Below are 113,447 nucleotides of genomic sequence, written 5' to 3'. Positions count from 1 at the left end.
GGTGACCGGGCTCGTCCTGGTGCTGCTGGCCGGCGACCGCTCGACCGGCTGGTGGCTGCTGGTCGCCGCCAAGGCGGTGCTGCTGGCCGCCGCGAGCGCGCTCTTCTGGTGGGTCTCCTGGCGGGGCTGGCCGCGCCGGGTCTTCGCGCTGCCGACCGAACTGCCGGCGCTGGCCCGCCGGTTCCGCCGCGTCGCGGTGCTGATGCTCGGCCTGGTCGCCGCCGCCTACACCCTCGGCATCCTCGCCGCACATCCCGGAGCGGCGTGAGCGTCATGACCACGTAGCGTCCGGCCGACCGGGAGCAGCCGGACGCTACGTGATCATGATGGTGTCGGGTTGGGGTGGGGGTTAGGGGGTGAGGCGCCAGAGCCAGACGTCGGCGACCCGCTCCGGGGGGCCGAGCAGCGCGGTGGTGACCTCGCGCAGCGCGTCGGTGTGGATCGGGAACTTCGCCCCGTGCGCCCGGTCGGTGAGCACCACCGCCTCGACCCGCCAGTAGCGCAGGTCGGCCCGGGCGGCCGCCCGGTCGGCGTCGGTGATCACCGGCCGTTCGCCGGTCTCGGCCACCCGCATCAGCAGCGCGTCGGTGGCCCGGGGCACCGGCCCGATCCGGCCCCGCCCGTCCGGCCCGCCGGGGCCGAGGAAGAAGCCGGACGGGATCCGGAACTCGCCCTGCCGGTGGCTGAGCGCGTACGCCTGCCAGCGTTGCCCGTCCGGCGCCAGGTCGAGGGTGAGCGGCAGCGGGGTGAGTACCCCGCCGGGTGAGACGTACTGCCGCCAGGTGCCGGCGGTGACGAACTCCGGGATCGGTTCCCGGGCTGTGCTGAGCAGCGGCACCGGCAGCAGTGGCAAGAGTGCCACGGCGAACCCGGCGATCCAGCCGACCCGGGCCCGCCGGGACGGTGCGGCGGCCCGGAGCAGGTCGACGGTGTGCGCCAGCAGCAGCCCGACCAGCGGGGCCACCACCAGGGCGAGTCGGGACGGCAGGGCGGCGTTGAAGACCGGCAGGTGACCGAGCAGGGCGTACGGCAGCGGCACGTCGGTGTGTGCACCGAAGATCTTCACCCGGGGGCCCCAGGAGAGTACGGCGAAGACCAGCGTGGTCACCCCGATCGCCCGTACCGTGGCCCGGCGCTCCAGGCCGGCGCGCCGCCACAGCACGACGAAGCAGACCACGGCCAGCACCAGCAGCGGCAGCCCGAGGAAGGAGTTCTCCTCGGTCGGGTTCGGTGCCAGCGAGGTGCCGAGCCCGGCCTCCCCGGCCAGGGTCCGCTGCGGGTACGCCCCGTACGCGGCGATGTCCTCGGCATGGATCACCGGATCGAATCCGGTGCCGTGGAACCGCTGCGGCCCGAGGAAGTGCAGCCACAGCGGGTACGCCAGCAGCACGAACGCCACCAGCGCGGTGACGCCGAGCCCGCGCAGGAAGTCCGGCAGTGCCGCCCTCGCCTCGGCCCGGCGGTGCCGGTCGAGTGCCCAGGTGCCGAAGAAGACCGCGCAGGCCAGGGCGGTGAAGAAGAGCCCCTCGGCGGCGATGGAGAAGGCGATCGCCACCAGCAGCCCGAGCAGCAGTCCGTTGCGGAGCCACCGGCCGGGCCGGCGCAGCCGGAGTATCCCCCAGAGCAGCATCGGGACGACCCAGCCGGCGCTCCAGTTCAGGTGGGCGTTGGCGTGCGCGACCATGCCGGGGGCGAAGCCGATGAAGAGCCCGCCGAGTACCGCCGCCGGGGTGCTCCGGACGAGTTTCCGGGAGAGCAGCCAGTACCAGCCGAACGCCGTGGCGGCGATGTTGCCGGTGAGGATCACCAGGAAGGTGGCCGGGGCGCCGACGGAGTAGGTGAGCGGGGCGAAGACGGCGGCGTAGACCGTGACCGAGGTGTTGACCGCGAGGTTGACCCCGTCCGGGACGTTCACCAGCTCGGTGAAGAACGGGTTCTGGCCGTGGGTGAGCGCGTGCGCGCCGTACGCGAGGAGCCACTCGAAGAGGGCCTGGTCGCTGGAGTTGACGGTGATCGCCCGGCCGTTGGGGTCGAGCCAGAGTCCGCTGGTGACCCAGCCCGCTCCGACGATCGCGACCAGCGCGACGAGCAGGTCGGTCCGGCGGCTCCGTCGGGCGCCCGGGGGCGTGGGCGACGGCGGCGACGGGGGCGAGGTCGGCCCGGCGAGCGCGGGCGGGGAGTGCGGCACGGGCCGGAGGTTACCAACCCCGGCCCGACACGCCGAGGAAGCGGGCAGCTTGACGGGTCCGATGGAAATGATTTCCAATTGGATTAACGTCGCAGAGTGCACCGGAGGACCCGTACCGTGAAAATCTCGTTCGTCGGCAAGGGCGGCAGTGGCAAGACCACCCTGGCCGCCCTCTTCGCCCGGCATCTCGCCGCGTCCGGCCCGGCCGGCGGCTCACCGCCGCTGCTCGCCATCGACGCCGACATCAACCAGCACCTCGGGACGGCGCTCGGCGCCACCGAGGCGGAGGCGGCCCGGCTGCCGACGCTCGGCGACCACCTGCCGCAGATCAAGGAGTACCTGCGCGGCGAGAACCCGCGGATCTCCTCGGTCGAGGCGATGGTCAAGACCACCCCGCCGGGGCGCGGCTCCCGGCTGCTGCCGGTCGACGGCGACAACCCGCTCTACGCGGCGGTGGTCCGCGAGGTGGCCGGGGTCCGGCTCGCGGTGACCGGCCCGTTCGGCGCCGACGACCTCGGGGTCTCCTGCTACCACGCCAAGGTCGGCGCGGTGGAGCTGCTGCTCAACCACCTGGTCGACGGCCCGGGGGAGTACGTGGTGGTGGACATGACCGCCGGGGCAGACTCGTTCGCCTCCGGGCTCTTCACCCGGTTCGACGCGACCTTCCTGGTCTGTGAGCCGACCCTGCGCAGCGTCGGCGTCTACCGGCAGTACGTCGGCTACGCCCGGGAGTACGGCGTCCGGGTGCACGTGGTCGGCAACAAGGTCGACGACGCGGGCGACGTCGAGTTCCTGCGCCAGCACGTCGGTGCCGACCTGCTCACCTGGCTGACCCGCTCGGACTACGTGCGCAGCGCCGAGCGGGGCGTACCGGCACCGGTGCACGCCCTGGAGCCGGGCAACCGGGCCGCGCTCGACCTGCTCCGGGCCACCGTCGACGAGCAGGTGCAGGACTGGGCGACCTTCCAGCGGCACGCGGTGGAGTTCCACCTGCGCAACGCGGCCGCCTGGGCGAACGACCGGGTCGGCGAGGACCTGGCCGGCCAGGTGGACCCCGACTACCTGCCCGGACCGCAGGCGCTGCCCGGACCGTCGGCGCTGCCCGGACCGCCGGCGCTGACCGGGTCGCCGGCGGTGGCCGGGTCGGAGGCGGCGGTTCGCTGACCGCCCCGGTGGCCGGCACCCCGAACGGTGGTGCCGGTCGGAGATGTGCCGCCGGTCCGGGCCAGCCAGCCCGGGTCGGGTCGAATCCACGACAGGAGGAACACAATGTCCCTGGACGTACCCACCGCACTGCTGGAGCGGGCCGAGGCCGGCCGGGTCGACGACGAGGAGTTCGTCGACTGTGTCCGGCGCTCCCTGCCGTACGCCTGGGCGGTGGTCGCCGAGGTGTCGGCCCGGGTCCACGCGACCACGGCCGACTACGCCGACCATGCCGTACCACCGCCGAGTGAGGCGGAGCGGGGCCAACTGCTCCGCGCACTGGCCAGCGACGCCATCCGGGGCGGGCTGGAGCGCCACTTCGGGGTGCGCCTGGCGTTCCAGAACTGCCACCGGGTGGCCGCGTTCCGGCCGGGGGCGGTGGGCGGTACGACGTACCAGCGGTTCGTCTCGCCGCTCGCCCAGATCCGCAACCAGTCGCCGGAGCTGCGCGACTGCTGACCGCTGACTCCCGACCGCTCGGCGCGGGGTCCGGCCGGTTATCCGGTGGACCCCGCGCCGCCGGGGCGGCGGGACCGGCGGGCGACCACGACGGTCACGGCACCGGTCAGCACCAGCAGGGCGCCGAGCGCCGGCAGCCAACCGGGTGCCGGGTCGCCGCCGCCGGTGACCGGAAGGTGGCCCGTGGGGGCCGGCCGGGGAGTGGGCGGTTGCGGCGTCGGTGCCGCGGTCGTCGGCGCGGGCACCACCCGGAAGGTGACGGTGCCGGGTTCCGCAGGCTCCGGCGCGGCGACGGTGATGCCGGTCGGGTCGCCCGGCCAGCTGACCGTCGCGACAGTCGTACCGGCGACGGCCAGGCCGGCGGAGAGCGCGAGCGCGGCGGCGACCGCCCGGCGCGGTGGTGGCGGCGGGACGGCCGGTCGGCCGGTCCGGTCCTCGGCGGTCATCGAGCCTCCAGCCTGGCGGCGCCGCTCGCGGCGCGGGTCGCCTTCCCGGCCGGACCGCCCACTGCGATGTCCGGACACCAGATGCTTTGTCCGGTACGGAAGGTGAAATTACTTTTGCACACCTTCTCGCTTCTGTCGGCTCTTTGGCGGCTTCGGCACCCTCGATCCGCGTTCGACGGGGCAGTTCAGCGGCCGGGCAACGCCGCTTGCAGCGCGCTGGCCAGGTCGGGATGCCGATAGGCGAAACCGGCCCGGTTCAGCACCCCGGGGAGCACCCGCAGGCTGCGCAGCGACTCGACCGAGAGCTCACCGAGCAGGATCCGCAGCGCGATCCCGGGTACCGGCATCACGGTCGGCCGGTGCAGCGCCCGGCCCAGCGCCCGGGTGAACTCGGCGTTGGTCACCGGCGCCGGCCCGACCACGTTGACCGGTCCGGCGATCTCCTCGCGATCCAGCAGGAACGTCATCGCGGCCAGCCAGTCGGCCATCGAGATCCACGGAATCCACTGCCGACCGCTGCCGAACTTGCCCGCGATACCGAGCCGGTACGGCAGCAGTTGCGGCTTGAGCAGCCCGCCGGAGTGCTCCAGCGGCAGGCCGATGCGCAGGCGTACCACCCGTACCCCGGCCTGCTCGGCCGGCGCGGTCGCCGCCTCCCAGACCCGGCACAGGTCGGCCATGAAGCCCTCCCCGGCCGGCTCGTCCTCCTCGACCGGGCGGTCACCGGTGTCGCCGTACCAGCCGATCGCCGAGCCGTTCAGCAGGGTCCGGGGACGCTGCTCGGCCGGCAGTGCGGCGATGGCCCGGGCCAGCGTCCCGGTGCTGTCGACCCGGCTCGACCGGAGCACCTCCTTGTAGCGGGGAGTCCAGCGTCGGTCGCCGATGTTGGCACCGGCCAGGTTGACCACCGCGTCGACGCCGACCAGGACCGCCGGGTCGAGCTGACCGGCGCCGGGATCCCACCGCACCTCGTCCGGGCCCTGCGTCCGGCGCCGGACCAGCCGGACGACGTCGTGGTCCGCGGCCCGGAGCCGATCGGTCAGACGGGTGCCGAGCCAACCGGACGAGCCGGCGATCAGGATACGCATCCCTGTATCTTCGCCCACTCCGTCCGGATCGGCCGAGGTCGGCTCCGGGCGCCCCGGCGGAACGGCGGAGCGGGGTGGCGCCGCAGATGGCGACGGGGCGCCCGGCCGATGGCCGGACGCCCCGTACGAGACGCTGCTGCGGTCAGGCGAGCCCGAGTTCGGCCTCGAACTGGGCGGCCTCCAGCCGCTCCTTGACCGCGGTCAGGAACCGGGCGGCGTCCGCGCCGTCGACCAGCCGGTGATCGTAGGAGAGCGCCAGGTAGACCATCGAGCGCGGCGCGATCACCTCGCCGAGCTGCGGGTCGGTGACCACCATCGGACGCTTGACCACCGCGCCGGTGCCGAGCATCGCCGACTGCGGCGCCGGCACGATCGGGGTGTCGAAGAGCGCACCCCGGCTGCCGGTGTTGGTCAGCGTGAAGGTGGCCCCGGCGATCTCGTCCGGGCTGATCTTGTTGGTCCGGGTCCGCTCGGCGAGATCCGCGACCCGGCGGGCGATCCCGGCCAGGTTCAGGTCACCCGCGTTGTGGATCACCGGCACCATCAGGCCGCGCTCGGTGTCGACGGCGATGCCCAGGTGCTCCGCCTCGGGGTAGGTGATCGTCCCCGCGTCGAGGTCCATCCGGGCGTTGACCACCGGGTAGGTCTGCAACGCCTCGACGGCGGCCAGCGCGAAGAACGGCAGGAACGACAGCTTGACCCCGTGCCGCTGCAGGAACGTGTCCTTGGCCCTGGCCCGCAACCGGGCCACCTTGGTCACGTCCACCTCGACGACGGTGGTGAGCTGCGCCATCTCGTGCAGCGACTCCTGCATCCGCTTGGCGATGACCGCGCGGATCCGGGGCAGCTTCTGGGTGCTGCCCCGCAGCGGGCTCGGTTCCGCCTTCGGCGCCTTCGGGGCCGGTGCGGCGGCCTCCGCGGCCGGCTGGGCGGCCGGGGCCTGCGCGGCCGCGCGGGCCCGCTCCGCCGCTTCGAGTACGTCCTGCTTGCGGATCCGGCCACCGACCCCGGTACCGCTGACGGTGGAGAGGTCGACGCCCTGGTCGCTGGCGAGCTTGCGTACCAGCGGGGTGACGTAGCCGGCACCGTTCTCCCCGGAGGGCGCCGGAGTCGGCGCGGGAGCCCGGGTCCCCGTCGGGGCGGGCTGGGCCGCCCGCTCGGTCCGGGCCGGCTGCTCGGAGCGCTCGGTCTCCGGCGCCGGGGTCTGGTACGACGCACCGGCCGCCGGTGCCGCCTGCTTCGCGGGCTCCGGCTCCGGCTCCGGCTCCGGCTCGGGTGCCGGCTTCGCGGCCTCAGGTGCCGGCTTCGCCGGTTCGGCGGCCGGGGCGGCACCTCCGGCGGCACCGATCACCGCCAGGTCGGCACCGACCGGCGCGGTCTCGTCCTGGCTGACCCGGATCTCCAGCAGGGTGCCGGCGACCGGGGAGGGGATCTCGGTGTCCACCTTGTCGGTGGAGACCTCGACCAGCGGCTCGTCGGCCTCGACGGTGTCGCCGACCTCCTTCAGCCAGCGGGTCACCGTGCCCTCGGTGACGCTCTCGCCCAGCGCCGGCATCTTCAGGACGGTGCCGGAGTCGCCGGCCGGCGCGGTCTGCGCGGCCACCGTCTCCGGCTCGGCCTGCTGCTGCTCCTCGGCCTGCTCCGGCTCGCCGGCCGGCTCCTCGGCCGGGGCCGCCGCCTCGGCGGGTGCCTGCTCCGCCTCGGCCGCCTCCGGCTGGGCCGGCCGGGCCTCGCCGCCCGCTTCGCCGTCGCCGTCGATCACCGCCAGCTCGCTGCCGACCTCGGCGGTCTCGTCCTCGCTCACCACGATCCGGGCCAGCACGCCGGCCGCCGGGGAGGGGATCTCGGTGTCGACCTTGTCGGTGGAAACCTCCAGCAGGGGCTCGTCGACCTCGACGCGGTCGCCCTCCTGCTTCAACCACCGGGTGACGGTGCCCTCAGTGACGCTCTCGCCCAGCCGGGGCATGGTGACCGATACCGGCATCTTTCAAGACTCCTTCGTGGCCTGTGCGTTCCTGGCCCGGTTGGTGCCGGGCGGGCGCGGAGATTCTGTGGTCAGGCGTGTGCGTGCAGCGGCTTGCCGGCCAGGGCCATGTGGGCCTCGCCGAGCGCCTCGCTCTGGGTGGGGTGGGCGTGGATGAGCTGCGCCACCTCGGCGGGGTACGCCTCCCAGTTGAAGATGAGCTGCGCCTCGCCGACCAGCTCGCCGACCCGGGCCCCCACCATGTGCAGGCCGACCACGGGACCGTCGTCGACCCGTACCAGCTTGACGAAGCCGGCGGTCTTGAGGATCTGGCTCTTGCCGTTGCCACCGAGGTTGTAGTTGTAGGTCTTCACCTTGTCGGCGCCGTACTGCTCCTTGGCCCGGGCCTCGGTGAGCCCGACCGAGGCCAGCTCCGGGTCGGAGTAGGTGACCCGGGGGATGCCGTTCTCGTCGATCACGGCAGGGTTGCGGCCGGCGATCTCCTCGGCCACGAAGATGCCCTGCTGGAAGCCCCGGTGCGCGAGCTGGAGGCCGGGCACGATGTCGCCGACGGCGTAGACGTTCGGCACCCCGGTGCGCAGCCGCTCGTCGGTGATCACGAAGCCCCGGTCGAGCTTGACGCCCTGCTCCTCGTAGCCGAGGTTGGCGGTGTTCGGGCCACGGCCGACGGCCACCAGCAGCACCTCGGCCTCGAAGGTCTCGCCACCCTCGATGGTGACCTTGACGCCCTTCTCGGTGTGCTCCACCTTCTCGAACCGCTTGCCGGTCTTGAAGGCGATGCCGCGCTTGCGGAACGCCCGCTCCAGCGCCTTGGAGGACTCCTCGTCCTCGGCCGCGACCAGCCGGGGCAGCGCCTCGATGATGGTGACGTCGACGCCGAAGGACTTCCAGACGCTGGCGAACTCGACGCCGATCACGCCGCCGCCGAGCACGATCGCCGAGGTCGGCACCCGGTCCAGGGTCAGGGCGTGGTCGCTGGTGATCACCCGCTCGCCGTCGATCTCCAGGCCGGGCAGGGACCGGGCGTACGAGCCGGTGGCCAGGATGACGTTGCGGCCGGTGTAGCGGGCGCCGTTCGCCTCGACGGTGTCGGCGGAGACGAGCCTGCCCTCACCCTCGACCACGGTGATCTTGGCGCCCTTGATGAGTCCTTGCAGGCCCTTGTAGAGCCGCGAGATCACGCCGTCCTTGTACGAGTTGACGCCGGCCATGTCGATGCCGACCAGCTCGGCCTTGACACCGAACTGCTCCGACTCGCGGGTCTGGTCGGCGATCTCGGCCGCGTGCAGCAGCGCCTTGGTGGGGATGCAGCCGTTGTGCAGGCAGGTGCCGCCGACCTTGCCCTTCTCGATCATCACGACCGAGAGGTCCAGTTGGGCGGCGCGCAGCGCCGCCGCGTACCCGCCGCTGCCACCCCCGAGGATGACGACATCGAACGTTCCGCCGTTCGGCTCGCTCACAGTTAACTCCCAGGTCGCGTCGCTGCTACGAGGGTGATGCCGGTCAACCGGGCATACCGCCACCCCCGGTCGGGTTCTCCGCCCGGCGTGGCGTGGACTTTCTCCGGAACTGACAGTCGCCGACCGGGGAGCGCCCACCTCGGTCATCTTGTCACTAGTGGAAGCGGGCCGCGTACCGAGGTGCCCAAGGACACGTCGTCGGGACGTACGCTTGCCGGAAGTCGCCAGTTTCGTCGCGGGGCGGCCGTGCCGGGGAGGAGAGGGTCGGGTTGGCCTGGTTTCGCCGACGCAAGAAGGCTGTTGTCACGGCGGGTGACCGTCCCGCCAGCCGTGCCGATCTTGACCATCTTGAACAGTTCGTCCGGTCGAAGCGCGGTGTCGAGGCGTTCATCGAGCCCCGGACGACCGTGACCGAGACCACCGTCATGCTGATCGCGCACGACGGCGAATGGACCCGGCGCCGGATCGACGGCCCGGACGGCGCCCGGCGGTTCGCGCACAAGATGGCGATCCCGATCTACGACGTGCGGCTGGTCGGCTATCCGCAGCGGATGCGCGACTTCAACGAGCGCCGCAAGCGGCGGCCCACGGCCTGACCGCCCGGCCGCCGACCCCGCCGGAGGGGTCGGCGGCGCACGGCGTCAGTCGTTCGCGGCGATGTCGTCGACCAGCTCCAGCAGGGTACGCACCGGCACCCCGGTGCCGCCCTTGGTCCAGTACCCGGTCGGCTCGCCCGAGTGGTAGCTCGGCCCGGCGATGTCGATGTGCGCCCACGGCACCTCGTCGGCGACGAACTCGCGCAGGAAGACACCACCCTGGAGCATGTGACCGGCCCGGTCCATCGACGCGTTCACCTGGGAGATGTCGGCGACCTCGGAGTCCATGCCCTTGCGGACGTCGTCCGGCAGCGGCATCGGCCAGGTCGGCTCGCCGGCCGCGTCGCCGGCCTGCTGGACCCGCTGGCAGAGGTCGGTGCTGCCCATCACCCCGGCCACCCGCTTGCCCAGCGCCACCACCTGGCCGCCGGTCAGCGTCGAGGTCTCGACCAGGTAGTCGCAGCCGTCCTCGCAGGCCCGGGCCATCGCGTCACCGAGGATCATCCGCCCCTCGGCGTCGGTGTTGAGCACCTCGACCCGCTTGCCGTTGTACATCGTCACCACGTCGCCCGGCCGGTACGCGGTCGCCGACGGCATGTTCTCGGCCATCGGCAGGTACGCCGTCACCGCCACCGCCGGCTTCAGCTCGGCGACCGCCAGCATCGTCGCGGCGACCGCCGCCGCGCCGGCCATGTCGGACTTCATCTCCCACATGCCCTGGGCCGGCTTGATCGAGACGCCCCCGGTGTCGAAGGTGATGCCCTTGCCCACCAGCGCGAGCCGCTTCACCGACCCGGCGACACCGGCGGCGGCCGGGTCGTAGCTGAGCTTCACCAGCCGGGGCGGCGCCTCCGAGCCGAGGCCGACGGCCAGGATGCCGCCGTAGCCGCCGGCGGCCAGCGCCTGCTCGTCGAGGACCTCGACGCCGAGCCCCGCCTCCCGGGCGGCGGCGGCCACCGAGTCGGCGAAGGAGGGCGGGCGCAGCTCGTTCGGCGCCGTGTTCACCCAGTCCCGGGTACGGGTGACGGCCCGGGCCACCACACCGGCCCGGGTGATCTCCGCCTGGGCCCGGTCGTCACCGGCGTCCGGCACGTGCACCGCGATCGCGGCGACCGGCGAACGGCGGGTCGGCTGCGGCCGGGTCTTGTAGCCGGCGAACCGGTACGCCCCGAGCAGCGCACCCTCGGCGGTGGCGCGCAGCGCGGCCGGACCGTCCTCGTCGTCGGGCAGCGGAAGGGTCAGCGCGACCCGCTCGGCGCCGGCCAGCGCCCGGACGGCCGAGGCGGCCGCCCGGCGCAGCGTCTCCGGTGCCGGGGCGGCGCCGGTGGGCTCGGCACCGAGCCCGACGGCGACGACCAGCGGCGCCGTGATGGTGCCCAGGGTGGCCAGCTTGATCACCTCACCCGGGCCGCCGGTGGCGCCCAGCAGCGCCAGGGTCTCCGTCAGCCGGCCGTCGAACGCCGCGGCGATGCTCTCCGCGCCGGTCGCGAGGAGCAGGGCCCCGGCGGCGTCGGCGCCAGAGCCCGGGTCGTCCGCCGTCTGGCTGTGCAACCCGATGACGACGGCGTCGACGGCGAGTTCGGCGGGGTCGGTGTCGACCAGGCTGAGGCTGGTGCTGGGCGATGTCACTGCGCGGCTCCGGACGGGCGTGGCCGGCCGCCTGGTTGCGGCCGGGCGTTGTGGTCTCCGGCGCAACCTACCCGCCGGACGAAGGGGCTGTCCCGCCGACGGTCCGCCGGAGGGGTCCCGCCGATGCTAACCATCAGCCGGATCGCAGGTAGGTTGCGACCCATGACCGACCCGACGCAGGTGACCGGCGAGACCCCGGAACCTTCCGCCGACGCACTCCGCCAGTCGCCGCTGCACGAGCGGCACGCCGCGCTCGGCGCCAAGTTCGCCGCCTTCGGCGGCTGGTCCATGCCGCTGGAGTACGCCGGTGGCGGAGTCCTCCGGGAGCACACCGCGGTGCGTACCGGGGTGGGTGTGTTCGACGTCTCCCACCTCGGCAAGGCCCGGGTCACCGGTCCGGGGGCGGCCGACTTCGTCAACGCCTGCCTCAGCAACGACCTCGGCCGGATCGGGCCGGGACGGGCGCAGTACACGCTCTGCTGCGACGAGGCCACCGGCGGCGTGGTGGACGACATCATCGCCTACCTGCACGGCCCCGAGCACGTCTTCCTGATCCCGAACGCCGCCAACACCGCCGAGGTGGTACGCCGGCTCCGTGCCGCCGCCCCGGCCGGGATCACCGTGACCAACGAGCACGACGCGTACGCCGTACTGGCGGTGCAGGGGCCGCGCTCGGCCGAGCTGCTCGGCACCCTCGGACTGCCGACCGAGCACGGCTACATGAGCTTCTCCACCGCCGAACTCGGCTTCTCCAGCGCCGGGGCGCCCACCCCGGCCGGTGACCTGGTGTCGCTGGTGGTCTGCCGGACCGGTTACACCGGCGAGCACGGGTACGAGCTGGTGGTCCCGGCCGAGGCGGCGACCACGGTCTGGGACGCGCTGCTGGCGGCCGGCGAGCCGTACGGGATCCGCGCCTGCGGCCTCGGCGCCCGGGACACCCTGCGGACCGAGATGGGCTACCCGCTGCACGGCCAGGACCTCTCCCCGGAGATCACCCCGGTGCAGGCCCGGGCGGGCTGGGCGGTTGGCTGGGAGAAGCCGGCGTTCTGGGGCCGGGACGCGCTGCTCGCCGAGAAGGCGGCCGGGCCCCGCCGTACCCTCTGGGGGCTGCTGGCGCTGGACCGGGGCATCCCGAGGCCGGGCATGGCGGTGCTCTCCGCCGACGGCACGCCGGTCGGCACGGTCACCAGCGGCACCTTCTCGCCGACCCGGAAGGCCGGCATCGCCCTCGCCCTGCTGGACAGCGCCGCCGGGCTGGGCCAGGACGACGAGGTCGTGGTCGACGTCCGGGGCCGCCGCGCGACGATGCGGGTGGTCCGGCCACCGTTCGTGCAACCCTCCGTGAGGTAGCGGCCCCCGCGCCGGGTCAGCGCTGGGAGCGGTCGCCCGCGTCGAGTACGGCCTGCGTCCAGCCGCCCTCGATCACCCCGCTGCCGTCCAGCAGGGCCCAGTCGACCACGTCGACGGCGTCCACCACGACGGGCCGGCCGACCCGGACCGCCGGATCGGCCGTGGCGTCGCTGGCGCTGGCCCCGACGATCCGTTCCGGTGTCGCCCACGAGGTCACCCCGGCCCAGACGAACTCCGGCCCCTCGTCGGTCGGCAGGCCGTACTTGACCAGCAACTGCACCCCGTCCGGCAGGGTGCCGGCGAGGAACCGCTCCCGGATGCCGGGCAGTCCGTCCCGGGCGGTGGCGATCGCCCGGGCCATCGCGTCGTCGGGGCGGGCGTACCGGACGTCGGACTGGGCGGCGGCGCCGAAGAGGGCGGCGCAGACCGCGGCGAAGTACCGCCCGGCCGGGCCGGGGTGCCCGGAGGGCGGCAGCAGGGTCAGGAACGAGTCCGCGTCCGGGTCGGTGGCCGGGTCGAGTTCGAGCCGCAGCGCCGCCGGACCGGTGGTGTCGTGCTGCTGCGGATTGCCGTACGCCACCGCGATGTCGTGCCCGGTGACCGAGGTGACCACCGGCAACTGGACGAAGGCCGGCACCTCGCTGTCGGTGAGCCCGTCGGTCCAGGCCCGGAGCAGTCGTCGGGCCGCCCCGGTCATCACCGCGCCCCAGGCCCGGGTCAGGTGCGTCGGCACCCCCTGCGCCTGCAACTCCAGCAGCCCGAACCGGCGCAGTCCCTTGGTGGTGAACCAGAGCCCGCCGTCGTCGGACGAGTACGGCACCAGGACCCAGTCGATCAGCCGTACCCGGCCCTCGGCGTCGGGCAGCGAGCGCAGCGCGGTGGCCGGGTCGAGGAACTGCAACGCGAAGACGTCCACCAGGTCGGCGCCGAGGGACTCGGCGACGGCGCAGGCGACGGTCCGGGCCGCCCACTCGTGCGCGGGCGGCCAGCCGGGCCGGTAGCTGGCTTGCACCACCACCAGGTCGGTGGCGGCGTCCAGCCGGGCCAGCTGGGTGTCGGTGGCCCCGAACGCGGTCAGCAGGTCCGGCGGCAGGTGCGGGAACTCGGCGATCGGCCGGGTGTCGACCGTCATCAGCGGGCTGTCCAGCATCTGCCGGGCCAGGTCGTGCACCGGCCCGGAGAGCCGGCCGCCCAGCGCCGCCACCGCCTCCGCCGGGGCCGGGTCGACCTGGCCGGTGGTGGGCACCAGGTAGGTCGCGGTCAACGACTCCGGGACCGGCACGGGCAGGAAATCGTCCGTGATGAGCATAACGTCCCCCGCTCGACCGCCTGTCGGCCTGCCACTCGTGCTGGTGTCCCTTTCGCGAACGCTACCCGCGAACGCCTGCCCGGTCAGCCGGTCAGCACGACCCCGAGGTAGAAGAGCGTGCCGCCGAGTTCGACGCTGGCGCCGAGCACGTCGCCGGTGATGCCGCCGATCCGGCGTACCACGTGCCGGAGCAGCAGCAGGGTGCCGGCCAGCGCCACGGCGACCGCGAGCGGCCCCTGCCAGGGGCGGTCCGGCACCGCCGGCACGGCGAGCAGCGCCACCCCGGCGGAGAGCCCGAGCAGCGCCGCCGGGCCGACGGTGCCGGCGACCAGCGCGCCGAGCCCTTCCGGGCGGGCCGCCGGGACACCGCGCCGGCAGGCCCAGCTCACCGCCAGCCGGCCGGTCGCGGCACCGGCGGCCAGCGTCGCGAGCAGCGCGGTCCACGGCCGGGCCGCCAGCGCCGCGAACGACGCCGCCTGGAGCAGGAGTACGAGGAGCAGCGCGGTCACCCCGAACGGCCCGACGTCCGGCTGCCGCATGATCCGCAGCGCCGCCTCTCCCGAGCGGTACGAGCCGAGCGCGTCCACGGTGTCGGCCAGCCCGTCCAGGTGCAGTCCCCGGGTCAGCAGCGCCGCCGCGGCGACGGTCACCACACCGGCGACCAGTGGCGGGGCGATCGCCGCCAGCCCGCCGAGCAGCCCGGCGAGGATCAGCCCGAGCAGGGCGCCGACCAGCGGGGCCAGGGTCATCGCCGTACCGGCGGTGGCGCGGTCGACCCGACCGGCCCGCAGCGGCGCGACGGTGAAGGTGGTCAGGGCCAGCCGGCCGCCGGCCGCGAACCGGCCCTCGGACCGGTCCTCAGACACCCGGCGGCACGGTGGCGCCGCCGACCCGCCCGGCGTCCCGGTCGTCCGCCGGCCCGGTGCGGCCGGTCGACGGCTGCCCCGGCAGTGGCGGCGTGTCGGTCGTCGACTCTCCCGGCAGTGACGGTGTGCCGGTCGGCTGTCCGGGTGGCGGTGCGTCCGTCGACGGCTGCCCGGTGGTGTCTGCCGGCCCGATGCTCTCCTCCGGCACGGTGGTCGGGCCGGGGCCGGCCGGCGGAGGCTCGATGAACTCCTGGTCGTCGTCGGGGCTGTCGTCGCCCTGCCCCGGCCGGTCGGTCGCCGGGCCCGGTGCCCACGGCTCGGCCGGATCCGGCACCGGTGGGAGCGAGCCCTCGGGCGTCGGGTCGGTCCCGCCGCCGTCCGCCGGGTTCGCCGGTTCGCCGTCGGTCGGTTCGCCGGTGGCCAGGCTCGGGTGCACCGGCAGGGTGCCGGCGAGGGTCAGCGCCGAGCGCAGCAGCGGCAGCGCGGCCAACGCGGCGGCGCCCTCGCCGAGGCCGAGTCGCAGGTCGAACAGCGGGGCCAGGTCGAGCACGTCGGCACCGAGCTTGACGGCCGGGTGGTCGCCGTGGTCCGGCAGCAGGCACCAGTGCCGGGCCTGGCCGGCGAGATCCCGGCTGACCAGGCCCGCCGCCACCCCGACCGGCCCGTCCAGCAGCACCGGGGTACGCCGGGCGGTCGCCCCGAGCAGTACGCCGGTGGCGATCGCCAGGTCGCCGCCACCGAGTTCGGCGAGTACGTCCTTGGCGTCCCGGGGGCTGCGCCGGGTGCGGTGCATCGCGTCCCGTACCGCCGCGCAGCGCCGCATCCACGCCTCGTCGTCCACCTTCCCGCCGAGCGTCACCACCCGGCCGAGTACCGCAGCGGGTTCGGCGCCGGCCGTGGCGGCCAGTACGGCCGCGGCGGCGGCCTCGGTACCCGCACCGGTGGCGGCGAGGACCAGCAGGTCCACTCCGGCGTCCACCGCCTCCTCGGCGAGCCGCCAGCCGTAGCGCAGGGCCGCGTCGACCTCCTCGGCGGTCAGCGCCGGGCCCTCCTCGACGGGGCGGGAGAGCGGTGCCTCGACCACCTGGAGGGTGGCGCCGGCCTCGGCCGCCAGCCGGGCGATCGGCCCGGTGCCCTGCCGGGCCTGCTCGGCGCGGCGGGCCGACTCGCCGGGTACCGCGCCGGCGGCGGCACCGCCGGAGTGGTCGCCGTGCAGCAGCAGCACCCGGACCGAGCGCCAGGGCTGCGGGGTCGTCGTACCCTGCGTGGCGGCGGCGAACGAGACCACCCGCTCCAGGTGACCGAGGCCGGCACCGGGCAGGTCGAGGGTGCCGAGCCGGTCGACGGCGGCGGGTCCGGCGTACTCGTCCGGCATCGGCAGGTCCATCCCGGGCTGGATGACCAGGCCGGTGGCGACCATCGGCAGCGCCATGGTCGGCGCGGTCCAGCCCGCCGTCTTCCCCGGCCCGCTCGGCGGCGCCGATTCGGCCGCCGGGGCCGGGATCACGGTCGGGCGGAGGACCTGCGGCACAGCGCCCAGTACCTCGGTCCAGGCCGACCCCGCCGGGGTGGCCCGGTCGGTGGCGGCCCGGTCGGTGGTGACTCGGTCGGCGGCGGCTTGATCGGTGGCTCGGTCGGCCTGCGCTGGTACCCCAGGCTGGCCGGCGCCGTCCGGGGCCGGCGGCGACTGGTCCGCCCCGACCTTCAACCAGGCCGGCTGGCCGGCGATCACCAGCACCACCGCGTCGCAGGCGTCCGCGACCGTCTGGTTGGTGGTGCCGAGCGCGTCGGCGAAGGCCCGCCCGAGCGGGGTCACCGGCACCGTCGAGAGCCCCACCTCGGGGCTGACCAGCACCAGCCGGGCCGGGCAGTCCCGGATCGCCGCCCCGAGTTCGCCGATGGTGGCGACGTCGTCGGCGGGCTGGTGCGCCGGGTCGAGCAGCACGGTCACCCAGCCGCCGAGGTCGTCGACGAGCAGCGTGTCGCCGGGCCCGGCGTCGGCGATCAGGCCGGCGAGCCGGGACGGGTCGGCGTTGGCCTCCTCGGTCGTCCAGCCCGCCGGCCGGCGCAGCCGGTGGGCATCGATCCGGGCCGTCCACTCCGGGTCGTCCGGATCGGTCACGGCTGTCGCGACATAACGGACAACCGGTACGTCCTTCAGCAGCGACTCGGCGAACTCGGACTTGCCGGAGCGGATCCCGCCCAGCACCAGGAGCCTGCTCCACCCGTCTACGGACATGCCCGTACCTTAGAGCGCTCGGCTGGGCAGTTCGCGGTGAGGTACGGGTGCGCAACCCGCTCCGGACCGCTCTGACTGGCTGGCACCGGCCGGCCGACTAGGCTGGCGGAGGTTTGTCGGCGCGAAGATCGGCGAGGGGAGACGCGACATGCCGTGGAGCTGGCGGTACGAGGGCGCGGACGGCGATCCGGTGAACGGACCGACCGAGGCGTTCAGCAGCCAGGCCGACGCCGAGTCCTGGATCGGCCAGACCTGGCGTGAGCTCGCCGCCTCGGGTGTCGCCTCGGTGCTGCTGGTCGAGGACGACCGGGTGGAATACCGGATGAGCCTGCTGCCCGCGGCCGAGTGACGCCGATGGACTTCGACCAACGCGGCCGGGACCGGCTGGTCCTCGGCGTGCCCCGGGAGGCGTTCCGGCCCAGCCCGATCTTCCTGGCCCTGGTCGCGCTTTTCGTGACCAGCGGCGCGATGGCGTGGAACGGGTTCGGCAACGTCCGGCTCGACGTCTTCCTCTTCGTCGTCTCGGGCTGGCTGGTCTCACTCTGCCTGCACGAGTACGCGCACGCCGTGGTGGCGTACCGGGCCGGTGACCGTGCGGTGGCGCACCGCGGCTACCTGACCCTCAACCCGTTGAAGTACAGCCACCCGCTGCTCTCGATCATCCTGCCGGTGGTGGTCGTACTGCTCGGCGGCATCGGCCTGCCCGGCGGTGCCGTCTGGGTCGACCGGCACCAGATTCCCGGCCGGCTCCGGCACTCGCTGGTCAGCCTCGCCGGCCCGGCCACCAACGTGCTCTTCGCGCTGCTGCTGGTCATCCCGTTCGCGATCGGGGTGGACGTGCTGGCCCGGCCGGAGTTCTGGTCCGCCGTCGCGTTGCTCGCCTTCCTCCAGTTGACCGCGAGCGTGCTCAACCTGCTGCCGGTACCGGGTCTGGACGGCGGCAACGTGATCCAGCCCTGGCTGAACGCGCAGTGGCGGCGCGGCTACGACCTGATGGCGCCGTTCGGCTTCATCCTGCTCTTCGCCCTGCTCTGGAACCCGCGCGTCGGCGGCTGGTTCTTCGACGGGGTCTTCGCGGTCGGCGACCTGATCGGCCTGCCCGACTACCTCTACGTCGAGGGCCTGCGCCTGATCCGCTTCTGGCAGGGCTGACCGACCCGCCCCGGCGTAACGCCGGGGCGGGTCTGCCGCAGTCAGGACCGCCGCAGTCAGGACCGCCGCAGTCAGGACCGCCGCAGTCAGGACGGCCGCGAGATCACGGGCGCTGGGCGGGGCTCTGGGTCTTGGCCGGGTCCCGCTCGGTGATCGGGTCGACGATCTCGTCGATCGCCTTGAGCAGCTCGGCGTCGAGCTTCACCCCGGCCGCCTTGACGTTGTCGCGCACCTGCTCCGGCCGGGAGGCGCCGATGATCGCCGAGGAGACGTTCGGGTTCTGCAACACCCAGGCGACCGCGAGCTGGGCCATGCTGAGGCCGGCCTGCTCGGCGAGCGGCTTGAGCCGCTGCACCCGGGTCAGCACCTCGTCGGACATGAACCGGGCGATGAAGCCCGCCCCGCCGGAGGTGTCGGTCGCCCGGGAGCCGGCCGGCGGCTCCTGGCCGGGCAGGTACTTGCCGGTCAGCACGCCCTGGCCGATCGGGGAGAAGACGATCTGGCCGACGCCGAGTTCCTGGCTGGTCGGTACGACCTCCTCCTCGATGACCCGCCACAGCATCGAGTACTGCGGCTGGTTCGAGACGAGCTGGATCCTCAGCTCGCGGGCGAGCGCGTGCGCGGCCCGGATCTCCGACGCCTTCCACTCCGAGACGCCGATGTAGTGCGCCTTGCCCGAGTGCACGACGTCGGCGAACGCCTCCATCGTCTCCTCCAGCGGCGTGGAGTAGTCGTACCGGTGCGCCTGGTAGACGTCGACGTAGTCGGTCTGGAGCCGGCGCAGCGAGCCGTTGATCGACTCCATGATGTGCTTGCGGGACAGGCCCCGGTCGTTGCGACCCGGACCGGTCGGCCAGTAGACCTTGGTGAGGATCTCCAGGCCCTCCCGGCGCTCGCCCTTGAGGGCCCGGCCCAGCACCGCTTCCGCCTTGGTGCCGGCGTAGACGTCGGCGGTGTCGAAGGTGGTGATCCCGACCTCGAGAGCCGCGCGTACGCACTCCAGCGCGGCGTCCTCCTCGATCTGGGAGCCGTGGGTGATCCAGTTTCCGTACGAGATCTCGCTGATCAGCAGGCCCGAGCGGCCAAGGTGTCGGAATTCCATACCAACGACCCTAGTCCTCGTACCCCGAGTGGATCAGGTTGGGCGACGGGGTGAGGAACGCAGATCACAGCACGGGCTGGCTGCGCTACGGGCACCAACTCGCTGCCTACGGACACAGGCTGGCTGCGCTACAGCACGGGCTTGGTGTCGGCGAGCAGCCGGTCGATCTCCTCCATCACGTCGTTCCGGCTCGGGTGCACCGGGTCGATCAGCGGCTCGCCCCGGCGGTCGAGCGCACCCCACTGCCCGGTCCCGTTGCCGATCAGGAACGCGACCGGGTGGATCACCAGCGCCGGGTGGGCCGGCGCGACCAGCACCTGCCCGGACCGGTCCACCACACCCTTGCGGCCGCCCGCGTCGACGATCGCCAGCCCCTCGTCGGTGAAACCGTCGACGTACCGCCCGTCGGTGAGGGCGGTGGTGAAGCCGGTGTAGCGGGTCGGCAGCACCACCTTGCCGGTCCGGTCGACCGCGCCCCAGCCGCCCCGACGGACGGCGGCGACACCGCGCCGGAACGGGCGTACGTCCTCGAAGCCGGCCGGGATGACCACCTTGTTGGCCTTGTCGATCGCGATCCAGCCGCCGGTGCCGTCCCGGGACACCCAGGCCAGCCCGTCGGAGAAGGAGCCGACGCCCAGGTAACCGGTGGACGCCTCGATCAGCAGCTCACCGGTCTCGTCGATCAGCTCCCAGGTGCGCGTCTCGGGCCGGCGTACCCAGGCCACCCCGTCCCGGAACGGCTGCACGTCCGCGTAGCTCGGCGCGATCGCGAGCTGGCCGTCGGGGTCGGCGTACCCCCAGCGCTGCACCTTCTCGCTGAACTTCGGCACCGGCGGCTTGTGCACCTGGAGGATCTCGTCCCGGTCGCGCGGGTACGGGCCCCAGCCGTTCTGCGCGACCTTGTTGAAGACCGCGTCGAGCGCGAGTTCGGTCCGGGCGATCAGGTCCGGGTCCTCGACCTTGCGCAGTTCCAGCGCCTTCTCGAAGTGGTTGCAGGCTTCCATGTAGCGGCCCTGGTCGTAGCAGGACCGCCCGGCGTGCTCGTGCATGGTGGCCCGCAGCCGGTCCGGCAGCTCGGAGGAGTTCGCCTCCGCGAAGAGCCGGTCCGCCTCGGCGAAGTCGCCCCGCCACTGGAGTACGTGCGCCAACCGGGCCTGGGCGATCGCGATCCGTCGCAACTGGCCGGTCGCCTCCGCGTGGGCCAGCGCCAGCTTGCCGTCGGAGAGCGCCTTGCCCAGCTCGCCGAGGATGCGGGACACCACCGCGCGCAGGCTCAGCAGGCGGGCCCGGGTGCCGTTGTCCTTCGCCGGTTCGAGCTTCTCCGTCAACCGGTCCCGGATCGCCCGTAGCGACTCGGGGTCCTCGACCAGCTCCCGCAGGGTCTCGTGGTGGAACCGCCACTCGTACGACGCGAGCACCTGTTCGGGGTCGGTGGCGGCCGGCTCCGGCGTGACGTCGGCCGGTTCCGGCTCGACCGGTCCGCGTTTCTCGCCGGGCCGGATGATCGGGGTGAGCATGGTGGGCGCGCTCAGCGCGGTCGCCGCCCCGGCGGCCGGCCCGGTCGGCAGCACCGTGTCCGGGCTCGCCTCGACGACCGGCGAACCCGGCGGCGAGGTCGCCAGGGGCGGCCCGGAGGTGGGCGCCTCGGCCGGTGGCCCCGAGACGGGCGCGGAGGCGGGCGGGCCGGAGGTGGGCGGGCCGGAGGTGGGTGCGGAGGGCGGGGTGCCGGAGCCGGATGCCACCTCCTCCGGAACTGCTGCGGCGGCTGCGGTGGCCGGCGGCGCGCTCCGCGCCGCCGCGTCCGTCGGGGTTTGCGGACCCGGTGCGGCCTCGGGCGGGTCGTCCGCCGGGGACGCCGGTGCCCCGGCGTCGACGGTCAGCTCCGGGTCGCCGCCGCGCGGCTGGTCCGCAGCGCCGGTACCTCCGTCGGCGGCCGAGGACGGGCCGGTCTCCGGCTCGGTGGGGGAGGGGGCCGCCGGGGCGGCATCGGTGAGCGGTCCGACTGGAGCACGGTCCGCGACAGGTCCGGTCTTTGGCATGGAGGGTACGGAAGTCTCACTCGAATCGGTGGCCCGTCCGGCCTCCGGTACGGGCCCGGCGGCGGCCGGTTCGATCGGAGGACCGGACGAGGGGACGGGCGAGGCGGGCTCGATGGCGGGACCCGCCTCCAGGGTGGCGGCGGGCTCGACCGGTCCGCCGGTCTCCGCTCCGACCGCTGCGCCCGGGGGCGGGCTGTCGGGCGGCGTCGACTCGACGGGCGTGGTCGGGGACGGTGTGCCGGCGGGCGTCGGCGCTGGCAGGAACTCCAGCCGGAGTCCCGTGGTCGGGGGTGGCGTGACCGGCGGTCGCTCGCCGGTCTCCTCCGCGGACGGCTGGCGGGGCGGCGTGGGGGCCGGATCCGACGGTGTGGCCGGGGTCAGCCAGCCCGTTGCCCGTTCGCGCGGCGGCTCCGCCGGTTCGACCGGTCCGGCGGGCTCGACCGGAGGCGGCGTGAGCCAGGGTCCCGCCTCGGCGATCCGGGGCAGCTCGACCGGATCCGGTTGCCGGGGCGGCTCGACCGTACGGGCCGGCTCGGTGGCCCGGGCCGCCTCGGCCGGCCGCAGTGGCTCGACGGGGCGGGGTGGCTCGACGGGGCGGGGCGGCTCGGCAGCCCGGGTCGCTTCGACCGGCCGGGGCGGCTCGACCGGGCGTGCCGGCTCGACGGGCCGGGGTGGCGTGACGGGGCGCGGTGGTTCGACCGGTCGGGGTGGCGCGACGGGGCGCGGTGGCTCCACCGGCCGGGTCGGCTCCACCGGCCGGGTCGGCTCCACCGGCCGGGTCGGCTCGACCGCGCGGGCCGGCTCGACGGGACGGGGTGGTTCCACCGGGCGTCCGGCGTCGACCGGGCGGGGCTCGATCGGCCGGGACTGCTCGACCCGGCGTACCGGCTCGACCGGGTGCGCCGGTTCGATCCGGCGGGCGGGCTCGACCGGGCGAGGCTGCTCGGCGGCGCGGGCGGGTTCCCCGGTCCGGGGGGTCTCGCCGGGCCGGGGCGGTTCGCCGGTCCGGGGCGGTACGGTCGGGCCGACCCGATCGGTCGGGCTCGCCGTTCCGGCGGCGACGACCGGATATCCGGCGACCCGGTCCGGGCGGACCGGCGCGTCGTCCGGCTGGCCGCTGCGCGGCGGGACCCGGTCGGGACCCGAGACCGGGGTCCGCTCCGGTCGGCCGTATCCCGGGGCCAGTTCGGCGGCGGGCCGGTCGACGCCGGGCGGGGTCGGCGGTCCCACTCGGTCGCCCCGGGGCGCCGGGCCTGGCCGGACGGCCGGATCGGTGCCGCGCGGGTCGCGTACCGGTGGACGGCCGGAGCCCAGGTCGGGGAAGCGCCGGCCCTCGCGCGGTTCCTGGGCCGGACCGCGCTGTGCCGGCCAACTGGGTGCACCGGACGGTCCGGCGGCGGGGCGCCGGACCGGAGGCTCGGAGCCGGGCCGGTCGGGCCGGGCCCGGGGCGGGGTGCGGCCCGGTGGCATCTCGCGGGCCGGTGGCATCTCGCGGCCCGGTGGTACCTCGCGGCCCGGTGGCATCTCGCGGCTCCCCGGATGCGGTGGGCCGGCCGAGCGCGCCGCCCAACCATCGGCGCGGTCCGGCCCGGGAACGCCCCGCTCCGGACCGGTGGGGCCGTCGAACGCCGCCGGCATGGCCGGGCGGGCACCCGGCCCGACCCGCCCCCGGCCGTCCCGTGGTCCGGGCCGGCCGTCGGAGGGCATCGGGCGCCGGTCCGGCAGCGGCTGGGTCTCCTCGGACGCCGGTCCGGTGAGCCACCGTCCACGCCGCTCGGGCGCGGCGCCGGCCCGGCCCGGCCGGTCGTCGCCGGCCCGGCCCGGGCGATCGTCCCCGGAGCGGTGCGGATCGTGCTGCGACGCCGCCCGGCCACCGGCGAAGCCACTCTCGCCGCGACCTCCGCGCGGTCCGGGCTCGCCACCGGGCGGCCGCCGGTCGTCCCGGCCGACCGGTACCGGACCGCCGCCGCGGTATTCCGCCGCGGGTCGGCCACGTCCGTTCGACGGCTGGTCCCAGGAGTCCGGGCCGTCGTCCCGGGAGTCGGGCGGCGGGTTCCAGCCGGCGGACCGGCTGTCCCAGCGGTCGAGCCGGCCGGTACGCGTCTCGCGCGGCGGCCCGTCGCCCCGGGCCGACGGGTGTGCCCCGGCCGGCTGTCCGGGACGCCCCTTCGGCAGCGCGTCGGGACGCCCGTTCGGCAGCGGTTCGGGGCGCCCCTTCGGCAACGTGTCGGGGCGACCATTGGAAAGCGGTTCGGGGCGGCCGGTGGAGGTGGGCTCGGGACGGCCGTTCGGGACCGGCTCGGGGCGGCCGAAGGTCTCCGGTTCGCCGGGGCGGGCACCCGGCGGTGGCACCTTGGCCCGGCCGGTCGGCACCGGTGCCCGGCCCGCCGGTCGGGGGCGTCGCCGCTGGTGGCCGATGTCGCCGGGATAGCGCTGACCGGGAAACTGTGGCTCCCACTCGGCGGTCGGTTCGACCACCCAGGACGGTTCGGCCGGCTCGCCCCAGCGGCCCGAGTACCGGCCGCTCACCGCGACGCTCCCGGGCGTACGCCGGCGTTCCGGGGCGGGGAGACGGTGCCGTGAGCGCTACGCGAAACCGCGCGCCACGCGGCCGGGGAAGCCGGCTCGCGTCGCTCACTCACGGGGTGTCACCTCGTCGAAAAATCTCGCTGGGCAGCCGGGCGTTCCGGGTAAAGTCACCCGGCTCGGTGCAGCGTGGTCGCGGAAGGAGGGTAACGGCGTGGGCTCGGTCACCGCCACTGTGGCACCACCCATCAGCCGAAACATCATCCCATGGTTCCGGACATTTGCTGCCATAACCGGATCGGGGTTTCGTCGATACTCTACCTACCGGCAAGCTACCGTCGCCGGCGCCTTCACCAACACCGTCTTCGGCTTCCTCCGTTGCTACGTCCTGCTGGCCGTCGCGAGCGGTGCCGGTGGCGACGCCGCCGGCTACAGTCCGGCCCAGTTGGCCACCTTCGTCTGGGTGGGGCAGGGGCTGCTCGCCGTGGTGCTGCTCTGGCGCTGGACCGAACTGGCCGACCGGATCCGCACCGGCGAGGTCGCCAGCGACCTGCTCCGCCCGGTACACCCGGTGGTCAGTTACCTCGCCGCCGACCTCGGCCGGGCCGGGTACGCGCTGCTGACCCGCTTCCTCCCGCCGGTCCTCACCGGGCTGCTCTTCTTCGACCTCGCGCTGCCGACCCGGTGGCAGACGGTGCCGCTCTTCGCGTGCTCCGTCGGGCTGGCCGTGGTGATCTGCTTCGGCTGCCGGTTCCTGGTCAACGCGACCGCGTACTGGCTGCACGACGCCCGGGGCGCGATGATCCTCTGGACCCTCAGCTCCGGCGTACTGGCCGGGCTCTACTTCCCGCTGCGGTTCATGCCGGACTGGATCGCCGTGCCGCTCTGGCTGGCCACCCCGTTCCCGAGCCTGTTGCAGACCCCGCTGGACGTACTCGTCGAGCGGGACGGCGCGGCGATCCAGGCCGGCATGGTGGGCGTACAACTCCTCTGGGTGGGGCTGCTCCTGCTGACCTGCCGTACGGTGCAGCGCCGGGCCGAGCGCAGGCTGGTGGTGCAGGGTGGCTGAGTGGACGTACCGGCTGCGCCGGGCACCCGCCTATCTGGCGCTGCTGCGCGGGCAGGCCCGGTCGCAGGCGTCGTACCGCACCTCGTTCGTGGTGGACCTGGTCAGCAACGTCGGCGCCACCGCCCTCGACGTGATCACCGTGCTGGTGCTGTTCCGGGTCACCCGGGAGTTGGGCGGCTTCGACCGGACCGAGGCGATGGTGATGGTCGGCCTCTCCGCGGCCGCCTTCGCCGCCGCCGATCTCGCGGTCGGCAACGTGGAGGTGCTCCGCCGGTACGTCCGGTCCGGGCTGCTGGACGCGGTGCTGGTCCGCCCGCTCGGCGCGCTGCCCCAACTGCTGCTGATGGATCTGCCGCTGCGCAAGGCCGCCCGGGCCGTGTTCGGGGCGGCTGTGCTGGTGGTCGCGCTGGTCGCCGCCGATCTGGCGTGGACGCCGGGCCGGGTGGTGCTGGCCGTGCTGACCCCGCTGGCCGGGGCGGTCTTCTTCGCCTCGATCTTCGTGGCCACCGCGTCGCTGTCGTTCTGGTGGATCGACTCCGGCGAGGTCGGCTCGGCGTTCACCTACGGCGGGCGCGACTTCACCACGTACCCGATGACTGTCTATAGTGGCTGGTTCCGAGCGGCCTTCGCGTACGGGATGGGGTTCGGTTTCGTGGCCTACTACCCGGCACTGGCGCTGCTCGGCCGGGCCGACCCGCTGGGCCTGCCGACCTGGGTGGGCTGGGCCGCGCCGGGCGTGGCGGTGCCGGCCGCCGCGATCGCCGCCGGGGTGTGGCGGCTCGGGGTACGCCACTACCGGAGCACCGGCTCGTGACCGCGACCCCGCCGGACGCCCCGGTGATCGAGGCCCGCGACCTGCGCAAGGAGTTCGTGGTACGCGTCCGGGCCGGCCGGTTCCGCCGGACGAAGCGGGTGGTCGGCGCGGTCGACGGGATCGACCTCACGGTCCGGCGCGGCGAGATGGTCGGCTACATCGGGCCGAACGGTGCCGGCAAGTCCACCACGCTCAAGATGCTGACCGGGGTGCTGAGCCCGTCGTCCGGGCAGGTACGCGTCTGCGGGCTGCTGCCGGTGGCCCAGCGCACCCGGCTGGCGCTGCGCATCGGGGTGGTCTTCGGGCAGCGTTCGCAGCTCTGGTGGGACCTGCCGCTGCGGGACTCCTTCGATTTGCTTCGGCACGTCTACCGGGTGCCGGCGGCCGAACACGCCGCCCGGCTGCGCCGCTGCCGCGCCGAACTCGACCTGGACGGGTTCCTCGACGTGCCGGTGCGGCAGCTCTCGCTGGGGCAGCGGATGCGGGGCGAGTTGACGGCCGCGCTGCTGCACGGTCCGGAGGTGCTCTTCCTGGACGAGCCGACGATCGGGCTCGACGTGGTGAGCCGGCAGGCGGTCCGGGCCTTCCTGGCCGAACTCGGCGCGGCCGGCGACACCACGCTGGTGCTGACCACGCACGACCTGGCCGACATCGAGCGGCTCTGCCGGCGGCTGGTGGTGATCGACCACGGTCGGGTGGTGCACGACGGGTCGATCGAGGCGCTGCACGCGCGGTACGGCTCGCGCCGGCAGGTGGTCGCCGACCTCGACGAGCCACTCGCCGAGCCGCCGGTGCTGCCCGGCGCGCCGCTGCTGCGTGCCGAGGCGGACGGGCGCCGGCTGGTCTTCGCCTGCGAGTCGGCGACCGCCTCCGAGGTGGTGGCCGGGTTGGCCCGGGTCGCCGCGCTGCGGGACATCGCCATCGTGGAGCCGGACATCGAGGAGGTCGTCGCCCGGCTCTACCGGGCGCCGGCCCCGGTCGACGCCGGTGGGCCCGGCACGCTCTAGGGGTGCTCCATCACCAGCACGGCGAAGGTGCCGGGGGCGAGCGCCTCGTACCGGTGCGGGACGTCGCCGGGAAAGCTGACGTAGTCGCCCGGGCCGAGTTCGACCGGGTCGCTCGCCGGTCCGGTACGCAGCCGGCCGGCGGCCAGCACCAGGTGCTCCACGCTGCCGGGGATGTGCGGGTCGGCGTCGCGCGGCTGGCCGGGTTCGAGTTCGATCAGGTAGACGTCCCGGCGTACCTGTGGTGCGCCGGCCGCGAGCAGGGTGCCGGTGAACTCGGCCTGCTGGGAGCGGAACCCGGGGGCCTGGCCGGCCCGGATCACCCGTACCGCCGGCTGGGGCTGCTCGACCAGCCGGCTGAACGGTACGCCGAGGGCGACCCCGAGGGCCCAGAGGGTTTCCACGCTCGGGTTTCCGTTGCCGGCTTCGAGTTGTGACAGGGTCGACTTGGCGATTCCGGCCCGGCGGGCCAGTTCGGCGAGCGAGATGCCGCTGCGTTCCCGTTCCCGGCGCAGGGCGGCGGCGATGGCGGGCACCGGAGAGTCGCCGGAGCGGGACTGCGTTCGATCCATCGGTCCATCCGTTCGGCTTGACGAACAGGCATCAGGTGTTCATTATTCTGAACCATGCGTACGGTAGACCGAACACCGGCATCCGGATCGGTGCCGACCCGGACCCTGCTGCGCGACATCGGCGCGATCGCGGTCGCGATGGTGGCGGTGGGCGCCTCCTTCGGCGCCGTCGCACTCGCCGCCGGTCTACCGGTCCCGGCGATCGTCGCGATGTCCACCCTGCTGTACGCCGGTGGCGCCCAGTTCGTCGCGGTCGGGCTGGTCGCGGCCGGCAGCCCCGTCGCGGCGGTCTTCGCCGGTCTGCTGCTCAACGCCCGGCACCTGCCGTTCGGGCTGGCCCTCGGGGACGTACTCGGGCGGCGCTGGCGGCACCGGCTGCTCGGCAGCCACCTGATGACCGACGAGGTCACCGCGTTCACGCTGGCCCAACCCGACCGGGCGGGCCGGCACCGCGCCTTCTGGCTGGCCGGGATCCTGCTCTTCCTGGCCTGGAACGTCGGCACCCTGCTCGGGGTGCTGCTGGCCAGCCGGGTCGGCGACCCGCTCCGGCTCGGGCTGGACGCCGCCTTCCCGGCCGGGCTGCTCGCCCTGCTGCTGCCCGCGCTGCGTGACCCGCAGACCCGGCGGGTGGCCCTGGTCGGCGCGGCGATCGCGCTGCTGGTCACCCCCGTACTGCCGGCCGGCCTGCCGGTGCTGCTGGCGCTGGCCGGATTAGCCGTACTGCTGCTGCCCCGGCGACCTCGGGCGCGGCCGTGCTGAGCCGTCGGCGTGTCGGCGGGTGCGGGTCGCCGCCGCCGGAGCGTCGACCGGGGGAGCGTCGACCGGGGGAGCGTCGACCGGGGGAGTCGAGATGCTGATCGTCGTGATCCTGGCGCTGGCCGTCGGCACGTACGCCCTCCGGCTCTCCGGAGTGGTGCTGCGGGACCGGCTGGCCCTGCCCGACGGGGTGAACCGGCTGCTGCCGATGGCGGCGGCCGCCCTGCTCGCGGCGCTCGCGGTGACGGCGGCGCTGACCGAGGCGGGCGCGTTCGCCGGCTTCGCCCGCCCGACCGGGGTACTCGTCGGCGCCGTGCTGGCCTGGCGCCGTGCCCCGTTCGTCGCGGTGGTGGTCGCGGCGGCCGGCACGGCCGCCCTGCTCCGCCTGCTCGGCGTTCCCTGAACGGCTGTGCGCCGACGCTTCACCCTGCTGGGCGTGCGTGAACCGCCCTGCACCGACGCTTCACCCGGCTGGGCGTGCGTGAAACGCCCTGCACCGACGCTTCGCCCGCCGGGCCGCGCCCGTGGCTCAGATCTTGTCGCCGAGGTTGACCCGGGGGACCGGAGCGCGCATCCGGCGGAACGTGATCGAGCGCATGATCGCGTAGAGGTAGAGCGAGCCCATCCGCTGGTCGGTCTTGGGGAACCGCTGCCGGACCAGCTTCTTGATCTTCCGCGAGATCAGCACCGAGTCGATCACCAGGGCGATCGCCAGCAGGCCCCAGAGCAGGTTGGAGGCGAACCGCACCGCCGGCGGCATGGTGTTCGCCGAACCGATCAGCACCACCAGGGCGCCGCCGAAGAACCAGGTCCCGACGGTACGCCGGGAGTCCACCACGTCCCGGGCGAGCCCGCGCTCGGGAGCCCGGTCCCGGGGACCGCCCTCCCGGCGGAACTCGGCCGCCGACTCCGCCCGCAACTGCCGGCGCCGCTCCCGGGCCTCCTGCTTGGTGAGCGGCTTGGCGTCGCCGACGACCCGCCGACCGGCGCTCGGGCGCTTCGGAGTCTCCCGGCCCAACTCCTTCTTGCTCGGGGTGTAGCCCCGGGGGCGGGCGGACGCGGACTCCTCCTCGGGGGTCACCTCAGCGGTGGCCTCCTCGACGAGGTCGGTGGGCTTGCGGCGAAACAGCGACGGCACGCGGCAAGGGTAGCCAACCGCCGGAGCGGCCCGCACCTCGCGGTACGCCGACGGCCCACCGCCGCCGCCCGGAACCGGGTGAGCAGCGTCTCACCCGGTCTCCGGCCGGCCCGGACCCGGAAGCCGGCGCGCCGGCCACCGGATGCGGGTACGCGGGTTCAGGGGCGCTCGACGTGCGCGCCGAGGTCCGCGAGCTTGGCCTCGAAGTCCTCGTAACCCCGGTTGATCAGATCCACGCCGTAGACCCGGGAGGTGCCCTCGGCCGCCAGCGCGGCGATCAGGTGGCTGAACCCGGCCCGCAGGTCGGGGATGACCAGGTCGGCGGCGTGCAGCTTCGACGGCCCGGCGATCACCGCCGAGTGCTTGAAGTTGCGGCGGCCGAACCGGCAGGGCGTACCGCCGAGGCAGTCCCGGTAGACCTGGATCGTCGCGCCCATCTTGTTCAGCGCCTCGGTGTAGCCGAGCCGCTGCTCGTACACCGTCTCGTGCACGATCGACAGGCCCCGGGCCTGGGTCAGCGCCACCACCAGCGGCTGCTGCCAGTCGGTCATGAACCCCGGGTGCACGTCGGTCTCCAGCGCCACCGCCCGCAGCTCCCCGCCGGGGTGCCAGAACCGGATCCCGCCCTCCTGGCCCGGGCTGCCCTGCCGGGGCGGCCGGGTGTCGGTGACCTCGTACGCCCCGCCGACCGAGCGGAACACGTTGAGGAAGGTCATCATGTCGGCCTGCTCGGCGCCGAGCACCTCGACCCGGCCGCCGGTGGCCAGCGCGGCGGCGGCCCAGCTCGCCGCCTCGATCCGGTCCGGGATCGGCCGGTGGGTGTAGCCGCCCAGTCGGGCGACACCCTGCACCTCGATCACCCGGTCGGTGTGCACCTTGATGATCGCGCCCATCTTCTGGAGTACGCAGATCAGGTCGATGATCTCCGGCTCGACGGCCGCGTTGCGCAGCTCGGTGACGCCCTCGGCGAGTACCGCGGTCAGCAGCACCTGCTCGGTGGCGCCCACGCTCGGGTACGGCAGCTCGAACTTGGTGCCGTGCAGGCCGCTCGGTGCGGTCAGGTGCATCCCGTCGGGTGCCTTGTCCACCACCGCGCCGAACTGCCGCAGCGCCTGGATGTGGAAGTCGATCGGCCGTGGGCCGATGTGGCAGCCGCCCAGGTCGGGGATGAACGCGTGGCCGAGCCGGTGCAGCAGCGGACCGCAGAACAGGATGGGGATCCGGCTCGATCCGGCGTGCACGTTGATCTCGTCCGTGCTGGCGCTCTCGACGTTGGCCGGGTCGAAGACCAGTTCGCCGTCGTCGACGCCGTCGGTGACCTTCACGCCGTGCAGTTCGAGCAGGCCCCGGACCACCTCGACGTCGCGGATCCGCGGCACGTCGAAGAGCCGGCTCGGCTCGTCGCCGAGCAGGGCCGCGACCATCGCCTTGGAGACGAGATTCTTCGCGCCGCGCACTCGGATCTGCCCGGAAAGGGGCGTACCTCCGTGTACGACCAGGACGTCGTCGGTCAACGGAACCTCCAGCGGGTTGATGCTGCTCTACGTCGATGCTCTCCGCGAGGGTGAACCATCAGGTCCACACAGCCGTCGCCCCCCGTGGCCCGGCCGGCACGACGCGGTCACGCCGTCCTGCCCGGGCTCTGTCACGGCCCCGGGCAGCATAGCGCTCGGTTACGAAAAAAGAGCGGTCACAGCGCGACGGATGGCACGAAACGGGGACAGCGGCAGGAATCCGTACCCCGCCTATTACTGTCAGTAGTCGTATGCGTCCGCTACGGCAGGGCCAGCATCTGGTCCAGCGCCACCCGGGCGTGGTGCGCGGTGTCCCGGTCCACGGTGATCTGGTTCGGCACCCGGCCGGCGACCAGTTCCTCCAGCGACCAGACCAGGTGCGGCAGGTCGATCCGGTTCATCGTGGAGCAGTAGCAGACGGTCCGGTCCAGGAACATGACCTGCTTGTCCGGGTGGGCGTTGGCCAGCCGGCGGACCAGGTTCAGTTCGGTACCGACCGCCCAGGCCGAGCCGGCCGGCGCCGCCTCGATGGTGTTGATGATGTACTCGGTCGAGCCGACGTGGTCGGCGGCGGTCACCACGTCGTACCGGCACTCGGGGTGGACCAGCACGTTCACCCCGGGCACCCGCATCCGGACCTCGTCGACGCTGCTCCGGGTGAACCGGCCGTGCACCGAGCAGTGCCCCCGCCACAGGATCATCTTGGCTTCCCGGAGCTGCTTGGCGGTCAGCCCGCCACCCGGCTTGTGCGGGTCGTAGAGCACGCAGTCGTCCGCGTCCAGCCCCATCTTCAGCACCGCCGTGTTGCGGCCCAGGTGCTGGTCGGGGAGGAAGAGCACCCGCTGGCCCCGCTCGAACGCCCAGCGCAGCGCCCGCTCGGCGTTCGACGAGGTGCAGACCACCCCGCCGTTGCGCCCGACGAAGCCCTTGATGTCGGCGGACGAGTTCATGTAGGTCACCGGCACCGTCGAACCGGCCACGCCGAGTTCTTCCAGCGCCTCCCAGGCGGCCTCGACCTGCGGCAGCGCCGCCATGTCCGCCATCGAGCAGCCGGCGGCCAGGTCGGGCAGCACCACCCGCTGGGCGTCGGTGGTGAGGATGTCGGCGCTCTCGGCCATGAAGTGCACGCCGCAGAAGACGATGTACTCCGCGTCCGGCCGGGCCGCCGCCTCGCGGGCGAGCTTGAACGAGTCACCGGTCACGTCGGCGAACTGGATGACCTCGTCGCGCTGGTAGTGGTGACCGAGCACGAACACCCGCTCACCGAGCGCCGCCTTGGCGGCCGTGGCCCGGGCGACCAGGTTCGGGTCGCTCGGCGGCGGCAGCTCGCCGGGACAGTCGACCCCGCGCTCGCTGGTCGGGTCGGCGCCCCGGCCGAGCAGCAGCAGGGCGGTAGCGGTGCTGGACGGCTCTACCCACGTCGAAGTCACGATCCCCATGCTTCCACAGCCGGGACCGCTTTCCAGCCGTCCCGATGTGGGCTGCCACACTCGTGATCCATGCGGATCCTGATCTGTCCGGACAAGTTCGCCGGTACCCTCTCCGCCGCCGAGGTGGCCGAGGCGGTCCGGGACGGCTGGCGGGAGGTGGCCCCCGGCGACGACCTGGTGCTGCGGCCGCTCTCCGACGGCGGGCCGGGCTTCGTCGAGGTGCTCGCCGCCGCCCTGCCCGGACGCCGGGTGCCGGTGTCGACCGTCGACCCGCTGGGCCGGCCGGCCGCCGGGGAGATCCTGCTCACCGCCGACGGCACCACCGCGTACGTGGAGAGCGCCCAGGCGTGCGGCCTGCACCTGCTCGCCCCGGAGGAACGCGACCCGAAGCGGACCACCTCGTACGGCCTCGGCGCGCTGCTCGCCACCGCCGCCGAGGCGGGGGCCCGGCGTGCCGTGGTCGGGCTGGGCGGCTCGGCCGTGAACGACGCGGGCGCGGGGCTGCTGGCCGCGCTGAACGCCGTACCGGTGGACGCCGCCGGGATGGCCCTGCCGTACGGCGGAGCCGCGCTGCTCGCCGTCGCCGGGCTGACCGGACGGCCCCAGTTGCGTGGGATGGGGCTGGTCGCGGCGACCGACGTCGACAACCCGCTGACCGGGCTGACCGGCGCGTCGAACGTCTTCGGGCCGCAGAAGGGTGCGACCCGCGAGGACGTACTCCTGCTCGACGACGCGCTGGGGCGCTTCGCCGAGGTGCTGGAGCGTGACCTGCCCGGCTGCCCGCCCGGGCTGGCCGGGCTGCCGGGTGCCGGCGCGGCCGGCGGGCTCGGTGCGGCGCTGCTCGCCCTGGGCGGCCGGTGCGAGTCGGGTATCGAACTGGTCACCCGGTTGACCGGGCTGGACGCCGCCTACGACGAGGCCGACCTGGTGATCACCGGGGAGGGTTCCTTCGACCACCAGTCGCTGCGCGGCAAGGTGGTGGCCGGGGTGGCCGGGGCGGCCCGGGACCGGGGGGTGCCCTGCGTGGTGCTGGCCGGCCGGGTCAGCGCCGGGCGGCGCGCGTCGGCGGCGGCCGGGGTGACCGAGACGCACAGCCTGGTGGACCACTTCGGCGGGGAGCCGCACGGCGGGGTCGAGCGGGCGATGAGCCGGCCGGCCGAGGGCCTGCGGGCGCTGGCGGCCCGGCTGGCCGGGCAGTGGAGCCGGTGACCGGCCGGCCGCCGACCTCAGGCCGGACCGGCCGGGTGGGTATGGGTGTGTGCCGTGCCCCGGTGCCGGGTCTGGGGCGTTCGTCTGGGGCGTTCGTCACATTCCGGTGCCCGCGCCGCACCGGGCCGCCCCGGTCGGCGAACCGGACGATCCGGCACGCCGGGGCGGGTTCCGCCCGAGCCTGGGTGACCTGCGTCGCACCGGCCTAGAATCGATTTTGTACCCACATTGGGAATCACCGGCCAGCCGGCTAGCGTTGGCCAGTACGGATAAACATCGCACCGGCGCAGGGGAGACTTTCATCGTGACAACGCCAGCGCAGACCGAGTCGAGCGCGGAAACCGCTCCGAGCACCATCGTCCTGACCGACGTCGCGGCGCAGAAGGTGAAGGCCCTGATCGAGCAGGAGGGCCGCGACGACCTGCGGCTGCGGGTCGCGGTGCAGCCGGGTGGCTGCTCCGGCCTGCGTTACCAGCTCTTCTTCGACGAGCGTTCGCTCGACGGTGACGTGGTCAGTGACTTCGGCGGGGTCGAGGTCGTCGTCGACCGGATGAGCGCGCCGTACCTGACCGGCGCCACCATCGACTTCGCCGACCGGATCGACGCCCAGGGCTTCACCATCGACAACCCGAACGCGCAGAACTCGTGCGCGTGCGGTGATTCGTTCCACTGATCGGTGCTTTGTCCCGGTTTACCCGGTACATCCCGATCTACTGCTCCATACTGGTTACCTGAGCGGGTCGCCCCGCGCGGGGGCGTGACGTTACCCGGAGAGTCCGTCACGCCGCCGCGTCGGGAGCGGCCCGTTCGGCGTTCCAGGGCGCGTCCTCACGTACCCGGGCCGGCTGGCGGCGGTCCACGGCGACCGCGGGCGCGCCGCGGGCGCCCGGGGCGGCGGACCTTGCCGGGCGGTGAGCCGCAGGTGACCTCCGGTTGGCCGGTACCCGATCGATCGGGGACGTGGCCGACGACGGACCGGTAGGCTGACCCGGCCGTAATCCCGTCTCCAACTCCGAGGGCCGACATGAAGATCGCCGTCACCGGCTCGATCGCCACCGACCACCTGATGCACTTCCCGGGCCGGTTCGCCGATCAGTTCATCGCCGACCAGCTGCACAAGGTCTCACTCTCGTTCCTCGTCGACGAGCTGGTGCTCCGCCGGGGCGGCGTCGCCGCCAACATCGCCTTCGGGATGGCGCAGCTCGGCCTGCGGCCGGTACTGCTCGGCGCGGTCGGCGCCGACTTCGACGACTACCGGTCCTGGTTGGAGCGGCACGGCGTCGACTGCGCCTCGGTGCACATCAGCGAGGTGGCCCACACGGCCCGGTTCGTCTGCACCACCGACACCGAGATGTGCCAGATCGCCTCCTTCTACGCCGGTGCGATGAGCGAGGCCCGCAACATCGAGCTGGCCCCGGTCGCCGACCGGGTCGGCGGGCTCGACCTGGTGCTGGTCAGCGCCAACGACCCGGACGCGATGCTGCGGCACTCCGAGGAGTGCCGCCAGCGGGGGTACGCCTTCGCCGCCGACCCGTCGCAGCAGCTCGCCCGGATGGACGGCTCCGCCGTACTCGGCCTGATCGACGGCGCCGACTACCTGCTGACCAACGACTACGAGAAGTCGCTGCTCCAGAGCAAGGCCGGGCTCACCGACGACCAGCTGCTGGAGCGGGTCAAGATCCGGGTCACCACGCTGGGCAAGGACGGTGTCGAGATCGTCGGCCGGGACATCGAGCGGATCCACGTGCCGATCGCCCGCGAGCTGCACATCGCCGACCCGACCGGGGTGGGCGACGGCTTCCGGGCCGGATTCTTCGCCGGACTCTCCTGGGGACTGGGCCTGGAGCGGTCGGCCCAGATCGGCTCGCTCCTCGCCACGCTGGTGCTGGAGACCGTCGGCACCCAGGAGTACGAGGTCCGGGGCGACCTCTTCGTCAAGCGCCTCGCCGAGTCGTACGGCGACCAGGCCGCCGAGGAGGTCCGGCAGCACCTGGGCTGAGCCGGGGGCGGTCGGCGGTCAGTGGGCGCGGCGGATGTCGTACGCGGGGGAGCCGTCGACGGTCGAGGTGCCGACCAGCTCCTGTCCGCGCATCCGGCACCAGGCCGGGATGTCGATCGCCGCGGCCGGGTCGTCGGCGAGTACCCGGAGCACGCCGCCGACCGGCAGTTGGGGCAGGCGCCGGGCCGCCGCGATCACCGGCAGCGGGCAGCGCTGGCCGAGACAGTCGACGACCTCGTCCGGAGCGTTCACCGCTGACCTCCCGGCACTCGCGTACGTCCTTCCGATCGTCGTCGGCCCTCCGGCGATTGTCCGACGCCGGGCGGGGTCGAGCCAACCGGCCCGCCGGGGCCGGGGTCAGAGTCCGAGCACCCCGGCCTCGGCGCGCAGCCCGGCCACGATCCCCGGCAGCTCGGCGAGGAAGCGCTCCACCTCCGCCTCGGTGCTCTCCCGGTGCAGCGAGATCCGGACGTTGCCGTGCGAGAGCACCCCCATCGCCTCCAGCACGTGTGACGGGCGCAGCGTGGAGGAGGTGCAGGAGGAGCCGGACGAGACCGCGAAGCCGCGCCGGTCCAGGGCGTGCAGCAGCGCCTCGCCGTCGACGTAGAGGCAGGAGAAGGTGACCAGGTGCGGCAGCCGCTGCACCGGGTCGCCGACCACCTCCACGTCCGGCACCGTCGCCGCCACGGTGGCCCGGATCCGGTCGACCAGCGGTCCGAGCCGGGCGGCCTCGGCCGCGGCCTCCGCGTGCACCGCGCGCAGCGCGGCCGCCGCCGCCACGATCGCGGGCAGGTTTCCCACCCCGGGGGTACGGCCGGCCTCCCGCTCGTCCGCCGGGTACGGCGACTCCCAGCGGGTGCCCTTGCGGACCACCAGCAGCCCGACGCCGGGCGGCCCGCCCCACTTGTGCGCGCTGGCCGACAGCATCGACCAGCCCTCCGGCACCGGCACCCGGCCCACCGACTGGGCGGCGTCGACGTGCAGCGGCACCCCGACGGCCGCGCAGGCCCGGGCGGCTTCGGCGACCGGCTGGACCGTACCCACCTCGTGGCTGGCGCTGATCAACGTGCCGAGGGCCACCCCGGGGCCGGCCACCGCCGACGACCAGGCGTCGAGGTCGAGCCGCCCGGACCGGTCCACCGGTACCGGGGTGGCGTCGCCGCCGGCCGCCACGTGCCGTTGCGCCGCGTGCAGCACCGCGGAGTGCTCGATCGCCGAGTGCACCAGCGTGCCGCCCGCCCGGCGCCGCCCGGCCAGCCCGCCCAGCACGGCGGCGTGCGCCGCGGCCGTACCGCTGGGGGTGAAGGAGAGCTCGTCGGGGCGTACCCCGAGGACCTCGGCGGTGGCCGCCCGCGCCGCGTCGAGGAGTTGGCGGGCCCGGCGGGCCGGCGCGTAGAGCCGGGCCGGATCGGCCCAGCCGTCCGCCAGGGCGGCGAGCAGCGCCTGCCGGGCTACCGGGTGTAACGGTGCCGCGGAGGCCGCGTCGAAGTAGACCGGAGGCTCGCTCACCAGCAAACCGTAACGCGGCGCCGGATCGGGCAAGATCCCCCGGCAGAGTGGGGACGCGGACCCCAAGGCCGTCCAGCCGACGCAGGTCGAGTAATCTGCGACCGTCGGTGACGCCTTTGCCGCCGGTGTCGACAACTCCGACGCCGCGGCGCGCTAGGGAGGCAGGACCAGGTGGTCGCAAGGGGTTCGGAGGTACGGCCGTCGGCCGTACGGCAGAGCAGTCCCCGGGACGCCCGAGGGCGCGGCACGCGCCCGTCGGTGGGCCGGTTGGCCGCGCTCGGAGCCGGTGGCGCCGCGCTGCTCGCCCTGCTGACCGGCTGTGACGTCGGCCGGACGTTCGACGGGTTCGGGTGGCCGCAGGGCGGCATCAGTCCCGAGTCCCACCGGATGTACGACCTCTGGATCGGCTCCTCCATCGCCGCCCTGGCGGTCGGCGTCTTCGTGTGGGGCCTGATCTTCTGGTGCATCATCCGCTACCGCAAGCGGGGCGAGGCGCTGCCGGTGCAGACCCGGTTCAACATGCCGATGGAGTTCCTCTACACCATCGCGCCGATCCTGGTCGTCGCCGTGCTCTTCTACTACACGGCGATCGTGCAGACCGGGGTGAACAAGGTCACCAGCAACCCCGACGTGACCGTCGAGGTGGTCGCCTTCAAGTGGAACTGGCAGTTCAACTACCGGGACGAGCCGGGCGAGGAGGCCAACACGGTCGCCTCGACGCTGGGCACCAGCGAGGTGATCCCGATCCTGGTGCTGCCGACCGGCCGCAGCATCCGGTTCGAGGAGACCAGCAGGGACGTCATCCACTCGTTCTGGGTGCCGGAGCTGCTCTTCAAGCGGGACGTCTTCCCCGGTAACGTCCGCAACGTCTTCGAGGTCAGCAGCCTCGACACCGAGGGCGCGTACGTCGGGCGCTGCGCCGAGCTGTGCGGCACGTACCACTCGATGATGAACTTCGAGCTGCGGGTCGTCTCGCCGGACGAGTACGACCGGTTCATCGAGGCGAAGCGGGCCGGCCAGTCGACGCAGGACGCCCTGGTCGCCATCGGCGAGGAGCCGCTGGCCCAGACCACCCGGCCGTTCGAGACCCGGCGGGACGTCAACAACTTCGGTAACGCGAGCGCGGGAAGCTGAGGAGCGCCCAAATGAAGACCGAGTGGAAGCTGTTCGGCATCGTCTCGATCTTCCTGGCCCTCGCGGCCGTCGTCTACGGGGTGTGGACGGCCGGCGAGGCGGGCCGGGTGGAGTGGATCGGTACGGTCGCGCTGGCGCTGTCGTTCCTGCTCACCGCGATGTGCGGCGGCTTCTTCTGGTTCGTGTCCCGGCGGATCGACCCGCGTCCGGAGGACCGGGCGGACGCGGAGATCTCGGACGGCGCCGGTGAGGTCGGCTTCTTCAGCCCCGGCAGCTACTGGCCGTTCGGGCTGGCCGCTGCCGCCACCATCGCCGGGCTCGGCCTGGTGTTCTGGCAGTGGTGGCTGATCGCCGCCGGCCTGATCGCGGTGATCTTCGGCGCCTGCGGCCTGCTCTTCGAGTACTACTCCGGCACCCGGCGCACCGCGGAGCACTGACCGGCGCGGTAGGCATCTCCGACGACCCGTGGCCCTCTCGGGGGCTGCGGGTCGTCGTCGTTGATGCCCCGTGAGCCGTGCTGAGCGGCCCGTCTGGCGAAGATCTGGTCCAGGTGGTACCCCGAGAACAAGGGCGGACTCCGACGCGCCGTGCAGGCCCGCCACGACGCTGTCGGCGTGGGCGGTCGGTCGCCAGCGCGAGCCAGGTTGCCGGCCTCCGCCGTGGGATCCCGCCCCGGCGCCGGTTCGCCGGCCCGGTCTGAGCGAGCCGCCGGTCGCGGGGCCGGAGCCCTTCGCCCCGGCCCCGGCCCCGGCTGATCCGACTGGAGCGGCGCCACAGCTCGCCCACCGGGCACTGGCCCGCTGGGAGTCGGGCAACGGGCCTGCTGTGCGCTGGGCACGGGCCTGCCGGGTGCGCTGGCACGGGCCTGCTGTGCGCTGGTCGCAGGCCCGCGGCGTCGGGCACGGGCCTGCCGATGGGCCGGGCCGGCGTGGGTGAGCCGCTCATCCTCGACTCCGCCGGGGCGCACACGCCGACACGTCCGCGCCCGTGACAGCCGCCCCGAGGTTCCGGCCCTGAAACGTCAGTGGCGCCCGCCGGAAAACTCCGGCGGGCGCCACTGTCACGTGGTGCGTCTCGTTCAGCGGCGGTCGCCGCTGCCGATCTCCTCGCGCTCCGGGCGCGGCTCGACCGGCGGGTGGCCGGGCGAGACCGGCGCCTCGGCCGGCTTCTCGATCGGGTAGAAGAAGCCCCGGATCGCCGGGCCGAGCGCGCCGAGCCGGTTCATCTTCTTCGGTACGACCCAGCCGACGTACTCCAGCTCGCTGTGCCCGTGCTCGTCGGTCCGGCCGAGCGGCTGGTGCACCTCCACGAACTGCCCGTTCGGGAGCCGGCGGATGATGCCGGTCTCGACGCCGTGCGCGAGTACCTCCCGGTCGTGCTGCTGGAGCCCCAGGCAGATCCGGTAGGTGATGTAGTAGGCGATCGGCGGTACGATGATCAACCCGATCCGGCCGGCCCAGGTCATCGCGTTCAGGCTGATCCAGAACTTCTCCGCGATCACGTCGTTCGCCCCGGAGAGCGTCAGCACCAGCCAGAACGACACCGCCATGGCGCCCAGGGCCGTGCGGCCCGGTACGTCGCGGGGACGCTGGAGCAGGTGGTGGGTGCGGCGGTCCTTGTTGATCCGGGCCTCGATGAACGGGTAGAGCAGCGGCACCACGGTCAGGATGCCGGGCAGCACCACGGTCGGCCAGAACAGCGGCGGGATCACGTAGCCGTCGCCGATCGGGATGGAGATCTGCCACGGCGGCATCAACCGGGTCGAGCCGTCGAGGAACATGACGTACCAGTCGGGCTGGCTCGCCGCGGAGACCACCCCGGCCTCGTACGGGCCGAAGAACCAGATCGGGTTGATCTGTGCCACGCCGCCGAGCAGGGCGATCACCCCGAAGACGATCATGAAGAAGCCGCCCTGCTTGAGCGCGTAGCGCGGGAACATCCGTTCGCCGACCACGTTCGAGTTGGTCCGGCCGGGGCCGGGCCACTGGGTGTGCTTCTGCTTGAAGACCAGTCCGAGGTGCACGCTGATCAGGGCCACCAGCAGGGCGGGGATCAGCAGTACGTGCGCGATGAAGAACCGGCTGACGATGATCTCACCGGGGAACTCCCCGGCGAAGATGGACGAGGTCACCCAGGTGCCGATCACCGGTATGGAGAGCATGATCGCCGAGGCGATCCGCAGGCCGGTGCCGGAGAGCCCGTCGTCGGGGAGCGAGTATCCGGTGAAGCCGGCCAGGAACCCGACCCAGAAGAGCAGGTACCCGATGATCCAGTTCAGCTCGCGCGGCTTGCGGAACGCTCCGGTGAAGAAGATCCGCATCATGTGCACGATGATCGCGGCCATGAACAGCAGCGCTGCCCAGTGGTGCATCTGCCGCATGATCAGGCCGCCGCGGATGTCGAACGAGATGTCCAGCGACGAGGAGTACGCGGCGGACATGTGCACGCCCTGCAACGGCCGGTAGCTGCCGTCGTAGGTCACCTCGCGCATCGACGGCTCGAAGAACAGCGTCAGGTAGACACCGGTCAGCAGCAGCACGACGAAGGAGAAGAGCGCGATCTCGCCCAGCAGGAACGACCAGTGGTCGGGGAAGACCTTGTTCAGCAGGGACCGCAGCGGGGTTGCTACCTGCAACCTGTCGTCGACCTCGCGGGCGGCCTTGCCGGGCACCGCCGCCATGTCCAACCTTCGGCGCTTCATGGCCGCTCCCAGAAGTCTGGCCCTACGGTCTCGGTGAAGTCGGACTTCGCCACGAAGAAGCCCCCCTCGACGTCGAGGGGCAGTTGGGGAAGCCGCCGGTTCGCCGGTCCGAAGACCGGGCGGGCGTTGTCGGTGATCAGGAACTGTGACTGGTGACAGGGGCAGAGCAGGCGGTTGGTCTGCTGCTCGTAGAGGCTGGCCGGGCAGCCGGCGTGCGTGCAGATCTTGGAGTAGGCGATGTAGTTGCCCCACATGAAGTTCGGCTTGTTGTCCCGGACGTTCGCCGCCTTCGCGTCGGCCGCGTCACGCTCCCGCAGGTGGAACAGCAGGACCGGGGAGTCCGCCCACTTGTTGGTGGCGCCGCCCTCGATTCCGGGGTAGACCGTGAGCATCCCGCCGGGGCTGATGTCCTCCGGGCGGATCGGGGTGCCGTCGTGGTGGGTCAGGTGGATCCGCCTGCCGTCCTGCGGCTTCCAACCGGTGGTGAACATCTGGTTGTTCTTGTGCGGCTGTTCGATCATTCCGCCGATCAGCGGCGCCGCCGCGACCGCACCCACCGGGGCGAGGCCGGCGAGCAGCGAGATGCCGAGCAGCGGCCGACGCCGTACGCCCATCTCGTCGGCCAGGTAGAGCATCGTGTTGCCGGTGAGCTTGCGCTCGTCGTCGGTGACGTGCTCGTCGTGCCGGCCCTGGATCGACACCTCCTTGGGCAGCAGCTTCTTGCCCCAGGCGAGCAGACCGAAGCCGATCAGGAGCAGCGCGAGGCCGAGGGTGATGCCGAGCAGCGGGGTGTAGAGCACCCCGAGCCCGTCCTGGGACTCGAAGGTCCAGGGCCACCAGATGTAGATCGCCAGGAACGCGGTCGCGAGCACGCCGACCAGCAGGAACATCAGGGTGATCGTCCGGGTCAGCCGGCGTTCCGCCTTGGTGCCCGGCACCGGGAACTGCGCCTCGTAGTGGACGATCTCGATGTCGTCGCGCCGCGCACCCTCCCGGACGATGTCGAACCGGGACAGCGTCGGGTCGTCGAGGTCGATCGGCTGCTGGCCGGCCCCGTGCGGCTGTACGTCGTTGGCAGTGCTCATGACTTACCCGCAATCCACAGAGCAGCGAAGATCAACGCCACGATGCCGACCAGGAAGATCACCAGCGCCTCGGTGGCCGGGCCGTACCGGCCGAGGTTGAACCCACCCGGGTCGCGGTCGGACTGCACGGTCTCGTTCAGGTACGCGATGATGTCGGCCTTCTGGTCCGGCCGGATCTGGTTGTCCCCGAAGACCGGCATGTTCTGCGGACCGGTCAGCATCGCGCCGTAGATCTGCCGGTCGGTCGCGTCCCGCAGGCTCGGGGCGAACTTGCCGGAGGAGAGGGCGCCGCCGCCACCGCCGAAGGCGTGGCAGGAGGAGCAGTTGATCCGGAACAACCGGCCGCCCTCGGCCGCGTCCCCGCCCTGGTGCAGGTTCTCACCCTCGGGGAGCTGCGGCCCGCCGCCGAGTTCCTGCACGTACTGCGCCAGCTGCGTCGTCTGGTCGTCGGTGAAGACCGGGGGCTTCTCCTCGGCCTGGGCCTCCTGCCGGGCCAGCGGCATCCGGCCGGTGCTCACCTGGAACTCCACCGAGGCGGCGCCGACGCCGATCAGGCTCGGCCCGCGTCCCTCGACGCCCTGGGCGTTGCGGCCGTGACAGCTCACGCAGCTCGTGTCGAAGAGCGCCTTGCCCTCCTGCGCCGCCGAGGTGAGCTGCGGGGTGTCCTGCGCCGAAAGGCCCGGCGCGAAGACGGTGTAGGCGCCGCCGGCCAGCATGAGCGCGGCCAGCAACCGGACCGCGGCGCCCAGTCGACGCCGGGCCTTGCCGCGCGGCCTCGACCGCGCGCGGCGCAGCCGCGAGAGCAGCCCGCGGGAGCGGTCGCCGCCGGGGGTGTCAGAAGTCATGGCCTGTGTCCTTAACGGTTTTCTCGACCTTGTCTCAGGGACGGGGCAACGGGGCGGAACGTGACATGACCAAGATCACTGGAGCCAGTAGATCATGCCGTACAGAGCGATCCAGACCACATCGACGAAGTGCCAGTAATACGAGACGACGATCGCCGAGGTCGCCTGCGCCGGGGTGAACCGGCCCATGGTTGTCCGGATCATGAAGATGATGAAGGCCACCAGACCACCGGTCACGTGCAGCGCGTGGAAGCCGGTGGTCAGGTAGAAGACCGACCCGTACCCGTCTGCGTTGATCTTGACGCCGTGGTGCACCAGCTCGCGGTACTCGTTGAGCTGACCCAGGACGAAGATCAGGCCCATCACGAAGGTGATCGTGAACCAGCGGCGCAGCGCGTGCACGTCACCCCGCTCGGCGGCGAAGACGCCGATCTGGCAGGTGACCGAGGAGAGCACCAGGATCACCGTGAACGTCGTCGCGTACGGGATGTTCAGCACCTCGGTGTGCTTCTCCCACTGCTCGGGCGCCGCCGCCCGGATGGAGAAGTACATCGCGAACAACGCCGCGAAGAACATGAGTTCGCTCGAGAGCCACACGATCGTCCCGACGCTGACCATGTTGGGACGGGTCAGCGAGTGGATCCGGCTCTTGTCAATGGCTGAGGCCGCAGTCACGCGGTCATTATTGCCCCTGATCGGCATCGCCCATCGTCGGGGTGGCCTAACTGCCTCGTCGGACGGGGTGACGTCCCCCGCCCGGTTCGTCTGGCCTAGCCTGAAAACGTGCTGCACCTCGATCCCGGTACCGCCTCGGCGGTGCCCCCGGCACCGGCCGTTCTCGCCGGTGGGGGCGCCGAGACGGCACCGTTCACCGTCTCGACCATCTTCACCGAGGCCACGCTGAACAGCTGGCTCGCCGTCGGCCTGGTGCTGGCCGCCGCCTGCTACCTGTACGGCGTACACCGGCTGCGGGTGCGCGGCCACTCCTGGCCGGTACTGCGCACCGTGCTCTTCCTCGGGCCGGGGCTGGGCGGGATCGCCGCGGTGACGCTCACCGGGCTGGGCGCCTACGACACCACCCTGATCTCGGTGCACATGGTCCAGCACATGGTGCTGTCGATGGTCGCGCCGATCTTCCTCGCCCTCGGCGCGCCGGTGACGCTGGCGCTGCGTACCCTCGGCAAGGCGCCGCGCAAGCGGCTGCTCGCGGTGCTGCACAGCCGGGTCGCCCGGGTCTTCACCTTCCCGCTCTTCGCCTACGCGATCTTCGTGGTGAACCCGTTCGTGCTCTACTTCTCCGGGCTCTACCGGTGGACCCTGGAGAATTCGTTCGGCCACGAGCTGGTGCACGCGCACTTCATCCTCACCGGCTGCCTCTTCTTCTGGCCGCTGGTCGGGCTCGACCCGCTGCCCGGCCGCTGGCCGTACCCGGCCCGGGCCCTGCTGATGGTGCTCTCGGTGCCGTTCCACACCGTGCTCGGGCTCACCGTCATGCAGAGCACCACGCTCTTCGGCGGCGACTGGTACCCGTCCCTGGCGCTGGCCTGGTCCGATCCGTGGAACGACCAGAAGGTCGCCGGCGGCATCCTCTGGGCCGGCGGCGAGTTCGTCAGCGTCACCATGCTCGGCGTGCTCGTGGTGCAGTGGGTGCGGCAGTCCGAGCGGGAGGCGCGCCGGACGGACCGGGAACTGGACCGGCAGGAGGCCCGGGAACGCGCCGCCGGTACCGCGGTGTAACGGGGCGGGCCGGGCAGCGCGGCCGGCGTACCGGATGTCCCGGGATTCGGGCGGTGCCGGCCCCGGACGCCGGGCGGGCCGGCCGGACTCCGGAGCCGACCGGTACGATCGGCGGGCAGCTACGAGGTGGGAGCCCAGCGACCGATGAGCGATCGTCAATACACCGTCCTGCTCTACAGCGACGACCCGGAGGTCCGGGACCGGATGCGGCTCGCCGTCGGCACCCGGCCGGCGGCCGACCTGACCGTCGAGTTCGTCGACGCGGCCAGCTACGACGAGTGCATCCGGCTGGTCGACGACTACGAGATCGACCTGCTGCTGCTCGACGGCGAGGCGAGCCCGACCGGCGGGCTCGGCATCGCCCGGCAGATCAAGGACGACCGGGACGACGCCCCGCCGACCTGCGTGGTGATCGCCCGGGCCGCCGACCGCTGGCTGGCGGCCTACGCCCAGGTCGACGCCACCCTCGTGCACCCGCTCGACCCGGTGACCACCGGCCAGACCGTGGCCGGCCTGCTCCGCGCCCGCGCCAGCGGGGCGAGCGCGCGCTCCTAGGGCTCCGGGTCACGCACACCACCACACACCGCCCACCACCCGCCCCGCCCGGGAGGCCCGCATGGGGGAACGGACCTGGCCCAACCTGCTCGCCGCGCTGCTGCGCGACGAGGAGCTCTCCACCGCCGACACCGCGTGGGCGATGGGGGAGATCATGTCGGGGTCGGCGACCCCGGCCCAGATCGCCGGGTTCGCCACGGCGCTGCGGGCCAAGGGCGAGACCCCGGCCGAACTCGCCGGCCTGGTCGAGGCGATGCTGGGCCGGGCGACCCTGGTGGAGCTGCCGGAGGCGCTCCGGGTCGACGCGCTGGACGTGGTCGGCACCGGCGGCGACCGGGCACACACCGTCAACATCTCCACCATGACCGCGATGGTGGTGGCCGGCGCCGGGGTACGCGTCGTCAAGCACGGCAACCGGGCCGCCTCCTCCTCGTGCGGCGCCGCCGACCTGCTCGAATTCCTCGGCGTACCGCTCGACCTGGGCCCGGCCGGGGTGGCCCGCTGCGTGACCGAGGTCGGCATCGGGTTCTGCTTCGCCGCCCGCTTCCACCCGGGGATGCGGCACACCGCGGTGCCGCGACGCGAGATGGGCGTGCCGACGGTCTTCAACTTCCTCGGCCCGCTGACCAACCCGGCCCGCCCCCGCTCCGGCGCGGTCGGCTGCTTCGACTCCCGGATGGCTCCGGTGGTGGCCGAGGTCTTCGCCCGGCGCGGCGACTCGGTGCTGGTGATGCGCGGTGAGGACGGGCTCGACGAGTTCAGCACCGCCGCGCCGACCCGGCTCTGGATCGCGCACGAGGGCCGGGTCACCGAGACCCTGGCCGACGCCGCCGACCTCGGCCTGCCCCGCTCGGCCCCCGGCGACCTGCGCGGCGGCGACGCCGCCTTCAACGCCGACGTGACCCGCCGGCTGCTCGCCGGCGAGCGTGGCCCGGTCCGCGACGCGGTGTTGGTCAACGCCGCCGCCGCCCTGGCCGCGCACGGCAGCTTCTCCGGCGGCCTCCTCCCCGCGATGCAGGACGGCCTGGCCAGGGCGGCCGAGTCGATCGACTCCGGCGCCGCCGCCCGCACCCTCGACACCTGGGTCGAGATCGCCAAGACCGCCAAGGCCGCCGAGCTGTAACTCGGATATCCCGCTCTTTCGCAGGAAGAGAGCCCTCGGCGTCGGTCGAGGGGCACTACCTCGCGGAAAAGGCACGACCTCGCCGAACCGGGGCGGGGTGGTGGGGGCGTGTGATGTCGGGTGGCATCGGTCCGCGTGTGTAGGGGTCAACCGGGTACCCCCGAAGTTCAACGACGGAGGGGGGAACAAACATGTTGGTCGTCAAACGCTTGGGCGTGCTCGTCTCGATGGCGGTGCTCGGCCTCGTACCGGCGGGTGCCGCGTACAGCGCCGCTGCCGCACCGTCGGGGACGCCGTCGGCCACGCCGTCCGCTTCGCTGTCGGCGCAGGACAGGCAGTTCCTGCAGTCGATTCACCAGGTGAACCTCGCGGAGATCGCGACCGGGAACCTGGCGAAGCAGAAGGGGGCGAGTCAGGAGGTCAAGGACCTCGGCGGTCGGTTGGTGACGGACCACACCCAGCTCGACCAGAAGGTGCAGAGCGTCGCCTCGGCGGCCTCCCTGACGCTGCCGAACAAGGTGACCAGCGAGCAGCAGGCGGTCATCAACCAGTTGCAGAATGTCACGGGTGCGGATTTCGACACCCAGTGGGTCACTGCGCAGCTCACCGCGCACACCCAGGCGATGCAGCTCGTACAGGCCGAATTGACCCAGGGTTCCGACCCGTCGGCCAAGCAGGTGGCGCAGCAGGCGGCTCCGGTGCTCCAGGCGCACCACCACGCGCTGGTGGCGGTCGCCCAGAGTCTGGGCATCCCGATCCCCGGTGGCACCACGGTGGCACCGAGTCCGGGAATCAGCTCCGGCGCTCCGACGCCGGGCGGCACGGTGACGCCGAGCCCGACCATCAGTTGATCCGCCGCCGCGACGCGGCGGCATGACGGGTCCTCCGGCCGCTACGCCGGGGGACCCGTCGCCGGGTCAGCGCGCCGGTGACCGAAGCGGCGGCGGAGGCTACCGGTGCGGCAGGTCGGCGACGAACTCCGCCACCCGGGCGGCGACCGGCGCCGACGCGCGTACCCAGGTGAAGTGGTCGAGCCGGGTGCCGCTCTCGGCGAGCGTGTAACGGGTACGCCGGACCGGGGCGGCGACCAGCTTGTCGCAGAGGTAGTCGACGGTCCCGTGCGGCGTGTACTGGTCGTGGTCGACGCTGACCGCCAGCACCGGGGTACGCACCTCCCGTACGGCCGCCTCGACGTCCACCCCGTCCAGCCGGGGGAAGCGACCCGTCCGGGCGGTGTAGGCCCAGTCCCGGATCACCCCGCGCGCCTGCCGGCCGCCGAAGCCCCACCCCGGCCAACTGCCCAGGGCGGCCGCGCAGCCGTGGATGAGCTGGGTGCCGGCGAGCATCGCCAGACGGCGGTCCGGATAGGCCCGCCAGTACGGCAGCCCGACCGCGACCAGGGCCAACCCGTCGACCGGGGTGCTGGGGTCGAGCGCCAGATGCAGCAGCGCGGCCTGCCCGCCGAGCGAGTGGCCGAGCAGGATCCGCTTCCGGCCGTCGAGCTGGGGCTTCAGGCTCTCCAGTACCGCGCCGACGTCGCCGGCCAGCTCCGCATAGCCGTACCGAGAGGCGCGGCTCGGTGCCGGGGTGCTGGCGCCGGTGCCCCGGAGGTCCGCCACGACCACGGCCAGACCGGCGCTGCGCAGCGCGGCGGCGAACGGGGCGTAGTAGCTGGCCCGCACCCCCATCGCCGGCCAGAGCAGCACGACCGGTGCCTCCGGCGCGCCGACCGGGTCGGGATAGCTGCGCAGGGCGATCCGGTCGCCGTCACGGTCGACGAAGGACTCCTCGTAGCCCGGCTGCGAGGAGTCCGGCTGCGAGGGCGGGGTCGGCTGCGGCGGCTGGTCCGGAGTGCTGGTCATCCGGCGAGCGTAGCCGGCTCATGTTACTGCCGGGTAACCGGTGTTCGGCCAGGCGGCGGACAGCCCTGGCCGGTGTCAGTCCGGGTCGGGGAGGCCGATCGCGAACGCCTCCTCCAGGTCGTGCTGGGAGTACGCCCGGAAGGCGATGTGCGACTCCGTACCCAGCACGCCGGGGACCTTCGAGATCCGTCCGGCGATCACCTCGGCGATCTGCTCGAACTCGCGTACCCGGACGACGGCGATCAGGTCGACGTGGCCGGCGACCGAGTAGACCTCGCTGACGCCGGGCACCGCCGCCAGCGTCTCGGCCACCTCGGGGATCGAGTCGGTGGCGCAGTCGATCAGGACGATCGCGGTGATCACCGGTGGACTCCTCTCGTCGACGTGCTCGCTGGCGCAGCCCGCGCCGGGCGGAGATCGGGTGCCGTGTCGGGCTGCCCGCCCATGCTAGAGCGTCGCCCGGCAGGCGGCGGCTACCGGCCCGACGTGGGGGCGGCGGGTGCCGGGACCGTCAGGGTGTCGCCGACCCGGATCGCGTCGGTCAGGCGCTCGTCGGCCCGGACCCGGCCGCCGGGCCAGACCACGCAGCGCTCGATGCTGCCTAGGACCACGGCACCGGCGCCGACCACCGCCGCCTGGGCTTCGCCGGTCACCTCTGCGGTCGGGTCGACCAGGCTGCCGCCGCCCGCCGCGTGCAGGTTCGCCGCCAGGTAGTCGGCGGGCGTGCCGGTGTCGAGGTACCAACCGGCGAACTCGACCACCTCCAGTTCACCGGCCTCCTCGGCGGGGCGCCAAATCGTGTGCACCAGTTCCGCCGGCTCGACGGGCAGGTCGCGGACCCGGGCCCAGGGCAGCAGCGAGAAGCCGGCGAAGCGGTGCCGGCCGAAGTCGCCGGGACGGGGTGGTCCGTCGACCGGCTGGCCGAGCAGCCGTACCGTCGTGCCGTCCCAGCCGGCGAGCAGCGCGGCGACGTCCGGCCCGGGGGGCGTGTCGGGCGCGGCCAGATAGGCGTCGGCGTTTCCGACGAGTACGCCCCGGCCGTCGATCCAGTTTCGCAGGTTGGCCACCCCGCCGGAGGTGCCGAGCGGGTCGCCGGGTTCGACCGAGAGGGCGGCCCGGCCGCCGACGTGCCGGACCACCTGGTCACCGAGGTAGCAGGCGTTCACCGCGACCGTCGCGGGGTTGTCGAAGCCGAGTGCCGACATCCGGCCGAGCGCCCGGTCCAGCAACGGTACGTTTCCGACCGGGCAGAGCGCCTTCGGCAGGTGTTCGGTGAGCGGGCGGAGCCGACGGCCCTCCCCGGCGGCCAGCACCACGGCACAGACCTCGACCACGGCAGCGGGCGGGCCGGAGGCGATCTGCGTCGGGTCGGCGTGCGGCCCCGGGCCGGGCGTGGTGGTCACGACGGTGGCGGTGTGCCGGCCGGGTCGGTCTCGGCGAGCGGGCCGATCCGGTAGTGGGCGAGCAGTCGGGCGGTCGCGGTGCTGAGCGGAGGCAGTTCGTCGAGCCGGTGCCAGGCGGCCTCGAACACCTCGGCACCGTCGACCACCAGTTCGGTGGTCGAGGCCGGGACGCGTACCTGGAAGACCATGTCGACCCAGCCCTTGAGGTGTACCACCGCGTTCGGCACGGCCGGCTCGAACTCGGTCAACGGCAGCTTGATGCCGGTCTCCTCGTGCAGTTCGCGGGCGGCGCCGACCAGCGGACTCTCGCGGCGCTGGAGCAGCCCGGCCGGCAGGGTCCACTTCCGACCCGGTGGCTGGCGCAGCAGCAGGATCCGGCCCGGTGCCGCCGCCTCGGCGTCGTGGACCAGGGTGACCGCGCCGACGATGTACTTCGGCACCGCCAGTCGGACCAACCGGCGACGCACCCCGATGGGCAGACGATAGAAGATCTTGTAGCCGACGGCGCGCGTCGACGAGCGGCGGGAGATCACCGGACCAGGCTAGAGGGCAAGCCGACCCGGTGGGTGTCCCGGGGCAGACCCTTCACTCCTGGTGGTCCACCATCGCGATCAACTGTTCGACCACCGTGTCCGGCTCGACCGTCCGGTCGACCACCGCGACCAGCAGGGTTTCCAGGTCGGGATAGCCCTGCTCCTCGGCGAGCCGGCGCAGCGGCAGGTCGTTGGCGAGCCCCCGGTCGTGCTTGCGCAGCGTCAGCCCGATGGTGGCCCGACCCAGCCGGACCTTGTCGGAGATCGAGATCGCCGGCTCCTGGTGGTCGGCGAACCAGCGGTTGATCTGCATCTGCGCGTGTGGCGACTTGACGAAACCGAGCCACTCCTTGCGCGGCCCCGGCGGGGCGACCGCGAGGTCGAACTCGCCCTGCGCGTCGGTCTCGCTGAAGATCTCGACCACGTCGCCCTCGTCCAGTTCCGAGGAGAGCGGGGCGAGCCGGCCGTTGATCTTCGCGGCGAGGCAGTGGTCGCCGCGGTGCGGGCCCAGCTCGTACGCCAGGTCGACCGGGGTGGAGCCGGCCGGCAGGACGATCTGCCGACCCTCGGCGAAGACCTGGATCTGGGTCTCGGCGAGGTCGCAGCGCAGCGACTGGAGGAACTGCGCCGGGTCGGCGGTGTCCCGTTCCCAGTTGAGCACCCGCTGCAACCAGTCGAGCTGTTCGGCGCTGCCCGCCGCGTCCACCCCCGGCTTGGGGAAGCGGAAGTCGGCGGCGATGCCGTACTCGGCGGACTGGTCCATCGTCTTGGTCCGGATCAGCACCTCCACGGTCCGCTCGTCCGGACCGATCACCGTGGTGTGCAGGGACTTGTAGAGGTTGTTCTTCGGTGCGGCGATGTAGTCCTTGAACCGCCCGGCGACCGGCCGCCAGAGGCCGTGGATCGAGCCGAGCGCGGCGTAGCAGTCGGTGTCCGGCCCGTCCACCACGATCGCGATCCGGGGCAGGTCGAACGGGGTGGTCTGGTCCCGGGCGACGGTGTCCTTCCAGATCGAGTAGTAGTGCCGGTCCCGGCGCCGTACCGTGGAAATGATCTTGTCGCGCCGGAGTACCACCTTGGCCTGGGCCACCACGTCGTCGAGATAGCCGGCCCAGTCCGGCCGGCTCTTGACGTATTCGTCGATCCGGGCGTACGCCTCGGGTTCGAGGTGGCGCAGCACCACGTCGTCCAGGTCGCGCTTGAGTGCCTGGATGCCGAGCCGGTCGCAGAGCGGGACCAGCACCTCCTGGGTGGCCCGGGCGATCCGGGCCCGCGAGGCGAGCGAGCGGGCGTCGAGGGTACGCATGTTGTGCAGCCGGTCGGCGAGCTTGATGATCAGCACCCGGACGTCCTTGCCCGCCGCGATGATCATCTTGCGGATCGTCTCGGCCTCGGCGGCCTTGCCGTAGAACGCCTTGTCGAACTTGGTCACCCCGTCGACCAGGTGCGCCACCTCGCGTCCGAAGTCACCGGTGAGCGCCTGGAGGGTGTAGCGGGTGTCCTCGACGGTGTCGTGCAGCAGCGCGGCGACCAGGGTGACGGTGTCCATCCCCAACTCGGCGCAGATCTGCGCCACCGCCAGCGGATGCGTGATGTACGGCTCACCGCTCTTGCGGAACTGCCCCCGGTGCATGCTCTCGGCAATGGCGTAGCTGCGGCGCAGCACTCCGACGTCGGCGCTCGGGTGCACGCTGCGGTGTGCCCGGACCAGTTGGGTCACCGGATCGTCCTCAGCGGACGGCCAGGACAGCAACGAGCGCAGCCGTCTGCTCAGCGTGATCTCCGTCGGGCGGGCGCTTCCGAAGGCAGCGCCGTGACCGGCTTCGAGGTCCACGCGGAGCCACCTCCTCACTCACCGCCACGTCCAGGGCCGACGGACGCGCGGAAGACCAGTGCGCACGCAAGCCCCGAAATCGGGCAGGACTGCACTTCTCTAACAGCCTAAAGGAGTGAAGGTCGTCCGATCGGTCACTTGCTTATGTGCGTTCGGTCGGGAGTTGTCTCGACGACGCCGCCTCGGCCCGGACCAGCAGGTCACGGAACCGCCCCGCGCCCCTGGCCGGAGAGGTCCAACCAGCGGATGTCTCGACCAGCCGCGTGTCGGGCCGCTCCAACCAGGACAGGATGCGTTCGGACTCCTCGGCCGAGGCGTTGGGGACCGGACCGTGCCCGGGCAGCACCGTCTCGGCGGTCGCCCGGACCAGGTCGAGCACCCTCCGGGGCGGCACCCCCGGCGCGGCGGTGCCGGCCCCGGCCAGCCGTCCGTGCCGGACCACCGCGATCTCCCAACCGCCGTCGGCGGCCCGCCGGGCGGCGGCCAGCTCACCGATCCGGGTCAGCCCGACCAGGCGTTGCATCCGGACGGTGGCCCGGAGTACCGCCGCCAGCCGGCTCCGGACCACCGCCGCCTCCTCGTAGCGCTGGGCGTCGGAGAGCACCCCGATCCGGGCCAGCAGCGCGTCGACCAGCACCTGCGGGTCGTCGGCCAGGGCCGAGCGGACCGGCTCGACCGCGCGGTGCGCGTACTCGTCGACCGAGATCCGATGCTCGCAGGGTGCCGGGCAGCGACCCAGCTCGGCCAGCGCGCAGGCCGGGCTGGTGGTCCGGACCGAGAGCCGGGGGGTGCACTGGCGCAGCGGCACCGCGTCGTGCACCCCGGCCGCGGCCAGCTCCGCCGAGCGGCGGGAGCTGAACGGGCCGAGATAGGCCGCGTCGTCCGGGCCCAACGACCTGACCAGGGACAACCGCGGGTACGGCTCCGAGGTCAACTTGAGCCAGACCACCCGCTCCGGAAACTTCGACCGGCGGTTGTACGGCGGCGCGTGCGCGCCGATCAGCCGCAGCTCGCGCACCTCCGCCTCCAGCGGATGGGCACACTCGATCGCCTCGACCCGCTCGGCGGCGGCCAGCATCTCCGAGATCCGGGCCCGCTTCTCGGCGGCGGTGAAGTAGCTGCGCACCCGGGTGGCGATGTCCCCGGAGGTGCCGACGTAGAGCGGCCGGTCGTCGGCGGCCCGGAAGATGTAGACCCCCGGCACCCTGGGCAGCCCCTCGGCCAGGTGCCGCTTGCGGCGCTGGGTCGGGGTGACCGCCTTGGCGAACTCGATCGCGTCGCCGAGGGTCTCCACCCGGTGCCCGCCGAGCCGGGCGATCAACCCGTGCAGCACGTCCACGGTGGCCTTGGCGTCGGCCAGCGCCCGGTGGCTCGGCTGGTGCGGGGTGCGGAAGTAGGCCGCCAGGGTGCCGAGCTTGCGGTTGGGCACCTCGTCCCGGGTGAGCACCCGGCGGGCCAGCGCCGCCGTGTCGAGCACCCGGGGGTTCGGCCAGGTGTAGCCGTGCCGGGCACAGGCCGCCTTGAGAAAGCCCACGTCGTAGGGGGCGTTGTGCGCGACCAGCACCGCACCCCGGAGGAACTCCAGCAGGCTGGGCAGCACCTCCTCGACCGGCGGGGCCGGCAGCAGCATCGCCTGGGTGATCCCGGTCAGCACGGTGATGAACGGCGGAATCGGCTCACCCGGGTTGACCAGGGTGGCCAGCACGCCCAGCTCCTCGCCGCCGCGCACCTTGACCGCGCCGATCTCGGTGATCCCGCCGCCGTCCGGGGCGCCGCCGGTGGTCTCCAGGTCGAGCACCACGAAGGTGGTCTGCCGCAGTGACGTCGCCTCGTCGGGCCAGCCGTCCGCGCCGGGAGTGCCGTCCGGCAGGCCGTCCAGCGTGCCCTGGACATATTGAGGTGAGACCACGGCGGGCAGGTTAGGCGGCACGTACGACACTTCCGTATCATCCGTACCAGTCGTTACCGGGGGCCGACGGGGCGAGATCATCTGAGGTGTTGGGCGCTCAGTAGGGTGTCGGTGGGAGACTGGCGGCATGCCCCGCGCCGAACCGTCCGACGACCGCCTCCCCGAGGAGGCGGCGCAGCTTGCGCGCTCTGAGCGTGCTGGCGATCCCGGGCGGGACGGCGGCACCGACGAGCCGCGTCCGGCCGTACCCGGCACCGACGAGGCGGAACCGACGCTGGTCACCGACACATCGCCCGGCCCCGGGGGCGGAGCAGCCGTGCCGCCCGCCGGCCCGCTGACGGAGCCGACCGGCGACGACCCGATCGACACCGACCCGATCGACACCGACCCGATCGACACCGACCCGGCTGGTACCGAGCCCGGCGACGGTGATCCGGGCGGCGATGATCCGGGCGGCGGTGATCCGGGTGACGGTGATCCGGGTGACGGTGGAGCTGCGGATCGGGAGCCGAACGATCGGGAGCTGGGGGATCGGGAGCCGGAGCCGACCCTGCCGGAGCCGGTCCGGGCCCGGATCGTCAGCCTGGCCGCCGCCGCGTTGCCGACGCTGCCCACCGACGAACTGCCGCCGCCGCTGCGCCGGGTCGCCAAGTTCGCGCCGAACCGGCGGGCCCGGCTCGGCGGCGGACCGATCGCCACCCAGCTCGCCGCCGATCCGCTGTTCCGGCAGCGGGTCGCCAGCCGGGTCCTCGCCGAGGCCGGGGAACTCGGCTCCGTGGTGGTCTCCGGTGCGAGTCCGGCCGCCGCCGATCCGGTGGAGGTCGCCGCGCTCGCCTACCTGACCCGACCGCCGGGCTGGCGTGACCTGGTCGAGGATGCCGGTGCGGCGGTCCGGGCCGAGGCCGACAGCGCGGTCGTCGCCGAGCTGGTCCGCGAGGCCGAACAGCGGGCCACCCGGGCCGAGCACGACCGTGCGGTGGCGAAGGTGGAGGCCGACAAGCTGCGCGACGAGGTGGCCCGGCTCCGGGAGGAGTTGGGCCAGCTCCGCGAGGAGAATCGGGTGCTGGGCCGAACACTGCGGGAGGCGCAGGCCGGGCAGCGGCGGGCGGCCGAGCTGCTCGCCACCGAGAAGGGACGGGCCAGCCGGGCGGCGGCCGACCACGAGGCGGAGCTGCGCAGGGTACGGGCCCGGTTGGCCGAGGCCGAGGCGACCGCCGGTGCGGTCCGGCAGACCGCCAAGGAGGCCCGGTCGGTCGACGACGCCCGGCTCTGGCTGCTGCTGGAGACGATCGGCCGGGCCGCCGTCGGGCTGCGCCGGGAACTCGCCCTCGATCCCGCCGACCGGTTGCCGGCCGACTACGTCGCCGACGCGTTCGCCGAGCGTCCGGCGACGGCCAACTCGGCCCGGGCGCTGGACGCCGACGACCCGGCCCGGCTGGACGAGCTGCTGGCCCTGCCCCGCGCGCACCTGGTGGTCGACGGTTACAACGTCACCAAGCGAGGCTTCGGGGACATGTCCCTGGAGCAGCAGCGCAAGCGTCTGATCACCGGCCTGGGCGGCATCGCGGCGCAGACCGGTGACGAGGTGACGGTCGTCTTCGACGGCGCCGAGCGGATGCACGGGCTACCGCCCGCGCCGCGCGGGGTGCGGGTGCTCTTCTCCCGGAAGGGTGAGACCGCCGACGACCTGATCCGCCGGCTGGTCCGGGCCGAGCCGGCCGGGCGGCCGGTCGTGGTGGTCTCCTCCGACCGCGAGGTCGCCGACGGGGTACGCCGGCACGGCGCCTACCCGCTCGGCGCGGACTCGCTGCTCCGCCGGCTCGCCCGCTCCTGAGCGGGCACCAGCACCTCGGGTGCCCTGCCCTGCCCTGCCGTGCCCTGCCCTGCCGTGCCCTGCCCTGCTGTGCCCTGCCGTGCCGTGGCCCGGCCGCCGCCAGTTTGTCCGTTGATCATCTGGATGGGGGCGTTGGGCGGCAACGGAGGGTTTGTCGTACCCCTGTTCTAGGGTGGGTGTCACGGACGGTGGCCGCGTCACGACAACACCGTCTCCCGCTGCTTTGAGGAGTGAGCAGATGCTCATCGACTGCGACAGTTGCACCCTCCGTCGGGGTGCGGCCTGTTCCGGGTGCCTGGTGAGTGCCCTGCTGGACCAGCCGCCGGGACAGGCTTCGTTGACCGCCGACGAGATGCACGCGATCGAGGTCTTCACCCGGGCCGGCTTCGACGTCGAGATCCTCGACGCCCCGGTCTCGGCGCCGACCCGGCTCGCCAACCGGCGCCGAGGCCGACGGGTCGCGTAGTCCGCCGGGGAGGGGTCGCCCGGCGCAGGACTCCGCCCGGCGCAGGACTCCGGCCGGCCGGTCCGGCATAGGATTGGCCGCGCGATCGGGCCGGCGAAAGGGCGGAGCGGATGACCCAGTGGGTGGAGCGGACGACCCAGTGGGTACGGGCGACGGCATGACGCCGCGTGCCTGGGCCGGGCTGACCCTCGTCGCCCTCGTACTGCTGCTCGTCGCCGCCACCGTGCTGCTGGTGCCGTGGCACCGCCCACCCGCGCCCCGCGCCGACCAGCTCTCCGCGCTCGACGAGTTGGATCCGGCCGAGGTGGCCCGGGGGAGGGCCTTCGCCGCCGCGCTGCGCCCGGGTGGCTACGGCGCGTTGGCCGTCGGGCTGGTGATCGCCCTGCTGCTCGGCCTCACCCCGCTCGGCGCGAAGCTGATCGCCCTGGTCGGGCGCCCCTTCGGTGACAACTGGATCGCCCAGGCCGTGCTCGGCGGCCTGGCCGTGGTGCTGGTGGCCGACCTGGTCACCCTGCCGTTCGCCGCCTGGCGGCACGCGGTGGTGGCCCGCTACGGGCTCTCCACCCAGGGCTGGGGCGGCTGGACGGTCGACCTGCTCAAGTCGTACGCGGTCAGTGCCGTGATCGGCGCGGTGGCGCTGCTCGGCTTCTACACGGTGACCCGGCTGGCCCCGAGGTGGTGGTGGGCGTTCGGGGCGGCCGGCGCGGCGGTGCTGGTCACGCTCCTCTCGTTCATACTGCCGGTGCTGGTGGAGCCGATCTTCAACCGGTTCACCCCGATGGAGCCGGGACCGCTGCGCACCGAACTGATGGCGCTGGCCGACGCCGACGGCGTACCGGTGAAGGACGTGCTGGTCGCGGATGCCTCCCGGCGGACCCGGGCGGTCAACGCGTACGTCTCCGGGTTCGGTCCGACCCGGCGGATCGTCGTCTACGACACCCTGCTGCGCGAGGCGCCGCCCGCCGAGGTGGCGAGCGTGGTCGCGCACGAGTTGGGCCACGCGAAGGACCGGGACGTGCTGACCGGCACCCTCACCGGTGCGCTCGGTGCGGCGGCGGCGGTCGTCGCGCTCTACCTGCTCGGCTCGTCGGCCGCGCTGTTGCGGGCCGCCGGAGTCGACTCGGTGGCCGAGCCACGGGCGTTTCCGCTGCTGCTGGCCCTGGTGACGGTGGCCGGTCTGGTGGCGACGCCGGCACAGGCCTGGGTCTCCCGGCAGGTCGAGGCGCGGGCCGACGCGCACGCCCTGGCGCTGACCGGTGACCCGGGCTCCTTCGAGGCGATGCAGCGGCGGCTCTCCAGCGTCAACCTCGCCGACCCCGATCCGCCCCGGTGGGAGTACCTCTTCCGGGCGAGTCATCCATCCACAGTGGAGCGCATGGCCGCGGCCCGCGCGTACGCCCGAGGAGCCGGCGGTTGACCAGGACTCTGCTCGTCACCAACGACTTTCCGCCGCGCCCCGGTGGGATCCAGTCCTTCGTGCACGGCCTCGCCGTCCGGCAGCCGCCCGGATCCGTGGTGGTCTACGCCTCGACCTGGCGCGGCGCCGACAAGTTCGACGCCGACCAGCCGTTCGAGGTGGTACGCGAGCCGACCGGCGTACTGCTGCCGACCCGGCACGTCGCGCGGCGGGCGGCGGAGCTGGCCCGGTCCTACGACTGCGACACCGTCTGGTTCGGCGCGGCGGCCCCGTTGGGGTTGCTCGCCGCCGGGCTGCGTCGCCGCGCCGGTATCGGTCGGGTGGTGGCCCAGACCCACGGCCACGAGGTCGGCTGGGCGGCGCTGCCGGGTGCCCGGTCGGCGCTGCGCCGGATCGGTGACGGCGTCGACGTCACCACCTATCTGGGGGAATACACCCGGGTACGGCTGGACCGGGTGCTGCGCGGCCGCACCGAGCTGCGCCGGCTGGCGCCCGGGGTGGACGTCGACGTCTACCACCCGGACGTGGACGGGGCCGAGATCCGGGCCCGGCACGGCCTGGCCGACCGGCCGGTGGTGGTCTGCGTCTCCCGGCTGGTGCCGCGCAAGGGGCAGGACGCGCTGATCCGGGCGCTGCCGGAGATCCGTCGCCGGGTGCCGGGGGCGGCACTGCTGGTGGTCGGCGGCGGACCGTACCGGGCGACGCTGGAGAAGCTCGCCCGGCGGGCGGGAGTCGCCGGTGACGTGGTCTTCACCGGCTCGGTGCCGACCGCCGAACTGCCGGCGCACTACGCGGCCGGGGACGTCTACGCGATGCCGTGCCGGACCCGCAACGGCGGGCTGGACGTGGAGGGCCTGGGCATCGTCTATCTGGAGGCATCCGCGACCGGGCTGCCGGTGGTGGCCGGAAACTCCGGCGGCGCCCCGGACGCGGTCCGGGAGGGCGAGACCGGGTACGTCGTCGACGGCCGTGACGTCGGCCAGCTCGCCGACCGGGTGGCCACGCTGCTCGCCGACCCGGAGCTGTCCCGCCGGATGGGTGCTGCCGGACGCGCCTGGGTCGAGCGGGAGTGGCGCTGGGAGCGGCAGGCACGGCGGATGACGGAAGTGCTGACCGGCTGACGGAAGTGCTGACCGGCTGACGGAAGTGCTGACCGGCTGACCGTGCCGCGCCCCGGCGGGCCGGCGTCGGCGTACCGAATCGGGTCGGAACCGCCCGTCGATTCCCCGTCCCAGCGGTGGAGCCGGCCGGGGGAACGGGTGACATCACAACGATGGTCATCGACGCCTGGACATGGCAGTCTGTAGTGGTGCAGAACGCCGCATTGAGCGGTTCCGTCGCGGCGGTGGCCACCTTGCTGCTGGCCGCCGGCTACGGCCTGTGGCGCCGCCACTTCGACGGGCGACTCCGGCGGCAGTCGCCGACCAACCGGCTCTCCCGGGCCGGCTTCGGGCTGCGGTCGGACGACGGTTCCGATCCGGCTGCCGACCTTCGGCGCCAGCCTCCTGCGGCGCCGCCACCTCGGCCGCCGGGCGCCGATCCCGCCGCCGGCAACGACTCCACGCCGGGCGCCGATCCCGCCGCTGGCAACGGCTCCACGCCGGGCGCCGGGGTCGGACTGCCGGTCGACCCCGCACTGCTGGCCGCGCTCGGGGTCCGGCCCGGCGCCTCCGCCACCCTGCTCCAGTTCTCGTCGGCGTTCTGCGCGCCGTGCCGGGCCACCCGGCAGGTGCTGGCCGACGTCACCGAGACCCTGGACGGGGTACGACACGTGGAGGTCGACGCGGAGAGCCAGTTGCCGGCGGTACGGGCCCTGGGCATCTGGCGTACCCCCACGGTGCTGCTGGTCGACGCCGACGGGCGGATCGTGCAGCGTGCCGCCGGAGTGCCGGCCAGGGCCCAGGTCCTCGCTGCGGTGGCGCCACTGCTGCCCCGGGGACCGTCATGACCCGGTGCACCGCCGGGAGTGTCGGGGTGGGCGTACCGTCTCGGCACCGGAAGGTCGGCGCCGGCCGGCCGGCCGCCCACCTCCGCCACTGACCAGCCAGACCGTCCCGGCGGCAATCCCGCGTCCACGTCCCGACGAGCGCCGTGACGACGACCGGCACCGTCCCTGCCCACCGAGGTGAACATGTTGCTCGACCCCCGTGGACCGCGCTTTGCCGCGGTCGTCACCACGCTCGTCCTGGTCGTCGTACTCGTCACCGGCTCGGGTTGGCTGGCGCTGGCCCAGGCGGTGGTGTTCGCGATCGCCGCCGTCGACCCGCGCCGCAGCCCGTACGGCCTGTTGTTCCGGGTCGTACTGGCGCCTCGGTTGGCCCGCCCCGCCGAGTTGGAGCCCGTGGCGCCGGTACGCTTCGCCCAGCTTCTCGGGCTCGGTTTCATGCTGGTGGCCGCCGCCGGCTATCTCTCCGGCGCCACCTGGCTGGGACTGGTCGTCTCCTGCCTGGCGTTGGCCGCCGCCTTCCTCAACGGGGCGTTCGGGCTCTGCCTCGGCTGCGAGACCTATCTGGCGTTCCGCCGGATGACCGGCCGGGCGATCCCCGCCCGGGTACCCAATCCGTCGAACTGACCACCGTCCACGACTGCGCCGGCCGGATCCCCGGCCACGGGCGACGTCGTGTGACCACTGTGACTGCTGTGGCTGCGCTGGCCGGTGTGGCTGGTCGCCGGGCCACCGGAGACCAGCGGGACGTACCCGCTGGCATCCGGCCCCGGCGGACCCGCCGCCGACGATCGGAACCGCCGACCGATCAGAACTTCGGGGCGTCCGGCGCTTCGAGCAGGCCCAGCCGGAGCGCGGTCATCAGGGCCTGGGCCCGGTTGGCCGCGCCGAGCTTCTCGTAGAGCTTCGAGATGTGCGTCTTGGCCGTCGACTCGCTGACGAAGAGCTGCTTCGCGATGCCGGCGACGCTCATCCCGTCGGCCAGCAGGCGCAGCACCTGACCCTCCCGGGGCGAGAGCTGCGGGCCGGACGGGGCGAGGCGGCGCTTCATCGCCTCGGCCAGGTCCGCGGCGGTGAACGCACTCGGCGAGGAGGCCGCGTGCCGGGCGGCGGCGACGACCTCGTCGGCGGGGGCGGTCTTCGGCACGAAGGCGCTGGCACCGGCTTCGAGGGCGCCGAAGAGCTGGTCGTCGCCCGCGTACATGGTGAGCACCACGATGCCCATCGTGGCGCTGGACTTGCGCAGCGCCCGGGTCGCCTCCAGCCCGCTCCCGTCGGGAAGGCGGAGGTCCATGATCACTACATCGGGTTGCAGGGCGCCGGCCTGGCGGACCCCCTCGGCGGCAGTGGCGGCCTCGCCGACGACCTCGAACTGCCGGTCCCGCTCGAACGCGTGCCGCAGGCCCTTACGAATCAGGTCGTGATCGTCGACGAGCAGGACCTTGGTCCGAGTGGTCGGCATGGGGCTGGTGGTCATGCTCGGGTTACTCCCCTTCTGATGCGGTGACGCTATCGCGCACGTTATCGCGCCGGGACGAGGTTCCGAGCACCACTGCCACCGTCGTGCCGCTGGGGTGTCGCGGACTGATCTCTAGCCGGCCCCGGATACGTTCCGCCCTCTCCGCCATGATCGCAAGACCATACCTGCCATCGGGCCGCTGGTCAGCGATGCCCTGACCATCATCCGACACTTCAATTTGGGCGAATGGGGGGTCCACGGCACAGGTGACCCAGAGATTCGACGCCCCGGCGTGCTTGCGGGCGTTCGTGATCGCCTCCTGTGCGATGCGCAGCAGCTCCGCCTCGGTGGCCGCCGGCAGCCGGGCGGTGGACTCGTCGAGGGTGTAGTGCACCCGCAGGCCGGCGGAGGCGCCGACGGTGCGGGCGTACTCGGCGATGGCGGCGGCGAGCCCGCCGTGCCGGTCGACCTCGCTGCGCAGCTCGAAGAGGCTCAGCCGCAGTTCGGTGATGACCCGGGTCACCTCGCCGCGCAGCGTACGCAGCTCCTCGGCGGTGTCGGTGGCGTCCTCGGGGAGGGTGGCCAGGGCGTTGTCGATGCCGTACCCGACCATCACGAGTTCCTGGGCCACCCCGTCGTGGATCTCCCGGGCCAGACGCTGCCGCTCCTCGTTGGTGGCCAGCGACCGTACCTCGTCGAAGAGCAGCGCCGCCTCCAGCCGGAGCGCCGCCGGCCGGGTCAGCGCGGTGACCTGGGCCACCACCGGGGGCGGATAGGCGCCGGAGACGTCGGCCTCCAGGGTGACCAGGCCGACCGTCCGTACCCCGGCGACCAGCGGTACGACCAGCGCCGACACCTCACCGCCGGGGTGCGAGCGGGCCTGTGACCGGTGTGCCGTCTGGGGCTGCTGACTGGCCCAGGCGTCGGCGATCGCCGAGTCGGCGTCCAGGGTCGTCTCCCAGTCGACCCGGTCCACCCCGGCCTGGGCGAGTACGACCAGCCGGCCGCCGCCGCTGGCGGAGAGCACCGCGGCCCGGTCCGCCCGGGTCACCCCGCGCAACTCCTCGATCAGGTGCTCGGAGATGCTGCCAGGGTCGAGAGTTGCCCCGGGTAGTTGTCGGGCGACACTGCGCAACTGGGTCAGCAGCCGGGTCGCTTCGGTGTACGGCTGCGGCCGGGGCTCGCCACGGGCCTGGACGATCCGTTGCAGCGAACCCGCCGCGAAGAGCCCGAGCGCGGCCAGGATCACCCACTGGGCCGCCACGGTCAGATAGCCGACCTGACTGATCTGCGGCCCGCCGTCGCCGACGGTCAGGACCCCGCTGACCACCAGCGTCACCGCGGCGACCACGATCAGCGCGATGCCCTCCCGGATCCGCCGTTGCAGGGCCGCCACGGTCAGGGGTACGGCGAGGTAGGGCAGGATCGCCGACGCTCCGACCCCGGGCATCGGGGTACCGATGTTCGCCGCCGCGGCGACCTGGCCGGCGGCCAGCCCCACCAGGACGACCTCGGCGAACCGGCCCAGCGGGGCCAGCACCCGGTGTCCGGGGGCGGCCACGGCGGGGATGCCGGCGACGGCGAGCAGGGCGACCCAGCGGAGTTGCCCCGGCTCCCGGGTGGCGATCAGGGTGAGGACCGCGACGAGCGCGAGCATGATGACCCGCGCCGCCGCCGCGAGCGGATGCGGACGGCTGAGGCCGGAGGTCGAGGCGGGCACCTGACGGATGGTAGTCAGTTGCCGTATATCTCGGCGATTTCCGCCGAGTATGTCTTCTCCACGACGCCTCGCTTGACCTTCATCGACGGAGTCAACTCGCCGGTCGCCTCCGCGAAGTCCCGGGGCAGGATCCGGAACTGCCGGACCGACTCGGCCCGGGACACCGCCCGGTTCGCCTCGTCCACGGCGCGCTGGATCTCGGCGCGCAGCTCGGGGTCGTCACGAAGCTCCCGGACCGGGGTGCCGTCCGGCCGGCCGTGCTCGCGCAGCCAGGCCGGCAGCGCCTCCTCGTCGATGGTGACCAGCGCGGCGACGAAGGGCCGACGGTCGCCGACCACCATGCACTGGCTGACCAGCCGGTGCGCCCGGATCCCGTCCTCGAGTACGGTCGGGGCGATGTTCTTGCCGGCGGCGGTGACGATGATCTCCTTTTTCCGCCCGGTGATGCAGAGGTAACCGTCGTCGTCCAGCTCGCCGAGGTCGCCGCTGTGGAACCAGCCGTCCGGGGTCAGCACCTCGGCACTCGCCTCGGGGTTGTTCCAGTAGCCCTGGAAGACCACGTCGCCGGAGATCAGGATCTCCCCGTCGTCGGCGATCCGGATGGTCACCCCCGGCAGCGGTCGGCCGACGGTGCCGATCCGGATCGCGCCGGGCAGGTTCACCGCGACCGCCGGGGAGGTCTCGGTCAGCCCGTACCCCTCGTAGACCACCACCCCGACGCCCCGGAAGAAGTGTCCGAGCCGGGCGCCGAGCGGTGCTCCTCCGGAGATCGCGTTCTGGCAGCGTCCGCCGAGCGCGGCCCGGAGCTTGCGGTAGACCAGCCGGTCGAAGACCCGGTGCCGCAGCCGCAGCCCCAGGCCGGGTCCGGAGGGGGTGTCCAGGGCCTGGCTGTACGCGATCGCCACCCGCTCGGCGGCGGCGAAGATCTTGCCCTTGCCCTCGTCGGTCGCCTTCTGCACCGCGCCGGTGTGGACCTTCTCGAAGACCCGGGGTACCGAGAGCACGAAGCTGGGCGTGAACTCCTTCAGCTCGTCGACCAGGTTCTTCGTGTCGGCGCTGTGCGCCACGGTGGCCCGGGCCCGGACCGTGCCGATCTGGATCAGCCGGGCGAACGAGTGGGCCAGCGGCAGGAAGAGCAGCGTCGAGGCGCCCTCGTTGAAGAGGTTCGGCAGCACCGGGATGGCGTTGCAGATGTCGGAGAGCATGTTCCGGTGGGTCAGTACGCAGCCCTTGGGGCGTCCGGTGGTGCCACTGGTGTAGATGATGGTGGCGATGTCGGCCGCTTTGACCGCCTTGCGTCGTACGTCGACCTCGGCCGGGTCGACCGGGCCACCGAGCGCCACCAACTCGTCGATGCCGCCGAGTTCGATCTGCCAGACCTGCTCCAGGCTGGGCAGCCGGTCCCGCACCCCGGCCAGCGCCATCGCGTGCCCGTTGGTCTCCAGTACGCAGGCCACCGCCCCGGAGTCGGAGAGGATCCAGGCGACCTGTTCGGGGCTGGAGGTGTCGTAGATCGGTACGGTCACCCCGCCGGCCGCCCAGATCGCGTAGTCGATCAGGGTCCACTCGTACCGGGTGCGGCTCATCAGCCCGACCCGGTCGCCCGGGTTGATCCCGGCGGCGATGAGTCCCCGGGCCACCGCGACCACCTCGTCGCGGAACTGCCGGCAGGTCACGTCGGTCCAGCCGTCCTGCCGGCCGGCGGCGTCGACGGCCCGCCGGACGAACTGCACGCTCTCCGGCGCCTCCTCGGCGTTGTCCCAGACCGGGTCGGTGAGGTTGGCCGCGTCCCCGACCGTGACCGCTGGGGGAACCGAGAACTCGCGCACCTGCACTCCCTCGTGCTCGTATCGACCCGGCCAGCCCGGCCGGTCGGACTACCCGCAACCTACCTTCGAGCCGACCGGGGCGCCCGACCAGGTGGGTCGAGTCGGAACGAATGGGTCGAGGCGGTCAGCCGGAGTGGCCCCGCTGCGCGGTAGCCTGCCGGGCATGGCGGATTCCTCCACCCAGTCCATCGTCATAGCCGCGCCGCCGGCTCGGGTGACGGCGGTGATCTGCGACTTTCCGCGCTATCCGGAATGGGCCGACGCGGTGAAGCGGGTCGAGGTGGTCGAGGAGTACGAGGACGGCTACCCGGCCCGGGTGCGGTTTGTGCTCGACGCCTCGGTGATGACCGACGAGTACACCCTGGCCTACGAGTACGCCGAGGACATCTCGCGGATCGAATGGCACCTGGTGGAGCCCTCGCGGATGCAGAAGGTCCAGAACGGGTCCTACGACATCGAGGACAACGGGGACGGCACCTCGACGGTGACCTACACCCTGGAGGTCGAGCTCTCGGTCGGCATGCTGGGGATGTTCCGGCGCAAGGCCGAGAAGATGATCATGGATGCCGCCCTGACGCAGCTCAAACGGCGGGTGGAGACTCTTGACGGGACCCGGTGACGCGCCCGGGGCGCGACGGCGCCTCGGCACGCGGCGGCGAGGCGACCCCGGGCGCGCTGGTGCGCCAGGGAAGCCGACCGCAGACCGGGTGCGGTGAGGGGTTCGGGTTCGGACGGGATGCCGGGCCCACCCGGAGCGGGGCGGGGGTAGAGGAGCCGATCATGGGAGACAGTGGTTCGTACGGGGGAGCGCCCGATCCGGGTTCCGCCCGGGAGGAGGCCGAGCGGCTGGTCGCCGCCGCGCTCGCGATGGCCCGGTCGGCCGCGTCCGAGGCCCGGGACCGGGCGGGTGCCTTCGGCCCGCTCGGACAGGTGATCTCCGACGTACTGGACCAGACCGGAGTGGTGCCCCGACCGGGCCGGCCGGGAGGCGCCACCCCGGGTACGCCGCCGACGGAGGGTCCCGGGCCGACCCCGGCCGACCCGCCCCGGAAGGCCCGCCCGCACGGCGCGGTGCCGGAGCCCGGGCCGGCAGCCGCCACACCACCCGCCGACGGCACGCCGCCACCGAAAGCCGACGCGCCGCCGTTCCCGGGTACGCCCTCGACCGACCCGGCGCAGCCGCCGAACGGCGAGGCGTCGCCGCCGACCGACACGACGTCGCGGTGGACGGGCGAGGTGCCGCCACGGGCGGGCCGGGCGGGGGCCGGAGCGGCCTTCGGGGCCGGTTTCGCCACCGGCGATCCCGAGTGCTGCGTCTGCCCGGTCTGCCGGTCCATCGCCGCGCTGCGCGACCCGAGTCCGGAACTCGCCGAGCGGCTGGCCACCGGCGCCGGTGACTTCGCGGCCGGCGTGGCCAGCCTGCTCCGCGCCCTCTCCTCGGTCACCGCCCCCGCCGAGCGCCGCACCGGTCCGGGCGGCGGTACCACCGGATCCGGGACCGGCGACGACCCGACCGGGGACACCTGGGCGGCAGCCACCCGCGCGAGCACCGCCGACCCGGATGTCAGCCCCGGGAGCGGGGGCGCCGGGCAGGGTTCCACGGCCCTCTCCGAGCCGGATGTCAGCTCCGGGAGCGGGGGCGCCGGGCCGGGTTCCACGGCTCCCGTCGACCCGGCCGGAGCCCCGTCGGCCGACGTGCCGGGCCCACGCGGCGACACGGTGTGGCGCGAGGCGACCGGTACCAGGCATGATTCGTGGCCGGCGGGCGAGCCGGACGACGTCTGGGCGGCCGCCACCCGTGCCGAGGCCGGAACCGGGGAGACCCGGACGACCGCCGGTCCGGACCGGGCGACCCCGGCCGGGGCGGAGCAGGCCCGGCCCGCCGCGCCGCCGGCCACCGGACGACCACCGGTACCCGCGTCGCGGACCCCGGAGGGACCGGTCGCCGCCGGTTCCGGCGAGCAGACCGCCCCCGGCGAGGACGGCTGACCGCCGGGACGGGGCCGCCGGTGGCGCCGGGTGGGAACGGCACGGTACGGCGGCAGTGGCGGGACGGTGACCGCGTGGGTGCGGTGTGGCAGAGGGGAGCGGCTCGGTGACGCTGACCATCGGAGTCGACGTCGGAGGTACGAAGGTGGCCGCCGGGGTCGTCGACGTCGACGGTAGGGTGCGGGCGCAGGTACGCCGGGACACCCCCGCCGAGGACGTGGCCAGGACCCGGGACGTGATCGTCGAGGTGGTCAAGGAGCTGGCGGCCGAGCACGAGGTCGAGGCGGTGGGCATCGGCGCCGCCGGCTGGATCGACGCCGACCGCTCCACGGTGCTGTTCGCCCCGAACATCGCCTGGCGGGACGAACCGCTGCGCGACTTCGTCGGCAATGCCGTCGGGCTGCCGGTGATCGTGGAGAACGACGCCAACGTCGCCGCCTGGGCCGAGTTCCGGCACGGGGCGGCCCGGGACGCCGACGACTCGATGGTGCTCTTCACCATCGGCACCGGGGTGGGCGGCGGCATCGTGCTCGGCGGGGAGCTGCTGCGCGGCGCGCACGGGATCGCCGCCGAACTCGGGCACATGCTCTCGGTGCCGGACGGCCACCTCTGCGGCTGCGGTCGGCTCGGCTGCATCGAGCAGTACGCCAGCGGCAACGCCCTGGTCCGGTTCGCCCGGGCCGGAGCGCGGCAGGAGCCGGGCCGGGCCACCGTACTGCTCGACCTGGCCGGCGGTGACGTCGACGCGATCAACGGCCCGATGGTGACCGCCGCCGCCCGCTCCGGCGACCCGGTCTCCAGCACCGCGTTCGCGCAGATCGGGCACTGGCTCGGCATCGGGCTGGCCGACATGGCGCAGATCCTCGACCCGCAGATGCTGGTGGTCGGCGGCGGTGTGGTGGAGGCCGGTGAACTGCTGATGGGCCCGACCCGCCGCTCCTTCACCGACGCTCTCGCCGCGCGTGCCAAGATTCCGGTGGCCGAGATCCGCCCCGCCGAGCTGGGTAACTCGGCCGGCATGGTCGGCGCCGCCGACCTGGCCCGGCGCCGCTAGCCGGACCGCCGCGCGGGGCCGGAGGAACAGCAGAGCAAGGGGTACGGCGTGGTTCAGCAGCAGTCCTCCGGCGCGGAGACGTCAGCGGTGCGCCTTCGGGTGCTCTCCTACAACGTGCACGGCCAGCGTGACGACGTCGACGCGCTGGCCGAGGCGGTCCGGGCGTTGCAGCCGGACGTGGTGATCGTGCAGGAGGCGCCGCGCCGGTTCCGTTGGCGGCACAGGTGTGCGGCCCTGGCCGACCGGCTCGGTCTGGTGGTCGCGGGCGGCGGCCTGCCCTCCCTGGGCAACCTGCTGCTGACCAGTCTCCGGGTCCGGGTCTACCGGAGCTGGTGCCGGCAGTTCCCGCTGACGCCGGGGCGGCACATGCGGGGTGCGGTCTTCGCCGAGTGCGGGATCGGGGCCTCCCGGTTCATCCTGGCCGGCTCGCACCTCTCCACCGACCCGACGGAGCGCCCCGGTCAGGCGTACCTCTTCAAGCAGGAGCTGGCCGCCACCCGGCTGCCGGTGGTGGTCGGGGCTGACCTGAACGAGAACTCGGGCGGCGGCGCCTGGCGTACCGTGGCCGACGGGCTGACCGACGCGGCCGTGGCGGCCGGCGGCGAGTCCCGGTTCACGTTCCCGTGCCGGCAGCCGCGCGACCGGATCGACGCGCTCTTCGTCGACCCCCGGATCAGCGTGCTCGGCTACGACGTGGTGGAGACCGAGCAGACCCGGCGGGCCAGCGACCACTTCCCGATCCGCGCCGACCTGCTGATGCCGGCGGCCGGCTGAGGCGCCGTGGCTGCGTGACGTCGGCCGCTCACGCGGAGCCGCGCAGTACCAGTCTGGTGGGGAGGATCAGGGAGGCGGTTTCCCGCCCCGCGATCAGTTCGATGAGCACCCGGGTCATCTCCTTCCCCAGGGACTGGATCGATTGGTGCACCGTGCTCAGTGGTGGGTCGGTCCGTTCGGCGATTCCCAGGTTGTCGAAGCCGATGACCGCCACGTCCGCCGGTACGGACCGACCCCGCTCGCTCAGCACCCGCATGGCTCCGGCCGCCATGTTGTCGCTGCCGGCGAAGACGGCGTCGAGGTCCGGGTGGTCGTCGAGCAGCCTTGTCATCGCCGCGGCGCCGCTGCCCTCGGTGAAGTCACCCTCCGCCATGCCGTACGGGGTCAGACCCGCCATGATCAACGCCTCGCGGTAGCCGCGGTAGCGGGCCGTACCGGCTTCGGTGCCCAGTTCGCCGGTGATGGTGACGATGCGGGTCCGGCCGAGGCTGATGAGGTGCTCGGTGGCGAGTCGCGCCCCACCGAGGTTGTCGGAGTCGACGAACCACTGCGGCTTGAAGTGCAGCGGTCGACCGCCGTACACGGCCGGCAGGCCGGCTCGGCGCACGATGTGGGTCAGCGGGTCGTCTCCGCGCAGCGCCATCAACATGATGCCGTCGACGCCGCGGGTGTTGAGCAGGTTGGTGAGCCGGGACCGGCCCCGGCCGGGGCTGGCCAGGCACAACAGCAGGTGCAGGTCGGTGTCCTCCAGTGCCGAGGAGACACCGACGATGACCTGACCGAAGAACGGGTCGGCGAACAACTCGGGGTCGTCGTGGGAGATGGCGAGGGCGACGATTCCGGTCTGCCGGGTGGCCAGGGCGCGAGCGGTCCGGTTGGGCCGGTATCCCAGTTCCTTGATGGCCCGCTCGACGGCGTCGCGGGTGGCGCGACTGACGTGCGGTGCCTTGTTGAGGACCCGGGACGCCGCCGAGCGGGACACCCCGGCGCGCGCGGCCACCTCGTCGAGCGTGGGCTGGCGCCGTGTCTCCATCTTGATGCCGCGTCCTTCCTGTCGAACGTCGGGACAGACCGGCGACGGGGCACCCGGCGCGGCTCGATCGGCGCCAACCCCGACACCGGCCGGTGCCGACCTCGCCGCTAGATGGTATCGGCCTTTGGTGGCCACGGTTGACACGACTGGAAGCGCTTCCAGTGTCGGTGACATGAGGACGATGTGCCGAACCCACCGTGTGGGGACAACCTTGACTTTCACTCGTCGGATGCCCACGATTAGATCGATGTCAATAGATGGATCGGCCCGGAAGCGCTTCCAGTATCGCCCGCGGATGCCGCCCTCGGCGCCTCGCCCGCGAGCGACGTCCGGGCACCCAGCACCAGGTCATGTCGATGCACGACCCGACGCACTAGGAGACTCGCGATGAGACGACCCGCCCGTCCGTTGCTCGCGCTGGCAGCCGCGCTGGCAGTGGCGGTCCCGACGATCCTGTTCGGCTCGTCGGCCGCCTACGCCGACCCGGTCAGCCAGACCAGCGGCTTCTACGTCAATCCCAACTCCAGCCCCGCGACGTGGGCCGCCGCCAATCCCGGCGACGGACGCGCCAACGCGATCAGAACGGAGATCGGCCAGAAGCCGATGGCCTCCTGGTTCGGCAACTGGAGTGGCGACATCGGCGCCGCGGTCGGCAACTACGTCGGCGCCGCGGACGCCGTCGACAAACTTCCCCTGCTGGTGGCCTACAACCTGCCCGGCAGGGACGCCTGCGGCGGACACTCCGGTGGTGGTGCCGGAAGCGTCGCCGCCTACGACGCATGGATCTCGGCCTTCGCCAGCGCCATCGGCAACCGGCCCGCCGTCGTGGTCCTCGAACCGGACTCCCTCGGCGACTTCAACTGCATGAGTCAGGCACAGATCAACGACCGCGTCGGCATGCTCAGCCGGGCCGCCAACCAGTTCCGGTCCAAAGCGCCGAACACCTGGGCCTACCTCGACGCGGGTAACCCCGGCTGGGTCGCCGCGCAGACGATGGCACAGCGCCTGAACATGGCCGGCGTCGCCAACGCCCACGGCTTCGCGCTCAACGTGTCCAACTACTTCACCACCGGTGAGAACACCAACTACGGCAACTCGGTCGCCGCCACGCTGCGGAGCAACTTCGGGTACACCAAGCCCTTCGTGATCGACACCAGCCGCAACCGCAACGGATCCAACGGTGAGTGGTGCAACCCGGCCGGCCGCAGGATCGGCACACCGAGCCAGCTCGGCGGCGGCGCCGAGATGCTGCTGTGGCTCAAGACGCCGGGCGAGTCCGACGGCAACTGCGGGGTCGGCGCCGGCTCCAGCGCCGGGCAGTTCCTGCCCGAGGTGGCCTACAAGATGATCTTCGGGTACTGAGCCGGGTGACGCTCGACGCCCACCGAGCGAACCGGTTCGCCGACGGTGTGCGGACAGGCGACACCGCGCCTCCCGCGAGAGGAACGGACGGCACGGTCCACCGGAACTCTTGCGGGAGGCGGCGCGGGTCGACCGCCGCCGGCCAGTCGCAGCTCCTGCGGACCGGTACCCCGATTGGCGCAGAACGGTGCGCGTTGGGCTGGACAAGGGCGACGGCAGCCGAGAGGATTCCCCCGCACGTCGGCACTCGTGCCGGACAAAAGGAGATTTCTCGGTGGCCACCTTCAGCGACCAGGAGAGCAACGACCCGGGCGCGACCCTCTGGCGGGACGGACGACCGGTCTACGACCGGGGCGGCACCGTCTGTGTGATCGGCGCCGGGGCCAGCGGCCTCACCGCGATCAAAAACCTGAAGGAGTACGGCTTCGGCGTCGACTGCTACGAACGGGAGACCGGGGTCGGCGGGGCCTGGAACTGGCGGCACGACCGCAGCCCGGTCTACGCCAGCACCCACCTCATCTCGTCCCGCCCCCTGACCGAGTACCCCGACTTCCCGATGCCGGACAGTTGGCCGGACTATCCGCACCACAGCCAACTACTGTCCTATCTGGAGCGGTACGCCGACCACTTCGACCTGCGGCCGCACATCTGGTTCGGCACCGAGGTGGTCCGGGTCGAGCCGGCCGACGGCCAGCGCTGGGACGTCACCACCCGCAGCACCGGCGGCTACGGTGCCGAGCGCACCTCTCGCTACGCGGCCGTGGTGGTGGCCAACGGGCACAACTGGGCGCCGAAGATGCCGGCGTACGAGGGGCTGGACGAGTTCCGGGGCAAGGTGATCCACGCGTCGGCGTACAAGGACGCCACCCAGATCCGCGGCAAGCGGGTACTCGTGGTCGGGGCCGGCAACACCGGCTGCGACATCGCGGTCGAGGCCGGTCAGCAGGCGGCGAAGTGCTGGCACTCCACCCGGCGCGGCTACTGGTACGCCCCGAAGTACGCCTTCGGTCGCCCGGCCGACCAGGTCAACGACTCGCTGGCGCCGTACCGGCTGCCACTGCGGCTGCGGCAGTGGCTCTTCCACCGGGTGCTGAAGCTGACCGTCGGCGACCTGACCCGGTTCGGCCTGCCCCGCCCCGACCACCGGGTCTTCGAGACCCACCCGATCGTCAACAGCCACCTCGTCTACCAGCTCGGGCACGGTTCGATCACCCCGGTGCCGGACGTCGGACGGTTCCGCCGCAACAGCGTGACCCTGGTCGACGGGCAGGAGATCGAGCCGGACCTGGTGGTCTTCGCCACCGGTTACCTCCCGCGCTTCGAGTTCCTCGCGCCGGAGCTGCTCGGCACCGACACGTCGGGCCGGCCGGCCCTCTACCTCAACGCCTTCCCCCGGCGGCACCCGACGTTGGCGGTGGCCGGCCTGCTCCAGCCGGATTCCGGCCTGCTGCCGCTGGTGCACTGGCAGGCCGTGCTGATCGCCCGCTGGCTGCGGCTGCGCGAGGCGGCGCCGGAACGGGCCCGCTCCTTCGCCGCCCGGGTCGACGCCGAGGCCGGCAAGCGGTGGCACTCCGCGCAGGTGAAGGAGAGCACCCGGCACTGGTTCGAGATCGGGCACATCGACTATCTGCGCACGTTGCAGCGGACCCTGGACGAGCTGGAGGTGGCGGCGTGAAGACCCGGGTCGTACGGGTGCGGGACTGGACCCGTCCGGTGCCGGCGGTGTTCCGGGAGGTACGCGCCGCCACGCCGGAGGCGCCGGAGGGGAAGCCGCCGCTGCTCTTCGTACCCGGTTTCGGGCACGGGGCGTGGGCGTTCGCCGAGCACTGGCTCGAACACGCGGCGTCCCGGGCGTTTCCGGCGCACGCGGTCAGCCTGCGCGGGCACGGCGGCAGCGGGCCGGCGCCGAAGGCGACGCTGCGGGCGTACGCGCACGACGTGGTCCAGGTGGCCACCAGCCTGGACCGGCGGGCGGTGCTGGTCGGGCACGGTGCCGGCGCGCTCGTGGTGGCACACGCGCTGGCCCGCTATCCGGCCCGGGCCGGCGTGCTGGTCGCGCCGGTCTTCGGCGGCTGGGCGACGCTCGGCACCGCGCTGCTGCGCAACCCCGCCGGTACGCTGCCGGCGGTCTTCGGCGGGCGGCTGCGGCTGCACCACCGCCAGTTGTTCAGCCGGGAGCTGCCGGACGCGGCGGCCCGGGAATACACTGCCCGGCTCGGCCGGGCCTCCGCGCGGGCACAGTGGCAGTTGCTCCGGCAGCGGCCGGTCGAGCCGGCGGTGGGCAACCCGCCGATGCTGGTGGTCGGCAGCCCGGACGACCGGGTGGTGCCGCCGTCGGCGCTGACCCGGACGGCCGGCCGGTACGGCGTCGCCCCGCTGCTCTTTCCGGGCATGGGGCACGACATGATGCTGGACGCCCGGTGGCGGGAGCCGATCGACGCGATCCTCGACTGGCTCGACAAGGACCTGGTCGGATAGCGCCGAGCGGTCAACGCGCGGCTCGGCTCTCGCCCGGTCGCCACCCGGTACTCCTGCCCGGCGATGTCGGGTTGACCCTGGCCGGGCCCGGCCGACCCCGGGTGGGGCCGGCCGGGCCGCCGGTCAGGTGATGGCGAGCTGTTGGGCCAGGCTGCCGCTCTGGTCCAGCGCGGTCAGGTAGGACCGGGCCCACGCCTGGATGTCGTTCACCCGGAGCTGCGCGCGCATCGCGGTCATCCTGGCGGTCAGGTCGGCCGGGATGGCCTGGAGCGCGTGCATCAGGGTCAGCTTGAGTCCCTCCAGGTCGTGCGGGTTGACCAGGAACGCCTCCGGGAACTCGGCGGCGGCACCGGCGAACTCGCTGAGCAGCAGCGCGCCGCCGTTGTCGACCCGGGCCGCCACGTACTCCTTGGCGACCAGGTTCATTCCGTCCCGCAGCGGGGTCACCGCCATGATGTCGGCGGCCCGGTAGAGCGCGGCGAGTTCCGCCCGGTCGAACGGCTGGGTGAGGTAGTGGATCGCCGGCTCGCCGACCCGGCCGAACTCGCCGTTGATCCGGCCGACCTCGCGCTCGACCCGGTCGCGGAGGATCTGGTACTGCTCGACCCGCTCCCGGCTCGGCACCGCCACCTGCACCATCACCGTGTCCCGCACCTTGACGTGCCCGGTGGCGAGCAGTTCGCTGTACGCCTTCAACCGCTGCTCGATGCCCTTGGTGTAGTCCATCCGGTCGACGCTGAGCAGCACGTGCTGCGGATCGCCGAGGTCCCGTCGGATCCGGGCGGCCCGGGTGACCACGTCCGGGCGCTCGGCCAGCGCCTCCATCTCGGCCATGTCGATCGAGACCGGGAACGCGCCGATCCGCACCACCCGGTCGTCGACGGCGATCCGCCGGTCGGTGGCGGCGAGCCCGAGCACCTTCGTCGCGAGCTGGGCGAAGTTGTGTGCCGCCTGCGGGCGCTGGAAGCCGACCAGGTCGGCGCCGAGCATCCCGAGCAGCAGCTCGGAGCGGCGCGGGAGCTGCATGAACAGCTCCGGCGGCGGGAACGGCACGTGCATGAAGAAGCCGATCCGCAGGTCGGGGCGGATCGCCCGGAGCAGGCCGGGCACGAGTTGCAGGTGGTAGTCCTGCACCCAGACCACGGCGCCCGGCTCGGCCGCCTCCGCCGCCGCCTCGGCGAACCGCTGGTTGACCCGCTGGTACGCCTCCCACCAGCGGCGGTGGTAGACCGGCTGCTCCACCGCGTCGTGGTAGAGCGGCCAGAGGGTCGAGTTCGCGAAGCCCTCGTAGTGGTCGCGTACGTCGTTGCCGGCCAGTGGGACGGTGTGCATGCGTACCCGGTCGATGTCGGCGAGCATCGGGGCGGGACCGGTGCCGCCGGCCCAGCCCACCCAGGTCGCCGGGGTGTGTTGGAGTAGGGGGTGCAGGGCGCTGACCAGCCCGCCGGGGCTGCGGCGCCATTCACAGGCGCCGTCCGGCGCCACGCTGTCGTCGACGGGCAGCCGGTTGGCCACCACCACGAGGGAACTCTGTCGCAATCGGGCACCTCGTTCCGGGCGAGGCGACCACCGCGAATAGGAGCGATCGGGGTAGTCGTGAGGGGAAGGTAACTTACAGCAGTATTCCTACTGACGCGAAATTACGCGAGTGTTACGCCTTGCCTCCACGTAGTGATGAATCTCGCGATCTGGACGGCAGGGGTCAGACCACCGCCCCGTCGTCCGGATCGTCGTCCTCCTCGTTGCCCGGCCGCAGCCGCCAGACCAGCGTCACGAAACCGCCGAGGATGCCGGCGAAGCCGAGCATCGTGACCAGGCCCCGGTCGATCGGGAGCAGGTGCGGGAAGAGGAAGAGCACGAAGCCGGTGACGATGGCCAGCACCCCGACGACGGCGTACTTCGAGAGCCGGGGCAGCGGCGGTGGCGGCGGCGGGACGTAGCGTTCCTCCTCGTCGTCCGGGAGGTCGGCACCGAAGGTGTCCAGCCCGTCGAGCAGTGACGGGTCGTCGGCCCGGCCGCCGACCGAGATTCCGGAGATCTCCGTGGCCGACGGCAGCCGGCGTACGCCCTGGTCCGGCGGCCCGGCCAGCTCCGTCCCCGGGCGGCTGGTCGCCGTACCGGTGGCCCGTTCCGTCGTCTCGCCGACCGCGACGTCCTCGACGGCGGGCCAGGATCGGGAGTCCGCCGCGACCTCGGTGTGGTAGGCGGCGACGATCCGGGCCCACTCCGCCTCCACGTCCGGGTCCGGATCGGGATCGGGGCGCGGCGCGGGGGGCTGCCCCGGGGGCTCCTCGTCGGCGAGCTGGGTCAGGTAGTCCTTGGCGGTGGCCAGGAAACTGCGGTCGACGTAGAGCCGGTCCACCGGCCGGGACGGCACGGTGGTGGTCCGGGTCACCGGATTGAGGTCGGCGGAGGGTTGCAGGTAGGCGGCGATGCCGCCCGCCGCCAGCACGTCGAGCAGGTGCTCGCCCAGCCGCGGGTCCACGTCGCCGGCGACGGCGTACTCCGTCGCCTCCAGCCCGTTGTCCCGCCGTCCCCGGCGGGCGCCACCCGCTGACACCCCGACACCCTCCCTACCGGCCCTGTGGCGCCCGGCCGTGTTGCCGACCGCCGGCTGCGCCGCATCTGCCGTGCAATGAATCGTGACACGGCGGGCACGGGTTGCGGGAGTGCGTTGTGGCGCGGCGTACCCGCTTCGTAGGCTTCTTGCCGACAGTTCCCGCCCGCAGCCGTCGACGGCGGCCCGACGCGTACCCGTGCGTCGTGCCCGATCGGCGGTCGACGTGGGGACGCGCGGGACGCTCGGGAAGGACACTGGTGCTGTACGGGCTGATGAAGTACGTCATCCTCGGGCCCTGGCTGAAGTTGATCTTCCGGCCACAGGTCGAGGGGAGGGAGAACGTGCCCGACTCCGGCCCGGCGATCATCGCCAGCAACCACCTGTCGTTCTCCGATTCGATCTTCATGCCGCTGATGGTCAAGCGAAAAGTGACCTTCGTGGCGAAGGCCGAATACTTCACCGGCAAGGGGCTCAAGGGCGCTTTGGTGCGGATGTTCTTCGTCGGTACCGGCACGATCCCGGTCGACCGCTCCGGCGGGCGGGCCGCCCAGGCCGCGCTGGACACCCAGCTGGAGGTGCTGCGGGCCGGCAACCTCGCCGGGATCTACCCGGAGGGGACCCGCTCGCCGGACGGCCGGCTCTATCGGGGCAAGACCGGGGTGGCCCGGCTCGCCCTGGAGAGCGGCGCCCCGGTCGTCCCGGTGGTGATGCTGAACGCCGACGAGATCCAGCCGCCCGGCAAGCTGCTGCCGAAGATCAAGCGGGTCAAGATCAGGTTCGGGCGACCGCTGGACTTCTCCCGGTACGCCGGCATGTCCGGCGACCGCTTCGTCGAGCGGGCGATCACCGACGAGATCATGTACGAGCTGATGGAACTCTCCGGCCGGGAGTACGTCGACATCTACGCCCAGAAGATCAAGAACCAGCAGCTCAAGGCCGCGGCCGGCAAGGTGACCGCCGAGTCGCACGCCGACTCGCTGGCCGCCTGACCCCTGACCCGGCCGGCACCTCACCGGCCGGGTCAGGAGGCGAGCATCGGGGTGCTGGCGCCGGGGGCGGGGGGCGGCTGGCCGAGCCGGAGCAGCCCCGGCACCCGGTTGCGCAGCGCGAAGGCGCGTACCTCGGCCAGCGCCACCTCGGCGGCGGAGTCGTCACCGGCCAGCGCCAGTTCGCCGGCGGCCAGTGCCAACCCGAGCATCCGGTCGGTGACGTCCGGGATCTGGGCGTAGCTCTCCGCCGCCGCGAGATAGAGCTGCCCGGCCCGGGCATGGTCGCCGTCCGCGCCGGCCAGCGCCGCCGTCACGGTACGCACCGCCGCCTCCACCCAGAGCGTCGAGTGGGTGACCGCGTCCAGCATGCCCCGGACGCAGACCGCCGATTCCCGGCCGGTGAGCGCGGCGGCGTACGAGGCGGCCGGGATCCACTCCCCGCTGGCCAGCGCCGGCACCTTGGCCCACGACTCGGCCAGCTCGTCGAGCAGCTCCGCCGCCTCCCCGGTACGCCCCTGTAGGGCCCGGCACAGCGCGCCCAGGCCCAGCATGTTCCAGTGCAGCCGGTGGAAGCCGCTGCGCCGGGCGGTCTCCAGGGCGTCCGTCACGTCGTCCACGTCCTGCGCCTCGTCCGGGGCGACCACCCCGGCGCGGCCGGCGGGCGCCGCCCCCGGCACCGGCTCGGCGCGCAACACCCGCAGGTACGCCCGCATGCCCCGCACCTGCATGTCCCAGCGGCCGGCCGCGGTGTCGACGAAACCGTCGGCGACGGTCAGCAGCCGCCCGATGTCGCCCTCGTAGTACGCACGCACCGCCTCCGCCGAGCCGCCGGTGGAGAGCGCCTCGGCCTGGGCCAGTGCCGGGCAGGACGCCACCAGCTCGTCGGCGCGGATCCAGTCGCCCTCCTCCCGCATCACGTGCGACAGGTTGCGCACCACCCGGGGCAGCACGACGAGCTGGGAGTCCTGACAGAACCGCAGGATCGTGTGCAGCTCGTCCAGCCCGGCCCGGTCGCCGGACTGGTAGCGGGCGGTCGCCACGGTGATCCGGGCGTCGGTCTGGGTCTCGACCAGGCCGAGGCGTTCGGCGATGTCGGCCGCCGCGCCCGCCGCCGCCACCGCCGGATCGCGTTCGTAGTTGAGCATGTGCAGCCGGCCCAGCTCGGCGTAGGCGTCCGCCTTCTGCGCGGTGTCCGGCAACGCGTCGAACAGCTCGACGGCATGGTCCAGACAGGACAGTGCCCCGGCCCGGTCGGCCCGCAGCCAGGCCGCCTTGCCGAGCAGCGTCCAGGCCCGGGCCGCACCGCCCGGCTCGTCGTGCGCGGAGAGCCGGTCGGCCAGTACGTGCAACTGGTCCGTACCGCCGCCGGCCAGGAAGGCGGTGCCGTCGCGGAAGTACGAGATCTCGGTGAGCAGCAGCTCCAGTTGCAGCCGGCCGACCGGATCACTGTCGTCGGCCAGCCCGAGCGCCCGGCCGGCGTGCTTGGCCGCCGCGTCGAGCGCGTGCAGTGCGTACGCCCGGCGGGCCGCCCGGTGCAGCGCCTCCCGGGCCGGCGGAGCGTACCGTTCGGTGTCCACCCCCAGGGTGTACGCGATCTCGTGCGCCGCCCAGCGGTGGTGGGCCAGCACCTCGGCCAGGTCGGTGTCCCGGCCCCGGGACATCCCGTCCAGCCAGTCCGCCGTCCGGTCGTGCCGGGCGACCCGCTCGGTCCGGGGCAGCCGCTGGTAGCAGACGTCCCGGACCAGCACGTGCCGGAACCGGAACTCCGGCTGGCCGGCCATCGTCGAGGTGGCCTGCTCGTGCACGAAGTCCCGCTGCTCCAACCGGCGCAGCGCCCGCTCCACCGACTCGACCGGCTGGCCGAGCGCGGCCGCGACCGCACCCGGCCAGAACTGCATGCCGACCACCGAGGCGGCCAGCAGCACCATCCGGTCCGGGCCGTCCAGCAGGTCCACCCGGTTGGCGATCACCGAGTGCACGCTCTCCGGCATCGCCAGGTCCTGCTGCTTCTCCAGCGACCAGCCCCGGCCGGACTGGCGCAGCGCGCCCTGCTCGATGAGCATCCGGACGTACTCGTGGGCGTAGAGCGGATTGCCGTCGGCCACCTCGACCAGCGGGCTGAGCATGTCGGTGGAGAAGGCCGCCTGGCCGAAGATGTGCCCGTAGAGCGAGGCGATGCCGGTGTCCCGCAACGGCGGCAGGGTCACCGTCATCGAGCCGGTGATGGTGCCGGCCCAGCTCGGCTCCCGGTTCACCAGCTCCGGGCGGGCGGTGCAGAGCAGCAACAGCGGCACGTTCTGGGCGTACGCCCCGAGCAGCTCGACGAAGTTCAGCATCTTCTCGTCGGCCCAGTGCAGGTCCTCGAAGACGAGTACGGTCGGCTGGCGGGCGGCGAGCGCGACCAGGAAGCGCCGCCACGCCGACTCGGACTCCTCGGCCGGCAGCGTCGGCCCGGGCAGCCCGACCACCGGGCGCAGCGCGTCCATCAGCCGGTCCGCCGCGCCCGGCCCGACCAGCTCCACCAGCGCCGACTCCAGCCGCCGGGTGGCGGTCGGCGCCGGATCGGTGTCCAGGATCCCCGCTTCGGCCTTGACGATGTCGGCCAGCGCGGCGAACGTGACGTTCTCGCCGAACGGCGGGCAGCGGCCGACCCGCCAGGTCAACGGCTCGTCGGTCAGCCGCTCGGTGTGCCGGAACAGCTCCCGGACCAGCCGGCTCTTGCCGATGCCGGCGTGCCCGAGCACCGTCACCATCTGCGGCAGGCGGTCCCGCATCGACCGGTGCAGCGCGTTGACCAGCAGCCCCAGCTCGTGTTCCCGGTCGATCAGCGGAGTGGTGTCCGGCTCCCGGTCCGGCGGCTGCCGATCCACCGGAGCGAGCGCCAACCACACCTCGGTCGGCGAGGAGCGGCCGCGCAGGGTCACCGGTGCCTGCTCGGAGTAGCGGATCGCGTCCCGGGTCAGCGCGTACGTGGTGCCGCAGACCAGTACCCCGCCGGGCGGTGCCACCGACTGCATCCGGGACGCCGTGTTCACCACGTCACCGGCCACGATGGCCTGTCCGCCGTCCCGGGCGGCGGCCACGTCCACCAGCGCCTCACCGGTCGCCACGCCCACCCGGAACCGCAGGTGGTCCGAGCCGGTCGGGGTGAACCGGGTGAGCACCCGCTGCAACTCCAGACCCGCGCGTACGCAGCGCAGCGGGTCGGTCTCGGTCGCCACCGGCGCGCCGAACAACGCCATCACGGCGTCGCCGATGTACTTCTCCACCACCCCGCCGTACTGCCCGATGACCCGGCGGGCCGCCGAGAAGAAGGCGGTCTGCATGCCCCGGACCAGTTCCGGGTCGGCCCGTTCGACGTACGGGGTGAAGTCGATGAGGTCCACGAAGAGTACGCTGACCCGCCGCCGGTCCTCCTGCGGCATCACGGCCGGCCGACCGGGCTGGGCTGGCCGGGGCTTGCCGCAGGCCGTGCAGAACGCGGCATCCGCGGCCAGTGGCTGGTCGCAGTGTGGACAGGCCGAAGTCAGCTCGGTGCCGCAGCCGCCGCAGTAACGGTCGCCGACGGCGGAGATCCGGCCGCATCTGGTGCAGGTAGCGGAGATGCCGTCCTCCTACGGTGTCGAAGGGACGTGCCGTCCACCGGGATGGCCCCGCGCGGCCGTGGCCGGCGGCTCCGGCGAGCCGCCGGTCGTGATGGGGGTGGAGGTGCGCCACCGCCGAGTATCAGCGCCCGGCCCGGTGTCGGGAACCGGGCTGTTAGCTAGCGGACAGTCCCACCCATAGTGATCCAAGATACAGTCATTGGCGCCTACCGATCGACGATTTATCAGGGGAGATGGGCAATGGTGTACGTCCGACTGGAAAAGGAATGGACCGACGGCGAAGGGAACGGCCACTCCTCCGGGGACATGATCGACGTCGACGCCGCGACCCTGGCGAAGCTCCAGGCCGCCGGGATCGTCGGCGGGGAGACTCCCGACTGGCCGGGGGCGACCCGCACTGCCGGTCGGGACACGACGAACTGGCCCGGGGCGACCTGATCGTCGCGGCGCACCGGCACTGACCGGGCGTTCCGGAAACCGTTGTCGGTCTTCCGGAACGCCCACGGTCGTTTCCGGACCGGACGCCCGCGGTGGTTTCCGGACCGGATGCCCGCGGTCGTTTCCGGACGGAACGCCGGGTCGGCACCGACGGTCGGCACCGTCGGCCGGGAACGGCGGTCCGGAGTCGACGGTGACCGGACACTCTCGACGGTCCCGCCGACGCCGGGACGCTCCCGACGGGCGCCGCTCGGGCTGTTCGGTCGGTGGGTCCGGTCGGCGGACGGGTCAGCGCTCGGCCATGCCGGCGCGACGGCGCAACGCCGCCACGTCGGTCACCACGATCCGTCGGCCCTCGGTGCGCAGCCAGCCCCGGCTGGCGAACGACCCGATGGCCTGGTTGACGCTCTGTCGGGAACCGCCGGCCATCTCGGCGAGTTGGCTCTGGTTCAGCTCGATGGTGATCATCGGGGCCTGGCTCTCGCCGGCCAACCGGACCAGCGTCTTGGCGACCCGCCCCGGCAGGTCGAGGAAGACATGGTCGGCGTTCTGCTCGGTCAACCGGCGGATCAGCCCGCCCAGCGACCGCATCACCGCGTCGAGGATGCGCGGATTGGAGTGCACCAGCTCCATGAACGCGCCACGGGAGAGCGCCAGCGCCGTGCAGTCCTCGATGGCCTCGGCGGACGCCGACCGGGTGGAGGCGTCCAGCAGGGAGACCTCGCCGAGCACGTCCGGCGGGCGGATGACGTTGAGCACCGCGCGCTCGCCGGTCGGGGCGGTGCGGAACACCGCGACCGCTCCCCGGCGCAGGACGATCAGGGACTCGCCGGGATCGTTCTCGACGAAGAGCAGCTGCCCCTTGCGATAGGTGCGCGGCACCGCCGCGGCGATCACCCGTTGACGCACCTCTGGCTCAAGGCCGGCGAACATGTCGACGCCGGTGAGGGCGTCGCCCGGCTCAGGCAGGCGAACCTCCACGGCTCAACCCCTCCCCGGTAAATAACCCAGTTTTGCTCTCGGGCGACCCGCAACCGACCGAAGAAGCAAGGTGAAACTGATACCGGTAGGGTCCGGTAGCGGTACACATCAGATCATGACGGTCGTGTCGCTTGCTGTACACCCCTGAAATCACTTCTGTGACAGTTCTGCCGCTGACCAGGGGGCATTCTGACATCAGATCCGCCACTGGGTGGGGACCGTACGGGGGCGTGGCGGATACGTGGGGGCGCGGGGAGCCGCGACCGGCCGGAGGTGCGCCAAGTTCCGCTGGCCGGCCGCGGCGGACCCGGGTACGACCGGCGTGGGGGCGTCGGCCGGACCGAGAGGGAAGGCGTGGTGATCAGGCGGTACTCGCCGATCACCACGCCGACCGCCCCGAGTCGAGTCGTACCCCGAGCGGGCAGTCCGGCGCCGAATGGTGGAATTTCCACCCCCGATTCCCGTACGGCGGGACGGATGGGCGAGGATGGCGGCGATGGTCTACCGCTATTTCTACGACTGCGAGTTCATCGAGGACGGCCGGCTCGTCGACCTCGTCTCAATCGGTGTCGTCGACGAGTACGGTCGCGAGTTCTACGCCGTCTCCACCGAGTTCGACGACTCCCGCGCCGTGCCCTGGGTACGCCGGCACGTGCTGGACAAGCTCCCCTCGCCGGGCGACGGGGCGTGGCGCTCCCGCGAGCGGATCAGGGACGATCTCTACGAGTTCCTGATGGAGCCGGTCCGGGACCGGCCGGGGGAGAAGCTGGAGCTCTGGGCCTGGTACGCGGCGTACGACCACGTGGCGCTCGCCCAGCTCTGGGGGGCCATGCCGGCGCTGCCCCGGGAGATTCCCCGGTTCACCAAGGAGCTGCGCCAGCGCTGGGAGGACCGGGGCAGCCCGCCGCTGCCGGACGCCGCCTCCGACCGGCACGACGCCCTGGTGGACGCCCGGCACAATCTGGCCCGCTGGCAGGCGATACACGCCCGGTCGGGGAGTTCCTGAGCGGGATTCATGATCGTTTCGGGTGGTACCGGCCGCCGGGCCTGCCCCGGACACCGGTTCGGCCCCTCGACGGTGCCCGGGGCGCGGTGGTCCGGCCCGGAGCGGGCGACTACAGTGCGCAATGACGGCCCGCCCCGGGCCGGCAACGACGCCGACGGTCTCACCCGACTTTCACCCTGGGGCTTGACGGGCTCATTCGAAGCTCCTGGAGGAGAAGCAGATCATGCGTATCGGCGTGCTCACCGGTGGTGGTGACTGCCCGGGTCTGAACGCGGTGATCCGAGCGGTGGTGCGTAAGGGCGTCGCCAGCTACGACCACGAATTCGTCGGGTTCCGGGACGGCTGGCGCGGCCCGCTGGAGGGGCTGACCAAGCCGCTCGGCATCGCGGAGGTACGGGGGATCCTGCCGCGCGGTGGCACCATCCTCGGCTCCTCCCGGACCAACCCGTTCAAGATCGAGGGCGGGGTCGAGCAGATCAAGACCAACCTCGCGCAGCAGGGCGTGGACGCCCTGGTGGCGATCGGCGGCGAGGACACCCTCGGCGTCGCCACCAAGCTGCACGAGCTGGGCGTCCAGGTCGTCGGCGTGCCGAAGACGATCGACAACGACCTCGGCGCCACCGACTACACCTTCGGCTTCGACACCGCGGTCAACATCGCGATGGAGGCGATCGACCGGCTGCACACCACCGCCGAGAGCCACCACCGCACCCTGGTCGTCGAGGTGATGGGCCGGCACGCCGGCTGGATCGCCCTGCACGCCGGCCTGGCCGGCGGGGCGAACGTGATCCTGCTGCCGGAGCGGCAGTTCGACGTCGACCAGGTTGCGACCTACGTCGAGAAGCGCTTCCAGAAGCAGTACGCCCCGATCGTGGTGGTCGCCGAGGGCGCCCAGCCGCTCGACGGTCAGATGGTGCTGCACAACCAGGAACTGGACGCCTTCGGGCACGTCCGGCTGGGCGGCATCGGCCAGTGGCTCGCCGGGCAGTTGGAGGCGAAGACCGGCAAGGAGGCCCGGACGGTCGTACTCGGGCACATCCAGCGCGGCGGCACCCCGACCGCGTTCGACCGGGTGCTCGCCACCCGGCTCGGCCTACAGGCGATCGACGCGGTCCACGAGGGCGACTGGGGCAAGATGGTCGCCATGCAGGGCACGGACATCGTCCGGGTGCCGCTGGCCGAGGCGACCCGTGAGCTGAAGACGGTGCCGCTGGACCGCTACACCGAGGCCGAGGTCTTCTTCGGCAGCTGACGATCCGCGGTGCCGGGGTGGGACCCGCCGCACACCGACGCGGAGAGGTCGGAAACGATCTCCGCGCCGGATGCGGCGGCCACCCCGCGCCCGGGCGGCCCCCGCCCGCGACGACGTGACGGCTTCCACCCCGAGGAGGAGCGATGGCGCCGGGAGCGCACACCGTTGCCGTGATCGGCACCGGCAAGATCGGTGAACTGATGCTCTCCGGGCTGCTCCGCGCCGGCTGGCCGGTGGACCGGCTGCTGGCGACCACCCGGCGGCAGGGGCGCGCCGAGGAGATCGCCACCCGGTACGGCGTACGGGTGGTGGACAACTTCACGGCGGTCGCCGAGGCGGACGTCCTCGCCGTGTCGGTCAAGCCGCAGGACGCCGACGCGCTGCTCGACGAGATCGGTCCGAAGGTACCCGCCGACAAGCTGGTGATCTCGCTCTGCGCGGGGCTGCCGACGAACTTCTTCGCCCGGCGGCTGCCGGAGGGCACCCCGGTGATCCGGGTGATGACCAACACACCGGCCCTGGTCGACCAGGCGATGACCGCGATCTCCGCCGGGGTGCACGCCACCGCCGGGCACCTGGAGCTGGCCGAGGAGATGTTCCGGCCGCTGGGGGCGACCATCCGGGTCCCGGAGTCCCAGCAGGACGCGGTGACCGCGCTCTCCGGTTCCGGCCCCGCCTACTTCTATCTGCTGGTCGAGGCGATGGTCGACGCCGGCATCCTGCTCGGGCTGCCCCGCCAGGTGGCGCACGAGCTGATCGTGCAGACCGCCATCGGCTCGGCCGTGATGCTGCGCGACTCCGGCGAGCACCCGGTGAAGCTGCGCGAGGCGGTGACCTCGCCCGCCGGTACCACCATCTCGGCCATCCGGGAGCTGGAGAACCACGGCGTACGCGCGGCGCTGCTGGCCGCGCTGGAGGCGGCCCGGGACCGGGCGCGGGAGATCGCGGCGCAGAACGACTGAGCCGGGCGGCACGGCGTGATCCGGGCCCGGGTGCCCCATACTGTGCCCGTGTTCACCCTTGCCCAGGCACGTCACCTGATCGTGACGCTGCGCCCCCGGATCGACGAGTTGATCGTGCTCCGCGCCGACCTGGCCGAGCTGCGGGCCGACCTGACCGACCGGGGAGCGAGCCCGCTCGGCGGACTCGCCGAGGTCAAGGGCCTGGAGGCGCGGATCTTCGGCATCCTGGAGGAGCTGACCGGGCACGACATCCAGGTCAAGGGCTTCGCCCCGGTACTGCTCGACTTCCCCGGCGAGCGGGACGGCCGGCCGGTGCTCTGGTGCTGGCTGGAGGGGGACAGCGACCTGCGGTGGTACCACCGGGTGGAGTGCGGCTTCTCAGGCCGGCGCCCCGTCTGAGCCGACCGGCCCGGCCCGGACGCCGGGGGCCCGGCCGGGACCGGGGATCACCACCGGCCGGTCGGCGACGGCGTAGACGACCAGGTTGTCCCGGTAGTGCCGGGTGGACCGGTCGAAGGCTCCGGCACAGGTGATCAGCCGCAGTTCCGGGCCGGGGGTGGGGCGGTAGACGGCGTCGGTCGGAAAGGCGTCCTTGGCGTGCCGGCCGGCTCCGGTGACCCGGAACCCGAGCCACCGGCCGCCGCGCCGCACCTCGATCCGGTCGCCCGGGCGCAGTTCCGACAGCCGGGCGAAGACCGCCGGGCCGGTGGTCGAGTCGACGTGCCCGGCGAGTACCGCCGGCCCGACGTCCCCGGGTGCGGTGCCGGCGGCGTACCAGCCGGCCTCGGCGAAGTCGCGGGGGGCGCCGAGCCGGCCGGACCGGTCCAGCCGGAGCCGGGTCAGGGCCGCGTCGACCCGGATCCGCGGGATGCGTACCCGGGTCGGTGCCCCGCCGAGGGCCGGCCCGGTGGCGCCGGCCGGGGCACCGGGGCAGCCGTCCGGGCACGCCGCCGACGCGGCCGGCGGCAACGCGACCGGTTCCGGCGGCGGGCCGGGGATCGAGGCCGGGACCGGGACCGGTGCCGGTCCCGCGTCGCCGGCCGCCGCGACGCCGAGGCTTGCGCCGAGGATCGCGCAGAGCAGCAGGTCGACGGCGCCCGGCGTGCTCCGGCCGGCCGTCACGGATGCCGGCGGCGCCGGGCGGCGGACCTGGCGGCCGCCACGACCACGACCGCGCCGAGCGCGCCGACCGAGGCCAGCCCCAGCGGGTACGCCGGCCCGCCCGTGCCACCGGCACCGGCGTCCACCCCGCCGTCCGGCACCACCGCCCCGCCCCGGGCGTCGACGCGCAGCTCGGTGGTCAACCCGCCCGCCTTCGCGTCGAGCACCAGCAGGGAGTAGACGGTGCCGTTGTGCAGCGACACGTCGGCCGTGGTCGCCCTCGCCCCGGTCGCCGAGACCCGCAGCGTCGACCGCCCCGGCTCGACCTGCTGGTAGGGCGTGGTGGTGGCGAAGGGTACGGCCTCGGCGATGCGCGGCCCGGCGGCCACCGTGACGTCGATCACCGGCGCGCGTACCGACGCCTGCACCACGCGTACCTTCGCCCGGCCGTCGGCGGGTGCGCTCAGGTCGTCGTCGAGCACCTTCAGCCCCAGCTCGGCGTAGCGGCCGACACCGGCGACCGTGTACGCCCCGCCGGGCTTCACCGACACGCCCGTGGTGAGTACCGGCGGGTCGCCACTCGGCGCGCCGGCCCGGCGCATCGCGACGGCGTACGGCCCGGTCGGCAGCGGCAGGTACGGCGACAGCACGCCGTAGCCGACCGCCCGGAACACCTGCGGTTCGGTCGTACCGTCGGCCGGGCCGAGGTAGACGTCGACGGCGGGCGTGTCCGGCGACAGGTGGGCCAGCCGGACGTATCCGACCGGTGCGGTGGCGCCGGCCGGGCCGACGACCGAGGTGGCCAGGCCGAGTCCGAGGCCGAGGGCGGCGGCTGCGGCAGCGATCCGCCGCCCCGGCCGGACAGGTCGTTCGAGGTGCTCCATTTCTCGCCTCCCTGGGATGTGCCGGCACGGTATCGGCGCCACCACCCGGAATGTCGCACCCCCGGTCCGTCCCACCCACTCCGCCCGCCCACCCGCTCCGGCCCACCGGGAGGTGTGTCCGCGGGTGGGCGTCTCAGCTCGGCCCGTCACCCGTCACCCGTCACCCGTCAGCCGTCACCCGTCACCCGTCAGCCGTCACCCGCCAGGCGCGGACGACGGTCTGTTCGATCCGGTTGCCGTGCCGGTCGACGGCGCTCACCCGGACGGTGCCGAACCGTGCCCCGGCGGGGGCGGCCGGCAGCGTCGCCACCACCTCCCGGTCGCCCCGGACGGGCACGTCCCGCCAGTGCGCCCCGTCGTCGTAGGAGACCGCCACCCGTACCGTGAACCGGCCCGGTCCGGTCGCACCGGGCTGGTAGCCGGGGCGCAGCACCAGCCGGTACGGCCGGTCGGCCCGGACGGTGTTGCTCAGGTCGGTGCCGATGTCGTAGCCGAGCTGCGGCAGCGGCAGTACCGCCGGCCGGGCGCCGCGCGGTCGCCCGGAACGGAACGTCCAGGTCGTCGACGTGGCGGTGGAGGTGGTCCACCATGGACGGTCCGGGAACGAGTCCCGGGCGACGTCCAACCGGAGCTGGTACCGCCCGGTGCCGGCCGGCACGGTGAACTGGGCGGAGGACGCACTGCTCCGGCCGACGACCCTGCCGTCCCGGGTCAGGGTCAGCTCGCTGCGGTCGGAGCGGCCGTCGACCCAGCCGTACGCGGTGGCCCCGCCGTCCGCGTACTGCGGGATCGCGACCCGGATCGCGTCGTACGACCGGTTCACCGGCAGCCCGTACGCGTGGTCCGGGGTCACCGTCGCCGGCACGGCGGGCCGGGTCAGGGCCGGGAACCACACCTGGCGCACCCGCTCGCCGGCCCGGTACGCCCGCAGCGGCCCCCAGAGCTGCCCCTGCGGGTTGCCGACCTGGTACGCCTCCAGGATCCCGCTGCTCCGCCACGCGACGCCCCGGGTGCTGACGTGGTCGGTGCGCCGGTGTGCGGTGGTGACGGTCCGGCTGAAACCGAAGCCGGTCGACACCCCGTCCGGATAGCCGGCCCGGGTCTCCCGGGCCAGCATCTCGGGTGCGTGCTGGTGGAACTCGGACTCCACGGTGGCCAGTGCGAGTTCGTCGGCCCGGTAGTGCAGGTCCGCCGGCACCCGCCCCCGCTCGGGCAGCAGCAGGTCGTAGCGGTACGGCGACCGGGCGACGGCGTCCAGCGCGAGCGTCGCCGGCCCGGCCGCCAGCCGTTCCCGGAGCCGCTGCGCCACCTCCGCGTCCACCCGGTAGGCCGGCACCGGCGAGCCGTACCCGTTGGCCTCGTGGTAGCCCGGCGTCGGCCCGGCCAGCAGCACGGCCCGGGCGCCGGCCGCGCCGGCCGCCCGCAACTGCGCGACGCCGGGATCCTCCGCGCCGCCCTGGTCGAGCCGGACCAGCACCACCGCGTCCCGGGCTCCGGCCCGGGCCAGTTCGGCCGGCGTACCGTCGCCGCCGTCGACCAGCCGGGCGCTGCTGCGGCCGTCCAGCAGCGGTGCGCCGTCGACCGGCCGGGGCTCCGGCACCGGGAAGCCGTCCGGGCCGGTGACCGTGGCGGTCAGCGCGGGTGCGGCCAGGTCCCACCGGCTGAAGAACTGGAAGGTACCGGTGGAGACCGGTCGGGTCGGCGCCGCGTACACCCGGCGGATGGTGTCCAGGTTGAACGACTCGCCGGAGAGCAGCGAGGCCGCGGAGGTACCGCGCTGCCAGACCAGCGCGGCCTGTGCGGCACTGGTCCGGTCCGGGGTGTCGATGCGGATCTCCCGGCCGTCGCGGGCGTCCTGGCGCAGCGTCCGGTCCGCCTCGACGGTCAGCTCCGGCTCGGCGAGCAGCGTGGCGTCCTTCGGAAAGCCCGACGCCGCCAGGGTGAAGACCCAGGTCGCCACGGCGTAGCGGCCGGCCGGCAGCTCGACGGTGCCGGCTTGGCCACCGCCGAAGTGGGCCCAGTGCTCCTCGCCGGTGTCCAGATTGAACACCTGGGAGCGGGTGTAGAAGTCGGTGGGGGCCCGGCCGTCCCGGTCCAGCGCGTGGATCGTCAGGCGGCGGGTCGGCGGGACGACGTGGAACCCGATCGGGGTACGCAGCTCGGCGCCGCCGCCCCGGGCGGTCAGCACCCCGGCGTACCGGTTCGGGGCGGTGCGGGTCGGGTCGAGCCGGACGACGGCGCTGGCCCGCCCGCCGGCCGGTACGGTCAGCCGGGTCGGTGAGACGCCGAGTACCGCCGGCCGCTGGTCCGCGCCGAGGTCGCGGGCCTCGGCGTCCAGGGTGAGCGTCACCGGCCGGCGGCCGGAGTTGGTGAAGCCGACGGTGGCGCTCCGGGCCGGCGTACCGGCCGGGACCCGGCCCAGGGCGAGCGTCGCGGTGTCGACGGTGACCGGCTGTTCCAGGGCCTCGGCGACGTCGACCCGGCCGGCGCCCTGGGCCCAGATCGGGGTGTCCCGGCTCTCGGTGGCGCTGCCGACCAGGGCCGCCTTGAGCCGGTCGGCCCGCCAGTCCGGGTGGCGCTGGGCGAGCAGCGCCGCCGCCCCGGCGACGTGCGGGGCGGCCATCGAGGTGCCGGACATCGAGGTGTGGCCGGCGTCGACCACCTCGCCGAGGCTGGTGCCGGCGGCCCGGGCCGCGACGATGCCGACCCCGGGGGCGGTGATCTCCGGCTTGACCGCGGCGTCGCCGAGTCGCGGGCCCCGGCTGGAGAAGTCGGCGATCCGGTCCCGGCCGTCGACCGCGCCGACCGTCAGCGCCCGGTCGGCGGTGCCCGGGGTGGTGAGCGTCTGCCGGCCGGGTCCGGCGTTGCCGGCGCTGACCACGAAGAGCGCGCCGGAGCTGGCGGAGAGCGCGTCGAGTGCCTCGGTGACCGGGTCCGGTCCCTCGCCGGCCGGGCCGCCGAGGCTGAGGTTGACCACCCTGGCGCCCTGGCGTACCGCCCACTCCATTCCGGCGATGACCCAGGAGAGGTCTCCGGACCCGTTGTCGTCGAGTACCTTGCCGATCAGCAGCCGGGCGCCGGGCGCGACTCCCTTGCCACCCGGCGCTGCGCCGTCGCGGCCCGCGCCGCCGGTGCGACCGGCGCCGGCGATGGTGGCGGCGACGTGGGTGCCGTGCCCGACCCGGTCGGTGGTCTCGGGGGTACCGGTGAAGCTCGCCGCCGCGCTGACCCGGCCGGCCAGGTCGGGATGGGTCGGGTCGTAGCCGCTGTCCAGGACGGCGACCTTCACGCCCCGGCCGTCGTACCCGGACCGCCAGGCCCGGGGGGCACCGATCTGCGGCACGCTCTCGGCCAGGTCGGCCCGGACCCGCCGGTCGAGCCAGAGCTTGCCGAAGCCGCTCGCCAGGGTGCCGGCGCCGGTCGTCGTCGGGCCGACCTTCGCCCGGTTGCCCTGGCCAGCGTGGTCGCCGGTGACGGCCGACCAGAAGTCGGCGGCCCGGGACTTCTCCGCGCCGACCGCGATCGCCCCGATGCTGGGCAGTTCGCGGTGCCGGGTGGCGCCGGTCGGGGTCGCCGGTGCGGCGGCGGCCCGCAGTCCGGGTGCGGCGGGTGCACCGGTGAGCAGCAGCGGCAGGCTGGACCGGGCCGCGTCGGAGTAGCCCTCGGCCACCAGGTCGGTGACGTTGAACAGGGCCGGGTCGACCCGTCCGGCGGTGACCAGCGGGAGCGCCTCGTAGGGCGTGACGTGCAGGTCACCGTCGCGTTCGGAGAGTTGGAAGCCGAGTCCCCGCCGGCTGCCCCGGTCGTCCACCTCGGCGAACTGCCGACCGTCGGCGAAGGTGTGCAGCCGGACGACGTCCCCGGTGACCAGCGTGACGGTGTGCACCGCCGCCGGCCCGGCGGGGGCCGCTGGCGCGACTGCGCCACCGTGTGGCGCGGCGGCGGCCGGCGGGGCCACGGCGGCCAGGATGGCGACGGTGACCGCGAGCGCGACAACCGTACGTGCTGGCTTGACCACGAAAGCTCCCTTGACGTGCTGCTAGATCATCGGGCAGCGTCACACTTCGTCACCATGCCGGTAAAGGATCCGCAGCGAGCGCAACTGCGCCATGACCTAGATGCGCCAGGAGGTTCGGCCGTGCTGAAGTTCGCCGGGCTGACCACGGTGGAGGAGTCGGCCTACCTGGCGCTGGTCCGGCAGGGCGGCGCCCGGCTCGTCGACCTCGCGGAGCGGCTCGGCCTGTCGGAGGCGCGGGTACGCCGGGCGGTCGGGGTACTCGAACGGGAGGGCTTCGTGCACCGCACCCCGCCACCCGCCGAACGGGTCGTACCGGTGCCGCCCGATCTCGCCGTCGAGCAACTGATCCGGCGCCGGTACGCCGAACTGGAACTCACCCGGGAGGCGGCGCACCGGCTCGCCGCCGAGGCGCGGGGGCGGGCGAGCAACCGGCGTACCGAGGAGCTGATCGAGATCGTCTCGGGGCGGGCCGCGGTCGGTCGCGCCTTCGAGCGGGTGCAGCGCAGCGCCCGGCAGGAGATGCGGGTGCTGGTGGCACCCCCGTACGCGGTCCCGACCTCGGTGAACACCACCCAGCTCGACCGGGAGGCCGCCGGGGTGACCTACCGGGCGGTGTACGACAGCAGTGCCCTGGACGACCCCGAGTTCGCGGCCAGCGTCGCCGCGCACATCCGCGCGGGTGAGCTGGCCCGGCTCGCCGTCGGGCTCCCCACCAAGCTGGCGGTCGCGGACCGCACCCTGGCACTGCTGCCGTTGGCCTGGACCGCGTCGGCGCACGACGCGGCGCTGCTGGTGCATCCGTGCGGCCTGCTGGACGCCCTGGTGGCGCTCTTCGAGACGCTCTGGACCCAGGCGACACCGCTGTCGGCGGCCGGCCCGGAGCAGGTGCCGACGGCGCTCGGCATCTCCGCCGAGGACCGGCACCTGCTCTCGCTGCTGGTGGCGGGGCTGACCGACGAGGCGGCCGGCGCCCGGCTCGGACTCAGCCGCCGGACCGTCGTACGCCGGGTGCAGGTGCTGATGCACCGCACCAACTCCCGCTCCCGGCTACAGCTCGGCTGGCAGGCCCACGAGCACGGCTGGCTCTGACGCCGGCTCCCGCGCGGTCCGGCGCTATCTCGGCAGGACCCGCTCGACGGCGGCGGTGATCTCCGGCGACTCCGGCTCGACCTGGGGCGCGAACCGGGCGACCACCTTGCCGTCCGGGCCGACCAGGAACTTCTCGAAGTTCCACCGGACGTCGCCGGAGTGCCCCTCCGGGTCGGGGGTGTCGACCAGTGCGGCGTAGAGCGGGTGCCGGCCGGGTCCGTTCACGTCGATCTTCTCGGTCATCGGGAAGGTGGCCCCGAAGGTGGAGCGGGCGAACTCGGCGATCTCGGCCGGGGTGCCCGGCTCCTGGTCGGCGAACTGGTTGCTGGGTACGCCGAGCACCGTCAGCCCACGGTCGGCGTATCGCTGGTGCAGCGCCTGGAGCCCGGCGTACTGCGGGGTCAGCCCGCACTTGGAGGCGAGGTTGACCACCAGCATGGCGTTGCCCCGGAACTGCTCCAGGCCGACGAACCCGTCGCCGGTCAGCGCTCCGATCTGGACGTCGAAGACGCTCACCGGATGTCTCCGCCCCGCTGCGCCGTCCGGCCGGTCCGGCGATCGTCGCCGTGTCCCGGCCGTCGCACCCGACTGACATCCACTCTCCGCTCGGTCATGGCCCAGAGGCTACCCGGCGACGCTGTCGTCAGGATCGACTTCCCCGCCACCCGTCCGGCGCAGCCCGCCCGGTGGCGGCCGCGGTGCGGAACCGGGTCGTGGCGGTGGAATCGAAACATGGACATCTTGACGAAGCGGTGAACTGCTGAGTAGCGTCGCCTCACTATCTGGAAAGTTTCCTATCAATAAGGGAGACGCCACCATGAGGAGATCCATCCGCCGCGCGTTGTGGGCCGGCGTCGCGGCTGCGGTGGCCGTCGCCGTGGTCCCGATCACCGCGGCCCTCGGCGCCGGCAGCCTGACCACCACCTTCGCCGCCAGCTCCGACTGGGGCTCCGGCCACGAGGTCAGGGTCACCGTCACCAACGGCACCGACGCACCGGTCGCCAGCTGGCGGGTCGAGTTCGACCTGCCCGCCGGGACCACCATCAGCAGCTTCTGGGACGCCGACGTCACCCGCAGCGGCAACCGCTACGTGGCCGTGCAGAAGAGCTGGGCCGGCACGCTCGCCCCGGGCGCCTCGGCGACCTGGGGCTACGTCGGCACCGGCGGCTACCGGCCCCCGGCGAACTGCACCGTCAACGGCGCCGCCTGCGGCGGTGGACCGACCCCGACCGCCACCCCGACGACCGTACGGCCGACGACCCCGCCGCCGACCACGCCACCGCCGACCACCCCGCCGCCGACCAACCCGGGTGCGCAGAAGGTGGTCGGCTACTTCGCCCAGTGGGGCGTCTACCAGCGGGCCTACCACGTCAAGAACATCCACACCAGCGGCTCGGCCGCCAAGCTGACCCACATCCTGTACGCCTTCGGCAACACCACCGGCGGCCGGTGCACCATCGGCGACAGCTACGCCGACTACGACCGGGCGTACTCGGCGGCGGAGAGTGTGGACGGCGTCGCCGACACCTGGGACGCCGGTGCGCTGCGCGGCAGCTTCAACCAGCTCCGCAAGCTCAAGCGGATGTACCCGCACCTCAAGGTGATCTGGTCGTTCGGCGGCTGGACCTGGTCCGGCGGCTTCACCCAGGCCGCGCAGAACCCGGCCGCGTTCGCCGAGTCCTGCTACAACCTGGTCGAGGACCCGCGCTGGGCGGACGTCTTCGACGGCATCGACATCGACTGGGAGTACCCGAACGCCTGCGGCCTGACCTGCGACGCCAGCGGCCCGAACGCGTTCAAGAACCTGATCTCCGCGCTGCGCGGCCGGTTCGGCTCGTCGAACCTGGTCACCGCCGCGATCACCGCGGACGGCAGCAACGGCGGCAAGATCGACGCGGCCGACTATGCCGGTGCGATCAACAACCTCAACTGGCTGATGCCGATGACGTACGACTACTTCGGCGCCTTCGCCGCGCAGGGCCCGACGGCCCCGCACTCGCCGCTGACCTCGTACGCCGGGATTCCACAGCAGGGCTTCTGGTCCGACGCGGCGATCCAGAAGCTGAAGAGCAAGGGCATCCCGGCCAGCAAACTGCTGCTCGGCATCGGCTTCTACGGCCGGGGCTGGACCGGGGTCACCCAGGCCACCCCGGGCGGTACGGCCACCGGGGCGGCACCGGGCACCTACGAGGCGGGCATCGAGGACTACAAGGTACTCAAGAACACCTGCCCGGCCACCGGCACGATCGCCGGCACGGCGTACGCGAAGTGCGGCAGCAACTGGTGGAGCTACGACACCCCGGCCACCATCGGCGGCAAGATGTCGTACGCCAAGAGCCAGGGACTGGGCGGCGCCTTCTTCTGGGAACTCTCCGGGGACACCGGCAACGGTGAACTGATCACGGCGGTCGCCAACGGCCTGCGATAGCCGGGACCCGCCGGACGACGTTTCCGGGGGCGGGTAGCGGGGGCCGACTCCGGCGGGACACGGAGGCGGCCCCCGCTCGCGCACACCGGCGAACGGGGAGCCGCCGTCGCCGCCCGCCGCGAATCGGCCCGCTGTGAAACGGCCCGCCGCCGGAACGACAGCGCCATCAGGGCGAATCCTTTTCACATGATGCCAAGGAGGTCGGCTGGCCGGTTCCCCCGATGTCCCGCCGGGCACGGTGGTCCCGCGCGACACCGCGCGAGGGGCGGAGGGGCGATGTCGATGGGGCCGGACAGCGGCGGGTGGGGCAGGGCGGGGCCCACGGGTTGGGTGACCCGCTGGGTGCTGGGAACCGCCGTCGGGCAGGTCGTGTTCACCGGGACCGTACGCCTCGTGCTGGCGGTACTGATGGGTGCCGCGCTCGGTGGCCTGGTGGTCTGGTTGGTGCTGCGCCGTCGGCCGGTACCGCAGCCGTACGCCGCCGCCGCGACCGCCGGCACCGCCGCTTCGCGGGTACGCGCCGGTGCCGAGGCGCCGAACCCGGCGTACCCGGGGCGTCCGGCCCGGCCGGGCGTCGAACACGTACGGCCGCGCTTCTCGCCTCGGGCCAACCGGTCCGGAAACAGGTACGGGCGGACCCGACCCCACCCCTAGGGTGGGCGGGTGGTCGCCGCCCTGGAGCTGTATTTCGACACCGACGCCACCCGACGGATCCGGGTCCTCTGGGACGCCCTGGAGTCCGAGGGTGTGCAGAGCCTCCGCTCGTTGCTCGGTCAGCGGCACCGGCCGCACATCTCGCTGGCGGTCGCGCCCCGGCTCGATCCGGAGCAGGTCGCCGAGGCCCTGACCGGTACGGTGGTGGCCGCTCCGCTGCGACTGACCTTCCAGTACGCCGGCCAGTTCGTCGGCCGGGTGCTCTGGCTCGGCCCGACGCCGACCGCGGAACTGCTGGCCCACCAGGCGATGGTGCACGAGCGGCTGACCTGGGCCGACGTGCCGGTCAGCGAGCTGTACCGCCCCGGTCGCTGGGTGCCGCACTGCACCCTCTCGATGCGGGTGCCGAACACCCTGATGGCGGCGGCGGTGCGGCGCTGCCTGGAGATGCTGCCGGTCGAGGCGACCGTGGTCGGCGCGGCGGTGGTGGACCACGCCCGGGACATCGTCCGTCCGCTCGGCCCGTAGACAATGTCTACGGAGTACTGGTAGACAGTGTCTATGGCTCAGTCGGACGGTGCTGTGCAGGCTCGGCTGGTCCGAGCCGGGCTCGACCTGCTGGCGGAGGAGGGCGTCGAGGCGCTGTCGTTGCGGGAGATCGCCCGCCGGGCCGGTGTCTCGCACGGCGCGCCGCGCCGCTACTTCCCGACCCACCGGGCGCTGCTCGCCGCGATCGCCGCCGAGGGCTATCGGGAACTCGGCCGGCGAGTCGCCGAGGCGGTCGGTGACCCCGCCGGCCCGGACCCGTCGGCCCGACTGCTCGCGCTGGGCCGGCTCTATCTGGAGTTCGCCCGGACCAATCGCGGGATGTTCGAGCTGATGTTCCGGCACGACCTGCTGCGCGGCAACGGCATCGGCCTGCGGGAGGCCAGTCGGCCACTCTTCGAGGTACTCGTCGAGCTGGTCGCCCGGGCCCGTCCGGAGCGGGACGGCGCTCCGCCGCCGGCCGTCGCCGCCGGTGCGCTCTGGGCGAACCTGCACGGCATCGCCCAGCTCTGGCAGTGGGGAAGCCTCCAGATGACGGTCGGGACCGGGGAGGTCGAGCCGCTGCTGCGGGCCGCGATCGACGCCCACCTCGGCCCGCCGGTGCCGGCCGAGACCGCAGCGCGGCGGCACTGACCCGGCCCGACCCGCCACCGACCCCGCCACCGACCCGCGGAGGATCACGTGCTGCTCCAGGCGACCACCCGACTGCTGCTCGCGCCGTTGGCCCGGCTCGTCTTCCGACCGGTGATCGAGGGCCGGGCAAACGTCCCCCGGCAGGGCCCGGTGATCCTCGCCGCCAACCATCTCTCCGTGCTGGACAGTGTGGTGATCCCGCTGGTGGCGCCCCGGCCGGTCGCCTTCCTCGCCAAGGCCGAGTACTTTCGGCAGCCGGGGCCGCGGGGAGCGCTGGTCCGGGCCTGTCTGACCGGCGTCGACGCGATCCCGGTGCCGCGCGGCGGTCACCGAGCGGCCCGGAACGCGCTGGACCTGGCGCTGGGCGTCCTCGCCGAGGGAGGTGCCTTCGGCATCCACCCCGAGGGCAGCCGGTCGCGCGACGGCCGGCTCTACCGTGGCCGCACCGGAGTCGCCTGGCTGGCTCTCGCCTCGGGCGCCCCGGTGGTGCCGGTCGCCGTACTCGGCACCGAACGGATCCAGCCGGTCGGGTCGCGGCTGCCCCGACCCGGCCGGGTGACGGTGCGCTTCGGCACGCCGCTGCGGTTCACCCAGCCGCCGGACACCAGCGGCGGGCAGGCCCGGCGCGCGGCCACCGACGAGATCATGCTGGCGATCCGGGACCTCTCCGGTCAGGAGCCGGCCGACCACTACAACGAACTCTCCACCGCCATCTGATCCGGCTACCCACCGGCCGGTTCGCCGGGCGTGACCAGCCCGGTCCCGTAGGCGAGTACGACCGCCTGGGCGCGGTCCCGGAGGCCGAGCCTGGCGAAGATCCGGGTACCGGACTCGGTGATCAACGTCTGGGAGGTGCCGCTGCTCGGCGTACTGGCCGTGGCGGGGGCGGTGATCGCGATGCTCGGCGCTGCCGCCGGCCCGCTCGGCGGCGCGACTGCCGATCGCCGGGGTGCTGCACGACGAGTGAACCCTGCGGTGGACGGGCGCCGGCCGGCACCCGTCCACCGCGGACCGCCGCTGCCGCGTCAGCCGATGATCACCGGAGTGGGGTCGTAGATCTTCCACATCTGGTTGAAGGCGTTCCAGTCGGTGGTGGCCGAGATGCACTGCCACTGCTGCAACACCGCCTGTTGGGCGGGCTGGCCGGACGGCGCGGCGGCATCCAGGCACATGCCGGTCTCACGGTTCTTGATCAGTACGAACCAGGAGCCGAAGCACTGACCCGTACAGGGCTTGTGGAAGACCTCCTGGGTGAACCACTCGCCCGGGGTGTAGCCGGCGGAACAGTGCGGGTACTGGATGATCGGCGTGCCGTTGTCGTAGAACCCGGCACGCCAGTCCAGCATCAGGCACTGACCGGAGTGCCGGGCCCTGATCCGGAAGAAGCCGCCGCCGCTGTCGAGCAGGTCGAACTCCTGCGAGGCGCTGGCGTTGTCCGGCCAGAGGAAGACGCCCTGATGTGTCGCAGTCGAGGCCCAGATCACGTCGGCGCGAAGGTTGCCGTAGCCACTCACCAGCTCTCGGCGGAGGGTGTCCGCCTGCGCGGGCGAGGGCACGACCAGCACGAAGGAGGCGACCAGCAGGGCGACCGCCACGGCGAGGATCCGGCTGCCCCGGGTGACCGGTCGGGCGGGGCGTAGCCGGAGGGCGCCACCTCCGCCCGAGTCGAATGTGGGGAATCTGGCGCTGTGCATTCTTCCTCCAACGGGAATGCGGGAACTGACGGGCGGTCCCGGCCTGGCCGGCCTGACCACCTGGCACCGACTCTCCGGGGTGGACGGGCCGGCCGGAGAAATCCCGACCGAATCCGAACGCGGGCCGGCCGTCGGCGGGCCGCCTGTGCCTCCGCCGGGCCGCTGGTGGAGACGGATACCGGGCACTGTCTCGCGGCCGACAGCCGCCGTGCGCCGGATCGATAACGTGAATGGTCCGGACGATGTCACCCGGCTTGGGAAGTGACGGATGCGACCTGCCCAGGAACTGGTGGAGACCTTCACGCTGCTGCCCGATCCCGGGCAGGCCGGCACCATCGACGGTCTCGTCGAGCGGCTGCGGTCGCTGAAGACCTGGGCCGGCGAACCGTCGTACGAATCGATCAAGGACCGGGTCAACGCGGCCTGGACCTCGGCCGGGCGGCCCGCCGCCGAACTCGTCGGCAAGACCACCGTGGTGGACTGCTTCCGGCCCGGCCGGCGGCGGTTGAACGTCGACCTGGTCGTCGCGGTGGTGCAGGCCCTGCATCCGGATCCGGGGTACGTGACGCAGTGGCGGCAGGCGCTCCAGGTGATCGGCGGGGAGATCCGCGCGGCGGGGCAGGTACGGGTACAGGACCGGCTGCCGAAGGACCTCACCGGGTTCACCGGCCGTACCGCCGAACTGGACCGCATCCGTCGTACCCTCTCCGGCGGCGACCGGGACGGCGGCGCGGCGGTGGTCTGCGCGATCGCCGGGATGGCCGGCGTCGGGAAGACCCAGCTCGCCATCCACGCCGGTCACCTGCTCGCCCGGGAGCTGCCGCTGGACCGGGTGCTCTTCGTCGACCTGCGCGGGTTCCACCCCGACCCGGTCCAGCCACCGGCCGACCCGGCCGCCGTGCTGGACGGTTTCCTGCGCCTGCTCGGGATGCCGGGCCAGCAGATTCCGCACGACCTGCCGGCGCGGGTCGCCGCGTACCGGGAGCGCCTGGCCGGCAGCCGCACCCTGGTCCTGCTCGACAACGCGGCCGACGCCGGCCAGGTCCGGCCGCTGCTACCGGAGACTCCGGGCTGCCCGACGCTGGTCACCAGCCGGCGCCGCCTCACCGGCCTGCCGTCGGCGACACAGCTGACGGTCGACCTCTTCACCCCCGACGAGGCGTTGGCGTTCCTGACCCGGGCGGCACCGCAGACACCGGTCGGTCAGGACCCGGGCGCGGCGGCCCGGGTCGCCCAACGCTGCGGGCACCTGCCGCTCGCCCTCGGGCTGGTCGCCGGACACATCCGTGGCACGCCCGGCTGGAGCTTGACCGACCACGCCGAGCGGCTCGACGAACGCCACCAGGACGGGCGGCTGGACGTCGGCATCGAGTTGGCGTTCGACCTCTCCTACCGGCACCTACCGGGGCAGGAGCAGCGGCTGCTGCGGTTGGCCGCGTTGCATCCCGGTCAGGATTTCGACCTCCATGCCGCGACGGCGCTGGCCGACACCGATCCGGCGACCACCCGGCGCCACCTGGACCGCCTCTGCGCCGACCACCTGTTGCAGCAGGCCACGGCGGGCCGGTACAGCTTTCATGATCTGGTACGCGGCTACGCCATGGGCCGGGCCAGGGACGAGGACCCGCCCTCCGGTCGGCGCGCCGCGCTGACCCGCCTCTTCGACTTCTACCTGGCGACATCCGCCGCCGCGATGGACATCCTGATACCGGCCGGGGCGGGTGACCGACCCGAGGTCCCGCCGCCGGCCACCCCGGTGCCGGTGCTGGCCGGCCCGGACGGCGCCCGCGCGTGGCTGGACACCGAACGTCCCACCCTGGTCGCCGTGGCCGCACACACCGCCGGGCACGGCTGGCCCGCCCACACCCCCCGACTCTCGGTCTGCCTCTTCCGCTATCTCGACGGTGGGCACCACGCCGACGCGCTCGCCGTGCACGGGCACGCCCGGGACGCCGCGCAACGCGCCGGTGACCCGGTCGGCGAGGCGCGGGCCCTGACCAACCTCGGCACCGCGCACGTGCGGCTCGGCAGGTACGGGCCGGCGGCGACGCACTTCCGACGGGCGTTGCACCTGTTCCGGGAGGTCGGCGACCGGGTCGGCCAGGCCCGCGCCCTGACCAGCCTCGGCGTCGTGGAGCAGCGGCTGGGCAACTACCAGATGGCCATCGAGCACTACGAGCGCGCCCTGGTCGTCTGCCGGCAGGTCGGTGACCGGACCGGCGAAGCCCGGGCGCTGACCAGCCTCGGCGTCGTCGAGGAGCGGCTCGGTCGCTACGAGTCGGCGGCCGGCCATCTCGAACAGGCGTTGACCCTCTGCCGGCAGGCGGGCAACCATGCCGGCGAGGCCGCCACGCTGAACAACCTCGGCGACGTCGAACGGCGACTCGGCCGGTACGCCTCGGCGGCGGAACACCTCCGGCAGTCGCTGCGGCTGTTCCGGCAGGTCGGTGACCGCAACGGCGAGGCCTGGACGCTGGACGGCCTCGGCACCCTCCATCTCCGCCTCGACCAGCCCGGCCAGGCCACCGAATACCACCGGCGGGCCCTGGAGATCTTCCGCAGTATCGGCGACCGGCACGGCCGGGCCTGGGCACTCAACGGCCTCGGCGAGGCCGCCCGTGTCGCCGGCCGGCCGGACGCCGCCGCCAGTCACCACACCGCCGCGATCGACCTCGGCGACCGTTGCCAGCAGGCCCGCGCGCACGCCGGACTCGGACGCGCGTACCGGATCCTCGAACAGTCGGCCCTGGCCCGCCGGCACTACGAGCAGGCCGTCTCCCTCTACACCGAACTCGGCATGCCCGACGCCGACCAGCTCCGCGCCCACCTCGGCGCCCATCTCGACGCACCGGAGGAGCGGGCGCCGGGGGAGCGGGCGGCGGTGGAGCGGGTGCCGGGGAACACGGCACGCTCCGCCGACGGTGGTACCGCACACTGATCTCAGGCGCGGTGCCGACCCGGGCGCGCGACCTGCGGTTCGGACGGCACCGGAGCCGGTACCGAGCGCGCCGGATGCGGCACGTCGCCAGCCGGGTCGGGTACGCCGTTGTGCTCGGGTCCGCCGTCGTGGTCGGGTCGGCCGGTGGGTGGTGGCGGCGGGAACGGATCGACGGCCGCTGGCAGGGTCACCTCGTCCAGCGCCGGATCGTCGTCCGACACCGGCCGTCGAGGTGCCGCGACATCCGGACGGAACGGTGGCGGCAGGACGCCGACCGGGACGTACACCTGCGCCTCCACCGCCTCGGCCAGCAGCAGCGCCATGGCGACACTCGCCGGCCGGTCGGCCGGATCGGCACTCAGGCAGCGCAGACACAGCTCGGCCAGGTCGGCGGGGAGGCCGTCGACCGGCGGTAGTGGATCCGGAGCCCGGTAGACGTGCGCGAACGGTCGGTCCGGTTCCGCGCGTACCGGCCACGGCAGCCGTCCGACCAGGGTGAGGTAGAGCAGCACGCCGACGGCGTACACGTCGGTGGCCGGACTGACGCCGACCCCGTTGAGCCGCTCCGGGGCGACGAACGCCGGGGTGCCCACCAGCTCGCCCCCGGTCAGCAGGTCACGCTCGCCGATCAGTGCCGCGATGCCGAAGTCGAGGACCTTCACCCCCGACGGGGTGAGCACGATATTGGCCGGCTTGACGTCCCGGTGCACGATGCCGCTCAGGTGGGCCGTGGCCAGCGCGGCGCCCACCTCGGCGCAGACCCGCACCGCGATCCGCCAGTCCAGCGCCCCGGACCGCAGATGCACCGCCAGCGTCTTGCCCTCCACCAGCTCCATCACGATGTACGGCGCCGGCCGGCCGTCCGGCAGGTGCGCCAGGCCGAAGTCGTGCACGCTGGCGATGTTGGGATGAGCCAGCCGGGCCGCCGCGCGGGCCTCCGTCCGGGCCTGGTCCGCGATCGCCCGGCCGGCCGCCGGATCGGCGTACGGCAAGGTGATGATTTTGACCGCGACCGGCCGGTCGAGCACCTCGTCGTGGGCACGCCAGACCTCCGACATGCCCCCTGCCCCGATCCGCTGATCGAGGCGGTACCGCCCGTCCAACACCTGCATCGCGTGTCCCCGACACCTCTTCCCCGCCGCCGGTCCGGATCGACGACGGTCGGGAACAGCGCTACCCCGGTACGCCCGACGCAAAACGCGATCTTCGGCATAACGGCCGGTCAGCGAAGGGGCGACCAACCCCGGGCCCCGGTTATCGGCAACCTCGCGTGGGTAGGGGAAGCCGCATGGCGGAACTGGGTCACCTGTGGGTCGTCCGGCACGGGGAGAGCGTCGGCAACGTCGCCGCCTCCCGGGCCGAGGCGTCCGGCGTCGAGTCGATCGACCTCACCGACCGGGACGCGGACGTACCCCTGTCGCCGCTCGGCCGGGAACAGGCCGAGGCGACCGGACGGTGGCTGGCCGGCCTGCCGGAGCGGACCCGGCCCGAGGTGGCGGTCGTCTCGCCGTACCGGCGGACCAGGCAGACCGCGGAGCTGGCGCTGGCCGGCACCGACGTACCGGTCAGTTACGACGAGCGGTTGCGGGACCGGGAGCTGGGCATCCTGGACCTGTTGACCAGCCACGGCGCGCGGGCCCGCTACCCGGACGAGATAGCCCGTCGGCGCCGGTTGGGCAAGTTCTACTATCGGCCACCCGGGGGCGAGTCGTGGGCCGACGTGACCCTGCGGCTGCGCGCCCTCCTGGGTGACCTGCGCCGCGACCACGCCGGCCGGCGGGTCATCCTGTTCGGACACGAGGCGGTGGTCCTGCTGCTGCGCTACCTCGTGGAGGGGCTGGACGAGGCGGGCCTGATGGAGGTGACCCGCTCCGCCACGGTGGCGAACTGCTCGGTCACCGGATGGGCCGACGACGGCAGCGGATCACTGCGGCTCGACGTCTTCAACGACGTCGCGCACCTGGAGCGCCAGAGCACCCCACCGACCGAAGAGGACGACATCAGTGCCGAACCGGTCTGAACCCAAGGTGATCACCCCGGGGCTGTTGCGCGACTGGGCGCTGCCGGTCCCGGAGGGCGGCAAGGACGCCCGCGGCACGGTACTGGTGGTCGGCGGCTCCCGGTTCACCCCCGGCGCGGTACTGCTCGCCGGGATCGCCGCGCTGCGTGCCGGTGCCGGGGTACTGCAACTCGCCGTCGCCGAGTCCACCGCAGCGGTGCTCAGCATCGAGGTGCCGGAGGCACTGGTCATCGGTCTCGGCGAGACCGGTGACGGGGCGGTCGCCGGCCGGGTGGACGACCGGCTGGCCGAACTGGCCGGCGAGGCCCAGGCGATCGTCGTGGGACCGGGCCTCAACGACGTCGAGGAAACCCTCGTGCTGCTGCGGGCGCTGCTCGATGTCACCAATCCGGAGACCGCGCTGGTGGTCGACGCCTACGCCCTCGGGGCGCTGAGCCACGAACCGGAACTGCTCGCCGGACGGAACCGCCCGGCGGTGCTCACCCCCAACCTGACCGAGGCCGCCCACCTGCTCGGCCGCGAACCCGGCCGGGACGTGGACGCGGAGGCGGTGGCGGTGGCCCGCCGGTACGACTGCGTGGTGTCCCTGCACGGGCACATCGCCACCCCGGACGGCCAGGTGTGGCGGGAGGAGAGCGGCGACACCGGTCTCGGCACCTCGGGCAGCGGCGACGTGCTGGCCGGTATCCTGGCCGGCTTGTTGTCCCGGGGCGCCGAGCCGGCTCAGGCCGCCTGCTGGTCCGCCTGGGTCCACGCGGTGAGCGGGCAGCGGTTGGCCCCCCGGTACGGCCGGCTCGGTTATCTGGCCCGGGAACTGCTGGACGAGGTGCCGCACACCCTCGCCCAGATCTGACTCGCACCACCCGGTGCCCCTCGGCCGTCGCCGACGACACGGCTGCCCCGGCGACCAAGCTGCCCCGGCGACCGCGGCTGCCCCGGCGACCGCCGGGGTGAGAGTGCCCAGACACGAAGGTGACTGTGAGGCACCAAGGTGACTGTCAGGCACCCTGCTCGATCGGGTCCTCCCGGCCCGCGCCGGCTAGCCCAGCTCCCGACACCCTCTGGTCTGGTCGTCACCTGGCGCGCACAAGGTGATGCGCCACGGCATCGAGAACTCGTAGCGATGGTCACCGGATGTGTAGTGCAGGATCAGTTTCTCGGCAGCGGCGGAGTCGGGGCCGACCATCCGTACCCGAAGTAGCAGTGCGGCCCTGGCCTCAGCCGGGCTCTTGCCAGCCGGGTCGGCCACGCAGGCGGTGCTCCGCTCAAGGACGGTCGAACCGTGGGACAGCGGAATGCTGGTGCCGGAGGCCGAGCCGTCGACGGGTGCGAGTGCGAAGCCCTCGACCCGGAACTCCCCTGTGGACATTTCGGGTCGGATCTCGGTGACGGTCACCCGGCCCGGACGGTCGAGGCAGACCGAGGCGACGCCGTTCGTGCTGGCGTCGTAGGCGGTGTCCGGTGTGGTGTCGTGAAAGATCTTGCCCGCGCCGGTGAAGGAGCCGGGCACGACGATGCGGGCGTCGTTCGGGTCGCCCCCGGCCGGGGTGCTCGATGCCTGGGGGAGTTCGAGCGCGTCGTCGCGATGACTGTCGCAGGCGCCGGAGAACAGGACCAGCACGAGCGCCGCCACGACCGGGTACGCCACCTTGCGCCGATGTGCCATCACGGCGGAAGCGTGCCACAGCGGGCCCCGACGTGGTTGCCGGGGCCGCTGCCGCGTCGCGTTACGAGGTACCGACTCAGGTGGCGGGCCGGTGCTGCTTGGCGAGGTCCACGAAGGCCCGCCAGCGGGCCGGTCCGAAGGCGAGCGTGCCGCCGTCGCGGTCCTTGGTGTCGCGTACGAGCACGATGCCGGGCAGGTTGTCCGCCACCTCCACGCAGGACCCGCCGTTCGAGCCGGAGCGGGTCGACTTACGCCAGTTGGCGCCGGTCATGTCCATTCCTTCGCCGCCTCCCTGATCAGTTCGAGCGATTGGGGCCTCGGGAGCGCTTCGTTGCGGATCGCCTCCCAGGTGCCCTGGAGGGTGGCGAGATCTTCCGCCCGGTCGACGATCTGAGCCCGCACTTGGTGATCGAGGTGCGACACGACGGACTGGTCCGGCAGCGTCGCCAGGATGAAGCCTCCCTGAAGCCCAGGGTAGAGCCCGACCTCTTTCGGTACCACGAGGATTTGCACCTGCGGCATCTCCGCGACGTTTGCGAGGTGCTGGAGCTGCTGCACCATGACGCCCGGCTCGCCACGCACGGACCGCCGAAGGACCATGGCGTCGATGACGAAGACGAACTGGGCGGGGTTTTCCACGGTGAGGACCGCCTGTCGCTCCAACCGGGCTTGAGCGCGCTGCTCGATCTGCTCGGGCGTAAGGTGCATACCGGCCATCGTGGCTCGGGCGTACGACTCGGTCTGGAGGAGGCCGGGTACGAAGGCCGGCTCGTACCAGCGGAGGAGGCGGGCGAGGCGCTCGAACTCGATCCAGTCGCGCAGCCAGGCCGGGGTGCTGTCCAGTTTGGCGAGTTTCTTGAGCATCCGGCTGAACGTACCGCCGGTCTGGAAAGCCTGATCGATCTTCTCCACGTATTCGTCGGTCGGCGGGCGCTGGCCGGTTTCCACCGAACTCACGTGTGATCCGGAATAGCCGATCTTGCGGCCGAACTCTTCCTGACTGAGCCGCTGCTCAGCACGAAACAGCCTAAGCTCGGCGAGGACGTATTCCGTGACGAGTCCCATCGATAATCCCACCTCTGCTCACTGCCGGACACGCGTTCCACAAAATCGCTCGCCTGCCGCTCTGACCTGCACGGATGCCGCGAGCGCGTATCGACCGTAGTGCACTCCACAGCAGAGTGTCACTAGCGGAACCGCTCGGAATTCAAATGGCATGGTGACCGGCCGGGCGGAACCTGCGGGGGCCATCTCTCTTCCCCCGTACAGAGATGGCCCCCTTCCAACTCGGAAGGAGACACGATGCGGAAAGTACGTCGGCTCCGGCCCGTCCCACTCGTATTCCGGCACCGCGTCGACTGGCGCCGGCCGTGGCTCTGGCTGTGGTGCCGGTGCGGGCGGCGATGGGCGACGTGCCCGTACCGGGGACTTGCGGTTCTGCTGCCGCAGACGGTCCCGATCCCCGACCTGCCGCCCCAACTCGCGATGCCGGCCGTCCCGCCGACACCCGACCCGCTACCGTCGGGCCCGTCGACGCCGCCGCGTGGGCGCAACCAGCACCGGCGCTCGAACCCGGAGTACCCGACCCACCGGCTCGGGCCGGCGCGGGTGGACGGCGGTCGCGTCGGCGCCGGGGTGTGGAGATGACGGATCCGGAACGGCCGGTCCGCCCGCACCGCTGACGCCGTCACCCGCGACGGCGGCCGGTGTGGTCGTCCTGACCGATCCTCCCTAACCTCAGTTGAGCAGGGCGGACATCCGAAAACAAGACTGGAATTCGGCCCGGAACGGGCACACGATTCTGGGCATGCGATGGGACCCTTTCAGCACCCTGCGGCGGGCACTCTGGATCGGTGGCGGCCAGTGGGCCGGCAAGTCGACGGTGGCCGGAATCCTCGCCGAGCGCTACGGCCTGACGCACTACCACTACGACTACCACGACGCGCGCGGGCACGACGATCGCCGGATGATGAGCCGGATCCGGCGCGGTGAACCGCCGGAACGGGACTGGGAGGCGGTCTGGGTCCGCACGACGCCGGAGGAGATGGCCCGGCAGGTACTTGTGGAGTTCGCCGAGCGGTTCGAGTGGGTGCAGGACGACCTGCGGGCGCTCGTCTCACCCCGGCCGCTGCTCGCCGAGGGCTGGGGACTGCGCCCCGACCTGGTCGCGCCGGTCGCCGGGTCGACCCGGCAGATGGTGGTGATGGTGCCGACCGAGGAGTTCCGGCAGCGGCAGCTTGACCGGCTACCCCGGGCCGGCCGCCTCGGCCACCAGGTCAGCGACCCCGAACTCGGGCAGCGGAACCGGGTCCAGCGGGACCGGCTGCTCGCCGAGGACGCCGTGCGCGGCGCCCGGCGGCTGGGCATCCGGGTGATCGAGGTCGACGGCAGCCGGGACGCCGAAGGGGTCGCGGAACTGGTGGCCGAGCACTTCGCGCCGTTCCTGCCCTAGCCCCGTCACCGGAGGGTCGCGGCGGCGGGCGGCGCGGAGCAGGATGGGACGATGACCGGGGACTGCTACTCCTGCCGGCAAGAGGAGAACCTCGCCACCGCGCCGCCCGCCGAGCGGCTGCACCTCACCGGGTACTGGCGTACCGCGCACGCGTTCAACTCCAGCCTGCCCGGCTGGCTGATCGTGCTGCCCCGGCGGCACGTCACGTCGATCGCCGAGCTGACCCCCGCCGAGGCCGCCGAGCTGGGGCCGCTGCTCCACCGGCTCAGCACCGCCCTGCACGAGGCCGTACGCTGCGAGAAGACCTACGTCATGCAGTTCGCCGAGGCGGCGGGTTTCGGGCATGTGCACTTCCACCTCGTACCCCGGATGCCGGACCTTCCGCCGGAACATCGCGGGCCGCGGGTCTTCCACTACCTCACCCGGCCGGAGAGCGAGTGGCTGACGGCCGAGCGGCGCGACGAGGTCGCCGCCGCCGTCGCCGAGCGCCTGCGGGCGGGATGACCGGGCACGACGGACGGTGCGGCGTCCGGGGTGACGGCGGCAGCGCCCGGGTCAGGATGCCGGCCCGGGTGACGCGTCGACGAGCAGCCGGCGGGCGGCGGCGCGGGACCTGATCCGGACGAAGGTCAGGTGACGCCAGGCCGGATCGGTCGAGGCCGCGAGATAGCGCGTCCGGTAGAGCGAGTGCCGCTGCCAGGCCCAGACGATCACCGACTCGTCCGGATCGGTGGCGAAGAAGTTGCGCCAGCGTTCCCGGTTGCCGTTCCACAGCTCGACCCGGAGTGCCGCCCGGCGGAACGTGCGCCAGACGACCTGCCGCATCACCGTGTGCCGGCCGGGGTCGACCCAGAGGACGGTGTCGGCGCGCCGCCACACCAGATCCCGGACCGCCGAGTAGTTGCCGTCCACCACCCAGCCGCCGGTCGCGGTGAGCGTGTCGACCCGGGCCCGGAACTCGGCGGCGGGCAACGGCCGCCAGCCGGGCTGGTGGTGGATGGCGTCGAGTTCGACGTACGGCACGCCGAGCCGGGCGGCCAACGCCCTGGCCAGGGTGCTCTTGCCCGAACCCGAGTTACCGACCACCGACACCCGCCGCACAACCTCCGACCCTAGCCCGAGAGCGCCACCCGGGTATCCCGGGACGGGGTGGCGGGCGGCGTCCACAATGTGAGCGATCATCGGAGGCACCATGGAGATCGAACCGGACCTGCCGGTCGTACCGGATCTGGGGCCGGTCTGGCTGCTGGACGTCGACGGTGTGATCAACGCCCGCAGCCCGCAGTGGGGCCGGGCGCCCCGCCGGGCCGACGTCTGGTCCCACGCCGACCGGTGCGAGTACCCGATGCGCTGGGCCGGCGCGCTCGTCGACCGGATCCGCCGGCTGCACGAGTCCGGGGTGGTCGAGGTGCGCTGGTGCAGCACCTGGTGCCCGGAGGCGGACCTGTTGGAGCGGCTGTGGCGGCTGCCGGTGCTGGACCGGGCGCTCCTCTGCGATCCGGTGCCGGCCGGCGAGCTGGGCTGGCCGGTCAAGCTGGCCGCCGCGCACGCGGTGCTGGCGGCCGGTCGTACCCTCGTCTGGACCGACGACGAGGCGATCCCCGACCGGGACAGGTTGTTGGACCGGGCGGTGGCCCGGGGCCACGCCCTGCTGATCGCGCCCGACCCGGGGCGAGGGCTCCGCCCCGCCGATTTGGACGCGATCGAGACGTTCGCCTGGCGACACGCCATCCCCTGAGGGCTGCTGAACCGTCGTCCCCGGGTTTACCGGGTGCCGGGTATGGGGACATTTGGCACTGTCGGCCGCGCGCGAGGATCCGCCGGCCGCCGTCCCAGCACCCGAGGAGCACCCGAGGAGCGACCCGATGCCCGACGAGCAGCATGCCGAACCGCAGCAGCAGCCACCCGGCACCCTCGACAACATGCGTTCCAAGCCCGACCACGGCGAGGACTCCTACCGGGGCAGCGGCCGGTTGACCGGCAAGAAGGCGCTGATCACCGGTGGGGACAGCGGCATCGGCCGGGCCGTCGCCATCGCGTACGCCCGGGAGGGCGCCGACGTGCTGATCTCGTACCTGAACGAGCACGACGACGCCCGGGAAACCGCGAAGTTCGTCGAGGACGAGGGCCGCAAGGCCGTACTCGTCGCCGGGGACGTCGGCGATCCGGCGGTGTGCCGCGCGCTGGTGGACCGGGCGGTCGAGGAGTTCGGCCGAATCGACGTACTGGTCAACAACGCCGCCTACCAGATGACCCACGAAACCATCGAAGAGGTCACCGACGAGGAGTGGCAACACACCTTCGACGTCAACATCACGGCGATGTTCCGGCTGGTCCAGGCGGCCCTGCCGCACCTCGGCGAGAACGCGTCGATCATCAACACCAGTTCGATCAACTACGACACGCCGCGCCCGACGCTGCTGCCGTACGCGACCACCAAGGGCGCGATCGCGAACTTCACCGCCGGACTGGCCCAGATGCTCGGCGAGCGGGGAATCCGGGTCAACGGTGTCGCGCCCGGCCCGATCTGGACCCCGCTGATCCCGTCCACCATGCCACCGGACCACGTCGAGAAGTTCGGCAAGAACACCCCGCTCGGCCGCCCCGGCCAGCCGAAGGAGGTCGCCCCGGCGTACGTGCTGCTCGCCTCGGACGAGGCCAGCTACATCTCCGGCGCGATCATCCCGGTCACCGGCGGCAAGCCCATCCTCTGATCATCCTCCCCCCGAAAGGAGTTCCGTCATGCCCGCAGGGTCGAGTCCGAAGCGGGAACGCCAGTACAAGCACATCAAGGCCAGCGCGAAGAAGCGCGGCGAGTCGACCGAGCGCGCCGAGGAGATCGCCGCCCGGACGGTGAACAAGGAACGCGCCCGGGCCGGCGAGTCGAAGACCGCCAGCCGCTCGTCGATCAAGGATGTCTCCTCCGGGCACCGGGGCGGCAAGCGGTCGCACACCGGCGCCCAGGGGCGTACCAAGGAACAGCTCTACAACGAGGCGAAGAAGCGCAACATCAAGGGCCGGTCGAGCATGTCCAAGGCCCAGTTGGAGAAGGCGCTCGCCCGCTGAGAGACCCGCGCGACGGTACGGCTGCCACGACCGCCGTACCGTCGCGGGTCAACGCCCGGCCGCCGCGATCAGTCCCGAACCGGTTCGTTGATCAGCACGGCCGATGCGGCGACGCGGGCCACCCGGCGTTCCCGGGGCGGACCGGCGAGCAGGTGGCCGGCGACCGCGAGCAGGCCGAGCCCGCCGACCGCCAGCCAGTGGCCGTCGCCGAGATACTGCAAGCTCACCCCGCCGACCGCCGGGGCGACGAAGGCCGCGGCCGGGAAGGTGAGGAAGAAGACCGCCTGGTAGCGGCCACGCAGCCGGGGTGGCGCCAACTCGGCGTTGATCTCCGCGTTCGGCGGTGCCGCGAGCATCGCGCCGACCGTCCAGACCAGCGCCGCCAGCAGGTACCCGGGCAGCCCGTCGGCGACGGCCAGTCCGGCGTACCCGAAGGCGGCCAGGCCCAGCGCGGTGGCCAGCACCCGGTGCTTGCGGCGACCGTCGATCAGCCGGGGCACGAAGAGCTGACCGATCACGATGAACAGTCCGCCGAGCGCCACGACCAGCCCGTACGCCGACGAGCTGAGGCCGTCGGCGCGCATCGCCAGCGGCATCACCGTCGAGTTCTGTGCGGTGATCACGGCGTGCGCGAAGGTCAGCGCGACGAAGGCCAGGAAGATCCGGTCGGTGAGCGGGGTGCGTAGCCCGGCCCGGCGGACCGGCGGGCTTTCCCCGGCACCGGCTGACGCCCCCGGCACCGCCCGGACCAGGGTCTCCGGCACCTTCCAGGCGATGATGACCGTGGTGGTGAGGGTGGCCGCCGCGTCGACCAGGAAGAGCGCCAGATAACTCGCCTCGGCGAGCAGCCCGGCCAGCGCCGACGCGCCCGCCATGCCGAGGTTGAACGCCCAGAACTGGAGGTTGAACGCGCGGGAGCGGCGGGGTGCCGGCACCACGTCGACGATCGCGGCGACGAAGGCGGGGCCCGGCATCGAGTGGGCGATCCCGACCAGCGCGGCGAGCAGGGCGATCGCCGGCAGGCTCGTCACCACCGCCATGGTCGCCATCAGCGCCGACGCGGCCAGGTGCGACCAGAGCAGGGTGCGGCGCCGTCCCCAGCGGTCGGCGAGTACGCCGCCGAGCAGGACCCCGGCCACCCCGCCGAGCCCGTACGCCCCGACCACCAGACCGGCGAGCGCGTCGCTGGCCCCGCGCGCGTCGGTGAGGTAGAGCGGCAGGAAGAGCATCGCGAACGCGCCGACCCGGTTGATCAGCAGCCCCGACCAGAGGTACCAGAAGACCGCCGGCAGCCCGCCGGCCGTGTCACGCCACCACGCCCCTGCGGCCCGCACCCGTCCTCCGTAAGGTTTATTTCCAGTACTCGACCGCTGTCGACCGTAGAGACCCCCCACCCCCTCCGCCAGGGTGTCCCTTCTCACTGCTCGGGGGCTGGTAGTCGCCCCGACCCACCCCCGGGAATATCGCTCGCGCACGGGGATGTTGGGGGTTAGCGTGATCGTCATGTTCGGCGCGGCTGGGTTCGGGTGGCCCGCAGGGTTCGTCCTGCTGGGTCCCGCCGCCGTGTGCGTGACGTCGGCGCGGTCGCACCAGCCTGGCCGGCTGGATAGCGGCGCGCGAGGCTGACCCTCCTCCCGCACCAGCAGAACCCACGGAGGAGGGTGGCCCGGATTCCCGGTGCCGCCCTTTCTGGGCGCACCGGATGCGCGGTTCTGGCGCGGTTCTTCCCTCTCGCGGTCTGGCACCCGCCCGCGTTCGTCGCCCGCCGACCCCGACTCTCCAATGAGGACAGTCTCATGGCCAAGAGCCAGTTCGTACGCACCAAGCCGCACCTCAACATCGGCACGATGGGACACGTCGACCACGGCAAGACCACGCTGACCGCCGCGATCACCAAGGTGCTCGCCGACCGGGACCCGTCGGTCAACCGGTTCGTCGCCTTCGACGGCATCGACCGGGCGCCGGAGGAGGTCGCCCGGGGCATCACCATCACCATCGCGCACGTCGAGTACGAGACCGCCACCCGGCACTACGCGCACGTCGACATGCCCGGCCACGCCGACTACGTGAAGAACATGATCACGGGGGCGGCGCAGGTGGACGGGGCGATCCTGGTCGTCTCGGCGCTCGACGGCGCGATGCCGCAGACCCGGGAGCACGTGCTGCTCGCCCAACGGGTCGGCGTGCCGTACCTGGTGGTGGCGCTGAACAAGGCGGACGCGGTCACCGACCCCGAACTGCTCGACCTGGTCGAGCTGGAGGTACGGGAGCTGGTCAGCGAGTACGGCTTCCCCGGCGACGAGGTACCGGTGGTGCGGGTCTCCGCGCTGCGGGCCCTCGAAGGCGACCCGGCCTGGGTCGGGTCCATCGCCGAGCTGCTCGACGCGGTCGACCGGTACGTCCCGGTGCCGCCGCGCGAACTCGACCGGCCGTTCCTGATGCCGATCGAGAACGTGCTGACCATCTCCGGCCGGGGGACCGTGGTCACCGGAGCGGTCGAGCGCGGCTCGTTGCGCGCCGGTGACCCGGTCGAGGTGGTCGGGCTCGCCCCGACCCTGTCGACCGTGGCGATCGGGCTGGAGACCTTCGGCAGGTCGCTGGACTCGGCGCAGGCCGGTGACAACGCGGCCGTACTGCTGCGCGGGGTCAAGCGCGACCAGGTGCAGCGGGGGCAGGTGGTGGCCCTGCCGGGCAGCGTCACGCCGCACCGCCGGTTCACCGCCCAGCTCTACGCGCTGACCACCGCCGAAGGCGGTCGGCGTACCCCGTTCCACGCCAACTACCGGCCGCAGTTCTACTTCCGGACCACCGACGTGGTCGGCGCGGTGGACCTGGGCGAACTGCCCCAGGTCGCCCCCGGTGACACCGTGACGATCACGGTCGAGCTGGGCAAGCCGATCGCGATGGACGTCGGGCTCGGCTTCGCCGTCCGGGAGGGCGGCCGGACGGTCGCCGCCGGCACGGTGACCGCCCTGCTCGACTAGGGTCTCCGGCCCGGCAACACCCGGTCCTCCGACCGGGGCAACTCAGCCGGCGGTCTGCTCCTCGGACCGCCGGCTGAGCCGGACCAGCCGGTCACCGTCGGCGGTGCGGAAGTAGAGCACGTACCGCCCCGAGCGGCGTCGCCGCACGAGCTGGGCGTCGAGCAGTACCCGCAGATGCCCGCCGACCGAGCCCAGCCCGTGCCCGGTCGCGGCGACCAGCCCGGTGGTGCTGGTCGGCGAGTCCAGCCGGGCCAGGATCTCCGCCCGGACCGGGCCGAGCAGTCGGCGGAGCGCCGCCGGTGGGGCGGCTCGGGCCGGATCGGCCAGGAGTCCCTGGCACGGGTAGACCACGGTGTGCCGGTGCGAGGTGCCGGAACCGCCGCCACCCCGGATCTCGGTGCCGACCCAGCCCCGGGGAGAGGTACTCGGCACGAAGAGCAGCCCACCGTCGCCGAGATCCTGCGGCGGCAGGTCGTACGTGTTGATCTGGAGCTGCCCCTGCCCGAGCCAGCGCATCCCCGGCCGCATCCCGTCCAGCGCGGCGGCCCAGCCGCCCGAGCTGAGCAGGTGGGTCCGGGACACGATGTCGGCCTCGAAGAGCCGCTGCCGGCGCGGCCAGTCCGGGCGCAGGATGCCGCGCCAGACCCAGTCCAGCAGCTCGGCGACCCGTTCCGGCAGGTCGGCGCCGCGCAGCTCGGCGGGGACCGGCCCGCGCAGCCCGGTCGCCAGGTCGGCGCGGGCCGCCTCGGC

At 73.2% G+C, this 113,447-nt stretch carries 101 protein-coding genes and 2 pseudogenes (2 of these 103 cut by a window edge); 55 read left to right on the top strand and 48 right to left on the bottom strand.

The genetic code is table 11. The features are described 5' to 3' along the window. Positions 1–268: the 3' portion of a hypothetical protein gene (locus C6W10_RS27030; protein ID WP_107261638.1), read on the top strand. It extends 257 nt beyond the left edge of the window; 268 of the gene's 525 nt are visible here — the last part of the coding sequence; its start codon lies beyond the left edge, outside the window; it ends in the stop codon at positions 266–268. 81 nt (positions 269–349) lie between these two features. Here the strand turns inward: C6W10_RS27030 and C6W10_RS27025 are convergent, their stop codons facing one another. Then, positions 350–2,188, bottom strand: a complete 1,839-nt coding sequence (locus tag C6W10_RS27025) for a DUF2079 domain-containing protein (RefSeq protein ID WP_107261636.1) — start codon at positions 2,186–2,188, stop codon at positions 350–352. 117 nt (positions 2,189–2,305) lie between these two features. Here C6W10_RS27025 and C6W10_RS27020 point away from each other — a divergent pair, with 117 nt between their 5' ends. Together C6W10_RS27020 and C6W10_RS27015 are read left to right on the top strand one after the other, a co-directional pair. Next, positions 2,306–3,352 carry an ATP-binding protein gene (locus C6W10_RS27020; RefSeq protein WP_234361443.1) on the top strand — a complete coding sequence of 349 codons (1,047 nt, stop codon included), beginning with the start codon at positions 2,306–2,308 and terminating at the stop codon, positions 3,350–3,352. Positions 3,353–3,457: 105 nt separating this feature from the next. Further along, on the top strand, positions 3,458–3,850 hold the full coding sequence (locus C6W10_RS27015; RefSeq protein WP_107261634.1) for an SCO5389 family protein: 393 nt from the start codon (positions 3,458–3,460) through the stop codon (positions 3,848–3,850). A gap of 38 nt (positions 3,851–3,888) precedes the next feature. Here the strand turns inward: C6W10_RS27015 and C6W10_RS27010 are convergent, their stop codons facing one another. From C6W10_RS27010 to lpdA, 4 genes are all read right to left on the bottom strand, one after another. Then, positions 3,889–4,296: a hypothetical protein gene (locus C6W10_RS27010; protein ID WP_107261632.1), complete on the bottom strand. Its 408-nt coding sequence runs from the start codon at positions 4,294–4,296 to the stop codon at positions 3,889–3,891. A 185-nt stretch (positions 4,297–4,481) separates the two neighbouring features. Further along, positions 4,482–5,384, bottom strand: a complete 903-nt coding sequence (locus tag C6W10_RS27005) for a TIGR01777 family oxidoreductase (protein WP_107261630.1) — start codon at positions 5,382–5,384, stop codon at positions 4,482–4,484. A 142-nt stretch (positions 5,385–5,526) separates the two neighbouring features. Next, positions 5,527–7,368 carry a 2-oxoglutarate dehydrogenase, E2 component, dihydrolipoamide succinyltransferase gene (gene sucB / locus C6W10_RS27000; protein WP_107261628.1) on the bottom strand — a complete coding sequence of 614 codons (1,842 nt, stop codon included), beginning with the start codon at positions 7,366–7,368 and terminating at the stop codon, positions 5,527–5,529. Between the two features lie 71 nt (positions 7,369–7,439). Beyond that, positions 7,440–8,828, bottom strand: coding sequence for a dihydrolipoyl dehydrogenase (gene lpdA / locus C6W10_RS26995; RefSeq protein ID WP_107261626.1), 1,389 nt, complete (start codon positions 8,826–8,828; stop codon positions 7,440–7,442). A 269-nt stretch (positions 8,829–9,097) separates the two neighbouring features. Between lpdA and C6W10_RS26990 the strand changes: the two genes are divergently transcribed. Then, positions 9,098–9,424, top strand: coding sequence for a hypothetical protein (locus C6W10_RS26990; protein WP_107261624.1), 327 nt, complete (start codon positions 9,098–9,100; stop codon positions 9,422–9,424). A gap of 45 nt (positions 9,425–9,469) precedes the next feature. On the opposite strand, the gene C6W10_RS26985 is transcribed toward C6W10_RS26990, so the two are convergent. Continuing rightward, positions 9,470–11,053 (bottom strand): leucyl aminopeptidase, encoded by a 1,584-nt coding sequence (locus tag C6W10_RS26985; protein WP_107261622.1) that lies wholly within the window; start codon positions 11,051–11,053, stop codon positions 9,470–9,472. 162 nt (positions 11,054–11,215) lie between these two features. On the opposite strand from C6W10_RS26985, the gene gcvT reads away from it, so the two are divergent. Then, positions 11,216–12,403, top strand: a complete 1,188-nt coding sequence (gcvT, locus tag C6W10_RS26980) for a glycine cleavage system aminomethyltransferase GcvT (RefSeq protein ID WP_107261620.1) — start codon at positions 11,216–11,218, stop codon at positions 12,401–12,403. A gap of 16 nt (positions 12,404–12,419) precedes the next feature. Here the strand turns inward: gcvT and C6W10_RS26975 are convergent, their stop codons facing one another. The 3 genes and pseudogenes from C6W10_RS26975 to C6W10_RS26965 form a co-directional block, all read right to left on the bottom strand. Then, entirely contained in the window at positions 12,420–13,712 is a 1,293-nt protein-coding gene (locus tag C6W10_RS26975) for a DUF2314 domain-containing protein (RefSeq protein ID WP_107261618.1), read from the bottom strand. An 83-nt stretch (positions 13,713–13,795) separates the two neighbouring features. Further along, entirely contained in the window at positions 13,796–14,578 is a 783-nt protein-coding gene (locus C6W10_RS26970) for an adenosylcobinamide-GDP ribazoletransferase (protein ID WP_107261616.1), read from the bottom strand. A 193-nt stretch (positions 14,579–14,771) separates the two neighbouring features. Beyond that, positions 14,772–16,817 (bottom strand): annotated as a pseudogene (locus C6W10_RS26965) (bifunctional adenosylcobinamide kinase/adenosylcobinamide-phosphate guanylyltransferase); the annotation flags it as partial. A 148-nt stretch (positions 16,818–16,965) separates the two neighbouring features. Between C6W10_RS26965 and C6W10_RS26960 the strand changes: the two are divergent. Next, positions 16,966–17,166, top strand: coding sequence for a hypothetical protein (locus C6W10_RS26960; RefSeq protein ID WP_107261612.1), 201 nt, complete (start codon positions 16,966–16,968; stop codon positions 17,164–17,166). Between the two features lie 5 nt (positions 17,167–17,171). Continuing rightward, the gene (locus C6W10_RS26955; protein ID WP_107261610.1) at positions 17,172–17,969 is read left to right on the top strand and encodes a site-2 protease family protein; all 798 of its coding nucleotides are present in this window, start codon (positions 17,172–17,174) and stop codon (positions 17,967–17,969) included. Between the two features lie 103 nt (positions 17,970–18,072). Here C6W10_RS26955 and C6W10_RS26950 read toward each other — a convergent pair whose 3' ends face one another. Continuing rightward, a complete protein-coding gene (locus C6W10_RS26950; RefSeq protein WP_107261608.1) occupies positions 18,073–19,071 on the bottom strand; it encodes an aldo/keto reductase family protein in 999 nt (332 codons plus the stop codon). 128 nt (positions 19,072–19,199) lie between these two features. After that, positions 19,200–23,639 (bottom strand): WG repeat-containing protein, encoded by a 4,440-nt coding sequence (locus tag C6W10_RS38800; RefSeq protein WP_234361442.1) that lies wholly within the window; start codon positions 23,637–23,639, stop codon positions 19,200–19,202. A gap of 211 nt (positions 23,640–23,850) precedes the next feature. Between C6W10_RS38800 and C6W10_RS26940 the strand changes: the two genes are divergently transcribed. From C6W10_RS26940 to C6W10_RS26930, 3 genes are read left to right on the top strand one after another with little or no spacing between them, the layout of a single operon-like run. Beyond that, a complete protein-coding gene (locus C6W10_RS26940) occupies positions 23,851–24,705 on the top strand; it encodes an ABC-2 family transporter protein (RefSeq protein WP_107261606.1) in 855 nt (284 codons plus the stop codon). Continuing rightward, the gene (locus tag C6W10_RS26935; protein WP_107261604.1) at positions 24,698–25,519 is read left to right on the top strand and encodes an ABC transporter permease; all 822 of its coding nucleotides are present in this window, start codon (positions 24,698–24,700) and stop codon (positions 25,517–25,519) included. The genes C6W10_RS26940 and C6W10_RS26935 overlap by 8 nt, the downstream gene beginning before the upstream one ends. A 23-nt stretch (positions 25,520–25,542) precedes the next feature. Then, positions 25,543–26,526: an ATP-binding cassette domain-containing protein gene (locus tag C6W10_RS26930; protein ID WP_107264321.1), complete on the top strand. Its 984-nt coding sequence runs from the start codon at positions 25,543–25,545 to the stop codon at positions 26,524–26,526. Here the strand turns inward: C6W10_RS26930 and C6W10_RS26925 are convergent. Then, positions 26,523–27,095 carry a helix-turn-helix domain-containing protein gene (locus C6W10_RS26925; RefSeq protein ID WP_107261602.1) on the bottom strand — a complete coding sequence of 191 codons (573 nt, stop codon included), beginning with the start codon at positions 27,093–27,095 and terminating at the stop codon, positions 26,523–26,525. The two genes, C6W10_RS26930 and C6W10_RS26925, sit on opposite strands and share 4 nt — an antisense overlap. Before the next feature lie 54 nt (positions 27,096–27,149). Between C6W10_RS26925 and C6W10_RS26920 the strand changes: the two genes are divergently transcribed. Both C6W10_RS26920 and C6W10_RS26915 read left to right on the top strand, forming a co-directional pair. Continuing rightward, on the top strand, positions 27,150–27,854 hold the full coding sequence (locus C6W10_RS26920; protein WP_107261600.1) for an AzlC family ABC transporter permease: 705 nt from the start codon (positions 27,150–27,152) through the stop codon (positions 27,852–27,854). A gap of 91 nt (positions 27,855–27,945) precedes the next feature. Beyond that, positions 27,946–28,254, top strand: a complete 309-nt coding sequence (locus tag C6W10_RS26915) for an AzlD domain-containing protein (RefSeq protein WP_107261598.1) — start codon at positions 27,946–27,948, stop codon at positions 28,252–28,254. 126 nt (positions 28,255–28,380) lie between these two features. Here C6W10_RS26915 and C6W10_RS26910 read toward each other — a convergent pair whose 3' ends face one another. From C6W10_RS26910 to nadA, 3 genes are all read right to left on the bottom strand, one after another. Then, a complete protein-coding gene (locus C6W10_RS26910; RefSeq protein ID WP_107261596.1) occupies positions 28,381–28,989 on the bottom strand; it encodes a DUF3043 domain-containing protein in 609 nt (202 codons plus the stop codon). Positions 28,990–29,147: 158 nt separating this feature from the next. After that, complete coding sequence (gene murA / locus C6W10_RS26905) at positions 29,148–30,503, bottom strand: UDP-N-acetylglucosamine 1-carboxyvinyltransferase (RefSeq protein ID WP_107261594.1); 1,356 nt, start codon at positions 30,501–30,503, stop codon at positions 29,148–29,150. A gap of 260 nt (positions 30,504–30,763) precedes the next feature. Next, positions 30,764–31,933: a quinolinate synthase NadA gene (nadA, locus tag C6W10_RS26900; protein ID WP_107264320.1), complete on the bottom strand. Its 1,170-nt coding sequence runs from the start codon at positions 31,931–31,933 to the stop codon at positions 30,764–30,766. A gap of 69 nt (positions 31,934–32,002) precedes the next feature. On the opposite strand from nadA, the gene C6W10_RS26895 reads away from it, so the two are divergent. From C6W10_RS26895 to C6W10_RS26885, 3 genes are all read left to right on the top strand, one after another. After that, positions 32,003–33,142, top strand: coding sequence for a glycerate kinase (locus tag C6W10_RS26895; RefSeq protein WP_107261592.1), 1,140 nt, complete (start codon positions 32,003–32,005; stop codon positions 33,140–33,142). 304 nt (positions 33,143–33,446) lie between these two features. Next, positions 33,447–33,815 carry an iron-sulfur cluster insertion protein ErpA gene (gene erpA / locus C6W10_RS26890; RefSeq protein ID WP_107261590.1) on the top strand — a complete coding sequence of 123 codons (369 nt, stop codon included), beginning with the start codon at positions 33,447–33,449 and terminating at the stop codon, positions 33,813–33,815. A 351-nt stretch (positions 33,816–34,166) separates the two neighbouring features. Next, on the top strand, positions 34,167–35,141 hold the full coding sequence (locus C6W10_RS26885; RefSeq protein ID WP_107261589.1) for a carbohydrate kinase family protein: 975 nt from the start codon (positions 34,167–34,169) through the stop codon (positions 35,139–35,141). A gap of 18 nt (positions 35,142–35,159) precedes the next feature. On the opposite strand, the gene C6W10_RS26880 is transcribed toward C6W10_RS26885, so the two are convergent. Both C6W10_RS26880 and C6W10_RS26875 read right to left on the bottom strand, forming a co-directional pair. Continuing rightward, a complete protein-coding gene (locus tag C6W10_RS26880) occupies positions 35,160–35,393 on the bottom strand; it encodes a sulfurtransferase TusA family protein (RefSeq protein WP_107261587.1) in 234 nt (77 codons plus the stop codon). A 105-nt stretch (positions 35,394–35,498) separates the two neighbouring features. Next, a complete protein-coding gene (locus C6W10_RS26875) occupies positions 35,499–36,650 on the bottom strand; it encodes a cysteine desulfurase family protein (RefSeq protein WP_107264319.1) in 1,152 nt (383 codons plus the stop codon). Positions 36,651–36,821: 171 nt separating this feature from the next. Here C6W10_RS26875 and coxB point away from each other — a divergent pair, with 171 nt between their 5' ends. Beyond that, positions 36,822–37,784 (top strand): cytochrome c oxidase subunit II, encoded by a 963-nt coding sequence (coxB, locus tag C6W10_RS26870; protein ID WP_107261585.1) that lies wholly within the window; start codon positions 36,822–36,824, stop codon positions 37,782–37,784. Between the two features lie 11 nt (positions 37,785–37,795). Continuing rightward, positions 37,796–38,221: a cytochrome c oxidase subunit 4 gene (locus C6W10_RS26865; RefSeq protein ID WP_107261583.1), complete on the top strand. Its 426-nt coding sequence runs from the start codon at positions 37,796–37,798 to the stop codon at positions 38,219–38,221. A gap of 641 nt (positions 38,222–38,862) precedes the next feature. Here C6W10_RS26865 and C6W10_RS26860 read toward each other — a convergent pair. The 4 genes from C6W10_RS26860 to C6W10_RS26845 form a co-directional block, all read right to left on the bottom strand. Then, entirely contained in the window at positions 38,863–40,485 is a 1,623-nt protein-coding gene (locus tag C6W10_RS26860; protein ID WP_107261582.1) for a cytochrome bc complex cytochrome b subunit, read from the bottom strand. Continuing rightward, positions 40,482–41,570, bottom strand: a complete 1,089-nt coding sequence (locus C6W10_RS26855; RefSeq protein WP_107261580.1) for a ubiquinol-cytochrome c reductase iron-sulfur subunit — start codon at positions 41,568–41,570, stop codon at positions 40,482–40,484. Before C6W10_RS26855 ends, C6W10_RS26860 begins: the two co-directional genes overlap by 4 nt. Then, the gene (locus C6W10_RS26850; RefSeq protein WP_107261578.1) at positions 41,567–42,415 is read right to left on the bottom strand and encodes a cytochrome c; all 849 of its coding nucleotides are present in this window, start codon (positions 42,413–42,415) and stop codon (positions 41,567–41,569) included. Before C6W10_RS26850 ends, C6W10_RS26855 begins: the two co-directional genes overlap by 4 nt. 75 nt (positions 42,416–42,490) lie before the next feature. Further along, positions 42,491–43,090: a heme-copper oxidase subunit III gene (locus tag C6W10_RS26845; protein WP_107261577.1), complete on the bottom strand. Its 600-nt coding sequence runs from the start codon at positions 43,088–43,090 to the stop codon at positions 42,491–42,493. Between the two features lie 108 nt (positions 43,091–43,198). On the opposite strand from C6W10_RS26845, the gene C6W10_RS26840 reads away from it, so the two are divergent. The 4 genes from C6W10_RS26840 to C6W10_RS26825 all read left to right on the top strand — a co-directional run bounded on the left by C6W10_RS26840 (position 43,199) and on the right by C6W10_RS26825 (position 46,681). Next, positions 43,199–44,152 carry a cytochrome c oxidase assembly protein gene (locus C6W10_RS26840; RefSeq protein WP_107261575.1) on the top strand — a complete coding sequence of 318 codons (954 nt, stop codon included), beginning with the start codon at positions 43,199–43,201 and terminating at the stop codon, positions 44,150–44,152. Positions 44,153–44,296: 144 nt separating this feature from the next. Then, entirely contained in the window at positions 44,297–44,707 is a 411-nt protein-coding gene (locus C6W10_RS26835; RefSeq protein WP_107261573.1) for a hypothetical protein, read from the top strand. Positions 44,708–44,768: 61 nt separating this feature from the next. Further along, positions 44,769–45,830, top strand: a complete 1,062-nt coding sequence (gene trpD / locus C6W10_RS26830; RefSeq protein WP_107261571.1) for an anthranilate phosphoribosyltransferase — start codon at positions 44,769–44,771, stop codon at positions 45,828–45,830. A gap of 191 nt (positions 45,831–46,021) precedes the next feature. Beyond that, positions 46,022–46,681 carry a DUF4142 domain-containing protein gene (locus C6W10_RS26825; protein WP_107261569.1) on the top strand — a complete coding sequence of 220 codons (660 nt, stop codon included), beginning with the start codon at positions 46,022–46,024 and terminating at the stop codon, positions 46,679–46,681. A 99-nt stretch (positions 46,682–46,780) separates the two neighbouring features. Here C6W10_RS26825 and C6W10_RS26820 read toward each other — a convergent pair whose 3' ends face one another. The 6 genes from C6W10_RS26820 to C6W10_RS26795 all read right to left on the bottom strand — a co-directional run bounded on the left by C6W10_RS26820 (position 46,781) and on the right by C6W10_RS26795 (position 53,371). Further along, on the bottom strand, positions 46,781–47,692 hold the full coding sequence (locus C6W10_RS26820; RefSeq protein ID WP_107261567.1) for an alpha/beta fold hydrolase: 912 nt from the start codon (positions 47,690–47,692) through the stop codon (positions 46,781–46,783). A gap of 75 nt (positions 47,693–47,767) precedes the next feature. Further along, positions 47,768–48,055 (bottom strand): Lrp/AsnC family transcriptional regulator, encoded by a 288-nt coding sequence (locus C6W10_RS26815; RefSeq protein ID WP_107261565.1) that lies wholly within the window; start codon positions 48,053–48,055, stop codon positions 47,768–47,770. A gap of 110 nt (positions 48,056–48,165) precedes the next feature. Then, complete coding sequence (locus C6W10_RS26810; RefSeq protein WP_107264318.1) at positions 48,166–49,026, bottom strand: sugar phosphate nucleotidyltransferase; 861 nt, start codon at positions 49,024–49,026, stop codon at positions 48,166–48,168. A 65-nt stretch (positions 49,027–49,091) separates the two neighbouring features. After that, positions 49,092–49,625, bottom strand: coding sequence for an NUDIX hydrolase (locus C6W10_RS26805; protein ID WP_199853607.1), 534 nt, complete (start codon positions 49,623–49,625; stop codon positions 49,092–49,094). Positions 49,626–49,680: 55 nt separating this feature from the next. Then, on the bottom strand, positions 49,681–51,462 hold the full coding sequence (locus C6W10_RS26800) for a bifunctional (p)ppGpp synthetase/guanosine-3',5'-bis(diphosphate) 3'-pyrophosphohydrolase (RefSeq protein ID WP_107261561.1): 1,782 nt from the start codon (positions 51,460–51,462) through the stop codon (positions 49,681–49,683). Positions 51,463–51,604: 142 nt separating this feature from the next. Beyond that, on the bottom strand, positions 51,605–53,371 hold the full coding sequence (locus tag C6W10_RS26795) for a DEDD exonuclease domain-containing protein (protein ID WP_234361952.1): 1,767 nt from the start codon (positions 53,369–53,371) through the stop codon (positions 51,605–51,607). Positions 53,372–53,498: 127 nt separating this feature from the next. Here C6W10_RS26795 and C6W10_RS26790 point away from each other — a divergent pair, with 127 nt between their 5' ends. From C6W10_RS26790 to C6W10_RS26760, 6 genes are all read left to right on the top strand, one after another. Then, positions 53,499–55,205 (top strand): NYN domain-containing protein, encoded by a 1,707-nt coding sequence (locus C6W10_RS26790; protein ID WP_369937015.1) that lies wholly within the window; start codon positions 53,499–53,501, stop codon positions 55,203–55,205. A 238-nt stretch (positions 55,206–55,443) separates the two neighbouring features. Continuing rightward, positions 55,444–55,671, top strand: a complete 228-nt coding sequence (locus C6W10_RS26780; protein ID WP_107261557.1) for a hypothetical protein — start codon at positions 55,444–55,446, stop codon at positions 55,669–55,671. Positions 55,672–55,828: 157 nt separating this feature from the next. Continuing rightward, entirely contained in the window at positions 55,829–57,088 is a 1,260-nt protein-coding gene (locus tag C6W10_RS26775; RefSeq protein WP_107264316.1) for a M48 family metallopeptidase, read from the top strand. Then, positions 57,085–58,209 (top strand): glycosyltransferase family 4 protein, encoded by a 1,125-nt coding sequence (locus C6W10_RS26770; RefSeq protein ID WP_107261555.1) that lies wholly within the window; start codon positions 57,085–57,087, stop codon positions 58,207–58,209. The genes C6W10_RS26775 and C6W10_RS26770 overlap by 4 nt, the downstream gene beginning before the upstream one ends. Positions 58,210–58,361: 152 nt before the next feature. Continuing rightward, positions 58,362–59,036, top strand: a complete 675-nt coding sequence (locus C6W10_RS26765; protein WP_107261553.1) for a thioredoxin family protein — start codon at positions 58,362–58,364, stop codon at positions 59,034–59,036. 183 nt (positions 59,037–59,219) lie between these two features. After that, a complete protein-coding gene (locus C6W10_RS26760; RefSeq protein WP_107261551.1) occupies positions 59,220–59,660 on the top strand; it encodes a DUF4395 domain-containing protein in 441 nt (146 codons plus the stop codon). Between the two features lie 181 nt (positions 59,661–59,841). Here C6W10_RS26760 and C6W10_RS26755 read toward each other — a convergent pair whose 3' ends face one another. From C6W10_RS26755 to C6W10_RS26745, 3 genes are read right to left on the bottom strand one after another with little or no spacing between them, the layout of a single operon-like run. Further along, positions 59,842–60,510: a response regulator transcription factor gene (locus C6W10_RS26755; RefSeq protein ID WP_091557164.1), complete on the bottom strand. Its 669-nt coding sequence runs from the start codon at positions 60,508–60,510 to the stop codon at positions 59,842–59,844. A 7-nt stretch (positions 60,511–60,517) separates the two neighbouring features. Further along, positions 60,518–62,212: a GAF domain-containing sensor histidine kinase gene (locus C6W10_RS26750; RefSeq protein WP_107261549.1), complete on the bottom strand. Its 1,695-nt coding sequence runs from the start codon at positions 62,210–62,212 to the stop codon at positions 60,518–60,520. A 14-nt stretch (positions 62,213–62,226) separates the two neighbouring features. Then, complete coding sequence (locus C6W10_RS26745; protein ID WP_107264315.1) at positions 62,227–64,041, bottom strand: long-chain fatty acid--CoA ligase; 1,815 nt, start codon at positions 64,039–64,041, stop codon at positions 62,227–62,229. A gap of 163 nt (positions 64,042–64,204) precedes the next feature. On the opposite strand from C6W10_RS26745, the gene C6W10_RS26740 reads away from it, so the two are divergent. The 4 genes from C6W10_RS26740 (at position 64,205) to C6W10_RS26725 (ending at position 67,858) form a co-directional block, all read left to right on the top strand. Further along, on the top strand, positions 64,205–64,660 hold the full coding sequence (locus C6W10_RS26740; protein WP_107264314.1) for an SRPBCC family protein: 456 nt from the start codon (positions 64,205–64,207) through the stop codon (positions 64,658–64,660). 161 nt (positions 64,661–64,821) lie between these two features. Continuing rightward, positions 64,822–66,030, top strand: coding sequence for a hypothetical protein (locus C6W10_RS39785; RefSeq protein WP_107261547.1), 1,209 nt, complete (start codon positions 64,822–64,824; stop codon positions 66,028–66,030). A 106-nt stretch (positions 66,031–66,136) separates the two neighbouring features. Then, a complete protein-coding gene (locus C6W10_RS26730; protein ID WP_107264313.1) occupies positions 66,137–67,084 on the top strand; it encodes an ROK family glucokinase in 948 nt (315 codons plus the stop codon). Positions 67,085–67,132: 48 nt separating this feature from the next. Beyond that, positions 67,133–67,858 (top strand): endonuclease/exonuclease/phosphatase family protein, encoded by a 726-nt coding sequence (locus C6W10_RS26725; RefSeq protein WP_234361441.1) that lies wholly within the window; start codon positions 67,133–67,135, stop codon positions 67,856–67,858. Positions 67,859–67,886: 28 nt separating this feature from the next. Here the strand turns inward: C6W10_RS26725 and C6W10_RS26720 are convergent, their stop codons facing one another. Then, positions 67,887–68,891 carry a LacI family DNA-binding transcriptional regulator gene (locus C6W10_RS26720; RefSeq protein WP_199853161.1) on the bottom strand — a complete coding sequence of 335 codons (1,005 nt, stop codon included), beginning with the start codon at positions 68,889–68,891 and terminating at the stop codon, positions 67,887–67,889. A 387-nt stretch (positions 68,892–69,278) separates the two neighbouring features. On the opposite strand from C6W10_RS26720, the gene C6W10_RS26715 reads away from it, so the two are divergent. From C6W10_RS26715 to C6W10_RS26705, 3 genes are all read left to right on the top strand, one after another. After that, positions 69,279–70,253, top strand: coding sequence for a glycoside hydrolase family 6 protein (locus C6W10_RS26715; protein ID WP_107261543.1), 975 nt, complete (start codon positions 69,279–69,281; stop codon positions 70,251–70,253). A 274-nt stretch (positions 70,254–70,527) separates the two neighbouring features. Then, entirely contained in the window at positions 70,528–71,928 is a 1,401-nt protein-coding gene (locus C6W10_RS26710; protein WP_107261541.1) for an NAD(P)/FAD-dependent oxidoreductase, read from the top strand. Further along, the gene (locus C6W10_RS26705) at positions 71,925–72,731 is read left to right on the top strand and encodes an alpha/beta hydrolase (RefSeq protein ID WP_107261539.1); all 807 of its coding nucleotides are present in this window, start codon (positions 71,925–71,927) and stop codon (positions 72,729–72,731) included. Before C6W10_RS26710 ends, C6W10_RS26705 begins: the two co-directional genes overlap by 4 nt. A 123-nt stretch (positions 72,732–72,854) precedes the next feature. On the opposite strand, the gene C6W10_RS26700 is transcribed toward C6W10_RS26705, so the two are convergent. Together C6W10_RS26700 and C6W10_RS26695 are read right to left on the bottom strand one after the other, a co-directional pair. Further along, positions 72,855–74,270 carry a trehalose-6-phosphate synthase gene (locus C6W10_RS26700; protein WP_107261537.1) on the bottom strand — a complete coding sequence of 472 codons (1,416 nt, stop codon included), beginning with the start codon at positions 74,268–74,270 and terminating at the stop codon, positions 72,855–72,857. Between the two features lie 163 nt (positions 74,271–74,433). Further along, entirely contained in the window at positions 74,434–75,291 is an 858-nt protein-coding gene (locus tag C6W10_RS26695; RefSeq protein WP_107261535.1) for a hypothetical protein, read from the bottom strand. A 257-nt stretch (positions 75,292–75,548) separates the two neighbouring features. On the opposite strand from C6W10_RS26695, the gene C6W10_RS26690 reads away from it, so the two are divergent. Next, a complete protein-coding gene (locus C6W10_RS26690; RefSeq protein WP_107261533.1) occupies positions 75,549–76,280 on the top strand; it encodes a 1-acyl-sn-glycerol-3-phosphate acyltransferase in 732 nt (243 codons plus the stop codon). Positions 76,281–76,312: 32 nt separating this feature from the next. Here C6W10_RS26690 and C6W10_RS26685 read toward each other — a convergent pair whose 3' ends face one another. Next, positions 76,313–79,885 carry an adenylate/guanylate cyclase domain-containing protein gene (locus C6W10_RS26685; protein WP_107261531.1) on the bottom strand — a complete coding sequence of 1,191 codons (3,573 nt, stop codon included), beginning with the start codon at positions 79,883–79,885 and terminating at the stop codon, positions 76,313–76,315. 240 nt (positions 79,886–80,125) lie between these two features. Here C6W10_RS26685 and C6W10_RS26680 point away from each other — a divergent pair, with 240 nt between their 5' ends. Further along, positions 80,126–80,323 carry a hypothetical protein gene (locus tag C6W10_RS26680; RefSeq protein ID WP_107261529.1) on the top strand — a complete coding sequence of 66 codons (198 nt, stop codon included), beginning with the start codon at positions 80,126–80,128 and terminating at the stop codon, positions 80,321–80,323. A gap of 288 nt (positions 80,324–80,611) precedes the next feature. Here C6W10_RS26680 and C6W10_RS26675 read toward each other — a convergent pair whose 3' ends face one another. Then, positions 80,612–81,304 (bottom strand): Crp/Fnr family transcriptional regulator, encoded by a 693-nt coding sequence (locus C6W10_RS26675; RefSeq protein WP_101367233.1) that lies wholly within the window; start codon positions 81,302–81,304, stop codon positions 80,612–80,614. Positions 81,305–81,800: 496 nt separating this feature from the next. Between C6W10_RS26675 and C6W10_RS26670 the strand changes: the two genes are divergently transcribed. The 4 genes from C6W10_RS26670 to C6W10_RS26655 all read left to right on the top strand — a co-directional run bounded on the left by C6W10_RS26670 (position 81,801) and on the right by C6W10_RS26655 (position 84,923). Further along, positions 81,801–82,310 carry a polyadenylate-specific 3'-exoribonuclease AS gene (locus C6W10_RS26670; protein WP_107264311.1) on the top strand — a complete coding sequence of 170 codons (510 nt, stop codon included), beginning with the start codon at positions 81,801–81,803 and terminating at the stop codon, positions 82,308–82,310. Between the two features lie 223 nt (positions 82,311–82,533). Next, complete coding sequence (locus tag C6W10_RS26665) at positions 82,534–83,562, top strand: 6-phosphofructokinase (RefSeq protein WP_107261528.1); 1,029 nt, start codon at positions 82,534–82,536, stop codon at positions 83,560–83,562. Positions 83,563–83,705: 143 nt separating this feature from the next. Continuing rightward, positions 83,706–84,524, top strand: coding sequence for a pyrroline-5-carboxylate reductase (proC, locus tag C6W10_RS26660; protein WP_107261526.1), 819 nt, complete (start codon positions 83,706–83,708; stop codon positions 84,522–84,524). A gap of 48 nt (positions 84,525–84,572) precedes the next feature. Beyond that, entirely contained in the window at positions 84,573–84,923 is a 351-nt protein-coding gene (locus C6W10_RS26655) for a DUF2203 domain-containing protein (protein WP_107261524.1), read from the top strand. Here the strand turns inward: C6W10_RS26655 and C6W10_RS26650 are convergent. The 3 genes from C6W10_RS26650 to C6W10_RS26640 form a co-directional block, all read right to left on the bottom strand. Next, positions 84,903–85,646 carry a class F sortase gene (locus tag C6W10_RS26650; protein WP_234361440.1) on the bottom strand — a complete coding sequence of 248 codons (744 nt, stop codon included), beginning with the start codon at positions 85,644–85,646 and terminating at the stop codon, positions 84,903–84,905. The genes C6W10_RS26655 and C6W10_RS26650 overlap by 21 nt on opposite strands. Next, positions 85,643–86,509 carry a DUF4397 domain-containing protein gene (locus tag C6W10_RS26645; RefSeq protein WP_107261522.1) on the bottom strand — a complete coding sequence of 289 codons (867 nt, stop codon included), beginning with the start codon at positions 86,507–86,509 and terminating at the stop codon, positions 85,643–85,645. The genes C6W10_RS26650 and C6W10_RS26645 overlap by 4 nt, the downstream gene beginning before the upstream one ends. A 181-nt stretch (positions 86,510–86,690) precedes the next feature. Next, complete coding sequence (locus C6W10_RS26640) at positions 86,691–90,527, bottom strand: S8 family serine peptidase (protein WP_107261520.1); 3,837 nt, start codon at positions 90,525–90,527, stop codon at positions 86,691–86,693. Between the two features lie 120 nt (positions 90,528–90,647). Between C6W10_RS26640 and C6W10_RS26635 the strand changes: the two genes are divergently transcribed. After that, the gene (locus tag C6W10_RS26635) at positions 90,648–91,616 is read left to right on the top strand and encodes a TrmB family transcriptional regulator (protein WP_199853160.1); all 969 of its coding nucleotides are present in this window, start codon (positions 90,648–90,650) and stop codon (positions 91,614–91,616) included. A gap of 24 nt (positions 91,617–91,640) precedes the next feature. On the opposite strand, the gene C6W10_RS26630 is transcribed toward C6W10_RS26635, so the two are convergent. Then, positions 91,641–92,132, bottom strand: a complete 492-nt coding sequence (locus tag C6W10_RS26630; RefSeq protein ID WP_107261516.1) for a glutathione peroxidase — start codon at positions 92,130–92,132, stop codon at positions 91,641–91,643. Between the two features lie 301 nt (positions 92,133–92,433). Here C6W10_RS26630 and C6W10_RS26625 point away from each other — a divergent pair, with 301 nt between their 5' ends. The 5 genes from C6W10_RS26625 (at position 92,434) to C6W10_RS26605 (ending at position 96,594) form a co-directional block, all read left to right on the top strand. Continuing rightward, the gene (locus C6W10_RS26625; RefSeq protein ID WP_107261514.1) at positions 92,434–94,044 is read left to right on the top strand and encodes a glycosyl hydrolase family 18 protein; all 1,611 of its coding nucleotides are present in this window, start codon (positions 92,434–92,436) and stop codon (positions 94,042–94,044) included. Positions 94,045–94,386: 342 nt separating this feature from the next. Further along, positions 94,387–94,698, top strand: a complete 312-nt coding sequence (locus C6W10_RS26620) for a hypothetical protein (RefSeq protein ID WP_159104761.1) — start codon at positions 94,387–94,389, stop codon at positions 94,696–94,698. Between the two features lie 9 nt (positions 94,699–94,707). Beyond that, positions 94,708–95,226 carry a 2'-5' RNA ligase family protein gene (locus C6W10_RS26615; RefSeq protein WP_107261510.1) on the top strand — a complete coding sequence of 173 codons (519 nt, stop codon included), beginning with the start codon at positions 94,708–94,710 and terminating at the stop codon, positions 95,224–95,226. A gap of 33 nt (positions 95,227–95,259) precedes the next feature. Then, positions 95,260–95,877, top strand: coding sequence for a TetR/AcrR family transcriptional regulator (locus C6W10_RS26610; RefSeq protein ID WP_107261508.1), 618 nt, complete (start codon positions 95,260–95,262; stop codon positions 95,875–95,877). 48 nt (positions 95,878–95,925) lie between these two features. Beyond that, positions 95,926–96,594, top strand: a complete 669-nt coding sequence (locus C6W10_RS26605; RefSeq protein ID WP_107261506.1) for a 1-acyl-sn-glycerol-3-phosphate acyltransferase — start codon at positions 95,926–95,928, stop codon at positions 96,592–96,594. Between the two features lie 5 nt (positions 96,595–96,599). Here C6W10_RS26605 and C6W10_RS26600 read toward each other — a convergent pair. Next, positions 96,600–96,698 (bottom strand): annotated as a pseudogene (locus tag C6W10_RS26600) (DNA-binding response regulator); the annotation flags it as partial. Positions 96,699–96,902: 204 nt separating this feature from the next. Continuing rightward, entirely contained in the window at positions 96,903–97,571 is a 669-nt protein-coding gene (locus C6W10_RS26595) for an RICIN domain-containing protein (RefSeq protein ID WP_159104760.1), read from the bottom strand. Positions 97,572–97,839: 268 nt separating this feature from the next. Here C6W10_RS26595 and C6W10_RS26590 point away from each other — a divergent pair, with 268 nt between their 5' ends. Next, positions 97,840–100,509 carry a tetratricopeptide repeat protein gene (locus tag C6W10_RS26590; protein WP_107261502.1) on the top strand — a complete coding sequence of 890 codons (2,670 nt, stop codon included), beginning with the start codon at positions 97,840–97,842 and terminating at the stop codon, positions 100,507–100,509. A 2-nt stretch (positions 100,510–100,511) separates the two neighbouring features. Here the strand turns inward: C6W10_RS26590 and C6W10_RS26585 are convergent, their stop codons facing one another. Then, the gene (locus C6W10_RS26585; RefSeq protein WP_107261500.1) at positions 100,512–101,621 is read right to left on the bottom strand and encodes a serine/threonine-protein kinase; all 1,110 of its coding nucleotides are present in this window, start codon (positions 101,619–101,621) and stop codon (positions 100,512–100,514) included. Positions 101,622–101,797: 176 nt separating this feature from the next. On the opposite strand from C6W10_RS26585, the gene C6W10_RS26580 reads away from it, so the two are divergent. Further along, positions 101,798–102,529, top strand: coding sequence for a histidine phosphatase family protein (locus C6W10_RS26580; protein WP_107261498.1), 732 nt, complete (start codon positions 101,798–101,800; stop codon positions 102,527–102,529). Continuing rightward, positions 102,513–103,382 (top strand): NAD(P)H-hydrate dehydratase, encoded by an 870-nt coding sequence (locus C6W10_RS26575; RefSeq protein WP_107261496.1) that lies wholly within the window; start codon positions 102,513–102,515, stop codon positions 103,380–103,382. Before C6W10_RS26580 ends, C6W10_RS26575 begins: the two co-directional genes overlap by 17 nt. Before the next feature lie 186 nt (positions 103,383–103,568). On the opposite strand, the gene C6W10_RS26570 is transcribed toward C6W10_RS26575, so the two are convergent. From C6W10_RS26570 to C6W10_RS26560, 3 genes are all read right to left on the bottom strand, one after another. Continuing rightward, a complete protein-coding gene (locus tag C6W10_RS26570) occupies positions 103,569–104,162 on the bottom strand; it encodes a hypothetical protein (protein WP_159104759.1) in 594 nt (197 codons plus the stop codon). 109 nt (positions 104,163–104,271) lie between these two features. Next, entirely contained in the window at positions 104,272–104,466 is a 195-nt protein-coding gene (locus tag C6W10_RS26565; RefSeq protein ID WP_107261492.1) for a DUF397 domain-containing protein, read from the bottom strand. Beyond that, positions 104,463–105,260, bottom strand: coding sequence for a helix-turn-helix transcriptional regulator (locus C6W10_RS26560; protein ID WP_107261490.1), 798 nt, complete (start codon positions 105,258–105,260; stop codon positions 104,463–104,465). Before C6W10_RS26560 ends, C6W10_RS26565 begins: the two co-directional genes overlap by 4 nt. Positions 105,261–106,002: 742 nt before the next feature. On the opposite strand from C6W10_RS26560, the gene C6W10_RS26555 reads away from it, so the two are divergent. Together C6W10_RS26555 and C6W10_RS26550 are read left to right on the top strand one after the other, a co-directional pair. Then, the gene (locus C6W10_RS26555; RefSeq protein ID WP_107261488.1) at positions 106,003–106,647 is read left to right on the top strand and encodes a hypothetical protein; all 645 of its coding nucleotides are present in this window, start codon (positions 106,003–106,005) and stop codon (positions 106,645–106,647) included. A 51-nt stretch (positions 106,648–106,698) separates the two neighbouring features. After that, positions 106,699–107,151, top strand: coding sequence for an HIT family protein (locus C6W10_RS26550; protein ID WP_107261486.1), 453 nt, complete (start codon positions 106,699–106,701; stop codon positions 107,149–107,151). A 51-nt stretch (positions 107,152–107,202) separates the two neighbouring features. On the opposite strand, the gene C6W10_RS26545 is transcribed toward C6W10_RS26550, so the two are convergent. Further along, entirely contained in the window at positions 107,203–107,739 is a 537-nt protein-coding gene (locus C6W10_RS26545; protein ID WP_234359188.1) for an AAA family ATPase, read from the bottom strand. A gap of 100 nt (positions 107,740–107,839) precedes the next feature. On the opposite strand from C6W10_RS26545, the gene C6W10_RS26540 reads away from it, so the two are divergent. The 3 genes from C6W10_RS26540 (at position 107,840) to C6W10_RS26530 (ending at position 109,713) form a co-directional block, all read left to right on the top strand. After that, a complete protein-coding gene (locus tag C6W10_RS26540) occupies positions 107,840–108,385 on the top strand; it encodes a hypothetical protein (protein WP_107261484.1) in 546 nt (181 codons plus the stop codon). Positions 108,386–108,512: 127 nt separating this feature from the next. Next, on the top strand, positions 108,513–109,361 hold the full coding sequence (locus C6W10_RS26535) for an SDR family oxidoreductase (protein ID WP_107261482.1): 849 nt from the start codon (positions 108,513–108,515) through the stop codon (positions 109,359–109,361). Positions 109,362–109,389: 28 nt separating this feature from the next. Then, positions 109,390–109,713, top strand: coding sequence for a plasmid stabilization protein (locus tag C6W10_RS26530; protein WP_101367209.1), 324 nt, complete (start codon positions 109,390–109,392; stop codon positions 109,711–109,713). Between the two features lie 68 nt (positions 109,714–109,781). Here C6W10_RS26530 and C6W10_RS26525 read toward each other — a convergent pair whose 3' ends face one another. Next, on the bottom strand, positions 109,782–111,047 hold the full coding sequence (locus C6W10_RS26525; protein WP_234361438.1) for an MFS transporter: 1,266 nt from the start codon (positions 111,045–111,047) through the stop codon (positions 109,782–109,784). A gap of 462 nt (positions 111,048–111,509) precedes the next feature. On the opposite strand from C6W10_RS26525, the gene tuf reads away from it, so the two are divergent. Further along, positions 111,510–112,697 (top strand): elongation factor Tu, encoded by a 1,188-nt coding sequence (gene tuf, locus C6W10_RS26520; RefSeq protein WP_107261478.1) that lies wholly within the window; start codon positions 111,510–111,512, stop codon positions 112,695–112,697. 42 nt (positions 112,698–112,739) lie between these two features. Here tuf and C6W10_RS26515 read toward each other — a convergent pair whose 3' ends face one another. Next, a protein-coding gene (locus C6W10_RS26515; protein WP_107261476.1) for a helix-turn-helix transcriptional regulator crosses the window boundary here: on the bottom strand, positions 112,740–113,447 show its 3' portion. The gene runs 342 nt beyond the window's last position; 708 of the gene's 1,050 nt are visible here — the last part of the coding sequence; its start codon lies beyond the right edge, outside the window; it ends in the stop codon at positions 112,740–112,742.

The sequence above is a fragment of the Plantactinospora sp. BB1 genome (genome assembly GCF_003030385.1).
In the GTDB taxonomy this organism is placed as follows: Bacteria; Actinomycetota; Actinomycetes; order Mycobacteriales; family Micromonosporaceae; genus Plantactinospora.
This window is presented reverse-complemented; position numbering and strand designations above follow the sequence as displayed.

Excerpts from the sequence above, each read along its gene's own strand:
- C6W10_RS26885 (WP_107261589.1), top strand. The coding sequence starts at position 34,167 with ATGAAGATCGCCGTCACCGGCTCGATCGCCACCGACCACCTGATGCAC.
- C6W10_RS26775 (WP_107264316.1), top strand. The coding sequence starts at position 55,829 with ATGACGCCGCGTGCCTGGGCCGGGCTGACCCTCGTCGCCCTCGTACTG.
- C6W10_RS26850 (WP_107261578.1), bottom strand. The coding sequence starts at position 42,415 with ATGACTTCTGACACCCCCGGCGGCGACCGCTCCCGCGGGCTGCTCTCG.
- C6W10_RS26720 (WP_199853161.1), bottom strand. The coding sequence starts at position 68,891 with ATGGAGACACGGCGCCAGCCCACGCTCGACGAGGTGGCCGCGCGCGCC.
- C6W10_RS26920 (WP_107261600.1), top strand. The coding sequence starts at position 27,150 with ATGCGTACGGTAGACCGAACACCGGCATCCGGATCGGTGCCGACCCGG.
- C6W10_RS26665 (WP_107261528.1), top strand. The coding sequence starts at position 82,534 with ATGCGTATCGGCGTGCTCACCGGTGGTGGTGACTGCCCGGGTCTGAAC.
- C6W10_RS26860 (WP_107261582.1), bottom strand. The coding sequence starts at position 40,485 with ATGAAGCGCCGAAGGTTGGACATGGCGGCGGTGCCCGGCAAGGCCGCC.
- C6W10_RS26670 (WP_107264311.1), top strand. The coding sequence starts at position 81,801 with ATGGTCTACCGCTATTTCTACGACTGCGAGTTCATCGAGGACGGCCGG.
- C6W10_RS26765 (WP_107261553.1), top strand. The coding sequence starts at position 58,362 with ATGGTCATCGACGCCTGGACATGGCAGTCTGTAGTGGTGCAGAACGCC.
- C6W10_RS26865 (WP_107261583.1), top strand. The coding sequence starts at position 37,796 with ATGAAGACCGAGTGGAAGCTGTTCGGCATCGTCTCGATCTTCCTGGCC.
- C6W10_RS26535 (WP_107261482.1), top strand. The coding sequence starts at position 108,513 with ATGCCCGACGAGCAGCATGCCGAACCGCAGCAGCAGCCACCCGGCACC.
- C6W10_RS26610 (WP_107261508.1), top strand. The coding sequence starts at position 95,260 with ATGGCTCAGTCGGACGGTGCTGTGCAGGCTCGGCTGGTCCGAGCCGGG.
- C6W10_RS26580 (WP_107261498.1), top strand. The coding sequence starts at position 101,798 with ATGGCGGAACTGGGTCACCTGTGGGTCGTCCGGCACGGGGAGAGCGTC.
- C6W10_RS26855 (WP_107261580.1), bottom strand. The coding sequence starts at position 41,570 with ATGAGCACTGCCAACGACGTACAGCCGCACGGGGCCGGCCAGCAGCCG.
- proC (WP_107261526.1), top strand. The coding sequence starts at position 83,706 with ATGGCGCCGGGAGCGCACACCGTTGCCGTGATCGGCACCGGCAAGATC.
- trpD (WP_107261571.1), top strand. The coding sequence starts at position 44,769 with ATGGGGGAACGGACCTGGCCCAACCTGCTCGCCGCGCTGCTGCGCGAC.
- C6W10_RS26915 (WP_107261598.1), top strand. The coding sequence starts at position 27,946 with ATGCTGATCGTCGTGATCCTGGCGCTGGCCGTCGGCACGTACGCCCTC.
- C6W10_RS26680 (WP_107261529.1), top strand. The coding sequence starts at position 80,126 with ATGGTGTACGTCCGACTGGAAAAGGAATGGACCGACGGCGAAGGGAAC.
- C6W10_RS26565 (WP_107261492.1), bottom strand. The coding sequence starts at position 104,466 with ATGACCGGCGCCAACTGGCGTAAGTCGACCCGCTCCGGCTCGAACGGC.
- C6W10_RS26555 (WP_107261488.1), top strand. The coding sequence starts at position 106,003 with ATGCGATGGGACCCTTTCAGCACCCTGCGGCGGGCACTCTGGATCGGT.
- gcvT (WP_107261620.1), top strand. The coding sequence starts at position 11,216 with ATGACCGACCCGACGCAGGTGACCGGCGAGACCCCGGAACCTTCCGCC.
- C6W10_RS26585 (WP_107261500.1), bottom strand. The coding sequence starts at position 101,621 with ATGCAGGTGTTGGACGGGCGGTACCGCCTCGATCAGCGGATCGGGGCA.
- C6W10_RS26820 (WP_107261567.1), bottom strand. The coding sequence starts at position 47,692 with ATGACCAGCACTCCGGACCAGCCGCCGCAGCCGACCCCGCCCTCGCAG.
- sucB (WP_107261628.1), bottom strand. The coding sequence starts at position 7,368 with ATGCCGGTATCGGTCACCATGCCCCGGCTGGGCGAGAGCGTCACTGAG.
- C6W10_RS26595 (WP_159104760.1), bottom strand. The coding sequence starts at position 97,571 with ATGCACAGCGCCAGATTCCCCACATTCGACTCGGGCGGAGGTGGCGCC.
- C6W10_RS26740 (WP_107264314.1), top strand. The coding sequence starts at position 64,205 with ATGGCGGATTCCTCCACCCAGTCCATCGTCATAGCCGCGCCGCCGGCT.
- C6W10_RS26715 (WP_107261543.1), top strand. The coding sequence starts at position 69,279 with ATGAGACGACCCGCCCGTCCGTTGCTCGCGCTGGCAGCCGCGCTGGCA.
- C6W10_RS26780 (WP_107261557.1), top strand. The coding sequence starts at position 55,444 with ATGCTCATCGACTGCGACAGTTGCACCCTCCGTCGGGGTGCGGCCTGT.
- C6W10_RS27010 (WP_107261632.1), bottom strand. The coding sequence starts at position 4,296 with ATGACCGCCGAGGACCGGACCGGCCGACCGGCCGTCCCGCCGCCACCA.
- C6W10_RS26550 (WP_107261486.1), top strand. The coding sequence starts at position 106,699 with ATGACCGGGGACTGCTACTCCTGCCGGCAAGAGGAGAACCTCGCCACC.
- C6W10_RS26950 (WP_107261608.1), bottom strand. The coding sequence starts at position 19,071 with ATGGAATTCCGACACCTTGGCCGCTCGGGCCTGCTGATCAGCGAGATC.
- C6W10_RS26895 (WP_107261592.1), top strand. The coding sequence starts at position 32,003 with ATGCGGATCCTGATCTGTCCGGACAAGTTCGCCGGTACCCTCTCCGCC.
- C6W10_RS26975 (WP_107261618.1), bottom strand. The coding sequence starts at position 13,712 with ATGCTCATCACGGACGATTTCCTGCCCGTGCCGGTCCCGGAGTCGTTG.
- C6W10_RS26625 (WP_107261514.1), top strand. The coding sequence starts at position 92,434 with ATGAGGAGATCCATCCGCCGCGCGTTGTGGGCCGGCGTCGCGGCTGCG.
- C6W10_RS26755 (WP_091557164.1), bottom strand. The coding sequence starts at position 60,510 with ATGACCACCAGCCCCATGCCGACCACTCGGACCAAGGTCCTGCTCGTC.
- C6W10_RS27005 (WP_107261630.1), bottom strand. The coding sequence starts at position 5,384 with ATGCGTATCCTGATCGCCGGCTCGTCCGGTTGGCTCGGCACCCGTCTG.
- C6W10_RS26560 (WP_107261490.1), bottom strand. The coding sequence starts at position 105,260 with ATGGGACTCGTCACGGAATACGTCCTCGCCGAGCTTAGGCTGTTTCGT.
- C6W10_RS26540 (WP_107261484.1), top strand. The coding sequence starts at position 107,840 with ATGGAGATCGAACCGGACCTGCCGGTCGTACCGGATCTGGGGCCGGTC.
- C6W10_RS26590 (WP_107261502.1), top strand. The coding sequence starts at position 97,840 with ATGCGACCTGCCCAGGAACTGGTGGAGACCTTCACGCTGCTGCCCGAT.
- tuf (WP_107261478.1), top strand. The coding sequence starts at position 111,510 with ATGGCCAAGAGCCAGTTCGTACGCACCAAGCCGCACCTCAACATCGGC.
- C6W10_RS26925 (WP_107261602.1), bottom strand. The coding sequence starts at position 27,095 with ATGGATCGAACGCAGTCCCGCTCCGGCGACTCTCCGGTGCCCGCCATC.
- C6W10_RS26825 (WP_107261569.1), top strand. The coding sequence starts at position 46,022 with ATGTTGGTCGTCAAACGCTTGGGCGTGCTCGTCTCGATGGCGGTGCTC.
- C6W10_RS26645 (WP_107261522.1), bottom strand. The coding sequence starts at position 86,509 with ATGGAGCACCTCGAACGACCTGTCCGGCCGGGGCGGCGGATCGCTGCC.
- C6W10_RS26760 (WP_107261551.1), top strand. The coding sequence starts at position 59,220 with ATGTTGCTCGACCCCCGTGGACCGCGCTTTGCCGCGGTCGTCACCACG.
- C6W10_RS26790 (WP_369937015.1), top strand. The coding sequence starts at position 53,499 with ATGCCCCGCGCCGAACCGTCCGACGACCGCCTCCCCGAGGAGGCGGCG.
- C6W10_RS27015 (WP_107261634.1), top strand. The coding sequence starts at position 3,458 with ATGTCCCTGGACGTACCCACCGCACTGCTGGAGCGGGCCGAGGCCGGC.
- C6W10_RS39785 (WP_107261547.1), top strand. The coding sequence starts at position 64,822 with ATGGGAGACAGTGGTTCGTACGGGGGAGCGCCCGATCCGGGTTCCGCC.
- C6W10_RS26530 (WP_101367209.1), top strand. The coding sequence starts at position 109,390 with ATGCCCGCAGGGTCGAGTCCGAAGCGGGAACGCCAGTACAAGCACATC.
- C6W10_RS26955 (WP_107261610.1), top strand. The coding sequence starts at position 17,172 with ATGGACTTCGACCAACGCGGCCGGGACCGGCTGGTCCTCGGCGTGCCC.
- C6W10_RS26960 (WP_107261612.1), top strand. The coding sequence starts at position 16,966 with ATGCCGTGGAGCTGGCGGTACGAGGGCGCGGACGGCGATCCGGTGAAC.
- C6W10_RS26835 (WP_107261573.1), top strand. The coding sequence starts at position 44,297 with ATGAGCGATCGTCAATACACCGTCCTGCTCTACAGCGACGACCCGGAG.